This window comes from Amycolatopsis arida (assembly GCF_900115565.1).
In the GTDB taxonomy this organism is placed as follows: Bacteria; Actinomycetota; Actinomycetes; order Mycobacteriales; family Pseudonocardiaceae; genus Yuhushiella; species Yuhushiella arida.
In genome coordinates, this window is the sequence record NZ_FOWW01000003.1 from 227,021 (window position 1) to 337,308 (window position 110,288).

Genomic DNA, 110,288 nt, shown 5'->3' on the forward strand with positions numbered 1-110,288 from the left:
CGCACACCGACCGCACCGGGATGTCCTTCGCCAGCACCAGCTCGTCGTACCCCTCGTCGTTCGGGAAGGTGGTGAGGTCGAACTCGGGCGGGGTGAGCAACTCGGCGTAGCTGGCCGCCACCCGCCGCGGCGTCTCCGCCAGGTGCTCGGAGTCCGGGTCCCGCCCCAGCGCCACCAGCAGGTCGGCGACCGCCCGCTCGGCGGCCGCCAGGTCGACCCCGTCCCGCTCGTGCACGACCCGCAGGCGCGCGGCCTCAACGGGGCCGGGAGCGGAACCGGGACCGGACTCGGCCAACGACGTCATGGGACCTCCTCTAAAACCGCTGATCTTGACGTTAGAGTGCCCCGAATTCTTCCGTCAATGGAAGCCACTTTTAGAATGTGGGACGTGGACCACTCCCGGAGCGCCCACATCGCCGCGGTCGCCGCGCTCGGCGAGCCCAACCGGCGCCGACTCTACGAGCACGTGGTGCGGCAACCGCACCCGGTCGGCCGCGACGAGGCCGCGGCCGCGGTCGGCCTTCCCCGCGCCACCGCCGCCTTCCACCTCGACCGGCTGGTCGACGAGGGCCTGCTCGAGGTCGACTACCAGCGCCGCACCGGCCGCACCGGGCCCGGCGCCGGCCGCCCCGCCAAGCTGTACCACCGGGCCCGCCGGCACATCGGCGTGTCCCTGCCGGAACGGCGCTACGACCTCGCCGGTCACCTGCTCGCCGCCGCCGTCGAGGAGGCCGACCGCGCCGGCCGACCGCCACGGGCCGTGCTCGACCGGATCGCGCACGACACCGGCCACGGGCTCGGCCGGGACCGTGCCGGCCGCGCGCTCCTCGACGTGCTCGAGGACCTCGGCTACGAGCCCCGCGACCTCGGCGCTGAGGTCGCCCTCGTCAACTGCCCCTTCTCCGCCCTCGCCGGCGGCCACGCCGAGCTCGTCTGCGGGATGAACCGCGAGCTCCTCGCCGGGCTCCTCCGCGGCCTCGGCCGCGCCGACCTTTCCGCCCACCTCGACCCGCGGCCCGGCCACTGCTGCGTGCGGCTCCGCGCGGCGCCCGCCACCTCCTGACCCGCTCAGCCCGTCAGCGCGCGGGCGATGCCCTCCGCGGCCGACCGCAACGCCGGCACGAGCTTCGGCAGGTCGGCGCGGACGGTGTGGACGACGATCCCGAGCGCCACCGGGGGAACCGGGTCGGGGTGGGACACCGGCACGGCGACCGAGCAGGAGCCCAACGTCATCTCCTCGTTGGTCAGCGCGTAGCCCCGTTCCAGGGTGGTGCGCAGCTCGCGCCGCAGCCGTCCCGGCGTGCCGATCGTGTGCCGGGTGAACTGGGGCAGCGGGCGCCGGCAGTACGCCTCGACGAACTCCGGGGCCGCCTCGGCCAGCAACACCTTGCCGACACCGGTGGAGTGCAACGGCAGCCGGGAGCCGGTCCGGGAGATGATCGACACCGACCGGTGGCCACTGAGCTTCTCCACGTAGAGCGCGTCGAACCCATCCCGCACCGCCAGGTGGATGTTCTCCCTGGTGGCCTCGTACAGCTCCTGCATGAACGGCAGGGCGACCTCACGGAGCCGACCGGACACCGGCGCGAGCAGCCCGACCTCCCACAGCCGCAGCCCGATGCGGTAGCCGCCGTCGCCGTCGCGGTCCAGCGCGCCCCACGCCTCCAGCTCCGCGGCGAGCCGGTGCGCGGTCGCCAGCGGCAGGCCGGCGCGGCGGGCCATCACGGACAGCGTCAGCCGCGGGTGCGCCGGGTCGAACGCCGCCAGCAGGGCCAGCGCGCGGGCGGTCACCGACCGACCAGGATCGCTGCCGTTGCCCGCCATGCCGACCATCCTCGGTGATCGCGAACCCCGCACACACCCTAACCCCACTGAGCAGGGACGACGCCGGGGCGAGCGATTTCGTTTCCACTGGGCGGAAGCCACGGCTGGTCAGGACGTCGCGCCGACCGGTTCAGTGGGCACATGCGTAGTCAGGTGGGCATCGTCGGTGCGGGACCGGCCGGGCTGATGCTGTCCGCCCTGCTGGCCGAGGCCGGGATCGACTCGGTGATCGTGGAGAACCGGTCCCGGGAGGAGATCGAGCGGACCATCCGCGCCGGCGTGCTCGAGCAGGGCACCGTCGACCTGTTGGTCCGGCACGGGTTCGGCGCGCGGGCACTGGCCGAGGGCGCCCGGCACGACGGCATCGAGCTGCGGTTCGGCGGGCGCGGACACCGGATCGACTTCGCCGGGTTGGTGGGCCGGTCGGTGTGGCTCTACCCGCAGCACGAGGTGCTCAAGGACCTGATCGCCGGGCGGCTCGCGGCGGGGGCGGACATCCGGTTCGGGGCGAGCGACGTGACGCTGCGCGACGTCACCTCGGACCGCCCGGTCATCGCGTTCACCGACGCCGACGGCACTCCGACCGAGCTGCGCTGCGACGTCGTCGCCGGCTGCGACGGCTCCGCCGGCATCTGCCGCCACGCCATCCCCGACGCCGAGCGCACCGACCACTTCCGGGCCTACCCGTTCGGCTGGTTCGGCATCCTCGTCGAGGCGCCGCGCTCCGCGCCCGAGCTGGTCTACACCCACTCCGAGCGCGGCTTCGCGTTGATCAGCACCCGTACCCCGGACGTGCAGCGGATGTACTTCCAGTGCGACCCCGAGGAGGACCCCGACCGCTGGAGCGACGACCGGATCTGGGCGGAACTGCAGGCCAGGGTCGCCGGGGACGGTTTCCGGCTCGTCGAGGGACCCATCTTCCAGCGCGGCGTCGTGCCCATGCGCAGCTACGTCTGCCACCCCATGCACCACGGCCGGCTGTTCCTGGCCGGCGACGCGGCGCACGTCGTCCCGCCGACCGGCGCCAAGGGCCTCAACCTCGCGGTGGCCGACGTCGTCGTGCTGGCCCGCGCGTTGGAGGCGTACTTCCGCTCGGGCTCGACGGACCTCCTGGACGGCTACGGCGCCACCGCCGCCCGCCGGGTCTGGCGGGCCCAGCACTTCTCCTGGTGGATGACCTCGATGCTGCACACCTCCCCGGACGGCTCCGGATACGACCTGCGCCGGCAGCTCGCCGAGCTCGACCTGGTGACCAGCAGCACCGCGGGCGCCACCTTCCTGGCGGAGGCCTACACCGGATGGCCACTCGCATAACGAGCACGAATCGAGGGACCCCATGGCGGAGATCCTGGCGCTGGCCGAGGCGGTGGAGCGCCTCGTCCGGGACGGCGACACGGTGGCGCTGGAGGGCTTCACGCACCTCATCCCGGTCCGCGCCGGACACGAGATCATCCGGCGACGCCGCCGCGACCTGACCCTGGTGCGGATGACCCCGGACATCGTCTACGACCAGCTGATCGGCGCCGGGTGCGCGCGGAAGCTGGTGTTCTCCTGGGGTGGCAACCCGGGGGTCGGCTCACTGCACCGGTTCCGGGACGCGGTGCGACACGGCTGGCCGGCGCCGCTGGAGCTGGAGGAGCACAGCCACGCCGGCATGGCCAACCGGTACGTGGCCGGGGCCTCCGGGCTGCCGTTCGCGGTGCTGCGCGGCTACACCGGCACCGACCTGCCCCGGCACACCCCGACGATCGAGCCGATCACCTGCCCGTTCACCGGCGAGCGGCTGGCCGCGGTGCCGGCGCTCAACCCGGACGTGACGGTGATCCACGCCCAGCGCGCGGACCGGGCCGGCAACGTGCAGCTGTGGGGCCTGGTGGGGGTGCAGAAGGAGGCGGTGCTGGCCGCCCGGCGCAGCCTGGTCACGGTCGAGGAGATCGTGCCCGAGCTGACCCCGGTGCCCGACGGCGTGGTGCTGCCGTCCTGGGTGGTCACCGCGGTCGCCGAGGTGCCGCGCGGCGCGCATCCCTCGTACGCGCAGGGCTACTACGAGCGGGACAACGACTACTACGCGGCGTGGGACCCGATCAGCCGGGACCGGGACCGGTTCGAACGCTGGCTGGCCGACGAGGTGTACCGGGAGGCGGCATGACCGGGAAGTACGCGGAGTACGACTCCGACGAGATGATGGCGGTCGCCGCGGCGCGGGCGCTGGCGAACGGCGTCCGCTGCTTCGTCGGCATCGGGCTGCCGTCCACCGCGGCCAACCTGGCCCGCCGCACGCACGCCCCGGACCTCGTGCTGATCTACGAGTCCGGCGCCGTCGGGGCAAAACCGGACCGGCTGCCGGCCTCGATCGGCGACGGGATACTGGCCGAGACCGCCGACGCGGTGGTCAGCGTGCCCGAGGTGTTCAACTACTGGCTCCAGCCGGGCCGGATCGACGTCGGCTTCCTCGGCGCCGCGCAGCTCGACCGGTTCGGCAACATCAACACCACGGTGATCGGCGACTACGCCGAGCCGGCGGTGCGGCTGCCGGGGGCCGGCGGGGCACCGGAGATCGCCGCGTCCTGCCGCGAGGTGTTCGTGGTGCTGCCGCAGAGCCGCCGCGGTTTCGTCGAGAAGGTGGACTTCGTGACCTCGGTCGGGCACGGCCGCGGTCGGGGCGACCGGGAGCGGCTCGGCCTGCCCGGCGCGGGGCCGACGATGGTGGTCACCGACCTCGGCGTGCTGCGGCCCGACCCGGACACCGCGGAGCTGGTGCTCACCGAGATCCACGAGGGCGTGCCGGTGGAGCGGGTGCGCGCGGCCACCGGCTGGGACCTGCGGATCGCCCCGGAGCTGGCCCGCACCCCACCGCCGACCGAGGAGGAGCTCACCGCGTTGCGACGACTGAAGGCGGCGTCATGACCCCCGAGAAGCTGGTCCTGCCCCGGTACCGGCGGGACCCGGCGGGCACGCACCCGCCGCTGGGCTCGCCCGGGTACCGCTCCACGGCGCTGCGCCACCCCCGGCAACCGCCGGTGTTGCTGCCGCACCTGCTCACCGAGGTCACCGGCCCGCTGCTCGGCCCCGGCCGGCTCGCCCCGCGCGACAACGACCTCACCCGGCGGCACGCCGGGGAGCCGGTCGGGCAACGGATCATCGTGCACGGGCGGCTGCTCGACGGGGACGGCCGGCCCGTCCCGGACTCGCTGGTGGAGCTCTGGCAGGCCAACGCCTCCGGGCGGTACCGGCACGTCGGGGACAACTGGCCGGGTGCGCTCGACCCGAACTTCGACGGCGTCGGCCGGACCCTCACCGACGCCGAGGGCCGCTTCGAGTTCACCACCATCAAGCCGGGCGCCTACCCGTGGCGCAACCACGACAACGCCTGGCGGCCGGCACACATCCACTTCTCGGTGTTCGGTCGGGCGTTCACCCAGCGGCTGGTCACCCAGATGTACTTCCCGGACGACCCGCTGCTCGACCAGGACCCGATCTACAACTCCGTTCCGGACGAGCGGGCCCGGCTCCGGATGGTCTCCCGCTACGACCACGACCGCACCGTCGATCACTGGGCGCTGGCCTTCGCGTTCGACATCGTGCTGCGCGGCCGGGAGGCCACCCCGCTCGAGGACCAGGAGGACGCGGAATGAGCCTGGGCAGCACGCCGTCCCAGACGGTCGGGCCGTACCTGTCGCTCGGCCTGCCCTGGCCGGACGGCCCGACCGTGGTGCCGGAGGGCACGCCGGGCGCGGTGTGGATCCGCGGCACGGTGCTCGACGGCGCCGGGCAGCCGGTGCCGGACGCGCTGGTGGAGACCTGGCAGGCCGATCCGGACGGGCGGTTCGACCACCCCGACGACCCCCGCGGCCGGGTGCCCGGGTTCCGCGGCTTCGGCCGTTGCCCCACCAGCCCGGACGGCGACTACGGGATTCTCACGCTGCCGCCGGGTCCGGTGCCCGCGCCGGGTGGCGGGACGCAGGCGCCGCACATCGACGTGTCGGTGCTCGGCCGCGGCCTGCTGCACCGCGTGGTGACCCGGATCTACTTCCCGGACAACGCCGAGGCGAACGCGGCGGACCCGGTGCTGCGCGCGGTGCCGGCCGAGCGCAGGGACACCCTGGTCGCCGCCCGAACGGCGGACGGCTACCGGTTCGACGTGCGGTTGCAGGGCGAGCGCGAGACCGTCTTCTTCGATGTCTGAGCTGTTCGATCCGGTGCTGGCGGCCGGCCCCGTCCGGGACGCGGTGGGCGATCGGGCGTGGGTGCGCGCGCTGCTGGACGTCGAGGCCGCGCTGGCCGGGGCGCTGGCGGACGCCGGGGGAGTCGACCGCGCGCACGCCGAACGGATCGAGCGGGTCTGCCGCGCCCTCGACGTCGATCCGGCGCGGCTGGGGGCGGCCGCGGCCGGCGCGGGCAACCCGGTGCCGCCGCTGGTGCGCGAGCTGACCGACCGGGTGGGTGGGGACGCCGCCCGCGTCGTCCACCTCGGCGCCACCAGCCAGGACATGCTGGACACCGCGACGATGCTGCTCGCGGTGCGGGCCCGCCGGGTGCTGCTCGACGACCTGGCCGCGGCGGCCGACCGGCTCGCGGAGCTGGCCCGAGCCCACGCCGACACCGTCCAACCCGGACGGACGTTGGGGCAGCAGGCCCTGCCGGTGACCTTCGGCCTCACCGCCGCCGGCTGGCTGTCCGGTGTGGACACCGGAGCCGAGCGGCTGGTTCGGTGGCGGCCGGCCGCCCAGCTCGGCGGCGCCACCGGCACGCTGGCCTCGCTCGGCGACCGGGGGCCAGCGGTGCTGGCCGCGTTCGCCCGCCGGCTCGGGCTGGCCGACCCGGGCCTGCCATGGCACACCGAGCGCTCGCGGATCGCCGAGCTGGCCGGTGCACTCGGGCAGCTGTGCGGCACCGTGGCCGGGATCAGCCACACCGTCGTGCTGCTGGCCCAGACCGAGGTCGGGGAGGTGCGCGAGGAGGGCCCGGCGGGCAGCGGCGGCTCCTCGGCCATGCCGCACAAGCGCAACCCGGTGGCGGCCGTGGCCGCGCGGGCGGCGGCGCGGCAGGCGCCCGGCCTGGTGGCCACCCTGCTCGGCGCGATGGACCAGGAGTACCAGCGGGCCGCCGGCGCGTGGCACGCCGAGTGGCGCCCGCTCACCGAGCTGTGGCGGGCGGCGGGCTCGGCGACGCACTGGCTGCGCACCAGCCTGGACCGGCTGGTGGTGGACCCGGACCGGATGCGGGCGAACCTCGACCGCACCGGGGGTGCCGCGCTGTCCGAGCGGGTCGCCACCGAGCTGGCCGCGACGACCGGCCGGCTCGCCGCGCACGACGCGGTGCGCGCGGTGGTACGCGCGGCGACCGAGGGCGAGGGCGAGCTGGCCGACCTGCTCGCCGCCGACCCGCTGGTGGGCGCGCATCTCGACCGGCGGCGGATCGACCAGCTGCTCGACCCGGCCGGTTACCTGGGCAGCGCAGGGGAGCTCGTGCGCACGGCGCTGCGCGCGCACGAGGCGTGCACCGCGTACCGGCGGCGGGAGGAGTAGCGAGTGGACGATCGGCCGTGCGCGGTGCACCACCGGGTGGACGGGCCCGCCGGCGGCGAGGTGGTGGTGCTGAGCAACTCGCTCGGCACCGACCTGCGGATGTGGGAGCCGCAGGTGGCGCCGCTGGTCGCCGCGGGGTTCCGGGTGGTGCGCTACGACACCCGCGGGCACGGTAGGTCCCCGGTGCCGCCGGGCCCGTACGGCGTGCCCGCGCTCGCCGCGGACGTGCTGGCGCTGCTCGACCGGCTGGACGTGCCGGCGGCGCACGTCGTCGGGCTGTCCCTCGGCGGGATGACCGGCATGTGGTTGGCCGCGCACGCGCCCGACCGGGTACGCCGGCTGGTGCTGTGCTGCACCTCCGCGCGACCCGGCAACGCCGGGACGTGGCGGGAGCGGGCCGCCCGGGTGCGCGCCGAGGGCATGGCCAGGGTCGCCGGGGAGAGCGTGGCCCGCTGGTGCACGGCCGAGTGGCGGGCGGCGCATCCGGGGCTCGCCCGCGGCCTGCGGGAGATGGCGGCGGCCACGCCGGCCGAGGGCTACGCCGCGTGCTGCGCGGCGCTGTCCGATGTGGACCTGACCGCCGACCTGGGCGCCATCACGGCGCCCACGCTGGTGATCTCCGCGGCGGCGGACCACGCGCTGCCCCCGGAGCACGGCCGACTCGTCGCCGACGCCGTGCCGGGCGCCCGGTTCGCGGTGATCGAGCGGGCCGCGCACCTCGGCAGCTACGAGCGACCCGAGGCGTTCACCCGGTTGATCACCGAGCACCTGGAGGGATCATGAGCGAGACGTCCGGCGGCGAGAGCGACTCGGACGCGGCGGACCCCGGGGCGGCGGATCCCTACGCGGCCGGCCTGCGGGTGCGGCGCGAGGTGCTCGGGTCGGAGCACGTCGACCGGGCGTTGGCCGGCCGCACGGAGTTCACCGAGCGGTTCCAGGACTACATCACCCGCGCCGTCTGGGGCACGATCTGGACCCGGGACGGGCTGGACCGGCGCACCCGCAGCTGCGTCACGCTGGCCGTGCTCACCGCGCTGGGCCGCTCCGGCGAGCTCGCCATGCACGTCCGCGCCGCGCTGCGCAACGGGCTGACCGCGGACGAGATCGGCGAGGTGCTGCTGCACACCGCCGCCTACGCGGGCGTGCCGGTCGCCAACGAGGCGTTCGCGATCGCCCAGCGCACCCTGGCCGAGCTGGGTGAGCCGACGGCCCGCCCGCGCACCGAGGGCTAGCGCCGACCACAGTCCACCGTAGAGCGGAAGGAGCCAGGGTGGACCTCACCGTCCAGCACCTCCGCTACTTCCTGGCCGTCGCGGAGAGCCTGCACTTCACCAGGGCCGCCGAGCGGCTCCGGATCGCGCCGCCGTCGTTGAGCCAGCAGATCGCCGCGCTGGAACGGCGGCTGGGCGTCGCCCTGTTCCACCGCACCTCCCGCCGGGTCGAGCTGACCGCCGCCGGCGCCGAGCTGCTCCCGCTCGCCCGGCACGCGGTGGCCTCGGTGGACGACGTGCTCGCCTGGGCCGACCGGCGCCGCGCGGCCGGAACGCGGCTGCGGTTGGGGCTGGTCGTCGGCAACCGGATCACCGCGGCGATCCTGGCCGCCGCCGCGGAGCGGTTGCCGGACGTGCGCTGGGAGGTCCGGCGGGTGGGGTTCGCCGAGCCGGTCGAGCTGCTGCGGGCCGGGCGGGTCGACGCCGTCCTCGCGCCGGCCGCGCGGCCACCCGAGGTCCCCGGCGTGCGGGCGGTGCCGCTGTGGCGCGAGGGCCGCGTCCTGGTGGTGAGCGCGACGCACCCGCTGGCGGGCAGGCCGGGCGTGGGCATCGAGGAGACCAACGCCGAGCGGTTCGTCGCCGCGGACACCGGGCCGGAGCTCGCGGACTGGTTCGTCGTGCCGCGCGCCGGGGGCGTGCGGCCGCGGGTCGACCCGGAGGTCACCACGTTCGAGGAGGTGCTGGAGGTCTGCGCGGCGGGGCTCGGGGTGAACATCGCCGGCTCGACCGCGGCGGTCAGCCACGCCCGCGCGGACCTCGCCTACGTCCCGGTCACCGACGTGCCGGAGATCGCGGTGTACCTGCTGCGCCCGCCGGCGACGCGGGGTGTCGCCGCCGCCCTCGAGCGGATCGCCGTGCGGGTGGCGCGCCGGGAGGCCGGGCGGTGCGGCGGCCGGCCGCTCGCTCAGAGGTCCAGCCCGACCGAGCGCTCCGGCGGCGGGCCGACCACCACGACGTCCAGCTCGGCCCGCGCCGCCGGTGGTGGGGCGGGCGGCACGACCAGCTCCGACGTCTCCTCGTAGACGTGGTCGGTGGTGGGGCGGCCGATCGTCTCGAAGAACGGCTCGAACACGCTCGGGGTGAGGATCCCGAGCATCGTGGTGGCGTGCGCGGCGAAGGAGAAGGTGTGGATGGTGCCGGCGGGCGCGTGCACGAAGTCGCCGCGGGTGAGGAGCAGCTCCTGGCCGTTGACGTGGAGCCAGACCCGGCCGGACAGGCACAGGAAGTTCTCCGTGTGCTCGCGATGGAAGTGGCGGACGAAGTACGGGCTGGGGCCACCGACGGTGCCGACGGCGAAGTAGCGGTCGCCGGTGTTGCGGCCGCGGGTGAGGTAGGTGTGCAGCGTGTTCGGCATCGCCACGCGGTCGCCCTCGCCGGCGCGGAGGAAGTACGGCTCGACCCCCGCCGGGATCGTGGCGTCCCACTTCCCGGCCGCCGGCTCGGCGACGTCGTCCGCGTCCGGGAAGGTGATGCCGAACTCGCCACCGATCTCCGCCATGGCCTCCCCGCTGGCGCGATGGGTGGGTCGCGCGGGGTGGACGTGCGCCTCGACCGGGACGCCCAGCCGCTCCACCCAGGCCAGCGAGCCGCCCGGTGCCGCCCAGGTGAGCAACCGGGTGTGGTGGGCCAGCATCCGGTAGGCCAGCGGCACGCCGGCCGGCACGTGCGCCGTGTCACCCGGCAGCAGGAGCCGGCTCCGCCCGCCCAGCCGGACCTGGACACCGCCGTCGACCACGAGGAGGGACCGGTGCTGGTCGCGGTGCGCGTGGGCCGGTGTGGTCGCGCCCCGGCCACCGCTGACGTACGCGGCGTCGAACAACCCCCCGGTGTCCGCCGCCCTGGCGATGACCGTCCACAGTTGACCGTCGAGCTCGTAGCGCGCGCCCTCCCCGGAGGCGAGGTAGTAGGGCACCGGCTCGCCCGGTAGCCGGTCGCGCACCGGCTCCATGCCGTGCACGGCCTCGAGGTCGACGGTCATCGGTGGGCTCCGGACCGCAGGTGGTGGTGGAAGAAGTCGCCGACGGTGTCGTAGCCGAACGTCGTGGTACCGGCGCCGGCGCCGGAGTGGTACCGGGTCGCCCGCGGCGGGGGCGGCCGTTCCAGCCGGCCGTCGGCCATGCCCGGTGGTCCGCCCAACTCGGTGGCGCCCGCGGGGTTGAGGAAGCCGTGACCGACCCCGTCGAGCAGGTACAGCGTGCTCGGCACGCCGGCCGCGACCAGCGCCTCGTGCAGCAGCACGCTCTGCCCGGGGCGGACCAGCACGTCGGCGGTGCCGTGCGCGATGAGGAACGGCGGCGCCGCGTCGGAGACGTAGCCGAGCGGGTTGGCCGAGCGGGCCAGGTCCGGGACCTCGGCCGGCGGGGCGCCGAGCAGCCGCGTCTCCGGCGCGTTGTCACCCGCCAACGCCGGCGGCGGGTCGGCATCGGCGACCACCCGCGCCAGGTCGACCGGCCCGTACCCCTCGGCCACCGCCCGGACCCGGGCGTCGCCGGACTCCGGCTCGCCGGGCAGGGCGGCGAGGTGCCCGGTCACCCCGGCCAGCGTGGCGAGGTGCCCGCCGGCGGAGGATCCCCAGAGCCCGATCGCGTCCGGGTCCAGCCCCAGCTCGCCCGCGTGGCGGCGCAGGTACCGCACCGCCGCCCGGACGTCGTGCAGCTGCGCCGGGAACAACGCCTGGCCGCTGAGCCGGTAGTCGGCGCTGGCCATCGCGATCCCACTGGTGGCGAAGTACCGGTCGAGGTCCGGCGCCAGCGAGCGGTCCCCGGTGAACCAGCCGCCGCCGTGCAACCACAGCACCACCGGAGCCGGCCGGTCGCCGGCCGGCAGCACCAGATCCATCACCAGCGGGCCGGTCTCCCGCTCGGCGAACACCACCTCGGTCCGCGTCGTCCCGGTCACGGCAGTGATTCTCCGGCCGCTCCCCGGACGACACCACGACCGGCTGCCACACGATCCCGTGCCCCGGCCTCACGATCGCGGGTCACCCGGCGAGCTCTTCCAGTGCGGCCTGCTTGGTCTCGGTGCCGAAGCGCAGTTGCACCGCGAGCCCGACGAGCAGCGTCACCAGGAAGAGACCGAAGACGGCGCCGATGCCGAGCCGGGCCTGCAACATCTGGCCGACCGCCACGGGCGCGACGACCGCCGCGACGTTGCGCCAACTGCTGCCGGCCATCGTGCCCCAGGACCGCATCCGGGTCGGATACAGCTCGCTGGTGTAGAGGTAGACGAGTGGCGCGTTGATGTTGACCCCGAGCAGCAGCGTCGTTCCCGCGACGCACAGGGGAACCCAGCCGTGCAGCGCGCCCAGCGCCCACAGCAGCAGGGCGACGCCGGCGCCGGCGAGGGCCACGCCGTAGCCGAGGAGGAACCAGAAGCGCCGGCCCAGCCGGTCCACGGTCGCCGACATCACCACCAGCAGGGCGAAGTACCCGATGGTGACCGCGCCGAGCAGCAGGCTGGCGGCGGACGGGGACAAACCCCCGACGCTGACGTAGAGCGAGGGCAGCCATGTCGTCATCCCCCACAACGTGAAATAGGTGGTGAACCACAGCGTCCACACGGTGAGCGTGCGCCGGCGGTACCGGGTGGAGAAGATCTCACCGAACCGGGTGCGGGCCAGGTCGGCCGGTGGCGTCGTCCCCTCGACCCGTGCCGCCGGGACGCCCGCCGAGCGCTCCATCTCCGCGACGATCCGTTCCGCCTCCTCGGTCCGGCCGCGCCGGACCAGGAACCGGGGTGACTCCGGCAGCCGCCACGCGGCCAGCACCGCGACCAGCACCGGCAGCGCGCCGATGGCGAACAGCACCCGCCAGGACTGGGTCGGCGGCAGGGTGGCCAACAGCAGCGCCCCGACCAGCGAGGCGGCCAGTGTCCCGGCCGGGAACAGCAGCTTGTACAGCATCAGCACCCGTCCCCTGGCGCGCCCGTGCACGAACTCGTTGAGCAGCGCGGCGGCCACCGGCACCTCCGCGCCGAGGCCGAGCCCCTGGACGAACCGGGCGGTGCCGAGCGACCAGCCGTCCCAGGCCACCGCGGAGCCGGCGGCCATGAGCCCGAGCAGGCCGAGCGCGAGGACGAACACCCGCTTGCGGCCGAGCCGCTCGCTGATCAGTCCGAAAACGACGGCGCCGATGGCCTGGCCGAGGAAGCCGGCGCTGATGACCCATCCGGCGTCGCCGGCGCCGAGGTGCAGCGTCGCCGCGATGGTCGAGAGCACGACCGACAGCGACAGCGTGTCGAACGAGTCGAAGAACGTCCCGGTGCCCAGCAGCCCCACCACCCTGCCGTGGAACCGGGACACCGGGACCCGTTCCATCCGGGCGACCACCTGGTCGGCCCGCGCGGTGAGCTGATCGTCCGCGGTGGACTGTGTCATGAGCGGCCTCCTCGTCGAAGCCGGTGGGGGCCACGGCGGCCGGCCTGGCCGCCGTGGCCGGTGGGAACCGCCCGAGCCGCGGTGGGTGCCGGGTCAGAGCCCGAGCACGCGCTCGGCGTTGCGGTGGAAGACGTCGTGCAGGACCTCGTCGGAGTAGCCGAGCTGGTCCCACTCGGTGAAGATCCGCTCGTACGGCAGGCTGGGGTGGTCGCTGCCGAACATGATCTTGTGCCGGAGCCGGCCGCGGATGTCCTTCTTCAGCTGCTCCGGGAAGTACTTGGGGGCCCAGCCGGACAGCTCCCAGTAGACGTTGCCCTTGTGCAGGGCGACCGCGGTCATCTCGTCGACCCAGGGCCAGCCGGGATGGGCGGCGATGATGGTCAGGGACGGGAAGTCGGCGGCGAGCCGGTCCACCGCCAGCGGGTGGGCGTGCTCGATCCGGGCACCCATGCCGCCGGGCATGCCGGCGCCCATGCCGGTGGTGCCGACGTCGACCATCACCGGGACGCCGAGCTCGGCGATGGTCTCAAACAGCGGCCGCAGCCGCGGGTCGTCCACCTGGTAGCGGCCCATGATGGGGTGGAAGTGGAAGCCCAGCACACCGAGGTCCACCACCGCCCGCTTCGCCTCGGCGACCGCGTCCGGCTTGAACGGGTCGACCGCGCCCCAGGCCTGGATGATCCGGTCCGGGTACTTCCGGCGCAGCGCGGTGACGTAGTCGTTGCCGCACGGCGCGGCGCCCACGACGGTCTCGATGTCGAAGGCCACCAGGACGACGTCGACGTCGGCGGCGGTGAACCTGTCGATCACCCGCTCCTCGGGCTCGGCCGTCCACTCGCGACCCCAGTACTTGCCGAGTGCCTCGACGAACGGGCCCTGGGAGTCGATCCACTCCTGCGTGCCGGGGTAGGCGTGCAGGTCGATGCGGCGCATGGAAGTCCTTTCCTCAGCTGGTGGTGGGCCGGTGGCCGAGCCTGGTAGTGACGCCGGGGGCGCGCAGGGACTCGACCTGCCGCTCGAACTCCACCTCGACGGCCGAGGCCAGGTCGGGCAGGGCGGCCGCCTCGCGCAGGCTCGCGGTGATGGTGCTCAGCACCGCGCGGGGCGCCCCGCTCGCCCCGCGGGCGAGGGCGAGGGCGGCGTCGAGCAACCGTGCGCGGGGCACGCAGCGCAGGGCGAGGCCGGCGGTCACCGCGGCCTCCCCGTCCAGGGACTCGCCGAACAGCAGCAGCGCGGCGGCGGCCTGCCGGCCGACCGCCCGGTCGAGCATCCACGTGTGGCCCCCGCCGGGGTGGATGCCGAGCCTGGCGAAGCGGCTGTCGAACACCGCCTCCTCGGCGGCGATCCGGACGTCGCAGGCGAGCGCGAGGTTGAACCCGGCGCCCACCGCGGGGCCGTTGACGGCGGCGATGGTCGGCAGGGCGCAGCGCCCGACCCGAAGGAAGCCCGCGTAGATCTCGCGCAGCCGATCGGTCCGCCCGCCCGCCGCGGCCGCCAGGTCGTCGCGGTGGGCGCCGGCGCAGAACGCGCTGCCCGCGCCGGTCACCACCAGCGCGAACGCCGACTCGTCGCGCTCGACGTCCTCGACCGCGGCGACCAGCTCCTCGACCATCGCGGCGGACAGCACGTTGCGCCGCTCCGGGTCGTTCAGCTCGACCACGGCGACCCCGTCACGCACGGTCCGGTGCACCAGGCTCATGCCCGCACCCCCTCGGACAGCCGCGCCACCAGGTCCTTCTTGGACACCTTGCCGATGGGGGACAGCGGCAACGAGTCGAACACCTCGAGCCGCTCCGGCAGCTTGTGCTTGGCGATCTCGAAGTCCAGCAGGAACTCCACCAGCTCGTCCAGGGTCAGCGTGGCGCCCTCGCGCAGCACCACGCACGCGCACATCCGCTCGCCGAGGTCGCGGTCGGGCACCGGCACGCAGCCCACGTTGACCACCGCGGGGTGGGCGAGGACGAGGTTCTCCACCTCCTCGGCGCTGATCTTCTCGCCGCCGCGGTTGACGAGGTCCTTCTTGCGGCCCTCGACGACGTAGTTGCCGGAGGGGTGCAGCCGGAGCAGGTCGCCGGAGCGGTAGAACCCGTCGGGGGTGAAGGCCCGCGCGTTGTGCTCGGGAGCGCGGAAGTACCCGCGCAGGGTGTACGGGCCGCGCACGCACAGCTCCCCGACCTCCCCGGGGGCGACGTCGTCGCCCTCGTCGTCGACGAGCCGGACCTCGTCGTCCGGGCAGATCGGCCGGCCGCACGTCTCGCGGCGCACGTCCTCGTCGTCGTCCAACCGGACGAACATGAGCAGCCCCTCGGCCATGCCGAAGTTCTCCTGCACCGTGGCGCCGGGCAGGAGCCGCTCGGCCCGGTCGCGGGTCTCCGGCTGCAGCCGCTGGCCGCCGCTCTGCAGGACCCGCAGCGAGGACAGGTCGTGGTCGGTGATCCGCGGGTCGTTCAGCCAGCGGATCAGCAGCGAGGGGACGAGATGGATGTGTGTCACCCGATGCCGTTCCACCGCGCGGAACACGTCCACCGGCGCCGTCGAGGTGCTCAGCACCACCGCCGCGCCGGACATCAGGAAGCCCTGCATGCCGGGGCAGCCGAGTGGAAGGTTGTGCTCGATCGGCAGCACGAGCAGCAGCACGTCGTCCGGGCGGACGTCACACACCGACACCGCGAGGCGTGAGTTGTACGCGTAGTCGTTGTGCGTGCGGGGGATCAGCTTCGGGATGCCGGTGGTCCCGCCGGAGAGCAGGAACAGCGCCGGGTCGTCGGGGTCGATGTGGATGTCGTCCAACGCGGCCGGGCCGGTCCACGGTTCCCGGTCGAGCAGGTCCTCGAGCGCGACGAACCCGTCGGGCAGGTCACCGCCGCCGCGCCGCACCAGCTTCAGCCGCAGGCCCGGCCGGTCGGCGGCGATGCGGTCGACCATGTCGGGAAACGAGAACTCCTTGTGCGCCAGCGGGGTGGCGCAGCCGACGGCGTCGGCGATCTCGACGAACTGCCGCACCTCGCGGAACCGGTGCGACGGCAGGGCGAGCACCGGGATGGCGCCGATCTTCTGCAACGCGAAGTACAGGTAGGCGAAGAGCGCGGTGTTCGGCAGCTGGACCACGATCCGGTCCCGTGGCCGCAGGCCGAGGTCCAGCAGGTGGCGGGCCAGTCGGGTGCTGCGCTCGTCGAGCTGGGCGTAGCTGACGTGCTCGGCACCGTCGATGATCGCGACCCTGGGCCCGAACCTGGTGAACACCTCCGCGAACAGCGTCCGCAGTGGACGGTCGTCCCAGTAGCCCCGCTCCCGGTAGCGCCGGGCGAACTCGGGCGGGACGGGGGTCACTCCCTCGATCACGTGTCTCTCCTCGCTCGTCAGGTGGTCGCGGTGTAGCCGCCGTCGATGACCACGGTCTCCCCGGTGACGAACGGGTTGCTGGTGATCAGGCTCGTGATGGTCGCGGCGACGTCGTCGGCGGTGACACACCGACGCAGCGGGGTGCGCTTCGCCCGCCGGGCAATCAGGTCGGGGTAGCGGTCGCCGAGGGCGTGTTCCATCCACTCGCCCTCCATCCAGCCGGGCGCGATCGCGTTCACCCTGATCTCCGGGCCGAGCGCGCCGGCCAACGTCCGGGTCAGGTTCACCACCGCCGCCTTGCTGGCGGCGTAGGGGAACGGCTGCGGGCCGGGACGGAGACCGACGACGCTGGCCAGGTTGACCACCGCGGCCGGCGCCGACCGACGCAGCAGTGGCACGCAGGCGCGGGTGACCTGAAAGGTGCCGCGCACGTTCACCGCGAAGATCCGGTCCCAGTCCTCCATCGACAAACCGTCCAGATCGGACGGTGGGGTGTCGGTGGTGGTGCCCGCGTTGTTCACCAGCGCGTCCAGCCGGTCGAACCGTGCCTCCACCGCCGCCGCCAGCTCGCGCACCGCGGGCTCGTCGGCCACGTCAGCCCGCACCAGGAGGGTCCGCGCGCCGAGCGCCTCGGCGGCCGTCGCCACCTCCTTGGCGGCCGTCTCGCTGCGGCTGTAGTTCACCGCGACGTCGAACCCCGCGCCGGCGAGCGCGAGCACGCTGGCCCTGCCGATGCCCCGGCCGCCGCCGGTGACGAGGGCGACCGGGCGGCCCGCCGTGTCCTGTTCCGTCATCGAAGACCTCCGCTCGTTCTAGTAACTACCGTAGTAGGTAGTACTGTCCCGGGCAAGATGTCGAGGAAGGGAGTGACCGTGGGTACGGCGTTCATCACGGCAGGGGCACGGACGGCGATCGGCCGGTACGGCGGCGCGCTCGCCGCGGTGCGGCCGGACGACCTGGCGGCGGGCGTGCTGCGGGCACTGGCCGCGCGGGTTCCGGAGGTGCCGCCCGACGAGGTCGACGAGGTGGTGCTCGGTTGCGTGAACCAGGCCGGCGAGGACAACCGCAACGTCGCCAGGATGGCGCTGTTACTGGCCGGGTTGCCGGAGTCGGTGCCGGGGGTGACGGTGAACCGGCTCTGCGCGTCCGGGCTCGAGGCGGTGGCGGCGGCCGCGCGGATGGTCACCGCCGGCGAGGCCGACGTGGTGATCGCCGGCGGGGTGGAGAGCATGAGCCGGGCGCCCTACGTGCTGGCGAAGCCGGCCACCCCGTTCGCCCGCACCCCGGAGGTGCACGACACGACCATCGGCTGGCGGTTCGTCAATCCGCGGATGGCCGCCGGCCACGGCGTCGACCCGATGCCGCGGACCGCGGAGAACGTCGCGAGCGAGTGCGGTGTCTCCCGCGCCGACCAGGACGCCTTCGCGCTGCGCTCCCAGCGGCGCGCCGCACGCGCCCGCGCGGCCGGCCGGTTCGACCGGGAGATCGTCGTGGTCGAGGTGGCCGGGCGCGACGGTGTCACCATGGTGGACCGCGACGAACATCCCCGGGACACCTCGGCCGAGGCGCTGGCCCGGCTGCGCCCCATCGTGACCGAGGACGGCACGGTCACCGCCGGGAACTCGTCGGGGGTCAACGACGGGGCGGCCGCGGTGCTCGTCGCGTCCGAGCGGGCGGTCGCCCGGTACGGACTGACGCCGCTGGCCAGGGTGCGCGGGGCGGCGTCGGCCGGGGTGGCGCCGAGGGTGATGGGCCTGGGGCCGGTGCCGAGCACCCGGAAACTGCTCGCCCGCCACGGGATCGACATCGGCACGGTCGACGTGGTCGAGCTCAACGAGGCCTTCGCCGCGCAGGCACTGGCCTGCCTGCGCGAGCTCGGGTTGCCGGACGACGCCGAGCACGTCAACCCCAACGGCGGGGCCATCGCGCTGGGACACCCGCTCGGGATGAGCGGCGCCCGGCTCGCGCTGACCGCGGCTGTCGAGCTGGCCGAGCGGGACGCGCGGCGCGCGCTGTGCACCATGTGCGTCGGGGTCGGGCAGGGCGTGAGCGTACTGCTCGAACGCGCGGGGTGAGGCGAGTATGCTCACCACGGAGGTAGTGAGCAAAGGAGGGGTATGCCGGACCTCGACACCACGGCCGAGCGCTTGGTGGAGCTCGGGTTCTCCCGGTACGAGGCGCGGGCCTACCTCGGCCTGCTCGGCGGGGAGCCGATGACCGGCTACGCGCTGGCCAACGCCACCGGCATTCCGCAACCCAAGGTCTACGAGACGTTGCGCAAGCTCCTCGCCCGCGGCGCGGTCGTCAAGATCGGCGACGACCCGGCCCGGTTCGTCGCCCTTCCCGCGGAGCAGCTGTTCGGGCAGTTGGAGAACGACTTCCGCCGCCGGATGGCCGACGCCAAGCTGGAGCTGGAGCGGTTCGACCCGGCCGGGAGCCGGGAGCAGGTGCGGCTGTTCCACTCCACGCGGGACCGCGGCGCGATCCTCGGCAGGGCACGGGAGCTGCTCGGCGCGGCGCGGGAGCACGTCTACCTGTCCGGCAGCGCGGCCGAGCTGGCCGACCTGAAGTCCGATGTGGAGGATGCGGAGCGCCGAGGGGTCCGGTTCGACGTCCTGCACTTCGGGGACGCCCCGTTCGAGCTGGCCCGCGGGCGGCTGGTCCGGCACGCCAGCACCGACCGGGTGCTGTACCGGCATCACCAGGCGCATCACCTCGCCCTGGTCGCCGACGGGACCGGCGCGCTCTGGTCGGTCGCCCCCGGCGGCGCCGACTGGGAGGGGCTGTGGGTCAGCGACCCGCTGTTCGCCGCCGTGGTCAAGGGCTACATCCGGCACGACATCTACGTGCAGCGGATCTACGCCGACCTGCCGGAGGAGCTCACCGAGCGCTACGGACCCGGCCTGGCCGGCCTGGTCACCCCGGCGCGCGAGGCTGCGGAGGCTCTTCAGGCTCCCCAGGAAGGAACGAGGACCGACCGCCGCCTCGCCTGACCCGTGGATCTCTGCCGCGGTTGGAGAGCTACACGGCGTGGCTCGGGCGGCGGGTGGCGCTGTGGCACGGCGACGTGACCGGCCGGTCCGGCGACGCATCCTGCGCGATCCACCGGACATCCTGCTGACCACCCCCGAGTCGCTCGAAGCGATGCTGGTCAGCGTCAACGTCGAGCACACCGCCTTCTTCGCCGGCCTGCGCGCCATCGTGGTCGACGAGGTGCACGCGTTCGCCGGTGACGACCGCGGCTGGCACCTCCTCGCCGTGCTCGAACGGCTCACCACGGTCGCCGGCCGCCCGATCCAGCGGATCGGGCTGTCCGCCACCGTCGGCAACCCGGACGAGCTGCTCGGCTGGCTGCAGGGTTCGGGACGGGGCGACCGGCCGGGCACCGTGGTCGCGCCCGGGGTGACCGGAGCCGTCGAGCTGCCCCCGCCCGGCGACATCGAGCTGGACTACGTGGGCTCGGTCGACAACGCGGCCACCGTCATCGCCACCCTGCACCGGGGGGAGAAGCGGCTGGTGTTCTGCGACTCCCGGCAACTCGTCGAGGAGCTCGGCGCCGCGCTGCGGGCCAGGGAGGTCACCACCTTCCTGTCGCACGCGTCGCTGTCCCTCGACGAGCGGCGCCGGGCGGAGGTGGCGTTCGCCGAGGCCCGGGACTGCGTCATCGTGTCGACCTCGACCCTGGAGCTGGGGATCGACGTCGGTGACCTCGACCGGGTGGTCCAGATCAACGCGCCGTCGAGCGTCGCGGCGTTCCTGCAACGCCTCGGCCGGACCGGCCGCCGACCGGGAACGATCCGCAACTGCCTCTTCCTGGCGTTGCGGGAGAACGAGCTGCTGCACGCCGCCGCGTTGCTGACCCTGTGGGGCAGGGGTTACGTGGAGCCCGTCGTCGCGCCGCCGGAGCCCCGGCACATCGTCGCGCAACAGGTGCTCGCGCTGTGCCTGCAGGAGCACCGGGTCGGCAGCCGGCTGTGGGCCCGGGCGTGGAACGGCCTCCCGCCGTTCGACCACCGTGCCGAGCCCATCGTGCGCCACCTCGTCGACGAAGGCTTCCTGGACCGGGACGGGGAGCTGCTCTTCGTCGGCCCCGAGGCGGAGCGCCGGTTCGGGCACCGCCACTTCATGGGGATGACCGCCGTGTTCACCGCGCCACCCCAGTTCACCGTGCTGGAGGGGCGGCGGGAGATCGGGCGCACCGACCCGGCGCTGCTGACCGAGAAGGTGGACGGCCCGCGGCTGCTCCTGCTGGGCGGGCGGAGCTGGCGGGTCACCTGGACCGACTGGAAGCGGCGCCGCTGCTTCGTCGAGCCCGCGGACTCCGGTGGGCGGGCCCGCTGGCAGACCGCGGCGATCGGCGGCACGAGATTCGCGCTCGCCAGGGCGGCGCGAGAGGTGTTGCTGGGCACCGATCCGCCGGTCCGGCTCACCCAGCGCACCCAACGGGTGCTGGCCGAGCTGCGGGACGACCGGAGGGGCAGCGTCCATCCGGCCGGCACGGTCGTCGCCCGGCGAGGCACGGACGTGCGGTGGTGGACGTGGGCCGGGTTCCGCGCCAACGCCACCCTCGTCAGCACGCTGTCCGGGCTCACCGACGAGAAGCAGAGCTTCGACGACGTGTCGATCCGGCTGCGCACCGACCTGGACCGGGAACTGTGGCGGTCCGGCACGGCCGGCGCCGCCGAGCGGCTGTGCCTGCCGGAGGTCGACGAGCGGGCGCTGGCCGGGTTGAAGTTCAACGAGGCGCTGCCCCACCGCCTCGCCGTCGCGACGCTGGCCGCGCGGCTGGCCGACCTCGACGGGGCGACCACGGTCCTCCACGAGCCGGTCCGGGTCGTCGTCGGCAACGACTGACCCCACCGATCCCTGCCTGCCATGAAGGCCACCTTCATCGCGCTCAACGCCATGAAGGTGGCCTTCATGGCGTTCGGCCGAGGAGCAGCGGTGATGTGGCTCGGGGGAGACCAACGTCGACATCACCGACATTCTGTCGTGCCGCCCGAGGCCCCGATTCGCCTTGCCGCGCGACAATCCGGCACCGCGCCCGGCGTCGCGCCCACTGTGACCGGAACGGCTCGACCGTCAGCGCCTGCTACAGCACCGTCCCCGGGGTGTGGCGGCACGGCGACTGGATCACCATCACCGACCGCGGCTCCACCGTCAGCCGGGACGCCCTCGCCAACCCCGACGCACTCGACCCCTTCGTCGCGCTGGGCCGGCGACCGTGAGCACCGATGAGTACCGACCGGTTACACCGGCGGCAGGTCGCGCAAATGCGGCGCCTCCTTGCCGAGGACGTCCAGTTGCGCCCGGATCCGCGCGAACTGCTGGTCACCAGCCAGGTTCAGCACGATGTCACCGGCCCGCCGCACGGTCGCGTCGAACCCGCGCTCCGCCCGCTCGAGCCGGTCCACGATCCGCCGCACGGTCGGATCGTCCGTCGCCCGCGGCGCGGTCGGGGCGAGCGCCTGCCCGTAGCGGGCGAGCCGCTCCACCTCGACGAGCTCCTTGTCCAGGTCCGCCGCGATGTCACGTAACCACCGCGTCGGTTGCGCGTCCGCGGGCGCACTGTCGACGATGACCCGGAAGCGGGCCACGAGGTCCCGGCACCGGACGTGGTGCCGCGCCCACTCCCCGGTCAGCGGAATCGCCGGCGGCGGGGCCGGGGGCACCGGCTGCCGGGCCGCCGGCCGCGACGGCCGCCCCCGATGCGCGAGCCGGGCGCGGGCGGCGACCTGCACGCACAGCCCGACCAGGCACCCCAACACGAGACCGATCGGGACGAGCACGATCAGATACGCCGCGATGTCGATGCCGACCCCCTGCTCCGGATCAGCGTCCGTGACACCGGCGATGAGGGCGACCACGGCCAGGATCCCCGCCCCGATCGCGCCGCCGAAGGCCCATCCCGCGCGGGCCACCCGGGACCGCGAACCACGACCTGACACGGCGAGAACCTCCCTCGACACCGGCGGCCGGGCTGCCACCGGCACGGATTCTCCCCCACGCCGTGGGCCTACGGATAACCACGCCTCATCGGTGCTGTCGGCCGGCCTTGCCGAGCCGGCGTCGCCCGTCCGTCTCGGACGCGGCCAGGGCTCCCGCAACGCCCGCTCGCCGGCATTCGTCCATCGGGTCGAAGGCGGCGAGACGCTGCCCACCACCTCGCCGTCGCGACGCCGGCCGACCTCGACGGGGCCGGCACGGTCGCGAGCCGATCCGCGCCGTCGTCGACGGTCGAGCCGCCCCGGGTCAGCGGTCGCGGCGGGGTGGGTCGGGAAGGTCGAGCCGGCCACTCACCCGCTGCCCGCCGTGCGTGCGCGGGAAGGGGTCGGCCTCCTCGATGCCGTTGTTGGGGGGCGGGGTGTCGCCCGCGTGCTGGCCCCGGCTCGAGTTCCAGCCGCCACCCTCCTCCGTGGAGCGGTGTCGCCAGCCGCTGTCGGGCACGCGGTAGTCGCTGTTCTCCGGCGTCCGGTTCCCCGAGTGCCACGCCTCGCTCAGGCCCTGGTGCCGGCTGGACATCTCGCCGAGCGCCCGCCCGGCGCACCGGTGCGCGTGCCCGAGGATCTCTCGCTGGTCGCCGTGTGCCCGGAGGACATGGCGGTCAGCTACTCGGTGCCACTGACGACCGTGGCCATCCCCTCCGACGAGGTCGGCCGGCTCGCCGTCGAGATGGTGATCCGGCAGCTCGACGGCGCCGCCACCCCCGAGGTCCGGCTGCTCTCGCCCCGGCTGACCCCCGGCCACAGCACGGCCCCTCGCCGGCGCTGACCCCTCGCGGCCTGCCCGACCCCGCCGCGCGACCACCGAATCGAGGCGCTTCGACCGAACCCGGAAGCCTCCGGAAGAAGCAGACGACATGAGCAGAGTGGCTCGACACCTCGTTCCGCCCCTGTCCCTGCCCATCTCGAGGAGGACTGGCGCGTGCGCTGCCCACGTTCATCCACATCGTCTCCTTCGGCAGCAACCACCGGGTCGCGCCGGAGGCGCACGCGGTGTTCGACGTGACCTGGCTGCCGAACCCGTTCCACCACCCCAACTACAAGGACCTGTCCGGACTGGACCTGCCGGTCCAGCGGTACCTGCTCGACCAGGAGGACTCCGAGCTGTGGCTCGGCGGCGTGGTGCTCACCCTGCGGCCACACCCGCGCCGCTGCCAGCGGCTCGACGGCCCCGGCCGAGTAAGTGCGGACCGACGGCTGGTCCGTGCGCATGGTGAGCGGTGAAGACGAACGTTATGGCGAGATCGTGCGGTCCGTGCGTACCGCTTTCCCGCCGAGCCTTCGGCGGGCGGACCGGCTCGCCAAGCACGTTGAGGTCAAGATCGCGTGGGCGATGCGGCGGGAAGGACTGACCGACGAGACCGTTGTGATCGACAGAGAGGCACGCGGCACGCGCGACTTCGACAGGGACGCTCCGTTGACCTGCGACAAGTCGCTCTCGCGGTTCCTGCCACCGGGCGGGTGCTTGCGAGTGGTCGAGGCAGACGGAAACATCAGGGGGTATCGAGAAGGGGATCCCACATGACCTGGACTGCCTACGTATCGGTCTACATCGAAGGCAGCAACCGTGGCCAGGCGGTTCCGCTGGTTATCGACGAGGACGTGGACCGTCTCATTGCGCTCCTTCGGCGACCGGAGGAACGCGACGGTTCGATCCAATCCGAGGACGCCACGTCCGTGCTCGACGTGCAGGTCGAGGGCGATTACGGATATTTGCTCTTCTCCGGTGAGGACGCGCACGTTGTCTCGATCGGCGACCCCGTCTCCCCGGAGGCCGAGTCGGAAGCCGGGTTTCCCGCCGGCGCCGGCGTCCCCCTCGACACGTTCCGCAAGGCGCTGCATCAGTTCCTGGCCACCAATGGCCAACGACCCACCGTCGTCGAGTGGCGCGACCCTCTCGACAGAACCGACGATGCGGCGCACTGACCCGGAGCGGCCGCGCGGTGCCCCCGGCATCCGCCGCGGCGTGCTTGCGGTGCTGCTCATCGTCTCCGCGGGGCTTGGTGGCGTGGTCGGTTACCTGCTGCCGCACCGAACGGCCGAGCTGACCGTCGAGCGGGGCCACGCGCAGCTCTCGGCCAACGGGACCACGTACCCATCGTCGCGTGGATTCGTTGCTAGCCAACACCGGAGAAAGGGGATGAACATGATCGAGATTCCGCAAGCACACGGAAAGCCTTCGTATGCTTCGGAAAAGGAGATCTGGCGTACCCTCTGCGTGTACTGTGAGGCTATCGACACCGCCGACATCGACGGGTTCGCGAGGCTCTGGGAGCACGGGAAATGGCCCTGGGCGGACGGGCCGGGGGCGGAGCCGGCCCGCCGCTGGCTCGCCGACCACCTGATTCTCTACGACGGGCAGACGCACACCCAGCACCAGCTCACGAACACCGTCATCGACGTCGACGACGAGGCGGGAACCGCGACGTTCACCACCTACGCCAGCATCTGGCAGGCGCTTCCGGACTTCCCGCTGCAACCGATCATCCACGCGCGGTTCAACGGAACCTTCGAGCGCGTGGACGGCCGGTGGTGGTGGAAGACGGTCGAGCTGGTGCCGGACCTGGTGGGTGACACCAGCCGGCACGTTCGTGCGTGAACGACGGCGCGCGGGGACTCTCCGGCAGGTCCACGGGCACGAACCAGGCTGGCGTCCTAGACCAGCAGGGTGCCGTCCAGGACGGTGACCGCGGTGCCGGTCAGGTGCACCCGGTCGCCGCGCACGGCGACCCGCACCACGCCGGTCCGCGTGGAGGCCTGGAAGCCGACCAACTCGGCGCGGCCGAGGCGTTCCGCCCAGTAGGGCGCCAGCGCGGTGTGCGCGCTTCCGGTCACCGGGTCCTCGGGAATGCCCACCGGCGGCGCGAAGAACCGGGACACGAAGTCGTGCTCCGTGCCGGGCGCGGTGACGATCAGGCCGCGGTGCCCCTCGCGCCGGAGGAGCGCGTCCAGCGCGGCGCTGTCCGGAACCACCGCGCGAACGGCCGCCTCGTCGGGCAGCACCGCGAGCAGGTCCCCGAGGTCACCGGTCCGCAACGCCGCCTCGGGGCGGACGCCGAGTGCCTCGGCGAGACCGTCCGGCACCGGCGCCTCGCTCAGCCGCGCGGCCGGGAAGTCCAGCACGATCGTGCCGTCGTCGCGGCTGTCCGTCATCAGCGAGCCACTCCGGCAGGTGAACCGAACCGCTCCCCGCGCGACCCCTTCGGTGTGCATGACGTGCGCGGTGGCGAGCGTCGCGTGCCCACACAGGTCGACCTCCACGGCCGGGGTGAACCAGCGAATGCCCCAGTCCGCGCCATCGGGCTCGGGCCGGGCGAACGCCGTCTCCGCGAGGTTCAGCTCCGCGGCCACCTGCTGCATCCACCTCTCCGGCGGCCACTCACCGGCCTCGAGCAGGCACACCCCGGCCTGGTTGCCGGCGAACGGGCGGTCGGTGAACGCGTCGACGATCCGAATTCGCATGACCGGCACGCTAGCCAGGCACCCGCGACGGCTCAACGGCCAATTCGCGACAATTGGCCTGGTTCGAGCATGGTCCACTTCGGACCCGTTCACCCGGCGAGCGCGCGCGGCTCCCGGCTACCGGCGTCGCCCCCGCCGCACACGACCGCCACCCGGCGGTTCGCGAAGCGCTCGCGGTGGGCGAGTACCTCGGCCAGCACCGCCGCGCCCGTCCCCTCGGCCAGCGTGCGCGTCCGCGGCGACACCCGCCGCGCGGCCCGGATCGCGGCGTCGTCCACCAGCAGGAAGCCGCTGACCAGCCGCGGCTCCCGCCGCGCGGCCAACTCCCCGGCGTGCGCCATGGCCTCGTCGAACGTGGCGCCGGCGTCGGTCGGCTCGGCGCCGAGCGCCCGCGCGGCCGCCGCCTTCGTCGGCTCGGATCGCGCGGCACGACGATGTGGCAGGCCACGCCGTACCGAGCCGCGGCGCAGGCCAGCGACTGGGCGTGGTTTCCGGTCGAGTAGCCGAGCACGCCGCGGGCCCGTTCCGCCGCCGGAAGGCCGGCGAGCAGGGCCAGCCCACCCCGCACCGTGAACGCGCCGTCCGTCGGCCTGCGCCGAGGCCGGGTTCACCCCGGAGATCGCCTTCGAGACCGACCACTACGTGGCCGTGCGGGCACTGGTCGCCGCCGGACTCGGGGTGCGCGTGCTGCCCGGCCTCGCGCTGGTCGCGCACCACGACCCGCGGGTGTGGGTCGATCGGCTGCCGGGGCACCGCCGGCGGGTGCTCGCCGCGACGTACGGGAAGCCGCCCGCGCCGCTGCCGGTGCGGGAGTTCCAAGCCGCGCTGCTCGACACGCTCACCGAGCCCGCATGGCCCTGACCGATCACCTCCAGGACGCGTCCCAGGTGTCCTGGCCGACGATGCCGTCCGCGGCGAGGCCCTTCGACCGCTGGAACCGGACGCAGATCGCCTTGGACTCCTCGCCGTAGGCCCCGTCCACGGTCAGCGAGTAGCCGCGCGTGCGCATCTGCTCCTGCCAGGTGGTCACGCTGCTGTGCCGGGTGATCGGCGGGTACTTGAGGTAGATCCCCGGCCACGGCGGCACGGCTGCCCTGCGCGGATCCAGCGAACCGTCCTTCACCAGCGCGTACAGCCTCTCACCGGGACACGACGTGGAGAGGTGGTCGCGGTGCCCGTTGATCCGGTTGGCCGCCCCGCCGGCGCCACGCAGCCGCGCGATGGCCGAGTGGTACGCCTTGACCAGGTTCTCCGGAATCGCGTCCGCGTCGCCCACGAGACCGCAGACCGCGTACCAGTTCTGGTTGCCCGACGTGGTTCCGTTCGCGGCGGTGCGCACCCCCGGGCCGCGCCCGACGAAAACGTGGTCGTGCACGCAGGCCAGGTACGTGTAGGCGATGTCGGACCACCCTTTCTGGTCCATGTGGTAGTCCTGGATCGACCTGACCTGGGCGGCGCACTGGTCATGATTCTGCTTGGCCACCGACCCCGAGCCGACGTAGTGCACGGTCACCCCGCCGTTGGCCGGGGTGATGTTGGTGGAGACGCTGCGCGCGGACCGGGCTCCCCACCCGGACCTGCTGACGAAGACGGTCACAGGCCGAACCCCCGATCGCAGTCCGCCCCGGCGTCCAGGGGTTCCCCGGTCACGGCGTCCACGCCTGCCACCGCGGCGGCGGCACCACCCGGCGCGGCGAGCGCCACGGCCGGAACGGCGGCCGCCGCGGCCGCGGTGGCCAGCGTCCTGCCGGCAAGGCCGAAGAAGGCTCTGCGGCTCGGCTCCTGTTCGGACATGTGATTACCTTTCCGTACCCAGCCGAAATCCATCGCAAGATATGCGGATACCGCTTTTCCCGTAAAGCCGGGAATCGGAGGCTACAACGCCGGCAATGGCCGATCAACCAACTGTCGAACGGGCCGAGCGATGTTGGGAAAAGTTTGGCCGGGCGGCCGTCACGCCCCGGCGAACCGGCCGCGCAGGTGGCTCGGGAGCACGCTGGCGTGGCGGGCCAGCGTCTCGACGAAGGCCGTGGAGAGTGGATCGCCGCTGCCGCGCCGGTAGGCGACCAGGTCGCGGCGGATCGGCGGGTCCGGCCGGAGCAGGGTGCCCCCGAACCGGGGCGGGACGATGTTCACCGGCACCAGTGCCGGCCCGAGCCCGGCCGAGGCGAGCACCGGCGCGGCGGCGGTCTGCTCGGTGCGCACCGCCGCCCGTGGCGTGAACCCGGCCGCGGCGGCCGCCCGGTCGAGCACGGTGGCGAGGCCGTGGTCCTCCGCGTAGTGCACCCAGTGTCGGTCGGCCAGCTCGCGCAGGTCGACGCGGTCGGTGCCGGCCAGCGGGTCGCCGGCGGGCAGCAGCACCACGAACTCCTCCACTCCCAGGTCCCGGACCAGACCCTTCCACCCGGCCGGCCGCGGCCCCACCGCGACATCGGCCTCCCCGGCCGCCATCGCGGCCCGCAGTCCGTCGCCGTGCCGGAACTCCGACAGTGCGATGTGGACGTCTGGATAGGACTTGCGCCAGTCGCGCAGCGCCGGTGGCAGCACGCCCAGGGTCACCGAGTACACGGTGGCCACGGTCAGCTCGCCGGCTTCGAGGCCGGCCGTCCGGCGCGCGGCGCAGCGGGCCCGCCGCGCGTCGGCGAGCGCCGCCCGCGCGTGCGGCAGCATCGCGCGGCCCATCGGGGTGAGCCGGACGGCCCTCGGCAACCGCTCGAGCAACGGCCCGCCGACGGCCCGCTCCAGTGCCCGGAGCTGGTGGGACAGCGCCGGCTGGGTCACGTGCAGGACCTGGGCCGCCCTGGTGAAGGATCCCTCGTCCACCACGGTGACCAGGTACTCGAGCTGGCGAAGGCTGGCCATGAGTACAGCTTATGCCTGAGATGAGAACTATGCCTTGGACTCATGTCGAGTGCGGGACGAGGATCGTCGGCATGAGCGAAGCACACGAGCACCGGACCGCACTCGTGGTGGGTGCGCACGGGGTCATCGGCGGCAACCTCGTCGAGCACCTGACCCGCCTGGGGGGTTGGGACGTCGTCGGCCTTTCCCGCCGCGGCGGCCCGGACACCGGGCGGGTCCGGCACGTCGCCGTCAACCTGCTCGATCCCGCGGACTGCGCGGCCAAGCTCGGCGACCTGCGCGAGGTGACCCACGTCTTCTACGCCGCCTACCAGGACCGCCCCACCTGGGCCGAGCTGGTCCCGCCGAACGTGGCGATGCTGACCAACGTCGTCGAGGCGGTGGAACGGGCCGCGCCCGGACTGCGGCACGTCAGCCTGATGCAGGGCTACAAGGTCTACGGCGCCCACCTCGGCCCGTTCAAGACACCGGCCCGTGAGTCCGATCCGGACCACCTGCCGCCGGAATTCAATGTGGACCAGCAGCGGTGGCTGGTGGAGCGGCAGCGGGGCAAGGCGTGGACCTGGTCGGCCATCCGGCCCTCCGTGGTGGTCGGGTACGCGCTGGGCAACCCGATGAACCTGGCCATGGTGATCGCGGTCTACGCGTCGATCTGCAAGGAGCTGGGGGTGCCGCTGCGCTTCCCCGGCAAGCCCGGCGCCTACACCTCCCTGCTGGAGGTGACCGACGCCGAGCTGCTCGCCAAGGCGACGGTATGGGCGGCCACCGAGCCACGCTGCGCCAACCAGGCTTTCAACATCAACAACGGGGACCTCTTCCGGTGGAGCGAGCTGTGGCCGAAGCTCGCCGAGCTCTTCGACCTCGAGATAGCGCCACCGCTGCCGATGTCGCTGGCCGAGGCGATGGCGGACAAGGCACCGCTGTGGGCCGCGATGACCGAGAAGTACGACCTCGAGCCGCATCCCTTCGCGGAGCTGGTCTCCTGGCCGTTCGGCGACTTCGTGTTCTCCTGGGACTACGACGTCCTCGCCGACGGCTCGAAGGCCCGGCGCCTCGGCTTCCACGAGTACGTGGAAACCGAGGCGATGTTCCGCGACGTCGTGACCGACCTGCGCAAGCGCCGGGTCATCCCCTGAACCGACGTGGGCTCAGCGCTGCCCGACCGCCGCTCGGCGGAACAGCACCCCGCCGAGCGGCACCACGACCAGCAGGATCGCCAGCCACCAGAGCACCGCGACCCCGGCCCGGTCAGCGGGAAGGCCGACGAGGAGCGCGCGAACGGTGTCCACCACGAGGGTCACCGGCTGGTTCTCGGCGAACACCCGCAGCACGTCCGGCATCGTGCTGGGTGGCACGAACGCGCTGCTGACGTAGGGCACGAACACCAGCGGCATGGACATCCCGCTGGCACCCTCGACCGTCTTCGCCAGCAGCCCGAGGATCGCCGCGATCCACGCGACGGCCAGGGCGAACAGGGCCAGCAGGCCGAGCGCGGCCAGCCAGCCACCGAGGTCGGCGACCGGGCGGAACCCCACGGCGAGGCCGACCCCGACCATCACCGCGACCGACACCAGGTTGCGGGCCAACCCGGCGGCGACGTGCCCCACCAGCACCGCCCCGGCGTGCACCGGCATCGAGCGGAACCGCTCGACGATGCCCTCCTGCAGGTCCTCGCGCACGGCGACACTGGTGATGGTGGAGTTGAACGTCACGCTGACCGCGATGATCCCGGCGACGACGTAGTTGACGTAGCTGACGTCGCCGGTGTCGATCGCGCCGCCGAAGAGGTAGCGGAACATCAGCAGCAGCGCCACCGGCAGGAACAGGGTGAGCATGAGCTGCTCGGGGCTGCGGGCGAGGTGCCGGAACGTCCGACCCGTCATCGCCAACGCGTCGCTGAGCAGCCAGTACGGCTCCGGCCGGCGCCGAACGTGGAACTCGCCGTCCCGGCCGTGGGACTCGCCGTCCCGAACGTGGGACTCGCCGTCCCGAACGTGCGACTCGCGGGTGGTCATCGGGTGCCTCCGCTGGTCTCGGCCGGGGCGGGGTGCCCGGTCAGGGTCAGGAACACGTCGTCGAGGGTCGGGGTGGACACGGCGAGCCGGTCGGGCTCCGCACCGGCCTCGGCGAGCCGGTCGAGGATCCGCCGGACGTCCCTGGCCCCGGTCACCGGAAGGCTCAGGCCGAGGGTGGGCTCGTCGCCACGGGGCTGCTCGGCGGCGAGCAACCGCAGCGCGATGCCGAACGCCGGCGGGGCGGGGAACACCAGCTCGAGCCGTTCCGCGCCGACCCGGCGCTTGAGCTCGTCGGCGGTGCCCTCGGCGACCACCCTGCCGTGGTCGATCACCGCGACCCGGTCGGCCAGCTGGTCGGCCTCCTCGAGGTACTGGGTGGTGAGCAGGATCGTCACGCCGGTGCCCATCAGCTCGCGCACGGTGTCCCACACGGCGAGCCGGCTGCGCGGGTCGAGGCCGGTGGTCGGCTCGTCGAGGAAGAGCACGGCCGGCGCGGTGATGAGGCTGATCGCCAGGTCGAGCCGGCGCCGCATGCCGCCGGAGTAGGTCCTGACCTGGCGGTCGGCGGCGTCGGCGAGGTCGAACCGTTCGAGCAGCTCGCCGGCCCTGCGGCGGGCGGCGGCCGGCGCGAGCCGGAACAGTCGGCCCATCAGCACGAGGTTCTCCCTGCCGGTGAGCAGGCCGTCGACCGCGGCCTGCTGCCCGGTGAGGCCGATCACCCGGCGCACCTGCCGGGCCCGCCGCACGACGTCGTACCCGGCGACGGTCGCGGTACCGCCGTCCGGCCGGAGCAGGGTGCCGAGGATGCGCACGGTGGTCGTCTTGCCCGCGCCGTTGGGCCCGAGCAACGCGAGCATCCGGCCCGGCTCGACCCGCAGGTCCACCCCCTCGAGCACGCTCACGGCGCCGAAGGACTTGCGCAGCCCCCGCACATCGATCGCGGTGTCCATACCGCCCCCAAACCGTGTAGGTGAGAAACTGTATACGAGCTACACTAGCGGTATAAGTGATACACAGTTCTAGGATGGGCGTCAAGCACGACGGACGGGGAGCGGATGCCGGCGGACCACGGGATGAGCGGCGTCGAGTTGCTCTGGGGTGACGGGGAGCGGCCGAGCCGGGGGCCGAAGCCGAAGTTGACGCTCGAACGGATCGTCACGGCGGCCATCGGCATCGCCGACGCGGAGGGCCTCGCCGCGGTGTCCATGCAGCGGGTCGCCGCCGAGCTGGGCTACACCGCGATGTCGCTGTACCGCTACGTGCCGGGCAAGGAGCAGCTCGTCGAGGTCATGGTCGACGTCGCCGCCGGCTGGCCCCCGGAGCTGCCGGGTGAGCACGGCTGGCGCGCCGAGCTGGAGGCGTGGGTCCGCGCACTGTGGGCGCTGTACCAGCGGCACCCCTGGGCGCTGGAGGTGCGAATCACCGGTGCGCCGAGGGGGCCGCACCATCTCGCCTGGTTCGAGGCCGCACTGGGTCCGCTGGCCCGCGCCGGCCTGCGCGAGGACGAGCAGGTGTCCGGCGCGACGTTCCTGCTCGGCGCGGTCCGGCAGCTGGCCACCATCGGGATCGACATCACGCGGGCCCGCGAGGCGGTCGGCCACACCGCCGCCCAGGCCGAGGCGGACTACCTGACCGTCCTGCGCCGGTACGTCACGGCGGACCGCTTCCCGCACCTGTCCCGGCTGGTGGAGGCGGGGATCTTCGACAACCCCGACCTCGCCGACGAGGGGCTCGACCTCGATTTGCACTTCGGCATCCAGCGCCTGCTCGACGGCATCGAGGTCCACCTGACCCGCGGCTGACCCGTGACCCACGGCGCGCCGCCGGCCGCGGCGGCTGCCGCGCGCCAACAGCACCAGTGGTAGTAACTCTGCGTGTTTACACTGATCCCTCAGTAGGGTGATACCAAAGTAGGGATCTTCGGGGTACCTCGCGGTGCGTAGCCGAAAATTTCTCGTAAATCAACCTTGCACCCCGGCCTACCAGCGGCTTACTTTCCCGCCATCGCCGTCAACCCCTGCTCGGCGATTTCACACTATCGGGAGAGATCAGCCTATGAAGCGCCACCTCATCCGGTCGCTGCTCGCGGGCGTCGCGCTGGCGGGCGCTTCCGCCACGGTGACCGGCCCCGCCGCCGCGGCGCCGGCGCCAGCCGCCCCGGTCGCCCAGTCCAGCGCCGCGACCACCGCCGCCGAGCAGGCGCGCGTGGCGGACTACTGGACGCCCGAGCGGATGGCTTCGGCCAAGCCCGCCGACCTCCGGTTCGCCACCGGACCGGCGGCCACGAAGCCGGCCAAGAAGTCGGCGAAGTCCACGGAGACCGCGACCCGCGCCACCCCGCAACCCCAGCTCGGGAAGGTGTTCTTCACGCTCGGCGGGCAGAACTACGTGTGCTCGGGCACCGCGACCACGAGCGGCAACGCCGACGTCGTCACCACCGCCGGCCACTGCGTGCACGAGGGCCCCGGCTCGTTCGCGACCAACTTCGCCTTCGTCCCGGCCTACGACAACGGCGCCCAGCCCTACGGCAAGTGGACCGCGCGCTCGCTCTACACCACCGAACAGTGGGCGCAGTCCGGCGACTTCAACTACGACGTGGGCTTCGCGGTGATGAACGAGACCGAGGGGCGCAGCCTCACCGACGTCGTCGGCTCCTACCCGATCGAGTTCGACCTCGCCCGCGGGCTGGAGTACACGTCGTACGGCTACCCGGCGGCCCAGCCGTTCAACGGCCAGCTGCTGTACTCCTGCTCCGGCACCGCCTCCCGCGACTCGGTCGGCGGCACCACGACGCATGGCCTGACCTGCGACATGACCGGCGGCTCCTCCGGCGGCGGCTGGATCACCGGCGGCAAGCTCAACTCGGTGAACAGCTTCAAGTACAACCACGACGGCTCCACCATGTACGGGCCGTACTTCGGTGACGTGGTGCGCTCGACCTACCAAACGGCCGCCACGGCCTGATCCAGCGGCGAACACCGGAGGCCGCCTGCCCGCACCGGGGCGGGCGGCCTCCGGCACGTCGGAGCTCGGAGAGTCGTCGGAGCTCGGACGGTCACAGGGCCGAGCGGCGCAGCCAGTCCGCGAGCACCGCGGGGTCGCCCGCGCGCTCGACCCTGCCGGCCCGCCGGCCGAGCCGGTTGTACAGGAACAGGTGCACTTCGGCGGCGTTCCCGCGCACCGTCGCCGTCGGCGGGTCCCACGGCTCGGCCGAGAGGTGCTCCCACGCGTGCCCCTCGGGACCCATCCGGATGAGCCAGCGCACGTCCACGTCCGGGCAGTGCACGTACACGGTCTGCCCCTCGCCGCGCAGGTCCGCGGGGGACTCCCGGAACGGGTGGCCGAACGACAGCAGGTAGAGCAGCTCGTCGATGCCGTCGACGGCGGCGGCGGTGTCGACCCGTGGCCGGCGACCGGCGGCCAGCTCGGTGTCGACCCGGTGCACCATCGTCTCGTGGAGCATCCGCCGGGGCCAGAACCCGGCCCTGCGGTCGTCGGTGAACGACCACACGGGGGTGTTCGGGTCGATCCCGCGCAGCGTCTCCGGCAGCCGAAAGGCCATCGCCCCCAGCCAGTCGCCGTACCGGGCCCAGTCGGTCGGAAGGTCCCTGCCGAACTGCGTGAACTCCAGCGGTTCCCGCGCCCGCTCGCGGAGGAGCCGGTCCACCCACCGGTGGATCATGCCGGTGTGCGCGACCAGCTTCGCCGCCGTCCACCCCGGACAGCTGGGCACCGGGGTGGTGGCGTCCACGTCGCGCACGATGTCCGAGAGCCGGTCGATCTCGGCCGACACCGCCCGGCAGTACTCGTCGTCGGCCAGCGCGTGGCACAGCTGGTCCGCCATCGGGTCCCTCGCTCTCCTCGGCTCGCGGTACACGTGCCGTGCCTGACCGCGACTTCCGAGTGAACCAGCCGCCCGAACGGGACGCGTACTCCTCGGTTGCCCACCGCCGTGCTCCCGAGCAAAGTCGGTAAAGGTCATGACAGGGCACGAGACCGGACACGAGCCCGGGCTGGCGAGGAAATGAGAAGGAGAGGAATCCCGACGCGACGCCCCTGCAAACGCCGCGCCAGGACCCTCTCCGAGCCCCGGCATGTCGCCCCTGCAAACGCCATGCCAGGGCTTCTCAATCGCCGGCCACCTCGTGCTGCCGGGGCCGGCGAGTCATCAGGCCGCGCACCCTACGCCGGGCGCGGTTGGCCACACTCTCGGTCGCCCGCCGGGTGGTGCCCAGCAGGCGGGCAAGCTCTTCATGCGACATACCCTGTTGCAGCCCGGACAACACCACCCGCTCGCGTTCGCTCAGCCGGCCGTACCGGGCCATCAGCCACCGTGCCTCCTCGCGGCCGACCACGGTCTCCTCCGGGCCCGGCGACGGGACCGGCCGAAGCCGCGGATCGACGGCGATGGCCTGCAGCGTCACCCGTCGGCGCACGTCGTCCACACACAGCCGGCGGGTGACCGTGAGCAGGAACCGGGTGAGCCGGTCCAGGTCCAGGTCGGGATGGCCGGCGGCGCGCAGGAACGCCTCGTGCACGATGTCCTCCGCGTCCGCCGTGGCGCCGAAGCGGTTCGCCGCCCGGATCAGGCCGGGCCGCAGCCGGAGGCACTCCTGCCAGAAGTCCCCGGTCTGGGTCCGCCCGCACTCGCCGCCACTACTACCACCCCTGCTCGTCACACTCGTCCCTTCCCCCGCAACGAGATCCCACCATTTCGGCGGATCCTTTCGGGGGCTTACCGCTCGAGCCGTCCTCGCTCGACAGCAACTTTGGCAGTCTTTCCGATAGCCTCGTACCGCCATTCGTGGGATTCGGTAACTCGACCTTGCGGGTGACAGGTATCACAGCGTGGTAAAGCCCCGATTACCCGTATTCCATACGGAGGGTCCAACCGGGCCCGCCAACCGCAGACGCCCACAAGGCGTCGAAAAGTCATCGTCGAGGTGAAGGGTGAACATGCTTCACAAGCGATTTTTGAGGTCCGTGCTCGCCGCCGCGCTGCTGTTGCCGGCCGTCGCCGCCACCGGGGCCGCACCGGCCGCCGCCGAGCCCGCGGAACCACAGCCGCGCGGAGTGCTGGTGATGACCGCCAGCCATGGCGAGAAGCCCTCGCCGCACGCCAACAGAGTGCTCCTGACCTGCGATCCCACCGGCGGAACGCACCCGTACGCCGAGACCGCGTGCACCCGGCTCGCGGCCGTCGACGGGGACATCGCCGCGGTGTCGGTCGGCCCGGACCGGCCGTGCTACCTGATCTACGCGCCGATCACCGTGACGGCCAAGGGCTTCTGGGACGGCCAGCCGGTGCGATACCGGGAGACGTTCCCCAATGACTGCGTGCTCGAGGTGGAAAAGGGAGCACTATTCCGCTTCGCCCCCGGCGGCGAACGGTAAAATATCCGTGAACAGAGCGCTGGAACGGTAACGAAGCCAGGGGCTCCCCGGAACCGGACCCACCGGGGAGCCCCTTCGGCCGAAAAGGACGCGCGCACCGGAAAACGTCCCACCTTTCTGCGGCATCACTCCGAGCTTCGGGTGAGCATCCGGAGCGGGACCACGAACCACACCGCCCCGAAGAAGATCCCGACGGCCACCCCGAGCACGATCATCGCCACGGTCCCGAAGACGACCTTGGCGATCAGCGCCACGGTCACCGTCACCGCGGCGGCGAGGCAGACCAGCCCGACGAGCACGAACCGGTTGCCCACGCGCAGGATGCGCTCCCGGTGGCCGCCGCGGAAGAGCACGCGGTGCCACGCCGCCGGCGCGGTGAGCAGCGCGGTCGCGGACGAGGCGAGCAGCACGGCGGTGACGTGCAGGGCCTTCTCAAAGCCCCCGATGTCGCGGAAGACATTGGTGAACACCACCGCCAGCAGGAACCCGAAGAGGATCTGCACCCCGGCCTGCGCCACGCGCAGCTCGCTGAGCAGCTCGTTGACGTTGCGGGCGAGCTGCTCGTTCTTCGACTCCCCGGTGTCGGTCACAGCCGCTCCAGGGTGGGCTCGACGACGGGGGCGCGGCGGGTCCGCTCGTGCCAGCCGAGCGCGGTGACGGCGGTGACGACGACCGCGAGCCCGATCCACTGGGTCACGGACAGCGTGGCGTTCAGGAACGTCACGCCGATGACCGCCGCGGTGGCCGGGAACGCCAGCTCGGCGAGGGTGGCCCTGGCGGCCGGCGTGGCCTGCAGGCCCACGTAGTACAGGCTGAGCGCGAGCAGGCCGGGGACGAACGCGAGCAGCAGCAGGCCGACGGCGTTGTCCCAGCCGACCGCGACGGCTGAGACAAGGTCGCCCTGGGCCCAGGCGAGCACGGCGGCGACCGGGAGGCCGACGCTGAACCGCAGCACCGTGACGTCCCTGGCGGGCAGCCGGGCCGACACCAGCCGGCCGAGCACCGTGCCGGCCGCCCACAGCGCCGCGGCGCCGAGCGCGAGCAGCGCGGTGTGCAACGCGGCGACCTCGATGTCCAGCGGGTCCGGGAAGGCCAGCAGCCAGGCGCCGAGCAGCGCGGGGCCGGCGAACAGCAGGTAGCCGGGCCGGAGCCGCTCACCGAGCAGGAGGAACGCCGCCAGCACGGCCAGCACCGGCTGGAGCTTCTGCAGGACCAGCGGGGTGACCGGGTCGCCGGTGCGGAACGCGGCGGTGAACAGGGTGGTGGCCAGCGCCGAGGCGCCGCCACCGATCACCAGCACGGCCAGCCACTCCCGCGGGCCGCAGCCGCGCAGCCGGCGCAGCGCGGCCGGGACCAGCGGCAGCAGCACGGTGACGATGATGACGTGTTCCCAGAACACGACGGTGGCGGTGGGCAGCGCCTCGGCCAGCGGGAGCCGGAGCAGCCCGTCGGTGCCCCAGAGCGCGGCCGCGGCCGCCACCAGCCAGGTGCGATCGGCACGGGCGCCGGCGGTCGAAGTCACGACGCACAGCGTACGAGCGGGCGAATCGGGCACGGTCCGCGACCGTCCTTCTCTCGAGTGTCGGGGTTGCTCCGGAGCGTGCTGGCGGGATAGGGAAGGGCATGCGCTTCCTCGCCCGCGTGCTGACCGTGCCGTTGCTGACCGTGCCGTTCGTTCTCTCCGGGCCTCCGGCGCAGGCCGCCGCGCCCGGGGTGCACGTGGTGACCACGCACGACACCTTCGCCGAGTACCGGCCGGGGGAGCACGCCGTCACCTACCGGCCCGAGCTCGTGCCGGTGGGCGCCAGGGCCCGGGTGCTGTCGGTGTCCACGCCGGGGCTCGGCACCACCACCAGGCTCGCCGTCACCGGACTGCTGCCGGACCGGGCGTACGGCGCGCACGTGCACACCGACCCGTGCGGGGCGACCGGGGCCGCCGCCGGGCCGCACTACCAGCACGTGCCGGACCCGGTGCGGCCCTCGGTCGACCCGGCGTACGCGAACCCGGAGAACGAGATCTGGCTGGACCTCACCACCGACCGGCTCGGGCGGGGCGCGGCACTGTCCCGGGTGGACTGGCGGTTCGGGCCGCGCCGCGGGAAGTCCATCGTGCTCCACGAGCACCACACGGCGACCCATCCCGGCCACGCCGGCACCGCCGGCGCCCGCCTCGCCTGCGTCGACGTCCCCTTCTGACGACGCCTGACGGCGGTCACCGTTCGGCGGTGAGGATCTGGGTGGGCTTTCGCTTGAGAAGCCAGCCCCCTGGATCGCCCTCGTGGTGCTCGAACCCATCAGCCAACTCGCCAAGAACGCGACGACACCGGCCGGGCCAGCCGTTGCCGCATTAATTGTCTGGCCATTCAGTTAATGCGGTACGGTCGCGGTATGGCCAGGACCGTCGACCCAGCGCGGGCCGCGGCGCGGCGTGCGGCGATCACGCTCGCCGCGGCGCGGCTGTTCGCCGAGCGTGGCTTCGAGGGCACCACCGCCGCCGACATCGCCAGGGCCGCCGGCCTGTCCCCGGCCAGCGTCTTCTACTACTTCCCGGACAAGCGCGCCGTGTTCCGGTCGCTGTTCGAACGCGACCTGCCCGTCTACCAGCGGCTCGTGCGGCGGTGCCTCGCCATGGCCGACCCGCACGCGGCGATCCTGACGATGGTCGACGAGCTGGCCGCCGAGGCCCTCGACCCCGTGGCACCCGGCATCCTCGTCGAGCTGCTGCGCCAGGTGGGCAGAGACCCGGAGCTGATGCGCGTGGTCGCCGAGAACACCGAGGTCCTGCGCACCGGCCTCGCCGCCCTGATGCGACGCGGCATCGACGCCGGGACGGTCGACCCCGAGTTGGACCCGGACGAGGCGGCCGCCTGGATCCAGACCGTGATCGACGCGGCGTTCCTCAATGCCGACCCCAGTGCCGACCCCGCCCGCGACCCGCGCCCCATGCTGCGCCGCCTGGTCGCGGGGTTCCTGGCCGTACCGACCCAGCGAACCGGAGAGACACCATGACCACCTCCACCGACGCCGTCACCGTCCGCATGCCCGCGGTGTACCGCTGGATCCTCGCGCTCGGCGCCACCGCGCTGGGCGTCGCGCTCGGCTTCCTGGTCAAGCCGATCACCACGTGGCTGGTCGACCTGGTCGGCAGCGCCCCCGGCCCGCTGCGGCTCGCGGCCAACCTTCCCCCGATCTGGGCGGTGCTGGTCCTCACGGTCGTCGGTGCCGTCGCCGGACTGTGGCTGGCCCACCAGGCCCAGGTGGAGAGCCTCGAGGTCACCGTGCGGCCCGAGGACGTGCGCCTCGCCCAGAACGGCGCCGTGCGGCACGTCGCCAGGGCCGCGATCGGTGAGGTCTTCCTCGACCGGCGCGACCTGGTGCTGCTCGACCGCCGGACCGGCGAGCTCGCCCGGAACAAGGCCAGCGACCTCGACAGGGACGAGATCGCCACGGCCTTCGAGCGGCTCGGCTACCCGTGGCGCGGTGGCGCCGACCCGCACGAGCACGAGTTCCGGCAGTGGGCCGACGGCGCCCCCGACCTTCCCGAGGAGGCGCACGCCCTGCTGCGGGCGCGGGCGAGGGCACGGACCGACAAGCAGGCCGGTCGGGTCGCCGAGCTCACCGACGAGCTGCGCGACGCCGGTGTCGTGGTCCGCGACCGCGACGGCGCCCAGCAGTACCGACCGATGCCCGAGCGTTGAGCGCGACCCACTTCTGAAAAACGGGCTCACGCCTCACTACCGATCAATAAGCTCAGCCCATGAGTCGCGAGAGAACCCTTGCCAGACACAGAGTTCGGCAGCTGACATCACCTGGATGGTGATCCTGTCGCTCATCGTCGTGAGCGCCGGGGCGCCGGTCTTCATGGTCGACCTCAGCACTCGGTCCTCCGGGGTGGTCGTCGTCGCCTGGGTGATGATCGCCTGCCTGGCCTTCAGCGCCGTCATGATCTGGCGGGCGTGGACGCTCGGCATCGACGTGAAGGACTCCGGTGTCGTCGTGCACAACTGGCTCCGGTCCCATCACCTCCCTTGGCAGGAAATCAGCCGGTTCATGCTGTTCGACGGCGGCATGAGTGTCCGCCGCGTCCAACTGGTCGTCCACACCACAGACAAGCGCATCGTCAAGTCCAGCGCCTACTCGCTGCAGGCACAGCAGGCGATGACGCGCATCCACCGGACGGAGTTCGACAGCCAGGTTCGCCGGATCATCACCGAGCTGAACCGGAGCCTGAAGGCGCGGCGGGCGGAGCCAACGGCGCCGTGACCACGGCGCGCCGACCGGCGTGACGCGCTACCGGTTGGCCAGGGAGATGCGCACCACCGCCCGGTCCCCGTCGGTGTGGAGGATCTCGACGTTGACCGGGGGCTCCGTCGGCGTCGTCGGCGGAGGTGACGAGGACGTCGTGGTGGTCGGGGCGGGAGGCGGGGGAACGGCCGTCGTCTGCGGCGCCGCCGCGGGCGGGCCGGATCCGCATGCCACGGACCCGACGGCGGCGAAGGACAGCAGTACCGCGACGGCGACGCGGCGGCCGGCGAGCGGTCTCGGAGCCATGGTCTTCCCTTCATCGGCGACCGGCTCGCCATGGCACCGATCGACAGGGCCGTTCGCGCCCTGACCGACAGCGGACAGCCCACGCTCGAGTGACCCGCGTCACCAGCGACAATGAAGGGCGTGACCGCCACCCTGAGCAAGCCCGCGCCGCGGATCGGCCCCTACGAGGTCGACCCGCCGGTGGTGCTCGCACCCATGGCCGGCATCACCAACGTGGCCTTCCGCCGGCTCTGCCGCGAGTACGGCGCCGGCCTGTACGTCTGCGAGATGATCACCGCGCGGGCCGTCGTCGAGCGGCATCCCGGCACGTGGCACCTGATGACCTTCGACGAGGACGAGGACCCCCGGTCGATGCAGCTCTACGGCGTCGACCCGAAGACCATGGCCGAAGCCGTCCGGATCATCGTCGGCGAGGGGCTGGCCGACCACATCGACACCAACTGGGGCTGCCCGGTGGCGAAGGTCACCCGCAAGGGCGGCGGCGCGGCACTGCCCTACAAGCGTCGGCTGTTCGCCGACATCGTGGCCGCGACCGTGCGCGCCGCCGAGCCCGCCGGTATCCCGGTCACCGCGAAGTTCCGCGTCGGCATCGACGACGAGCACCACACCTACCTCGACGCGGGCCGGATCGCCGAGGCCGAGGGCGCCGCCGCGGTCGCCCTGCACGCACGCACCGCCGCGCAGCGCTACTCCGGGTCGGCCGACTGGAGCCACATCGCCCGGCTCAAGGAGGCCGTGCGGAGCATTCCCGTGCTGGGCAACGGCGACATCTTCGCCGCCGACGACGCGCTGCGGATGATGGCGGAGACCGGCTGCGACGGCGTGGTCGTCGGCCGCGGCTGCCTCGGCCGCCCGTGGCTGTTCGGCGAGCTGGAGGCCGCCTTCGCCGGCCGGCCGCTCCCACCCGGCCCCACGCTCGGCGAGGTCGCCGCGGTGCTGCGCCGGCACGCCGAGCTGCTCGTCGAGCACGACGGCCACGACAAGGCCATGCGCGACCTGCGCAAGCACATGGCGTGGTACTTCCGCGGCTTCCCGGTGGGCGGCGACCTGCGCCGGGGCTTCGCCACGGTGTCGTCCATGGCGCGGCTCGACGAGCTGATCGCCCAGCTCGACCCGGACGTGCCGTTCCCGGTCGACGCCGAGGGCCCGCGCGGCCGGCAGGGCTCACCCGGCAAGGTCGTGCTGCCCTACGGCTGGCTCGACGACCCCGACGACCCGTGCGTGCCGGCCGGCGCCGACATGATGCACTCCGGCGGCTGACCGACAGCGGCACTCGCCGTGTCGGCGCAGCCGCACCACCGTTCGGGGGCGGCCGGCTCGCTGCCCGGCAGCGGGGGCCGGCGCCCGTGATCCGGCGCGAAGCGGGCCCGGTGAGCGTCGATCGGCACGTAGAGTGCGGCCAGGAGGGCGCTCGCTCCGTGCTCACGCATCGATCGTGAACGCCTCCCCTGCTTCGCGGACCATCCGCACCTCACGCGATCGTCACCGAACCAACCGGCTCGGGAGGAACCAGCCAGTGGACACCACGTCGACCCGGCCGAAGGCGGCGCGGCAGGCGATGCCGGGTGATTGGGCCCGACCACGGGCGGCCGTGGTGGCGGGCGAGCTGGCCGTGGCGGTGACCGTGGCGGCGGCGGCGAGCCTCGCCGTGCAGTTCGTGGTCAACCGGATGACGATCCCGCGGCCGTCGAACGTGCCGCTGGCGGTGACCGCGCTGGGCAGCACCGTGCTGCTCGCCGCGGCGGTGGGCGCGATCGCCGTGCGGCGCTGGCCGCGGTGGGCGACACCACTGTCCTGGGCCGGGCTGGCCGCGCTGGGCACCCTTCCGCTCGCGGTGAGCCTGCACGGCACGCGGTTCTACCTGAACGGGCTCTCGGGCGATCAGTTCTTCCGGACCCAGTACCTGGCCAGGCTCACCGACTCGGCCGCGCTGGCCGACGGCAACTACGCCCACCTGCCGCCGTTCTACCCGGCGGGCTGGTTCTGGGTCGGCGGTCGGTTCGCGGACCTGTTCGGGCTGGCCGGCTGGGCGGCGTACAAACCGTTCGCGCTGCTCACCATGGCGGTGGCGCCGGTGGTGGCGTTCGTGTTGTGGAGCGCCCTCACCGGTCGGGCGACCGCGTTGCTGCTGGCCACGCTGACCTGCCTTGCCGGGTTGCGGGTGGCTGCCTACGAGCCGTACTCGTGGATCCTGGCCGCGAGCATTCCGCCGATCGCGGCGCTGGCCTGGCGCGCGATGCGACGAGCCGCCGACGGCCGAGGGCGCGACTGGCGGCTGACCGTCGCGATTGGCCTGTTCTTCGGTGCGTCCGGGGCGGTCTACACCTTGCTGTTCGGCTTCCTTGGGCTGGTACTCGTCACGTTCGGGCTGGCCGCGGTGGTGGCGGCCGGGCGTGCCGGGTGGGGCCGGCGCGCGGCACGGGTCCTGGTGGAACTCCTGCTGACCGGCCTGATCGCGTTGCCGGTGATGCTGCTGGTGTGGACGCCGTTCCTGCTTCGCGTGCTGCGGGACGCGGCGCTGTCCGACACCGGCGCCACCAGGTTCCTGCCGGAGATCGGCGCGAAGCTGCCGATGCCGATGTTCGAGACCGGGACCGGCGCGGTGTCCGGCCTGCTGTGCCTGATCGGGGTCGGCTGGATCGTGTCCGCGTGGGCCCGCGACCCGCTCGCGCGTGCGCTCGGCGGGCTGGTCCTGCTGTGTTACGCGTGGTTCCTGCTGTCGTTCCTCGCGCTCGGTGCGCGCTCGACGCTGCTGCCGTTCCGGCTGGAACCGGTGCTGCTGGCCGCGTTGTACTGCGCGGGCGGACTCGGGGTGCTGGCCTTGCTCCGGCTGGCCGCGCGGTGGTGGCCGGTGGCCGCCGCGCACCGCGCGGGTGTCGCCGTGGTCGCGGTGCTGGCGATGGTGCAGCTGGTGCAGACCTACGAGGAGGCCGAGCGCGAGGCGGTCTCGTCGCACATCTTCGATGTCGCGTTCACCACCTACGACGACACCGGGCACCGGGCCGATGGTCAGGGCAGTCCGGAGGATCCCGGCGCGTGGCACGGTGCGTTGATCGACACGATCGGCGAGCTCACCGGGCGACCACCGGCCGAGTCCGTGGTGCTCACCCCGCACGCCACCCTGCTCGCGCTGCGGCCGTACTGGGGTTTCCAGACCACGGTCAACGCCTACGCCAATCCGCTGGCCGACTTCGCCGGACGGAACGCGCGGATCGTCGAGTGGGCGCGGGCGCGCGATGCCGAGGAACTGACCCGGCTGCTGGACGCCTCACCCTACCGCGCACCGGACGTGTTCGTCCTGCGACGTGACCACAATGGACTGCGCACGGTGGTGTCGCGGGACACCTTCCCGCTCGAACCCAACGAACGCAAGGAGGACGTCGTCTTCGCGCCGGAGGCCTTCGCCGGCCCGGGATTCGAGCGGCGTGACGTGGGGCCGTTCGCGGTGATCGTGCGCCGTCAGACACCGTGACAGACACCGTGAGAGATCAGGACTCGGACGCCGAGTCTCCCGGTTCCGGCTCGGGGGCCTCCGGCCCGGCGCGCCGCCGGTGCCGAACCACGGCCAGCACCACCCCGCGGACCAGCAGCACCACCGGCACGGCGAACAGGGCACCGGCGATCCCGGCCTCGTACCCGCCGACGGTGATGGCGAACAGCACCACGATCGGATGCAGCCTGACGATGTTGCCGGTGATCAGCGGGTGCAGCACGTTGCCCTCCAACTGCTGCACAAGCACCACCACGCCAAGCGCGAGCAGCGCCGTGACCGGGCCGTTGCTCACCAACGCCACCCCGACCACGAGCGCGCCCGACACGAACGCGCCGGCGTAGGGCACGAACCCGCCGATGAACACCAGGGTGGCCAGCGGCAGCACCAGCGGCACTCGCAGGATCAGCAAGCCGATCGCGATGAACACGGCGTCGATCAGCGCGACCAGGGCGGTCGTGCGGATGAACATCACCAGGCCGTGGAACGCCTCTCGTCCGGCGTCATCGACCAGCTCGCGGGTGCCCGGCCGCCACGGCCGCAGCACGAAGTTCCAGATCTTCGGCCCGTCGCCGAGCAACATCACCAGCGCCACCAGCGCGAGCAACGTGCCGATCAGCACCCCGCCCAGCGTGCTGAACGCACCCAGCGCCGTGGCGAACACCGACGCGTTGTTCGCCGCGATCCAGTCCTGAGTCTGCTGGAAGAGCTGGTTGAGCTGCCGGTTGTCCAACGACAGGGGTCCCTCGGCCAGCCACCGGCGAATCTGCTCGACGCTGCCCGCCATGCTGTCCCGCAGCTGCGGGAAGGCGTCGACCAGCGCGAACCCGACGAAGGTGAACAGGCCGCCGACCACGCCGAGGCCGACCACGAGCACGAGGAGCACGGCCAGCCCGCGGGGCACCCTGTGCGCGGCGAGCCAGCCGATCGGCGGACCGAGGATCGCCGCCAGCAGCAACGCCACCAGCAGCGGGATCACCATGTAGCTGAAGTGGCCGATCAGCCGGACCAGCACCCACAGGGCGAGCGCCACGGCGAGCAGCTGCACCGAGAGCACGGCGGCCTGGCGTAACCCACCCGTGGTCAGCTTCAGGCCGGAGCGCTGGTCGTCCGGGCTCGGCATGCCCTGTGGGTACCACACTCGTGGAAGGGAAACCGGCTACGCTGCTCCGCGGTGTCCCCGTCCCCGCCCGCCACCCGCCGCGCCACCGCGTTGGGCGCCGTCCTCGGTGTCCTCGGTGTCCTCGGTGTCCTCGGTGTCGCCGCGGCCGGCTGCGCGGCCCCGCCGCGCGTCGACTCCGACCGGGACCGGATCGCCCGGTACTTCGCGGCGTTCAACACGGCCGCCGCCGAGGGCGCGGACGCCCAGCGGGAGTTCCTCCGCCGCACGCAGCACCCGGACTTCACCGACCGGATGTGCGACGCGCCCGGGCTCACCATGCGGGTCTACCCGGCGTTGTCCACCCTGCGCCCCGACCCCGAATGGGCGCCGGAAGGCGGCCCTCGGCCCCGTGGCGCGGTGTACGTGGTCGCGGTCTCGTTCACGCTCCGCCGTAACGGCGCCCTGGTCGGCGAGCAGATCGGAGCACAACGGGTGACGATTCTGGACGGCGTCACCTATGGTTTCGCCCCCTGCCCGAACACTGGGTAGTCGGCTCGGCGGCCGCCGTCTCGATTGAGCGATATTCACCTTCTCCGCGTCCCTGCGGCTCAAGAACGCCCTCTTTCCAGACGAAGGGACTGTGGGTGACGGAGGTGAGGGCGGTGTCACAGGAGAGCCTGACGTGCGCGGCGGACGCCGACCCGCTCGCCGTGCACGAGTCGGCCGCACGGGTGTTCGCCGCACGGGGCGAGTGGCGACGTGCCTACGAGCACCTCCGCAGCGCGCTGGACCTCGACGTGCTGACCGCCAGCTACAACCGCCGGTACCTGGACCGCCGGCTGGCGGAGCTGCGCGACGCGCACCCGCCGGCGGTCGCGCTGGTGGACCTCGACCTGTTCAAGAGCGTGAACGACACGTTCGGGCACGAGGTGGGCGACCAGGTGCTGCGCGAGGTCGTGCGGCTGCTGCGGTGGAGCCTCCCCGCCGGCGGCTTCTGTGCCCGCTACGGCGGCGAGGAGTTCGTGCTGGTGCTGCCCGCCGTGGGCGCCGGCGCGGCGGTGGCGCTCGCCGAGCGGGCCCGGCTGCGGGTGGCCGAGCACCCGTGGGAGCGGCTGCGGCCCGGGCTCGCCGTCACCGTCAGCATCGGCGTGGCGCACCGCCCCACCCGGCCCCGGGATGTCAGCGCGCAGCTGCGGGAGGCGGACGACCTGCTCTACTTGGCGAAGCGGGCCGGCCGGAACCGGGTGGCATACCGACAGTACGGAACTGTCCGTGTCGTCCGTACTGTCCGTAGCGCCGAATGGGTGACTACTCGTAACGAGGGCAGTCTGACCTCACTCGAACGTGGCTAATCTGGCCTATTGAACAACGCTGTGTAAAAAAAGTCACGGGATGGTGTCGTCACGAACGGCGGGTATCCGTACGATAACGAACGCCGCCTCACCGGCGATCCAGATGCAGAGCGACACCAGGGATCATCCCCGCGGCGGTCGCTGCCGCCGTCACGAGCACGAAGGGAGACTCGGTGCCAGACGACCCCGGCGCTTCCGGTACCGGCTCCCGCGGCAGACGGCGCCGCTCCATGGACACGCACGGTGGCATCAGCGTGTCCGAGGTGATGGCGCGGCACACCGGCCAGCAGGCCAGGCCCGGCGCGCAACCCGGATCCCGGTCGCCCCGGGGCGGAGCGCACGCCCAACCCGCCCCACCCCCCGTGAAACCGGCGAAGCCCCAGCCGCCGCAGGTGAAGCCGCCACGGGCGGCAGAGCCGCCGCGGGCCCCGCAGCCGCGGCGGCCGGCGAACACCCGCCGGGACGAGGCGCTCGGCCAGCGCCGGGAACCCGGCCCGCAGGCACCGCGCGTCCCGCCCCGCGGACCGGCGGTACCCGGGGCCGCCGCGGAGCCGCCACGACGGGCGCCGGAGCCACCGCGGGGCACACCCGAACCGCAACGGATGGCGCGACTCCGGGATCCCGGCACGCCGCGGGTCAACGGCATGCCGCGCCCGACCGGCGCGGCGCCGGTACCACCGGTCAACGACACACCGCGGACCACCGGCGGTCACCGGCGCCCGGCTCCCGTCAACGGGACGCCACAGACCAGCGGTGGGCACCGGGTCCCCGACGGGACCAGGGTGGCCGGCACGCCACAGACCAGTGGCGGCCATCGGGTCCCGGACGCGACCAGGGTCCCCGGCACGCCGCAGCACAGCGGCGGGCACCGGGTGCCCGACGCTCCCCGGAGCCGCGCGAGCGCGCCGCCCACCACCGGCGCGCACCGCACTCCCGACGCCCCGACCAGGACCACCGCCGCACCCCCGCCGGCCGGGGGAGACCGGCTACCCCGCACCCCGCCGGGCGCCGCGCGGGACGACGCGGAGTCGACGAGGCAGGTGCCGCCCGCGGCGGGCCGCCCTTCGGGCCCGTCCGACCCCGTCGCGGACCCGGCCAGGAAGCCCGCCGAGCGCCGACAGCCGAGGCGGCCGTCCCCACCCGGCGCCCCGCCCCGCCCGCGCCGGGCCCCCGCGCGGCCTCCGGTGTCGCTCGAGGACCAGCTGACGATGACCGACCAGCTGGAGCCGATCGACGAGAGCACCCGGTACCGGCGCAAGATCGACGAGACGCTGGCCCGCTTCTCGGCGGCGCACGACGAGCTCGCCGCGGAGGAGCGCCAGCGCGAGGAGCGGCGGCGGCGCCTGGCCGCGCGGCCGGTGCAACTGCTCGAGCAGACCAGGACGAAGCTGCAGCGGGTCGTGCTGCCGCTGGTCGGGGACAAGGAGCCCGAGGGCGCCGCCGAGGAGGGCGAGGCGCCGGCCGACGAGCCGGATCCCACCGCGAAGGCACCGCGCACCCGGCTGCAGGAGAAGAAGCAGCGGCGCAGCGAGCGGTCGGTGCTGGTCGCGCGGATCGCCGCGGCCGTGCTGGCCGGGCTGGTCTTCCTGGCCACCGGGGTGGCGTGGGGCGCGATGACCTGGTTCGACGGGAAGTTCAACCAGATCGCCGCGCTGGACGAGAACTCGGCGGACATCCGCAACGCCGCCGGGCAGACCGGGGACGAGAACTTCCTGATCGTCGGCTCGGACATCCGGGAGGGCGCGGCCGCCGAGGAGGGTGTCGGGGACGCCGACGGCGTGCCGGGGGCGCGCGCGGACACCGTGATGATCGCGCACATCCCCGCGAACCGGAAGCGCGCGGTGGTGGTGTCGTTCCCGCGGGACCTCGAGGTCGACCGGCCGGAGTGCCAGCGGTGGGACTCGGCAACCGGCGACTACGGCGAGACCGCGCCGGCGGCCGGCAGGGTGAAGCTCAACTCGGTGTACTCGGTGGGCGGACCGCGCTGCCTGACCAAGCTGGTGCAGCAGATGTCCGGGATGCGAATGAACCACTTCGTCGGCCTCGACTTTCACGGCTTCAAGGGCATGGTCGACGCGGTGCACGGCGTGCAGGTGCACGTGGAGCAGCCGATCGACGACGAGGTGTTGGGCATGGTGGTGGCGGAGACCGGGCCGGTCACGCTGCGCGGCGACCAGGCGCTGAACTACGTGCGGGCGCGGCACGTCAAGGGCGACCCGACGTCCGACTACGGCCGGATCAAGCGGCAGCAGGAGTTCCTGAAGGCGCTGCTGACCAAGACGATGTCCCGGGACGTGCTGTTCGACCCCGGCAAGCTCACCGGCTTCATCAACGCCTTCGCCGCCTCGACGTTCGGGGAGAACATCGGCGTCCAGCAGATGCTCACGCTGGCACAGTCGATGCGCGGGATGGACCCCGGCACGGTGCGGTTCGAGACGATCCCGACGGTCGGCGAGGCGAACAAGCGGGGCAACGAGGTGCTGCGCAAGGAGAAGGCCGCGGAGCTGTTCCGCGCGTTGATCGAGAACAGCCCGCTGCCCAGTGACCGGCCGCCGGTGCCGGCGTCGGCGGCGCCGGTGCGCTGATCGTCGACGTCTCGTCGGCCCCGGTTCACTCCCGGTTCACCGGGGATGCGGCGGCGGACCGACTCGCCGCCGTAGAGTGGCGGCATGCGCGAGGCTTACCACGTCGAACTCGATCAGCTGGCCCAGAAGCTGGCCGCGATGTCCGCCCAGGTCGCGGACGCCATGGAGCAAGCCACCCAGGCGCTGCTGGGCGCCGACCTCGAACTGGCGGAGCGGGTGATCAGCGACGACGCCAAGGTGGACGAGGCGCGCGCCGACTGCGAGGAGCAGGCGTACGCGCTGCTGGCGTTGCAGGCGCCGGTGGCGACCGACCTGCGGACGGTGCTCGCCGCGATCCACGCCGCGGAGAGCCTGGAGCGGATGGGGGATCTGGCGCTGCACGTTGCGAAGGCCGCGCGGCGGCGGCACCCCGACCCGGTGCTGCCCGAGCAGGTGCGCCCGTACTTCTCCGAGATGGGCAAGATCGCGGTGCGGCTGGCGCGGCAGGCGGAGCAGGTCATCAGGACCAAGGACGTCGAGGCGGCGCGCAGCCTGGAGACCGACGACGACCAGGTGGACGACATCCACCGGCACCTGTTCACGGTGATCATGGACCGGGACTGGCCGCACGGCGTCGCGGCGGCGGTGGACATCACGCTGCTCGGGCGGTTCTACGAGCGGTACGCCGACCACGCCGTCTCGGTCGCGCGGCGCGTGGTGTTCGTCGTGACCGGCAAGATGCCCGGCTACGGCACCGACGACATCTGACTCGAAGCACCGGCGCGCCCCTTGGCCGCACGCCGACAGCGTCCGAGCCGGCTCGAGGGCACGCCGAGTCCGGTTGGCCGAGGGCACGCCGAGTCCGGTTGGCCGAGGGCACGCCGAGTCCGGTTGGCCGAGGGCACGCGGGGGCCGAGCTCCTGCCCGTGGCCACACCTGCCGTTCGTCGTTGCCCCTCGGCATTCGCCGCGGTCGGTGGACGTGCCGCTGGACCGCCGTGGTCGGCGGCGCGCTGCTGAGCTGGCTGGAGGACGGCGTCCCGCCCCGGGCCGAGCTCGCCGGGTGGTTGGTCGACCAGCTCGACGGCGCCCGGCCGCCGGGCTGCCACGCCGGTGACCGGTGCGCCAGGTCGGCATCCCGTGATCACCAGCGGCGAGTACGGACAGGAGCCGACACCGGTCACCTCTCACGCCGCCCGGGACCTGCGATGGCGGCACGGTCGGCGGCAACACGGCGGCCGACCGTGCCGAACAGCGGCCGCACAACCTTGATAACCTCGGAATCCGCCTCGCGCGCGCGACACCTCTAGAGCATCCCCCACCCGATCCCGGGGGGCGGCCCCACGTCCAGTCTATCTGCCGCTGTTGCTGGGTCGCGGAGAAAGCGCTTCCAGAAGGGACGTCATCCACATTGCGCGCTGGCTGTGGACAACCTGGCCAGGGCGGTCTGACCAGGTGTTCCGCGCGCGGAACCACGGTCCCCGACGGAATCTCACTGCCCCTGGCGGGGGCATGGTCCCCACCGTGAAGTTCCGCCGCTCTGGGCGCGAGGCTCATGAAACCGACAGGAACTCATGCCCCCACATGGAACTCGCGCCCCAACGTCGAACTCGCACTCCCCGACGTCGAACTCGCCGCCCTGAACGTGGCTCTCGCCGCGCTGAACGTAGCTCTCGCGTGGCCTGGGCGGATCCGGGTTCCGGGGAGGTCAGCCGAAGCGGCCGGAGATGTAGTCCTCCGTCGCCTTCTCGTCGGGGTTGGAGAAGATCTTCTCGGTGTCGTTGAGCTCCACGAGCCGGCCGGGCTGGCCCACGCCGGCGAGGTTGAAGAACGCCGTCTGGTCCGAGACCCGCGCCGCCTGCTGCATGTTGTGCGTCACGATGACGATCGTGTAGTCCTTCTTCAACTCGCCGATCAGGTCCTCGATCGCCAGCGTCGAGATCGGGTCGAGCGCCGAGCACGGCTCGTCCATCAGCAGCACGTCCGGGCGCACCGCGATCGCCCGCGCGATGCACAACCGCTGCTGCTGCCCACCGGAGAGGCCGCCGCCCGGCTTGTGCAGCCGGTCCTTCACCTCGGTCCACAGGTTCGCGCCGCGCAGCGCGCGCTCGGCCACCTCGTCCAGCTTCTTCCTGTTCTTCACCCCGGCGAGCTTCAGCCCAGCCACCACGTTGTCCCGAATGGACATCGTCGGGAACGGGTTCGGCCGCTGGAACACCATCCCGATGGTCCGGCGCACCTGCACCGGGTCCACCCCGGCGGCGTAGATGTCCTCACCGTCGAGGAGCACCTGGCCCTCCACGCGCGCACCCGGGATCACCTCGTGCATCCGGTTCAGCGTGCGCAGCACCGTCGACTTCCCACAGCCGGACGGGCCGATGAAGGCCGTGACACTGCGCGGCGGCACCGACAGCGTCACACCCTCCACGGCGTGGAACTTCCCGTAGTAGATGTCGACGTCCTTGACATCGATTCGCTTCGCCATCGCAGCTACCGCCCGCTCACTTCGTCTTCACCGCTGTCAGCTTGGACAGCAGGCTCGCCAACAGGTTGATGGCCGTGATGATCAGAATCAGGGTGACGGCCGCACCCCACACCCGCGCCTGACCCACGTCGTTCAGCGTGTTCAGCTCCTGCGTCATCAGCAGCGGCAGCGACGCCATGTTGCCGGAGAACGGGTCGTAGTTGATGAACTGCGCGTACCCGACCAGGATCAGCACCGGCGCCGTCTCACCCATGATCCTGGCGATCGCGAGCATGATGCCGGTGATGATCCCGGACAGCGCCGTGGGCAGCACGATCTTCGCGATCGTCTTCCACTTCGGGATGCCCAGCGCGTACGACGCCTCGCGCAGCTCGTCCGGGACGATCTTGAGCATCTCCTCGGCCGAGCGCACCACCAGCGGCAGCATCAGCAGCACCAGCGCCAGCGCCACGGCGAACCCGCTGCGCGGCAGGCCGAGCGTGGTGATCCACAGCGCGTAGATGAACAGGGCGGCCACAATGGACGGAACACCGGAGAGGATGTCCACGGTGAAGGTGACCGCCCGCGCCAGCCGGGTGCCCCGGCCGTACTCGACGAGGAAGACGGCCACCATGATGCCGATCGGCACCGCGATCACCGCCGCGATCAGCCCCTGGACCAACGTCCCGTAGATCGCGTGGTACACGCCGCCGCCGAACTGCCGGGTGGTCAGCCCGGCGAACGAGTGCGTCCACCACTCCGCGCTCAGCACGTACTCGAAGCCGCGCTCCAGGACCGTCCACAACAGCCAGACCAGCGGAACGACCGCGACCAGGAAGGCCATGGTCACCAGCACGGTGGCGGCCACGTTCTTCGCCCGCCGCCCCACGCTCAGGTGCTGGAACGTGGTCGGTGTCGCGGACCGTTCGAGGTCGGTGACAGTCACTCGTACTCCTTCTTCCCCGCGACGATCGACCGGGCGGCGGCGTTGACGCCGAAGGTCAGCAGGAACAGCACCAGGCCGGCGGCGATGAACGCGCCGGTCGTGCGCGGGTCGCTGAACTCCGCCGCCGAGCGGGCGATCTTCGACGCGATCGTGTCGCCGCCGTCGAAGATGCTCCAGCCGAAGGTGTCGGCCGAGGTGCTCAGGATGACCATCACCGCGATCGTCTCGCCGAGCGCGCGGCCCAGCCCGAGCATCGAGGCGCTGACGTAGCCGGCCTTGCCGAACGGCAGCACCGTGGTCCGGATGACCTCCCACCGGGTCGCGCCCAGCGCGAGGGCGCCTTCGACCTGCGCGGTCGGCGTCCGCTGGAACACCTCGCGAGTCACGTTCGTGATGATCGGCAGCAGCATCACCGCGAGCACCACGCCGGCGGTGAAGATGTTGCCGCCGCCGGCGAATCCGACGTTCCCGGTGGCGAAGAACGGGATGAACGCGAGGTTGTCGTTCAGCCACCGGGCCACCGGGCTCAGCGCCGGCGCGAGCACCTGGATGCCCCACAGGCCGAAGATGATCGACGGCACCGCGGCGAGCAGGTCGATGATGTAGGAGAACGGCCGGGCCAGGTGCCGCGGCGCGTACTGGGTGAGGAACAGCGCGATGCCCAGCGACACCGGCATCGCGATCACCAGCGCGACCACCGACACCATCACGGTGACCGAGACCAGGTCACGGATGCCGAACGCGAGGTCGGCCACGTCCCCCGTCTGCCACACCGCGCTGGTGAAGAAGTTGGCCTGGTTCAGCCGCAGCGCGGGAATGGCCTGCCACAGCAGAAAGGCGCCGATCGCGACGATCGACGCCACGATCAGCGCGCCGGACGCGGTGGCGAGCCCGCGGAAGATGCGGTCGCCGGGGCGGTTCACCGTGCCGCCCACCGGGGCACGGCGCCCCCGGTCGCCGTCGTCACCGGGACTGCCGTATCCGGTCATGGCGGGAGGAACCGGTCCGGTTCCCTCGCTGTCGTTTCGTACCGAAATCGGTGCCTCCCGGTGGCCCGTCGCGGTCAGGTCAGGCTCGGGCGCCGACGTGCCCCGCCGCCCACCGGGGTGCCCGGGGGCGGCGGGGCTCGGCGCCGAATGGCGTTCGCTCATTGGCGTCTACCCAGTGTGGTTGTGCCAGTGGAGTGTGCCAGTCGGAGTCCGCATCCGTCCTCAGGAGATCGCCTTGATCGCGGTGAGCAGCCGGTCCTGGAACTCCTGCGGCACCGGGATGTAGCCGGCCGGCTCCAGATTGGCCTGCGCGTCGGTCGCCGCCACGGTCAGGAACGCCTTGACCGCCTTCGCGGTCTCCGGGTCGTACCCGGCCGAGCACACGATCTCGTAGGTGGCCAGCAGCAGCGGGTAGGAGTTCGGCTCCTTGCTCGCGTACAGCGCGTCCAGGTCGAGCCGCAGGTCGTTGCCCTCGCCCTCGATGGTCGGGTGCTTCAGCGCGTTGGACGCGGTCTCGGCGGTCAGCTCCACCGGGCCGGCACCGGAGTCCAGCCGGGCGATCGACAGGCCCTTGTCCTGGGCGAACGACCACTCCACATAGGTGATACCGCCGTCGACGCCGCCCACGGCGTCGGCGACGCCGGCGGACTTGTCCTTGCCCTCGCCGACCCCGCCGTGGAAGGTCTTGCCGTCGCCCTGGGTCCACACGTCACCGGCCGCGGCGGACAGGTACTTCTGGAAGTTGTCCGTGGTGCCCGACTCGTCGCCGCGGTAGAACACGGTGATCTTCTTGTCCGGCAGCGTGGTGCCCGGGTTGACCGCCGCGATGGCCGGGTCGTTCCAGTTCGTGATGCCGCCGTTGAAGATCTTGGCGACGAGCTCGGGGGTCAGCACGAGCGAGTCGACGCCCTCGAGGTGATAGGCGACGGCCACCGGGCCGAACACCATCGGCAGGTTCCAGGCCGGGTTGCCCTGGCAGCGCTCGGCGGCCTTGGCCACCTCGCCCTTCTCCTCGCTCAGCGGCGAGTCGGACCCGCCGATGTCGACCTGCCCCCCGATGAACTGCTTGACACCGTTACCGGAGCCGGACGCGGTGTAGGCGAGCCGTTGCCCCTCGCAACGCTGGTTGTAGGCCTGGCTGAAGACGTCCATCGCGCCCTTCTGCGCGCTGGAGCCCTCGGCGACGAGGTTCTCCTTCCCGCCGCACTCGACGTCCGCGGAGCCGGTCGGCGCGGCGGCCTGGCCGGTGTCCTGCGGCGCGTTCTGGTCGGTACCGCACGCGGACAGCGCGAGGGTCCCGGCCGCCAGCAAGCTGACGAACGCAGCATGCCGCTTGATCTTCACGTGATTCCTCCAGCCACACTGAATCGTTCACGGGCCATTCTCGGGGGACACGGCGGCTTTCGCTCGAGAACCTGCCGCGCGACACGGACAGTAGGCAGCCACAGTGGACGAATGGCCGTATTCGGGTGAACGACAGGTGAACAAGCGCGTCATTGTGAGCAGGGCAACGTGTCCGATTCGTTCCCGTGTCCTGCTCGTGACCTGCGGCTTTCCAACCGTGACGGCCCACCGCCGGGCGGTGAACGCCAGCTACCGCGCGTACTGAACGTCGACCTCATATCGAGTGAATCCCAGCCGGGTGTACACGGTGATCGCGGGTGCGTTGTCCCCCTCGACGTACAGGATCACCTGCCCGAGCCCGCGGTCCCGCAGGTACCGCAGCCCGGCGAGGGTGAGTGCCTTCCCGAGGCCACCGCCCCGCGCGGCGGGGTCGACCCCGACCACGTAGACCTCACCGACCGGCCGGCCACCGAACCGCGCCGGGTTGGCCGGGTGCACCTTCGTCCAGTGGAAGCCCACGACGCGGCCCTCGGCGTCCTCGGCGAGGAAGAAGCCAGCCGGGTCGAACCAGCTCTCCGCCTCCGCGGCCCGCACGTCGGCGACGCTCATCCGGCCCTGCTCGGGATGCCAGGAGAAGGCGCGGGCGTTGACCTCGACCACGGCCCGCTCGTCCCGGTCGGGCCGAAACGTGCGCAGGGTGATCCCGGGCGGCGGGGTCGGCTCGGGCCAACGGGCGCCCTCGGTGGCGACCCGCATCACCAGCAGCTCGCGGGCCCTGCTGAAGCCGGTCCGCGCGGCCAGCCGGGCGGCGCCCGGGTGGTCGCCGTGCGCCCACACCCGCAACTCGGTGCCGCCGGCCCTGGTCACCAGCGCGGACGCCAGCGCCGTGCCATGCCCGGCGCGGCGGTGCTCGGGGTGGACCACCAACTCGCCGACCCACCGGCCGAAGGCGTCGCCGCGGGTGTCCAGGTGGGCGTAACCGACCAGCTCGCCACCGGCCTCGCCGAGCAGGTGCGGGCCACCGCGCAGCTCGGGCGGCAGCGGCCCGCCGGGGTCGACCTCGGGCCGGCCGTCGACGGCCCGCGCGGCCAGCAGGAGGCCGCGGATCCTCGCGGTGGTCGCCGCGTCCGGCTCCTCGACCCAGGCGGTGTCCAGCACGTCACTCACTCTAGGACCTCCCGCCACCAAGGCCCCCTGGTGGCGGGGGCTCGACGGATGCGGCACCGGCGACGGAGTGGTCAGCGGTGGGCGAGGTCGTTCCGCTCGGCCGGAAGGGCGGGCTTGGCGGCCGACCTTCCCGGCCGCTCGAACTTGTAGCCCACGTTGCGCACGGTGCCGATCATCTGCTCGTGCTCGGGGCCGAGCTTGGCGCGCAGCCGCCGCACGTGCACGTCCACGGTGCGGGTGCCGCCGAAGAAGTCGTAGCCCCACACCTCCTGCAGCAGCTGCGCCCTGGTGAACACCCGGCCGGCGTGTTGGGCGAGGTACTTGAGCAGCTCGAACTCCTTGTAGGTCAGCTCGAGCGTCCGCTTGCGCAGCCGGGCGGTGTAGGTGGCCTCGTCGATCACCAGGTCGCCGACCCGCAGCTCGGTGTCGGTCTGCGCGGCCGCGCCGTCCCGGGTGGTGGCCAGCCGCAGCCGGGCGTCCACCTCGGCCGGACCCCCGGTGGGCAGCAGGATGTCGTCGGCACGCCACTCGGCGCTCACCGCCACCAGCCCGCCCTCGCCGACGACGGCGATCACCGGGGTGCTGGCGTCCTCGTCGCCGGCGCCCTTGAGCAGCCGGCACAGACTCTTCGCGGAGGCGAGGTCGGTGCGCGCGTCCAGCAGGATGACGTCGCGATGTCCCGCGTCGAGCAACGCGGTGACCTCCGGCGCCCGGACGCGTACCGTGTGCGGCAGCAGGTCCAGCGCGGGCAGCACCGAGGTGGCGTCTTCCTCCGCGGTCAACACCAGCAGATCGAGGCTCATCGCCACACACCGCCTTGCTCGTCAGGGAGAGGTGTTGGGGAAGAATAACCCGGGAGGTGGCGACATGTCGCCTTCCTGCCGCCGGCATCACACCTGGTGGAAAGCGGTTCCCGAGCGAGTTCCCGAGTGAGGAGCGACGGAAGAGTGAGCAGTCCAGTCACCCAGCGCGACCGACGTCCGCCGGCCCGGCCCCGCCGCAGGAGCCGCCGGGGTCGCACGATCGCGATCGTCGCCGCCGTGCTGGTCGGACTGCTGGTCGCCGCCGACTTCGGGCTCGCCGCGATGGCCGAGCACACCGTCTCGCAGAAGGCCAGGGAGCAGCTCGGCCTGGCCCACGATCCCTCGGTGACCGTGCACGGATTTCCGTTCACCGTGCAGGCGCTCTCCGGTGATTATCGGCACATCTCGGTGCACGCCACCGGCATCCCGGTCGGCGACACCCTGCGCGACCTCGAGGTCGACGCGGAGCTGCGCCACGTCGACGCGCCGCTGTCGGACCTGCTGAACGGCAACGTGCAGCAGATCACGATCGGCGAGGTCGAGGGCAGCGTGCGGATCAAGGCCACCGACATCGCGCGGGTCGACCCGCTGTCCAAGATCGAGAACCTGCGGATCGAGCCGGCCAGCGAGGAGTACGTCCGCAGGGGCGAGGGCACCGAGGAGGATCGCGACGCGCTGGAGCGCGAGCAGGAGGCCGAGGACGACGCCACCGCCGGCGTGCGGCTGTCCGGCGAGGCCGACATCGCGGGCGACCGGGTGGAGATCGTGACACTGGCGATGATCGAGCTCGACGGCAACCGGGTGCGGATCACCCCGCACTGGCTGCAGTTCGGGAATGGCCGGCGGACCACGGTCGTTCCCCCTCAGGTACAGCAGGCGTTGCTGCCGAACTTCGAGGCGGACATCAACGCCCGCCAGTTGCCGTTCACGGTGACCCCGACGGCGGTGCGGGTGGAGTCCGGCGCGATCGTGGTGAAGGGCAAGGCCGAGAACGTGGCGTTCGCCGGGATGTGAGCCCCGGGGAGGGAGGTGGCGGCCGATGATCGGGCTGTGGGTCGTGCTGGGCACGCTCGCGCTCGGCCTCGTCACCGGTGTCACCCTCGCGCTGCGCAACGGGCGGGTCCGTGCCGCGCGCCGGCCCGACCGCCCGCTGCCGACCGCGGTGGCCGAGGCGGTCGACCCGACCGCGGCGGTGACGCTGGTGCAGCTGTCCACCACGTTCTGCGCGCCGTGCCGGCACGCCCGCGCCGTGCTGTCCACGCTGGCCGACCGCACCGAGGGGCTGCGCCACGTGGACCTCGACATCACCCAGCGGCCGGAGGTCGCCCAGCGGCTCGGCGTGCTGCGCACCCCCACCACGCTGGCGCTGGACGCGAACGCCAGGGAGCTGCTCCGGATCAGCGGGGTGCCGAAGGCGGCCGAGCTGCTCGACGCGCTGCGCCCGCACCTGGTCCGGGTTCGCTGACCCCCACCGATCCCTGCCGGGCATCCACGGTCCACCTCGCGGGATTCGTCTCACGGTGTGAACGCTGTTCCCACTCTGAGGGAGGCGAAGTAACCTGGGCCGCGTGGACCGGCTGCCCGTACTCCTCCTGACGCAACGCCGCGCTGTCGACCAGTGCCGCGTGCGCAGCAGCCTGTGTCCGCTCTCCTCAATTCCGGGCGCCGCGCGGTCCGCTCGACGGTGACAGCACCGACGACACCGACGACACCGACGAAGTGACCAGATGGTCCGCGTCCCGGACAGCCGGCCAGAGCCGAACTCCCGGCGCCGTGGCGCCGCCCAGCCGTAGGAGCGCGAGATGTCCGCAGGTCCGCCCGTCGATCCCCGTGGTCCCCGGTTCGCCGCGGCCGTCACGACGGTCGTGCTCGCCGTGGTGCTGGTCACCAGCTGGTGGCCGCTGCTCGCGGCGCAGGCGGTGATCTTCGCGATCGGCGCGTTCGTCGGGTTGCGGTACGCGCCGTACTCGGTGCTCTACCGCGCCCTCGTCGCGCCGCGGCTGCCGCCGACCAACGAGCGGGAGGACGCGGCCCCGCTGCGGTTCGCGCAGGCCGTGGGGTTCGTGTTCGCGCTCGCCGGGACCATCGGCTACGCCGTGGGCGTCCCCGTGCTCGGGATCGTGGCCACGGCGTTCGCGCTGTTCGCGGCGTTCCTCAACGCCGCGTTCAACTTCTGCCTCGGCTGCGAGGTCTACCTGCTGATCCGCCGGTTCGCGCCGCGCGCCGGCCAAGCCTGAAGTCGACAACACCAACGGAGACAGAAAGAGAGTGCCGCTTCATGAGCCGTGACGACGTCCTGGTCACTACCCAGTGGGCAGAGGAGAATCTGGACACCCCCGGGGTGGTGTTCGCCGAGGTCGACGAGGACACCACCGCCTACGACGGCGGGCACATCCGCGGCGCGGTGAAGATCGACTGGAAGAACGAGCTGCAGGACCCGGTGCGCCGGGACTTCGTCGACCGCGCCGGCTTCGAGAAGCTGCTGTCCGAGAAGGGGATCGCCAACGACGACCTGGTGATCCTCTACGGCGGCAACAACAACTGGTTCGCCGCGTACGCCTACTGGTACTTCAAGCTGTACGGGCACGAGAAGGTAAAGCTGCTCGACGGCGGCCGCAAGAAGTGGGAGCTGGACGGCAGGGAGCTGTCCACCGACGAGGTCAAGCGCGAGCCGACCAACTACACCGCCAAGGAGCCGGACGCCTCGATCCGCGCCTTCCGCGACGAGGTGGTCGACGCGATCGGCAACAAGAACCTCGTCGATGTGCGCTCCCCCGACGAGTTCAGCGGCAAGCTGCTCGCCCCCGCGCACCTGCCGCAGGAGTCGGCGCAGCGCGCCGGGCACATCCCGACCGCGGTGAACGTGCCGTGGTCGAAGGCGGCCAACGAGGACGGCACGTTCAAGTCCGCCGAGGAGTTGGCCGAGCTGTACGAGGAGGCCGGGCTGGACACGTCCCAGCCGACCATCGCGTACTGCCGGATCGGCGAGCGGTCGAGCCACACCTGGTTCGCGCTGCACGAGCTGATCGGCCTGGAGGACGTGAAGAACTACGACGGATCGTGGACCGAGTACGGCTCGCTGGTCGGCGTGCCGATCGAGACGGGAGCCAAGTGATGAGCGACGGTTGCGGCGCGCCGGTGCAGACGGCGCTGAAGCCCGGGGTGGACACCGGGGACCAGGTGGTGCTGGCCGGCAAGGTGACCGGCCGCGACGGGCCGCTGGGCGGCGCGTTCGTCCGGCTGCTGGACGCCGGCGGCGAGTTCACCGGCGAGGTACAGGCCTCGCCCGAGGGGGACTTCCGGTTCTACGCGGCACCAGGGCGATGGACGGTGCGCGCGCTGCACCGCACCGGCACCGGCGAGGCCACGGTGACCGCCGAGGGCCCCGGCCTGCACGAGGTCGCGCTCACGGTCTGACCCCGCGGCCGGTCAACGTCATGAAGGCCACCGTCATCGCGCTCAACGCCATGACGGTGGCCTTCATGGCTGTCGGGGACGTCACGTGTCGCGGGGCTCGCGCCGGTGAGCCGCGGGGACAGGAGTTATCCTCCCGGCGTGGAGATCCTGTTTACGATCCTGTTGCTCCTGGCCATGGTCGGCGTGCTGTGGTTCAGCGGCTACGTCGTCTACCGGCTGTACTCCGACCAGCGCTGACCAGCGCGACCCATCGAGCTGCGCTGCTCCATCGAACCACGGGGACACGGGTGACCAACGGCGACGCCATGACCAGCGGCAACGAGGCGATCGAGACGGCGGCCGCGCGGGCCGAGAGCACTCGCGACCGCAACCTCCCGCAGTTCGACGACCTGCCGATCCCCGCCGACACGGCCAACCTGCGCCAGGGCGCGAACCTGAACGACGCCTGCCTCGCGCTGCTGCCGCTGGTCGGCGTGTGGCGCGGCGAGGGTGAGATCAACTACCCCACGATCGACGGCCCGGTCCGGTTCGCCCAGCAGCTCACCATCGCGCACGACGGCCGGCCGTTCCTCTACCACGAGGCCCGTTCCTGGCTGCTCGACGCCGAGGGCAACGTGATTCGCGCGGCCGCGCGGGAGACCGGCTGGTGGCGGCCGCGGGCCGACGACACCATCGAGCTGCTGCTGGCGCACTCCTCCGGCATCGTCGAGCTCTTCTACGGCACGCCGCGCAATCAGACGTCGTGGGAGCTGGCCACCGACGCCGTGGTGCGGACCGCGTCGGCCAAGGACGTCACCGGCGCGCACCGGCTGTACGGGCTGATCAACAATGGCGATCTCGGCTATGTCGAGGAGCGCGCCATGGTGGGGCAGCCGATGCAGCCGCACGTCTCCGCGCAGCTCCGCCGCGTCGTCGGCTGACCGGGCCGCCATGCCGCCGGGGTCCGGGCCACGCTGGCGCCGCTACGGCACCGACGCGGTGTTGCTCGACTGCGCCTCGCTGGCCGAGGCGGTCGCCGCGCGCGCCACGGTCGCCGCGGCGGGCCGGGACGACGTCGTGGAACTGGTGCCCGGCGCGCGCAGCCTGCTGATCCAGGTCCGCGGCGGCGAGCGGGCGCTCACCGAGATCCGCGAGCTGGTCGAGTCGGCCGACCTCGCCCACCCGCCGGCCACCGAGGCGCGCGAGGTCGTGCTCGACGTCCGCTACGACGGCGCCGACCTCGACGAGGTGGCCCGCACCGCCGGGCTCGACGTGGCCGAGGTGGTGGCCCTGCACACCGGCGCCGAGTACACCGTCGCGTTCACCGGGTTCGCGCCCGGCTTCGGCTACCTGACCGGGCTGCCGGAGCCGCTGCGGCAGCCCCGGCTGGCGACCCCGCGGACGCGGGTGCCGGCCGGATCGGTGGGGGTGGCGGGGGAGTTCACCGGCGTCTACCCGCGGTCCTCGCCGGGCGGCTGGCGGCTGCTCGGCCGCACCGACGCGGTGTTGTTCGACCCGCGCGCCGAGCGTCCCGCCCTGCTCGCCCCCGGCGACCGTGTCCGGTTCAGGAGCGTCGAGTGAACCGGAGGATCGAGCGCCGGATCGAGATCGTCGAGCCGGGTCCGGCCGCGTTGGTGCAGGACCTCGGCCGGCCGGGGCACGCGCACCTGGGCGTTCCGCCGTCGGGCGCGCTGGACCAGCCGGCGCTGCGGCTGGCGAACCGGCTGGTGGGCAACCCCGAGCCGGCCGCCGGCGTCGAGGCCCTGCTCGGCGGGTTGCGGGTCCGGGCGCACACCTCGTGCACGGTGGCGGTGACCGGGCCGCCGGTGGCCGTCACCGTCGACGGCCGGCCGGCCGGCACCCACCTGCCGGTGCACCTGCGGCCTGGGCAGACCCTCGCGCTCGGCACGCCCGAGGTGGGGCTGCGCTGCTACCTGGCCGTGTCCGGCGGGCTGGCCGTGGAGCCGGAGCTGGGCAGCCGGTCGCGGGACGTGCTGTCCGAGATCGGGCCGCCGCCGCTGCGGCCGGGTCAGCTGGTCGACCTCGGCCCGCCGGCCGGCATCCCGGCCGGGGCGGACGCGCTCGCCCCGGCCCGGCCGCCGGCGGAGCTGACCGTGCCGGTGCTGCTCGGTCCCCGTGACGACTGGTTCGTCGACCCCGCGGCCGACCTCGCCGGGTACTGGGAGGTGACCGCCGAGTCCAACCGGGTCGGGTTGCGGCTCACCCGGCCGGACGGGTCGGCGCTGCGCCGGCGACCCGAGCGGGTCGACACCGAGCTGCCCAGCGAGGGCCTGCTCACCGGCGCGATCCAGGTGCCGCCGAGCGGGCTGCCGGTGGTGTTCCTCGCCGACCACCCGACCACCGGCGGCTACCCGGTGGTCGCCGTGGTGCGGCCCGACGCGCTGGCGGCGCTGGCCCAGGCCCGTCCCGGCACCGGCGTCCGGTTCCGGGCGGTCGGCTGAGCGGCCCCGGGTCGGCTAGGAGTACAGGGTCTCGTAGAGGTCGGCGAGCTCGGCGTGGACCTCGGTGGAGTCGGGCAGGGGGGTGCCGTCGAGGGTGTGCACCCTGGTCACCTTCCGCACCGACGAGGCCAGGAACACTCCGTCCGCGCCGTGCAGGTCCTCGACCCGCAGCGGCTCCAGCTTGGTGGTCCAGCCGGCCCGCTCGGCGGCGCGGAACACCGCGGCCTGCGTGGTGCCCGGCAGGATGCCGATGGTCGGCGGCGGGGTGTAGAGCGTGCGGCCCCTGGCCACGACGACGGTGGACGTCGGCCCCTCCAGCACCGAGCCGTCGGAGGCGGTGAAGATCACGTCGGCGGCGCCGCGCCGGGCGGCCTCCCGCAGCGCGGCCATGTTCACCGCGTAGGACAGCGCCTTCGCGCCGAGCAGCAGCCACGGCGCGCGCTCGGCGAGGCCGGGGTCGATCCCGCGGTCGAGGGTGACCGCGGCGACGCCCTCGGCGCGCGCCCTGATCACCGCCGGGTCGATCTCCATGCCCAGCGCGAACGCCGTCGGCGCGGCGGTCGGGTCGCCCTCCCGGCCGCGGGTGCAGACCAGCTTGAGCGCCATCTCCGCCGGGCCGGACCAGCGGTCGATCACCCGCCGGGCCAGCCGCTCCCACGCCGCGCCGTCCGGCTCGGGCAGGTCGAGCATCGCCGCCGAGCGGGCCAGCCGGTCCAGGTGCGGGCCGAGCTCCCGCGGCCGGCCGTCGACCACCAGGACGGTCTCGAAGATCCCGTCGCCGCGCAGCACCCCCAGGTCGTCCACCCGCAGGTGGGCGGCGTCGGGGTCGGCCAGGGTCCCGTCGAGGAAGGCGAGCACGCGCATGGTCCCGACCCTACTCGCGCACCGCACCGGCCGGGCCCGGCTCGCCTACGATCGACGGTATGACCTACCAGTCGCCGCTGCTGCAACTGCCTGGCGCGGTCGCCGCGCCCGAGGGCCACCCGGAGATTGGCGTGCCGTGGCACTGGGGCGACCCGTTCGCCGAGCAGCGCACCGCGGCCCGCTCGGTGGCCGTGGTGGACCGGTCGGACCGCGAGGTGATCACCGTGCGCGGGCCGGAGCGGCTGTCCTGGCTGCACCTGGTGCTCTCCCAGCACGTCACCGAGCTGCCCGACGGCGCCGGCACCGAGGCGCTGGTGCTGGACAGCCACGGCCGGATCGACGCGCACATGGTGCTGGCCCACCTCGACGGCGTGGTGTACCTGGACACGCTGCCGGGGGCGGAGGCCACCAGCGCGCTGCCGAAGGGCGGCAGGCAGTCGCTGGTGGACTACCTCGCGGCGATGAAGTTCTGGTCCGATGTGGAGATCCACGACGCCACCGGTGAGCTCGCCGTGCTCACCCTGCTCGGCCCGGAGGTCGACGCGGTGCTGGCGGGGCTCGCGGTCGACCTCGGCGCGGAGCCGTACCGGGTGACGGTGCTGCCCGGCGGCGGGCTGGCCCGGCGGATGCCGTGGCCCGGCCGGCACGCCGTGGACCTGCTGGTGCCGCGGGACGAGCTGCCGAGCTGGTGGCAGCGCCTCACCGGCGCGGGCGCGCGACCGGCCGGCAGCTGGACGTTCGAGGCGCTGCGGGTGGAGTCGCTGCGGCCCCGGCTGGGGCTGGACACCGACGACCGCACGATCCCGCACGAGATGAACTGGATCGGCAGCGCGGCGCACGTGGCGAAGGGCTGCTATCGGGGCCAGGAGACCGTGGCGAAGGTGCACAACGTGGGCCGGCCGCCACGCCGCCTGGTGCTGCTGCACCTCGACGGATCGCCGGAGATCACCCCCGAGCCGGGCGACCCGGTGCGGCTGGGCGAGCGGACCGTGGGCCGGGTCGGGAGCGTGGTGCAGCACCACGAGCTGGGCCCGGTCGCGCTGGCGTTGCTGAAGCGGTCGGCACCGGTGGACGCCGAGCTGCTGGCCGGCGTGGACGACCGGGTGGTGCAGGCCGCCGTCGACCCCGACTCGGTGCCGGCCGAGGCCCCCGCCCCCGGCCGCGAGGCGGTGCAGCGCCTACGAGGGTGACCGCCATGAAGGCCACCTTGATGGCGTTCAGCGCAGCCACGGGGGCCTCGGTGGCAGGAGTGCGACGGTCCTCACGTCCATGGTGAGGCCGACGACCGGACCTGGCGTGCTTGACCGATGTAGAGCAGGATGGTGGCGTGATCGAAGTCCGGCCCGGCGGGCGCCGCCGCATCGACCGTGTCCTCGATCCCGACTACGTGCGCGACCTCGGTGAGCTCGCGCTGACGACGCTGAGAGAGCGCCGCAACGAGGCCGCGCAGGAGGAGACCGACCTGTCCTACCTGCGCCGGCTGCTGCACGCGCGGATCGACATCGTGCGGGCCGAGCAGGCCCGGCGGGCGGCCGGCGACGGCGGCAGCGTGGTCGACCAGCTCGCCGCGATCCTCGCCGGCAACGCGCTCGGCCCGGCCACCGGCTCCGGCCGGCACCACCCGCTGGAGCCCTCCCGCGCCGGCGAGCACCGACGGCAGGCGGAGGCGCTGGTCGGCGACGCCGACCTCTCCGACGTCACCGCGCTGTCGGACGAGCGGCTGGCCGGGGCGCTGGAGACCTACCGCGAGCAGGAGCTGTCGGTGTCCGCCCGGCGGCGCGAGGTGCAGCACGTGGTCGACACCATCAACGCCGAGATCGCCGCGAGGTACGCCCAGGGCACGGCGTCCGTGGACGAGTTGATCAGCCGCGAGCGCGGCCGAACGGGAAAGGACTAGCGGAACCCCAGTGAACAACCCCGCACTCATCGAGGTCGTCCGCTCCGGGTTCGTGGAAAGCGTGCACCACGGCGCGCTGGTGATCACCGCGCCCGACGGCTCCGTGCGGTTCGCCGCCGGCGACGTCGACTCACCCGTCTACCCCCGCTCGTCGAACAAGCCGCTGCAGGCGCTGGGCATGCTGCGGGCCGGGCTGGAGATCGACGACGCCGACCTCGCGCTGGCCTGCGCCTCGCACAACGGCGAGCCCGGCCACGTCGACCGCGCGCTGGTGCTGCTGAGCCGGCACGGCCTCGCCGAGGCCGACCTGCTGTGCCCGCCGGACTATCCGCTGCACGAGGAGAGCCGGCTGCGGGCGGTGCGACACTGGCCCGACCGGCGGCGGGCGGCGATGAACTGCTCCGGCAAGCATGCCGCGATGCTGGCCACCTGCCGGCAGCGCCGCTGGGCATGCGAGGACTACATCGACCCCAAGCACGAGCTGCAGCGGGTCATCGCCGAGACGGTGGTGGAGCGCACCGGTGAGCCGATCGCCGCCACCGGGGTCGACGGCTGCGCGGCACCGCTGTTCGCCTACTCGCTCACCGGGCTGGCCAGGGCGTTCGGCCGCCTGGTCGGCGCCGAGGACGGCCCGGAGCGGCGGGTCGCCGACGCGATGCGGGCCCACCCGTGGCTGGTCGCCGGCACCGGCCGGGAGGACACCCTGCTGATGCTCACCGTCGACGGCCTGCTGGTGAAGGGTGGCGCGGAGGGCGTGCACGCGATGGCGTTGCCGGACGGCACGGCGGTGGCGCTCAAGGTCAGCGACGGGGCGGCGCGCCCCCGGTCGACGCTGCTGGTCACGGTGCTCGAGCGGCTCGGCGCGCTGCCGGACAACGAGGCCGCGAGGTCCGTGCTGGACGGGTTGCGCCGCGGTGAGGTGCTCGGCGGCGGCCGGCCGGTGGGCGAGCTGCGCCCGACCGCTCAGTTCCAGCGCTCCCTGGACGCCAGCTCGCCCCAGTAGTCGCGCAGGTCCTGGAACAGCTCGGCCAACTCCTCGACGTTGCCCTCGCGCAGCGCGTCCAGGATGCGGTGGACCTCCTCGGCGGAGGTGTCGGTGTCCAGCACCGGGTCGGAGATGAGCTGCACCAGCCCGCCGTAGTCCAGCTCGACGGCCGAGCCAGGGTGGAAGTGCTCCAGCCAGCGCTGCGTCTCGGCCAGCACCCGGCTCGGACCCGACTCGCCGATGGTGGCCTCGACCAGCTCCCGCGCCTCGGTCGCCCGGCGCCGCGCGTCGCCGATCGTGGCCCGCCAGGACAACTCCCGCGCCGGGTCGTCCGGGCCGGAGCCGAGCACGAGGCGCCGCTGCTCGGGGTCGACGAGGGCGAACCACGGCAACGGCACCGTCCAGGTGGTGGACAGGACGTGCATGGCCCCGCGGCGCAGCCCGGAGACCGCCGCGGACGCGCGGGAGCGCACCGTCTCCGGGGCCACCCCCGCGGCGTCGAGCACCGCGGTGCGCAGCGCCGGGTGGGCCTCGGCGAGGAAGCCGACCAGCGCGGCCGCCGACCGGGCGCGCAGTTCCAGCGGGCAGACCAGCGGGCCGGGGCCGACGACGTCGCCGTCGTCCACCGGCACCTCGGCCGGGTCGAGCACCAGCACGTCGGTGGTGGTGCTCGGCGCGGCGGTGCCGTCGGCCAACTCGGCGGGCAGCAGCCGGGGCGGCACGGTCAGCTGTGATCGAAGCCACATCAGGTGCTCGCGCTCGCCGGCGGCGGCTCGGGTGAGCTCGGCCGACCCGACGGCCTTGGCGAGGAGTTCGTCCGGCGGGTCGCCGAACGCGGGCAGCGGCTCGTACACCCGGAGGTAGGCCACGAACGGACGGAGCACGGGAGAATCGTGGCACGCACGTGCCGGTTCGCAAGCACCGGCCGCCCCACCAGCACCGGGATGGAGCACGGCACGGGCGCGGCACTGTCGGCTCCGGCACACCGTGCCGCATCGCATTTGACCCCCCGGACACGGTACGGTGTGAACAGGAAATAGTTGTCGAGACGACGCGGGGCCGCCGATTCCCCCGGCCGCCCCGCCCCTGTGCGAGGGGGTCGAGCCATGGGGCGCGGCCGAGCCAAGGCCAAGCAGACGAAAGTGGCCCGGGAGCTCAAGTACAGCACTCCCGCCACCGATTTCGAGGCCTTGCAGCGTGAGCTGTCGAGTAACTCCTCGAACGACAAGAGCGAGGACGACCAGCGGTACGGCGACGACCCGTACGACGACGGGTACGACGACTACCGACGTTGAGGCACGTGCTGATCTCGAGGGTGGGCAGCGGGGACGACCCGGAGCCCACCCTCGAGTCACGCGCGTACCGGTAACGGCGGGCGGACGGTGGCCCGGAAGCGAGCACGCGGTCGCCCACCCCGGTGCGCGGGGTGCCCGCTCCCGCGGAGTGGTCACCGAACGGCGGAGCCGGCGGCGGTTCCGCGACGGGCAGTGTCTGAACGGGAGAGCCTGAACGGGAGAGCGCAGTGGCGGACATTCAGCGAGTGGGCGTGGTCGGTGCCGGGCTGATGGGCTCGGGCATCGCCGAGGTGCACGCCAGGGCCGGCCTGGACGTGGCGGTCACCGAGGTCAACCAGCCGGCGCTGGACGCGGGCAGGGCACGGATCGAGAAGTCCCTGCGGCGCGGGGTGCGCAGCGGCAAGCTGTCCACCGAGGACGCCGACGCCGCGCTCGGCCGGATCACCTTCTCCACCGAGTTGGACGCGTTCGCCGACCGCGACCTCGTGATCGAGGCCGTGCTCGAGCAGGAGCAGGCCAAGGTCGAGGTGTTCCGCGCGCTGGACAAGGTGGTCACCCGGCCGGACGCGATCCTCGCCTCGAACACCTCGTCCATCCCGATCATGAAGCTGGGGATGGCGACCGAGCGGCCGAAACAGGTCATCGGCATCCACTTCTTCAACCCGGTGCCGGTGCTGCCGCTGGTGGAGCTGGTGCCGTCGCTGCTGACCGACGCCGAGACCGCCCGCAGGGCCGACGAGCACGTCACCACCGCGCTCGGCAAGACGGTGATCCGCTCGCAGGACCGGGCCGGGTTCGTCGTGAACGCGCTGCTGGTGCCGTACCTGCTCTCGGCTATCCGGATGCTGGAGTCCGGGTTCGCCTCCGCCGAGGACATCGACAGGGGCATGGAGTTGGGCACCGCGCACCCGATGGGGCCGCTGCGGCTGTCCGACCTGATCGGCCTGGACACCATCAAGGCCATCGCGGACTCGATGTACGCCGAGTTCAAGGAGCCGCTGTACTCGCCGCCGCCGCTGCTGCTGCGGATGGTCGACGCCGGGCTGCTCGGCAAGAAGACCGGCCGCGGGTTCCACAGCTACGACTAGCGGCCCCGCCCGGCGGACCGGTCGTTCCGGCAGGCTCTAGGCTGCCCGGCGATGGTTGAGCCAACGAGTGGGCAGGTGGTCGAGCAGTTGCGGGTCGGGCTGGTGGGCGGCGGCCCGTGGGCCACCTCCATCCACGCCCCCGGCCTCACCGAGCATCCGGGCACCCGGCTCGCCGCGGTGTGGACCCGGCGGCCGGAGGTGGCCAGGGAACTGGCCGAGCCCTATGCCGCGACGCCGTGCGCGAGCTTCGCCGAGCTGCTGGACCAGGTGGACGCGGTGGCGTTCGCGGTGCCCCCGCGGGCGCAGGCCGAGCTGGCGGTCCGGGCGGCGCGCGCCGGCAAGCACCTGATCCTGGAGAAGCCGGTCGCGGCCGACGTCGCGGGGGCCGAGGAGCTGGCCGCCGCGGTCGACGAGGCCGACGTGGTCGCGCTGGTGGTGCTGACCCTGCGGTTCGGCCTGCGGACGCGGGAGTGGCTGGTGGGGCTGGCCGAGGCGGGCGGTTGGCGCGGCGCCAGCGCGCGGTGGCTGTCCGGGGCGCTGCTCGGCGAGAAGTACGGCAACTCGGCGTGGCGGCAGGAGGACGGGGCGCTGGCCGACATCGGGCCGCACGTGCTGGACCTGCTGGACGCCGCGCTCGGCGAGATCACCGAGGTGCTCGCCGCGCACCGGAGCCCCGACGACCTGTGGCACCTGATGCTCGGCCACGCCGGCGGCGCGACCAGCACGGCGAGCATGTCGCTGCGGCTGCCGGTGCGGCCCACGGTGGTGGAGTTCGCGGTGTACGGCGAGCGGGGCTTCCGCGCGCTGGCCGGGCGCTCCGAGCCGGCGGAGGCCTACACCGCCCTCGTGGACGACTTCGCCGCCATGGTCGCCAGCGGCACCCGCACCCACCCCTGCGACATCCGCCGCGGCCTGCACCTGCAACGCCTCCTCGCCCAGGCCGCCCACCTCGCCGCCCGCTGACACCCTGATGCCCCGGCCCGGAACCAGGCCGAACTCGTGGGCATCGCCGAGCAGGAACCGAGCAAGAGCCGAGCAAGAGCCGGGCGAGACGCTCGGCCGGGCGCGGCCCACCGAGCGTCTCACCAACCTCGCCCGGCGCTACCGGGCCGCCACCAGGGCCAGGTGGCGGACGGCGTCGGCGATGCGCTCGCTGCTGTGCCCGTCCCCGAACGGGCACGGCAGGTCCGCGAGCCCGGCGCGACGGTCCTCGCCGTCGGCGAGCCAGCTCAGCGCGACCCCGGCGATGTCGTCGCGTGGCCCGACCAGCGCGCCGAACTCCCGCAGCACCTCCGGACGCTCCGTCGACCGCCGGACCACCAGGATCGGTCGCTTCAGCACCGTCGCCTCCTCCTGCACCGCGCCGGAGTCGGAGACCAGCAGCGCGGCGTGCCGGGCCAGCGCGAGAAACTCGGAGTGCCAGAGCGGGTTCACCACGCGCACGCCCATCCGCGCCGTCAGGACCCCCGCGCGGATCGCCGCCGCCCTGGTGCGCGGGGGCGCGGGCAGCACGACCGGATAGCCCGCGTCGGCGACCTCGGCGAGGTGGCTCATGATCGCGAACAGCGCCTCCTCGTCGTCGACGTTCTCCGACCGATCGAGGGTGGCCAGCACGTACCCGTCGGTCTCCAGACCCCACTTCCGCAGCAGGTTCAGCCTGGCCCGCTCGGGCATGAGCCGATGGTGCACGGCCTCGACGGTCGTGTCGCCGGTCAGCCGGATGTCCCGGCCGTCGAGTCCCTCGGCCCTGAGGTTGCCGACGTTGCCCTGGGTCGAGGCGCACAGCACGTCGGAGACCCGGTCCACCAGAACCCGGTTGTGCTCCTCGGGAAGGTCGAGGTCGTGGCACCGCAGCCCGGCCTCCACGTGCACCAGCGGGATCCCGTTCGAGTGGGCCGCGAGCGCGCCGGCGAGCGCGGTGTCGGTCGCGCCCCGCACGAGCACCACGTCCGGGCGGTCGGCGGCGAACAGTTGGTCCAGCCGCTCCAGCGCGAGGGCGATCCGACCCGCCCGGGCGTCGGCGCCGAGGTCGAGGCGGCTCCGCGGGTCGGTGAGCCCGTGCTCGGCGAAGAACACCTCGGAGATCCCCTGGGGGAAGCGCCGCCCGGTGCGCACCACCCTGGCCATGTCACCGAGCTCGCGGATGATCGGGGCGAGCTTGATGATCTCCGGCCCCGTCCCGAGGACCAGCGCGATACCGCCGGGGCGAGGCGGCGTGGCTACCGTCGCCGAGGTCGAGGCCGCGGGAACGATCGGCCGCTCGGCGTGCTGCAGGATTGCGGTCATCACCTTCTCCTTGGGTCGTGCGAAGTTGGTGCCTCGAGCACACCTCGGACGGGCGTGGACCCGCGTCGTCCCGCGGTGACAGGTCCCGCGTTCCTGTGGTCCCTGGTTGACACTTGACGGCACCAGCGGGGCCACCCAGTCGTGTCACGCGAGTCGCCGGGCCCCCACCGAGCTGATTCCATGGTGCGGGTGGTGGAGGGCTGGCAGCGCCTTTTCCGGTCACGGCGACACCGCAACGTCATGGCGGCGTTGGTGATCGCCGGCCCCGCCGTGGTCGGGCTGCTGACCGGCCTCCACCGCACGTCGCCGGCGTCATCCCTCCCCCTCTTCGCCGTGATCACGGCGCTGTGCGCGACCGTGGTCGGACTGTGGCGGCGGGAGCACGACTGGCTGGCCACGGTGGTCGCGTGCGGCACGTTCGTGGCAACGGACCTGCCCTACTCGCTCTACGTGATGACCTACTCGGTGACCAGGCGACGGCGCTGGGCGCCGGCCGCCGTGAGCGTGGCGGTGCTGCTGGCCTGGCCCGCGCACCAGGCGTTCTTCGCGCCGATCACCGCTCCCGGTCGCCTGCTCGAGTTCGAGGGCAGCCTGCCCGCCGGCGGGATCAACGGGCTGGTCTACTGGTCGCTGGCCGCGGTGGCCCCCTTCGTCATGGGCCTGGCGAAGAACAGCCTCGAGGAAGCGTCGATCGAGCGGGAACAGCACGCCGCGCAGGCGGCGGAACGGCAGCAACGGCTCCGGGAGAGCACGCTCAGGGAGCGCGGCCTGGCCGAACGAGCCCGCCTGGCCTCGATGATGCACGACGGGGTCGGCCACCACGTCAGCGTGATGGTGAGCATGGCGGGCGCGATCAGCGTCGACCCCGCGGCCACCGGGTCGATCACGCAGCGCTGCGAGCTGATCGTGAGCGTCGGCCGGAAAACCATCGAGCAGCTCGGGGAGGTGCTCGACGTGCTGTCCACGGCGGCCGAGGAGACGAACGGCGGCGTCCCGCGGTTCGGGATCGGGGACATCGAGGAGCTGGTCCGGGACTACCGGTCGCTCGGCGTCGAGGTGACCTACTCGGCCGTCGAGCCCCCGGTCGAGATGGGCGACGGGACGACCGAGGACCTGTGCTACCGCATCGTCCGGGAGGCGCTGACGAACGTGCTGCGGCACACCAGCGTGCCGCGGGCCGACATCGAGCTCAGGTGCGCGGCCGACGAGGTGCTGCTGACGGTGACCAACCCGCTCGCTCCGGAGGACCAGGCGTCCCTCCCCGGAACCGGCCGCGGCCTCCGGCTGCTCACCGAGGAGGTGGTGCGGGAAGGCGGCGTGCTCACCGCCGCGCCCTCGGCCGACGCCGCCCGTTTCGTGTTGCGCGCCGAGCTGCCGCGGTGGCCACGCGGTCGCGACGCCGAGGAGCGCGTGGGACCATCGGAAGATGATCCGGGTGGTTGTCGTCGACGACCAGGCCCTGATCCGCGCCGGAACGAGGGCGATCCTGGAGTCCGCGGAGGACATCGAGGTGGTCGGTGAGGCGGCTGACGGCGCCGACGCGGTCGCGGTCTGCCGCGAGCGCCGGCCCGACGTGGTGCTGATGGACCTGCGGATGCCCCGGGTGGACGGCGTGACCGCCACCGCGCAGCTGAAGAAGGACCCCGCGCCACCGCTCGTGTTGGCGCTGACCACCTTCAACGACGACCAGCTCATGATCGACGCGCTGACGTCGGGTGCGGACGGGTTCCTGCTCAAGCAGCTCACGCCGAGAGAGTTGATGAGCGCGATCCGCGCGGTGAACGGTGGAGCCTCGGTGGTGAACACCGAGCTCAGCAGGCGCATCCTCACCCGCATCTCGGGCGGCGACGCCGCGTCGACCGCCTTCCCGGATGCCGCCAACCGGCTCCACCTGCTCAGCGAACGCGAGCGCGAGGTACTCGGTCAGGTCGGCCTCGGCCTGGACAACGCGGAGATCGCCGAGCGCCTGCACATGAGCGTGTCGACGGTCAAGACCTACGTCTCCCGAGGGTTGACGAAGCTGCGGCTGGACAACCGCGTTCAGGCCGCCCTGCTCGCCAACCAGCTGCGGCTGACGACGACCGACCACACCGGTCGGCCGCGCGGAACCTGAATGAGGGCCACCCGTCCGGACGTGGCCGGGGCGGGTGGCCTTTCGTGCCTTCGCTCAGGCGTCGGCGTGTTCCCGGTCCGGGCTGTCGGGGGTCCGGCTGCGGACGACGCGGCGCAGCAGGGGCCACGCCAGGATCACCGCCACCACCACGTACACCACCACCGCGAACGGTGAGCTCACCAGGCCGACGAGGTCGCCGTCGCTGATCTGCAGCGCCCGGCGCATGTTCTGCTCGGCGGCCGGGCCGAGGATCACCCCGATGATCGCCGGCAGCACCGGCAGCCCGAACCGCCGCATGGCGAACCCGAGCAACCCGATCACGAACAGCAGCAGCAGGTCGAGCACCTCACCGCCCACCGCGTAGGCGCCGACGCTGGCGAAGAACAGGATGCCCGCGTACAGGTACGGCCGCGGGATGTGGAGCAGCTTCGCCCACAGCGGCGCCAGCGGCAGGTTGATCACCAGCAGCAGCACCAGCCCGACGAACAGGCTCGCGATCAGCGCCCACACCAGCCCGGCCTCGTTCTGGAACAGCAGCGGCCCCGGCTGGATGCCGTACTGCCGGAACGCCGCGAGCATCACCGCGGCCACCGCCGTGGTCGGCAGGCCCAGCGTCAGCATCGTGACGAGCGTGCCGGCCGCGGACGCGCTCGCCGTCGACTCCGGCCCGGCCACGCCCTCGATGGCGCCCTTACCCCAGTCGTCCCTGCGCCGGGACAGCCGCTTCTCGGTGACGTAGGACAGGAACGTCGGGATCTCCGCGCCGCCGGCCGGGATCGCGCCGAACGGGAACCCGATCAGCGGCCCGCGCAGCCACGGCTTCCACGTGCGCCGCAGGTCGGCGCGGCCGAGCCACGGCTGCCCCACCGGGATCGGCCGGTCGTGCCGGTGCCGCAGGTGCGCGGCCACCCACAGCGACTCGCCCACCGCGAACAGCCCCACGGCGACGATCACGATGTCGATGCCGTCGGACAGGTGCAGCGAGCCGAACGTCAACCGCGACTGCCCGGTCATCTCGTCCAGGCCAACCAGCCCGATGGTGAGCCCGAGCAGCAGCGACGCGACCCCGCGCAGCCGGGACCGACCCAGCACCGAGGTCACCGCGATGAACGCCAGCACCATGACCGCGAAGTAGTCCGCGGCGCCGAGGTCCACCGCGAACCGGGCGACCGTCGGCGCGAGCAGCACCAGCGCCAGCGTGCCGATCATGCCGCCGACGAAGTTGCCGATCGCCGCCGCGGCCAGTGCCTGCGCGCCCCGGCCCCGCTTGGCCATCGGGTTGCCCTCGATGGCGGTGACCACCGAGGCGCTCTCCCCCGGCGTGTTCAGCAGGATCGACGTGGTGGAGCCGCCGAACATGCCGCCGTAGTAGATGCCGGCGAACATGATGAACGCGCTGGTGGCGTCGAGCCCGAAGGTCATCGGCAGCAGCAGGGCCACCGCCATCGCCGGGCCGATCCCGGGCAGCACGCCGATCGCGGTGCCGAGGATGACGCCGATCGCGGCGAAGAGCAGGTTCTGCGGGGTCAGCGCGGTGCCGAAGCCCTCGACGAGCAGGGAGAGATCCATCTAGAGCACCTCCATCAGCGGCCCACCGGGCAGCGGCACGCCGAGCAGCTCGTTGAAGAGCACCCAGGTGAGCACCGCGACCACCGCGGCGACCAGCGGGTCACGGACGAGGTTGCGGCTGCCGAGCGCGTAGCAGGCGCCCCAGAACAGCACCGCCGACGAGATCGGGAAGCCGACGAGGTCGATCAGCGCCGCGTTGGCGAGGAACGCCCCGGCCAGCAGCAACACCGTCCGCCAGTCGGTCGGCGTCCGGAGGTCGACGTCCTCCCCGGCCTCGGCCGCGCCGCGCCCGCCGCGCAGCACGTCGCGGGCCAGCAGCACCGACACCAGGAGCAGCAGCGACCCCACCACCACGGGCATGGCCTTCGGGCCGATCGGGCCGCGTTGGGTGAAGTCGGTGGGCATGGTCAGCGCGTCGGTGAGCACCAGCACGCCCAGCGCGAACAGCAGCACGCAGATGCCCAGCTCGGCCCTCGACCGCCAGCCGGTGGCGCCGCCCTCTCGCCTTTTCGATGGCTCCGGTGACTCCAGTGTGGCCATTCGCGCGCTCATGCCAGCCCCAACTCCTTCAGCACCGACGCGACCCTGTCGTTCTCCGCGGCCAGGAACGCGCCGAACTCCTCGCCGGGCAGGAACGCCGGCGTCCAGCCATTGAGCCGCAGCGCCTCCTGCCACTGGGGGGTCTCCTGCATCCGGGTGAACAGGGTGACCAGCTTCTCCCGGTCCTTGTCGCTCAGCCCGGGCGGCGCGACGACACCGCGCCAGTTCGTGAAGCTGACATCCACCCCGGACTCCCGCAGCGTGGGCGCGTCGATGCCGGGCACGCGCTCCGGGCTGGTCACCGCGAGCGGACGCAGCTCGCCGGCGGCGATCTGGTCGCGGGTCTCGCCGATGCCGGACACCCCGAAGGCAACCTCGCCGCCGAGCACCGACGCCATCAGCTCGCCGCCACCGTCGTACTGCACGTAGTTGACGTCGGTTGGGGCGATCCCGACGGCCTCGGCCATCAGCATCGGGGCGAGATGGTCGGGCCCTCCTGGCGAGGAGCCGCCGCCCACCTGCACCGCGCCCGGGTCGGCCCGCCACGCCTCGACCAGCTGGCCGATGTCCTGGTACGGCGAGTCCTTGCCGACCACGACGATGTCGGCCTCCTCGGTGAGCCGGGCGATCGGCGTGGTGTCGGCCAGCGACGCCGGGGAGGAGTTCGTGTAGACCGAGCCGACCACGCCCAGCCCCATCGACATGGCCAGCTTGCCGTTGCCGCGCTCGTTGACCAGCCGACCGAGGCCGACGGTGCCGCCGGCGCCGGGCAGGTTGAACACCTCGACGTTGCCGTTGAGCTCGGCGTCCTCGATGGCCTTCGCCGCGTTGCGGGCGGTGAGGTCGTAGCCGCCGCCGGGCGAGTTGGGCACCATGAACCGCAGGCCGCGGATCTGGCTGCCGGTGTCCTCGTCACCTCCCGCGGAGACCAGCGGCGGCACCAGCAGCACCAGCAATGCCGCACCCAGCACCGCGAGCCAGGTTCTCGGGTTCCTCATTCGACGCACCTCGGTGTGCTCGTGGATGTGCCGCCGGCCGCGGGGGCCGGCTGGTCGCAGAATGCTGCCCGGCTCGTGCGGCCGTGTCTCGCTTGCGCGCCTTTTGCGCACTTGTGTTCTTTGTGGTCACGATCCGGTCCGCGACGAAAGTGTCATAGTGGGACGTTCGACGTGACGCGGGAGGTGCGGCGTGGGTGGTCGGGGCTCACTGGCCCGGCAGCTGCTCGGCTGGCAACTCGCGATCGTGTTCGCCCTGCTCGGCTGCGTGGTGACGTTCTCGGTGATCCAGACCGGCAAGAGCTTCGCCGACACCGAGGGCCGGCGGCTGCTGTCGGTCGCGGAGAACGTCGCCGCCACCCCCGGCGTGCGGGTCAGCCTGGCCGATCCGGTGAACCGCGACCCGCTGCCGATCTTCGCGGAGAGCGCGCGCAGCCTCTCCGGCGCCGACTCGGTGATCATCGCCGCGCCGGACCGCCGGGTGCTCACCTCGCCCGACCCGCGGCAACTGCGCGGTGAGCTGCCGCTCGGCGCGAGCACGGTGGAGCAGGGGCGCGCGTGGGTCGGTGAGGTGGACGGCTACCTAGTGGCGCACGTGCCGGTGATCGGCGACGGCGGCCGGATCATCGGGATCGTCGCGGCCGGCACGGAGCAGCCGGGGTTCTTCGAGGGCATCGCCAACTCGCCGGGCAACGCGCTGGCCCTGCTCGGCATCGCGACGGTGATCGGCGTGGCCGGATCGGTGCTGGTCACCTGGCGGGTGAAGCGGCAGACGCTCGGGCTGGAGCCGAGGGAGATCACCGGGCTGGTGGAGCACCGGGAAGCGTTGCTGCACGGCATCAAGGAGGGCGTGCTCGCGCTCGACGAGCACCACCGGATCACCCTGGTCAACGACAAGGCGCGGGAGCTGCTCGCGCTGCCGGGGGACAGCGTCGGCGCGCAGGTCACCGAGCTGGACCTGAACGAGCGGCTGCGCGACGTGCTCACCGGGCGGGCGCACGGCACCGACCAGATCGTGCTGCGCGCCGGCAGGGTGCTGGTGATGAACCGGATGCCGATCTCTCGGGACGGTCGGGTGATCGGCGCGGTGGTGACCCTGCGGGACCGCACCGAGCTGGTCGCGCTGCGCGAGGAGCTGGCGGCGAACTCGCGGGCCACCGACACGCTGCGCGCGCAGGCGCACGAGTTCACCAACCGGCTGCACACCATCGCCGGGCTGATCGAGCTGGGCGAGTACGCCGAGGTGCGCAACTACGTCGACCTGGTCAGCAGGGCGCACGGCGAGTGGCACGACCAGGTGACCGGCCGGATCGAGGACCCGGCGGTGGCCGCGCTGCTGATCGCCAAGGCCAGCCTGGCCGCCGAGCAGGGTGTCGGGCTGCGGCTGACCGAGGGCAGCCGGCTGGCGGCGGTGGACGAGCGGCTGTCGGCGGACCTGGTGACCGTGGTCGGCAACCTGGTGGACAACGCGCTGGACGCGCTGCGCGCGCTGGGCGGCGGCTCCCGGGACGGCTCCGGCGACTGGATCGAGGTGGAGATCCGGCAGACCGACGCCGAGGTGTCGGTGGTGGTGCGCGACTCCGGCCCCGGGGTGGCGCCGGAGATCGTCACCGAGGTGTTCGCCCACGGGTTCACCACGAAGGCCGCGGAGGACGGTGGGCCGCGCGGGCTCGGGCTGGCCATCACCCGGCAGATCTGCCGGCGGCGCGGCGGGACGGTGCGGGTGCACAACGCCGAGTGCTCCGAGCCGCACGGCGGCCCGGGGCCCTTCGACGGGAAAGAGCGCCTCGGGGCTGGGTTGGACGCGCCCCTCGACGGTGGGAAGTGCCTCGGGGCGGTCTTCACGGCGGTGCTGCCGTACGCGCGGGCGGGGGCCGCGCGGTGATCCGGGTGCTCGTGGTGGACGACGACTTCATGGTCGCCAAGGTCCACAGTGGATACGTGGCGCGGACGCCGGGGTTCACCGTGGTCGGCGTCGCGCACACCGGCGCCGACGTGGTGCGGGCGGTCCGTGACCTGCGGCCCGACCTGGTGCTGCTGGACATCTACCTGCCCGACCTCGACGGCATCGCGGTGCTCAGGGAGCTGCGCGCCGATCCGGCCACCGTCGACACCGACGTCATGGTGATCACCGCGGCGCGGGACGTGGACACCATCCGAGGCGCGCTGCGCGGCGGCGCGCTGCACTACCTGATCAAGCCGTTCTCCCAGGCGGCGCTGCGCGAGCAGCTCGAGCACTTCGGGTCGATGCACGAGAAGCTGAACCGGCTCTCCGCGCGGGAGGTGGCCGGGCAGCGGGACGTGGACGCGGTGTTCGGCGCCCGGCCGCGGACGGCCGGGGTGTTGCCGAAGGGGCTCACCGAGCAGACCGCGGAGCTGGTGCGGGAGGCGCTGCGGGCGCATCCGGACGGGTTGTCGGCCAGCGAGTGCGCGCGGGTCACCGAGCTGTCCCGGCCGAGCGCGCGGCGGTACCTGGAGCACTTCGTCGGCACCGGGCAGGCGGAGGTGCGACTGCGCTACGGCGGCACCGGCCGCCCCGAGCGCCAGTACCACTGGCGGGGTTGAGCCGGAGCCAGCCCCCAGGAGCGCCGGCTCCAGCCTGCTGAGGCCGGCCCGACCTGGGGTGGGGCCACCACGGCGCCGGTGAGCCGCGCCGCCCCGGCTACCATGCCCCGGTAAATGCCACCGGACCCCGTGGTCGCGCTCGACGCGCCCGCACCGTGCGGCGTCGCCGTCGCCGCATGGCAGGGGTCGTCGGGGCTGGTGGTCGATGGCGTGCTGGGGTGGCCCGACGTGCTCAAGGACTTGGCCGTGCTGGAGCGGCGTGGTGTCGCCGTGCCCGTGGAGGACCGGGCGCGGCACCTGCGGTGGATCCGGCTCTCACTGGCCTCGCTGGTGGCGACCGTCCCGGCGTTCGTGGTGCTCTTCGGCGGGTTCCTGGACCTGCACGTCTACCGCACCGGCGGCTACGCGTGGCTGCACGGTGTCGGGCTGTACTCGGAGCGCTTCCCGGACCTCGTGCCGGGAATGCGACTGCCGTTCACGTATCCGCCGTTCGCGGCGATCCTGTTCGCGCCGATGTCGCTGCTGCCGTGGCAGGTGGCCAAGGCGGTGCTCACCCTCGTCAGCGTCCTGGCGCTGCTGGCGACCGCGCTGGTCGTCGCCGGGCGGTTGCACGGGCGGACCAGCCGGGCCGTCGTGGTGGCGTGCGCGGTCACCGCGGCGTGGTTCGCGTTCGAGCCGGTGCGGCAGACGGTCGGCTTCGGTCAGGTCAATCTGATCCTGATGGCCCTGGTCACGCTCGACTGCCTGCTGCCCCGCACCCGGTGGCCGCGCGGGCTGCTGATCGGGCTGGCCGCGGCGGTGAAGCTGACGCCGGCGGTGTTCGTGCTGTTCTTCCTGGTCCGCCGGCAGTACCGGGCGGCGGTGGTCGCGGTCGGGTCGTTCGTCGGGTTCGGCCTGCTGGGGCTCGCGCTCGCGCCGTCGGACACGGTGACGTACTGGTTCGACTCGCTGCTCGACCCCGAGCGGATCGGCGGGCTGGCGTACGCGTTCAACCAGTGCTTCCGCGGCGTGCTGCACCGGTTCGTGGCCGACACCCCGGCGGAGTCGGTGCTGTGGATCGGGCTGGTGGCCGCGTCCGGCGCGGTGGCATGGGTCGCGGCCCGGCGGGCGCGGTCCGACGTGGTGGCGTTGCTGGTGGTCGCCGTGTGGGGGCTGCTGGCCTCGCCGGTGAGCTGGTCACACCACTGGGTGTGGGTGGTGCCGGCGGCGCTGGTGCTGGCGCCGGTGGCGGCGCGGGCCGGGACGGCGGTGCGCGTGGCGCTGGCGGTGGCGGCGCTCGTGTTCGTGGTCGGGCCGCACGCGCACCTGCCGCAGACCGGCGACGTCGAGATGCGCTGGACGTGGTGGCAGCACCTGCTCGGATCGAGCTACGTGCTGGCCGCGGTGGCCTTCCTCGTGGTCCTCGCCGTCCGCCCGCTCCCGACTCAGCGGCTGAGCGCCACCAGGAACTGACGCCACGCGGCGGCGCGGACCACCAGCACGCCGCCCCCGGGGTCCTTGGAGTCCCGCACGCCCACGACCTTTTCGGTCACCGCCACCTCGACACAAGCAGGACCATCCGCACTGCTGTACGAGCTCTTGCCCCAAGCGCCAGAGGCAAACGCCACCTCGACGCAGTTGGCTTGGTCGCTGCTGTAGGAGCTCTTGCACCAGGTGACAGAGCCGAGGTCACTCGTGTCCATGGCGCGTGCTCCTCAGGGATCAGGTTCTGCCCGCCAAGCCAGTGATCAGTTCGACCGACTTCGCGGGGCTCAGGGCCTCCTTCAGTATATTGTTCAGCGCCACGCGGTAGCCGGCGAGGTCATCCTTCTCCTCCAAGAACAGGCACGTTCCGTGATTCTCCACGTAGGCGATGCTGGGCTCCTCCTCGAAGTCCAGGATCGCGAATGGGCCGCGTAGTCCCGCGTGCGCCCCTGCGGACAGCGGCACCACCCGGATCGTGATGTTGGGCCGCTCGGCCATATCGATCAAATGCCGGAGCTGGCGGCGCATCACCCCCTCCTCACCGATTGCCCGGTGCAAGGCGCTCTCGTCGATCACCGCCAGGAACTGTAAGTTCCGCCTTCGCAGCACCGACTGGCGCGCCATCCGGGATGCCACCAACTTGCTCAGCTCGGCGTCAGTGATGGCCTGGTTGATGCCCTGGACCACGGCCGCCGTGTACTCGTCGGTTTGCAACAGTCCCGGGATGAACGCCAGCTCGTAGTTCTGGATCCGGGTGGCCCGCGACTCGAAGTCGACGAGTTCCTTCCACACCTCGGGCAGGCCGGTGCCCTGGCTGAGCCACCAGCCCTGCTCGTCGGCCTTGCGCACGATGTCGAGGATCTCCTCGCGGCGCGCCTCGGACACCTTGTAGTAGCCCAGCAGGGCCGCCACGTCACTGATGCGCAGCCCCCGATGGCCCGTCTCGATGCGGCTCAGCTTGCTGGCGGACATGCCCAGCGCCCGGGCGACCTCGGCCGCCGTCTTCCCGGACTTCTCCCGCAACTGGCGGAGGATCGTGGAGACCTGTCTGGATCGCACACTCGTGCTCTCGATTTGTGGCATGCCCAATCCTTCGGCCGGCGATCTCGGTAACTCAATGCCACAAACGTGGGACTTGCTGTCACCTATGGCAACGTGCCATCGTGCTCCGCCCTAGGTCCACGGGGAGGCAACGGTGACGACCGACCACAGTTCACTCAGCCGCGAGTTGTGCCTGCACACGCTCGCCCAGCACGTCCGGGAGGACCGGCCACGACTGTTCGCGATCTACGGCCTACACCATGGCCGACCCCTCGACGTGGTGTGCGGCTGGGGCATGGAATGGGAGCCCGAGTACGGCGGCGCGATTTTCTACGACCCGGAGAACCGGACGATCTGGCGGGCCGACTCCGCGCAACGCCTGCTGGTGAGCCAACAACGTATCGCGGAGGCTCGCCTCGTCCGGTTCGACAACGGCACAATGGAAACGTGATCCGCACCGTTCGGTCGAACGAACTCACCGAGTCCGAGCTCCACGCCATCCGCCGGCTGCTGCTCGAGTGTTACGACGACGACTTCGCCGACGAGGACTGGGAACACGTTCTCGGCGGCTGGCACGTGCTGCGCTACGAGCGCGGCATCCCGGTGTCCCACGCCTCGGTGGTGCCCCGCGTCCTGCGCACCGGCGGCCGGAAGCTCCGCACCGGCTACGTCGAGGCCATGGCCACCCACCCCGAGCACCGCCGCCGCGGCTTCGCCGGCAACGTGCTGGTGGAGGTGAACAAGCACATCCGCCGCGAGTACGAGCTGGGTGCCCTGTCCGACGGCACCGAGATCGACGGCTTCTACCAGCGGCACGGCTGGCAGGTCTGGTTTGGCGAATCCTCTGTGGACACCCCGAGCGGCAGGGTGGCCACGCCGGAGGAGGACGGCGCCATCCTCGTGCTCACCACCCCGGCCAGCGCGAACCTCGACCTCACCGCCCCGATCACCTGCGACTGGCGTCGCGGCGACGTGTGGTGATCGAGCGCCGGTCCGGCCGACGGCGCCGCAACGATGTCCGTTCCGGCGCCGACACGACGGCCGCCATGCACGACCCCGCCGGCCGCCGGTGACCGCCCGTCACCCTCCCCGCCCGCGGAGCGCGGCGAGCTCCTCCGTGGCGTCCCGCCCGGCGGCGGCGGTGCGCCGCAGGAAACCGGCCAGCAGCTCCAGCTCGGCCTCCGTGTATCCGGCGCAGATCTCGTCCAGCGCGGCGCTCATCCCCGAGTAGAGCCGGAACAGCTCGGTGGTGCGGCCGGGAACGGCGCGCACGGCGATCGCCCGACGATCGGCCGCGCCGGGCGTGCGCTCGCGAACCACCCACCCATGGCGTTCGAGCCGGTCGAGGATGCCGGTGAGGGTCGCCGGATGCACCCCCGCCCGGCGAGCGAGGGCAGTCGGCCCGAGCGGCCCGTGCCGGGCGAGCAGTTCGAGGCAGTCCAGGTCCACGTCCTTCAGCCCCAGGTGACCGCCGACCTGGTGGTGGAGCAGCGACAGCTGGTTCCGCAGCTCCCGCAGGGACTGCTTCACGGCGACGGCCGAGCGCCGGCGCCGGCGGCCCGCACCGAGCCTTCCTGAGCTGAGACCCATATAATATGCTCATCATATTATCTGGCCTCCACGATAACCATAACGGTCCCAACGGCCCGTGGCGACCAGACCAGGGCCGTCCGGCACCGTGCCGCCCACCGGCCGAAGGGGCCGCCATGGCCACCGTCTCTACCGTCGTCACCGCGCTGGCCGTCGCCGCCAACGGCTTCTCCGGCGTCGTGGCGCTGTTCCACTTCGGCCCGATTCGTCCGGCGATGGCCAGGGCCGGCGTGCCCGAGTCGTGGCTGACCTTCCCGATCGGCACGCTCAAGACGGCGGGCGCCGCCGGCCTGCTGGCCGGGCTCCTCGGCGTCCTGCTGGTCGGCACGGCCGCGGCCGTCGGTCTCGTCCTGTTCTTCGTCCGCGCCGTCCACACCCACCTGCTGGCCGGCGACTACTCCGTCCAGTTCGGACTGGCGAACGCCTTCCTCCTGCTGAACGTCGCCACGCTCGTGCTGAACCTCTAGCTCGTGCCGTCCGACTCGAAGAAGGTCGGCACGTCCAGCGGTCCGCCGGCGGCGGCGAACTCCTCGTGCGTCGCGGCGCGCAGGTCGGCGTCGGCGAGGTAGTCCGCGGCGGTGAGCGCCAGGCCGAGCGCGCCGTCGGCCACCGCCCGGTCGCCGGCGGGCGACCCCGCTGCGGCGGCGAACTCGGCGGTGTGCAGGGCGACCGTGGGCTCGGAGACCGCGATCATCGGGTGGATGGCCGGCAGCCGGTAGGACAGGTTCCCGAGGTCCGTCGAGCCGGTGATGAAGTCCGGCACCACCCCGGGCGGCAGCGGCGCGCGGCCACACACCCGCTGGTTGACCGTCCACCGGGCGGCGAGCGTGGTGTTGAACCGGATCGGCAGGTAGGCCGGCTGCTCGTCCCACACCAACTCCACCCCGCAGCCGGCGGCCTGCGCGGCGCCGCGGGCGACGGCGGCCATCCGCTCGGCGAGGTCGCGCAGCGTCTCCGGGCGCATCGAGCGGACGTAGAACAAGAGCGCGGCGCGGTCGGGCACCATGTTGGCCCGCGAGCCGCCGTCGGTGAAGACGCCGTGCACCCGGTCGCCGGGCGGGAGGTGCTGGCGCAGCGCGGCCACGCCCTGGTAGGCGGCGACCGCGGCGTCGAGCGCGTTGCGTCCCATGAACGGCTGGGCGGCGGAGTGCGCGGTGACCCCGGTGAAGATCATCTCGAGCTGGCGGCGGCCGAGGAACGGGTGCAGCGCGATGTCGTGGCCGAACGGGTGGAGCATGAGCACGGCGTCGACGTCGTCGAACACACCGGCCCTGGCGAGGGTCTCCTTGCCGCCGCCGCCCTCCTCCGCCGGCGTGCCGACGAGCGAGATCCGGCCGCCGAGCCGGTCCAGCACGGGCGCGACGCCGAGGAACGCGCCAACCGCGGTGGCGCAGATGATGTTGTGCCCACAGCCGTGGCCGACGCCGGGCAGCGCGTCGTACTCGGCGAGGACCGCGACGTGCGGGCCGGACGTGCCGGCCGTGACCCGCAGCGCGGTGTCCAGCCCGCCGACGCCCACCCGCGCGGGGTGGCCGTGCGCGGCGAGCAGCGTCGCGACGGCACCGGCCGAGCGGTGCTCGGTGAAGCCGGTCTCCGGGTGGGCGTGCAGGTCGCGGCTGAGCGCGACCAGCTCGTCCCGGCGCGCGGCGACCTCGGCGGTGACCCGGTCGCGCAGGTCGTCGGGGGCGCCGCGGTGGTCCGAGGTGAGGGGTTGGGCGCGCCGCACGGCGTCGGCGGTCTCGGCGGTGAGCGCGCGGAGGTAGCTGTCGTCCGGGGGCACGGGGCTGGTGGCGGTCACCTGCCGCACCCTAACGGTGTGCCCGGGGTTCGGCGACGAGCTCCAGCGCGGGGTGGTCCACATCGGCGTGCCGCGGCAGCTGTTTCGCCGCGCCTGATCGGTGTTGCCCAGGTGGCAACGTTCCGGGCCACGCCGTCCGGCCGGACCAGGGCTTCCGTACTCGGCGGTGCCGCGGGCACATGCACCGGGGGCAACGCAACACCCACCAGGGCGCACGTGCCGGGCACCTCAGCGGGCTCGGTGCTGGTGCCCCGCGTGCCGAGTTGCGCATCGGGCAAGTCCATCGGCACGGTTCCGCCCGCTCACCTGCTCCGAACGCGAGTGGGCCAGCGAATGCACTTGCCCGACAGGCAAGCAACCACCCACCAGGATGTGAGCCGCGTCCGAGTGGCGGCCTTGCCCGCCCGGCAACGTCAGCGACCGCCTCTTCGCGCCCCAGCAGCGAGAACGACGAGACACGCCCGACAAGCGGTTGCCGCCCTGGCACGCAAGCACCCCGATCCGATACCCCTCCGACTCCGCCTGGTCGGTCTTGCCCACCAGGCAACGCGTAGCGACCACCTCCTGGTACTCGACGAGGGAGAACGGCCAGGCAGGGTCCGGCAAGCACTTGCCTCTCCGGCAGGCACGCGCTCGATCCGGTACTCCTCCGGCCACCCCTTGGTCGAGCTTGCCCACCCGGCAACGCCACCCGCTACCTTCTCGCCGCTCACCAGCCAGGACGAGGCTCACCCCCGAGAAGCACTTGCCCTCCCGGCACGCAAGCGCCGGATCGGGTGCTTCCGCGCCGCGCCTGGCCGGCGTTGCCCCGGCGGCAACACCGCGGCTCGCTCCTCCTCGCCCGACCAGCGCACCCGCACCGGCAGCGCCCGCAACGCACCTGCGGCCGGGGCAACGCAACACCCACACGGACGACAGAAAGTCGCGCTGGAACGGTCCCGCCTCCTGTCGCAGGAAACTCACCGCGCGGAAACCGATCGGTGAGGACAGCCGCACGCAGGACCGCAACCCCGACACCCGAAGCCGGGTACGGCAGCGCGTGTTCCGAACCCTGCGGGCCTTGTTGCCGAAGCTCCTCCCCGAGCACCCCTGACCTGCCACCGCACCCGCGCGGGCAACACCCGCCGGAACGATCAGGCGCGAAGCTCCGGTGGGATGAGACCGGCCTCGTGGGCGACGATGGCCGCCTGCACCCGGTTGCGGACGTCGAGTCGCTCGAGGACGGTGGAGACGTACACCTTCACGGTGCCCTCCACCACGTGCAGCCGCCTGGCGATCTCCGCGTTGGACAGACCGGCGCCGACCAGCCCGAGCACCTCGCGCTCCCGGCCGGTCAGCCCACCGACCCGCTCCACCGCGCGCGGCCGCGGCCCGGCACCGGCCAGCTGGTCCACCACCCGCCGGGCGACCGCCGGCGAGAGGTAGGCGGCACCGGCCGCCACCGCGCGCACCCCGGCGATGATGTCGTGCGGGTCCCCGGTCTTCAGCACGAACCCGCTCGCCCCTTCCCCGAGCGCGCGGGAGATGTAGGCGTCGTCGGCGAACGTCGTGAGGACCAGCACGGCCGTCGCGGTGGTCAGCCGACGGAGCTCCGCGGCCGCGTCCAGCCCGTCGAGCTCCGGCATGCGGATGTCGAGCACGGCCACGTCCGGCCGGTGGGCCAGCACCAGGTCCACCGCCTCCCGACCGGTGCCCGCCTCGCCGACGACCTCGACGTCGTCCGCCGCGGCCAGCACCGCGCGGACCCCCATGCGCACGACCGTCTCGTCGTCGGCGAGCACCACGCGGATCATGCCCGCATCATCGCCGGCGGTCACGGGTCGCGGACGAGCAGGGCCTTGTCCACCAGCCGCCCGTCCCGGAAACACAGCCGGTAGAGGTCGTCGCGGCGCCCGTCGAACGGGTTCGGGTGGGTGCTGTAGTACCGGCAGCTCGACCGGGGCGGCGCGGGCGGCACACCGCCCGGCGCGTCCACCCGAGTGTGCACGGGCAGCACGGCGGCCACCTCGGACTCGGGCTGGCCGAGACGCAGCCGCGCGTAGTCGGCGGGCGCGAGCACCGAGGTCGCCGCGTCGAAGACGCGGTACCCGAGTGCGCTGACGACGATGCCGGCGGACACCCCGAGGGTCAGCAGCACGGTTCGCCGCGCGCTGTGCCGCACCTGTCGCTCCACCCGCCGGCGCCGCTCGCGGGTCACCAGCGCGGGGGCGGCCGCGGTGACCGCTCTGGCCGGCAGGTGCGCGGTGACCTCGAAGCCGCCGTCCGCGCGGGGCTCGGCGGCGAACCGGCCACCGACGAGCGTCACGCGCTCGGCCAGCCCGACCAGCCCGTTCCCGCCGCCCACGACGTCCCGCGGGGGCTCCGCGGCGGGGCCGTTGCGGACCACGAGATCGAGACCGCCGGCCGAGCGGGCGAGCCGTACCGTGACCGCGGCGCCAGGGGCGTGCTTGACCGCGTTCGTGATCGCCTCGGTGACCACGCGATGCACGGTGCGGGCGATCACCGGATCCGCCGGAGCCTCATCGACGTCGCCGGCCAGCTCCGCCCGCAACCCGGACCGGCGGGCCCGCTCGACGACCTCCGCCACCGTCTCGACCGGCTCGTCCAGCTCGGCGCGCAGCAACCGGACCACGTCGGCCAGCCGTTCGGCCGCCGCGGTGACGCCGGACCTGGCCGCCCTGGCCGCGTCGCGGTGCTCCGCCGGCAACGTGGGAGCGACCTCCAGCGCGCCGACCCGCAACGCCGCCCGCGCCAGCTCGTGCCCCACCAGATCGTGCATCTCGGCGGCGAGTCGGGTGCGTTCCCGCATCCGGGCCTGCTCGGCCTCCCGCTCCAACCACTCGGCGCGGTCCCACCCGGCCCGGACCAGCTCCGCGAACCGGCGCCGGTACCGCCCGACCGACCAGGGCACGACGGCGAACAGCGCGGTGCCGGCGAGGGTGGCCAGCACGGTGTCCGCCCCGCCGGTCGCGACGAGCGCTCCGACCACCGCGCCGGCCATGGCGACGACCAGGACCACGACACCCCGCTGCGGCGCGGCGGCGTGCCGGCCGGCCAGGAAACCCAGCGCGACGAGCCCCTGGGCCAGGGTCAGCAGCCCCAGTGCGCTGTCCGACTCCGCACGGGAGAGGAAGCCGACCTGCCACGCCGCGGTGATCAGCACCAGCGCCCCCGCCGGTCGACGCCGGACCACCAGCACCGCCACCGCGAGCACCACCAGGTACCCCGCCGCCTCCCAGGGCGCCAGCCGGCCGGGCCGCGTGGTGAGCGCGGCCAGGACGACCGGCAGCGCGGTACCGGCCCACAGGGCCATCGCGCGGGCGGTCGGCATCGGTCGTTCACTTCCGGCTCGGGGCGGTACGACGGTCGGCCCGTCGTGCTCCCAAGGACCGTGCCCCAGGAGCGCGCCGCCGGCGGTGGTTCCCCGCAGCCGGGAGACGGCCGGGGCCAGTATGCGGGCCGCCACCGGCAGGCTCGCCGCGACCACCGCGCCGAGCAGGAGGCCCGCCAGCACGTCGTGCGGGTAGTGCACGCCGGCGACGACCCTGGACGCGGCGGCGAGCACCGCCACGCCGGCGGCGAACCCGCCGAGGGCCCGGCTCGACCAGAGCACCGCGACGGCCGCGGCGCCGGCGATCGTCGCGTGGTTGCTGGGGAACGACCAGTCACCGAGCTCCGGGCAGGCCACGGCCGTGGCGACGTCGCCGAGCACGCGGCACGGCCGGTCCTGCTCCCACAGCCCCTTGACCGTCTCGCTCACCGCGTAGGCGAGCACCGTCACCACCGGTGCCAGCACGGCGCGGGCCATCACCGCGACCCCACCCGACCGGGCGCGCCACCACAGCACGACGAACAGCACCGCGAACACGCCGAGCACCGCCTCGGTCGCGAACGCCACGAACGCCCGCAGCGGCTCCGGGCTCGCCGCACCGAGCCCCGCGAGGTCGAGGTACCACTCGGCACTGAGGTCGGGAACGTCCGGGACATCCGGAGACCACGCGTATTCCTGCATGGACGCGACGCTACGGCGGGCACCGGGCGGCGGACCTCGGCCGAAAGGCACGCGTTCGCCCTGCCGTTCGGCAGGGATCGCGGCCCGCCGAACGGCAACCTCCGGACACCGGAGATCAGTCCTCGAGGCGGCGACGCGCTCGCTTCACCTCGGACCGGTGCTTCTTCGCGGCCAGGCGACGCTCCTTGGCGCCGCGACTGGGCTTGGTCGGCCGGCGTTTCGGGGGCGGCGGCGCCATCGCGGTGCGCAGCACGGCGGCCAGGCGCTCCCTGGCGGCCTCCCGGTTGGCCAGCTGCGCGCGGTGCTCGCTCGCCACCACGGTGAGCACCCCGTCGACCAGCCGGCCGGACAGCCGACGCAGTACCCGCTCCCGGAGCTCCTCCGGCAGCGACGGCGAGCCCGCGACGTCGAACGACAGCTCCACCCGCGAGTCGGTGGTGTTCACCCCCTGCCCACCGGGCCCGGAGGAACGGGAGAACCGCTCCCGCAACTCCCCGGCGGGAATCACCACCCGCGAGCTCACCCGAACGCCGTCCATCAACCCCCATTGTCCCCGCCGATCGCGGCAGCAACGGAACCTGGTGGTGTGCGTCATGTGTGGATGGCTGGTGGCCATCCCGCTCACCCGGCACCCGTCGTCGAGCTGGTGTCCGGCGCCTGGGCGCGACGGGCCGACCTTCGCCTGGTCGACGCGCTCCACGTCGAGCTCGCGGCCCGGCCGCGCGTACCTCTGGTCACCACCGATCATCGGCTGGCGTGGGCGTTCTCGATCGCCGAGGCGAGCGGTCCGGCCGAGCGCCGGTGACGCAGACTGGGGCATGCCCAGCGACGCCTTCGCCACGTTCGAAGCGGAACGGCCACGACTGTTCGGCCTGGCCTACCGGCTGCTCGGTTCGGCCCACGAGGCGGAGGACGTCGTGCAGGACGCCTTCCTCCGGTGGAACGGCGCGGACCACGTGGTCGACCGGCCGTCCGCCTGGCTGGCCAAGGTGGTCACCAACCTCGCGCTCAACCGGCTGACCTCGGCGCGCGCCCGCCGCGAGCGCTACGTCGGCCCGTGGTTGCCGGAGCCGGTGCTGACCACCGGCGACGCACTCGGCCCGGTGGAGACCGCCGAGCAGCGGGAGTCCGTGTCGCTGGCGTTCCTGACGCTGCTGGAACGGCTCACCCCGGCCGAGCGGGCGGTGTTCGTGCTGCGCGAGGCGTTCGGCCACCCGCACCGCGACATCGCCGAGATCCTGGAGCTGTCCGAGGCCCACTGCCGGCAGCTGCACCGGCGGGCCCGCCAGCGGCTCCGGGCGGACGGGCCACGGTTCGACGTCGACCGCGCGGACGCGACCCGGCTGGTCGAGCGGTTCCTGGCGGCGGCCCGCGACGGCGACGTCCCCGCGCTGGAGCGGATGCTGGCAGCCGACGCGACGTCGTGGGCCGACGGCGGCGGCCGGGTGGGCACCGCGCGCCGCCCGATCCTCGGCCGCGAGCGGGTCGCCCGGTACCTCGCCGGTGCGGTGACCCGGTTCGGGGCCGGCATCGCGCTCGAGATCACCGAGGTCAACGGCTGCCCCGCGGCGGTCGGCTGGGCCGGCGGGACGGTGGTCGGGGTGCTGGTCCCGGAGCTGGCCGAAGGGCGCGTCGCCGCGCTGCGGATCGTCGCCAACCCGGAGAAGTTGCGGTTCCTGTCCCGGCAGCTGTCACGTTCCGCGGGCCCGTCCGGTTCGTAGGGGCGTGACCGAAAGGAGGCGCCCGTGATCGTGGTGACGGGTGGGACCGGGCTGCTCGGCCGGCGGGTAATCGAGCGGCTGGTGACCGAAGGACAGGACGTGCGGGTGCTGAGCCGGCGCCCGCGGCCGGCCGGCGAGGGCGGCCGGTACGCATGGGCGACCGCCGACCTGGGCACCGCGGACGGGGTTGTCCACTGCGCCACGGCGGTCAGCCGGCGCGGCGAGCCCCGGCTGGCCGAGCGGCTGGTCGAGGCGGCCAGGCGGGCCGGGACGGCGCACCTGGTGTACGTCTCCATCGTCGGCGTCGACCGCGTCCCGCTGCCCTACTACCAGGGCAAGCTCGCGGCGGAACGGGTCATCGCGGGGTCCGGCCTCCCGTACACGATCCTGCGCGCCACGCAGTTCCACGACCTGCTCCGAACCCTGTTCGCCAAGGCGGCCCCGCTGCCGGTCCTGCCGGTGCCCGACCTGTGCTTCCAGCCGGTCGACGTCGGCGAGGTGGCCGACCGGCTGGCCGAGCTCGCCACCGGCGAACCGGCCGGCCGAGCCCCGGACGTGGCCGGGCCGCGGGTCCGTGCGGCCCGGGACCTCGCCGCGGTGTTCCTCCGGGCCACCGGCCGCCGGCGCCCGCTGCTCCCGGTCCGGCTGCCCGGACGGGTCTTCCGCGCCTACCGCGCCGGTGGGCATCTCGCGCCGGACCGCGCGGTCGGCACGATCACCTTCGAGGATCACCTCGCCGCGCACCCGGCGCCGCTCGGCTCCTACCGGGGGCAGCGATGACGGCGCGAGGCTGGCTGCGGCCGGGGCTGGCCTTCCTCGCCGTGGCCTACGGGCTGGCCGGACTCACCCAGCTCCTGCTGCCAAAGGCGTTCTTCGACTACTTCCCCTGGGTCGACCTGCTGCCGCCGTACAACGAGCACCTCCTGCGCGACGTCGGTGCGCTGACCGTCGGCAACGCGCTCGTGCTCGCGGTCGCGGCCGTCGCCATGGAGCGCCGCCTCGTGTACACCGCGCTGGCCGCCAACCTGGCCTTCGCGGTGCCGCATTTCGTGTTCCACACCACCCACCTGGAGGGCTTCACCCCGGCGGAGGTCATCTCCCAGACGGGCTTTCTGGTCCTGCTCGTCGTGATTCCGGCCGCGCTGCTCGTCCTGGCGTGGCGGCGGCCGCCCGGCTAGAAGCGCGGGTGGTGGCCGTCGAGCACGGCCCGCGGGCCGTCGGGGTCGTCGGCCGGGCGCACGTCGCCCAGCACCCACGCCGGGATGTGCCGCGCGGTGAGCACCGCCAGCGCCCGGTCGACGTCCTCCGGCGCCACCACGGCCACCATGCCCACGCCCATGTTGAACGTCTTCTCCATCTCGACGGCCGCCACCCTGCCGATCTGCGCGATCAGCGCGAAGACCGGCGCCGGGGTCCACGTGCCGCGCTCCAGCGTCGCCACCAGACCACGGGGCATCACCCGCGCCAGGTTCGCCACGAGACCACCGCCGGTGACGTGCGCGAACGTGCGCACCTCCGCCTCGGCGGCGAGCGCGAGGCAGTCCCTGGCGTAGATCCGGGTCGGTTCGAGCAGCTCCTCGCCGAGCGTTCGGCCCAACTCCTCGACGTGCCCGTCCAGCGGCATCCGCGCGATGTCCAACAGCACGTGCCGGGCCAGCGAGTACCCGTTGGAGTGCAACCCCGACGACCCCATCGCGATCACCACGTCGCTCGGCCGCACTCGCTCGGGGCCGAGCAGCGCCGCCGCCTCGACCACGCCGACCCCGGTGGCCGACAGGTCGTAGTCGTGCTCGCCCATCATCCCGGGGTGCTCCGCGGTCTCCCCGCCGAGCAGCGCGCACCCCGCCTGGACGCATCCCTCGGCGATGCCGGCAACCAGCGCCTCGATCTTGCTCGGCAGCACCTTGCCGACCGCGATGTAGTCCTGCAGGAACAGCGGCTCGGCCCCGGTGACCACGAGGTCGTCGACGACCATCGCCACCAGGTCGACGCCCACCGTGTCGTGCTTGTCCAGCGCCTGCGCCACGGCGATCTTCGTGCCGACGCCGTCGGTGGAGGACGCCAGCACCGGCTCCTTCCACCGGTCCAGCTTCAGCTGGAACAGCCCGGCGAACCCGCCGACGCCACCCAGCACCTCGGGCCGGGACGCCCGCTCCGCGTGCGGCCGGAGCAGCTCGACGGCCTGGTCACCGGCCTCGATGTCCACACCGGCGGCGGCGTAGGTGGCGCTGGCGGACTCGCTCACGAAGCGGACTCCATCCTCGACTCTGTCATCTGCCAGGGAGCTCTGGTCGGGCTAGGGACGCCGCACGGCGTCCTCGGCACCGTACCCGGCCGGCGGGACCGACATCCGGGAGACCGGAGCCGTCACCGCGTTCCCGGCGCCCTCCAACCCTTCCAGCAGGTGCTTGCCGATCAGCGCGTCGTCGGGCAGCGGGATCGGGTACTCGCCGTCGAAGCACGCCGCGCACAGCCGGGACCGGGGCTGCTCGGACGCGGCGACCAGGCCGTCCAGCGAGACGTAGCCCAACGAGTCGGCGCCGATCGAGCGGCGCACCCCCTCCAGGTCGAGGCCGTTGGCGATCAGCTCGGCGCGGGAGGCGAAGTCGATGCCGTAGAAGCACGGCCAGCGCACCGGCGGCGAGGCGATCCGCACGTGCACCTCCAACGCTCCGGACTCGCGCAGCATCCGCACCAGCGCGCGCTGGGTGTTGCCGCGCACGATGGAGTCGTCCACCACCACCAGCCGCTTGCCGCGGATCACGTCGCGCAACGGATTGAGCTTGAGCCGGATGCCGAGCTGCCGGATGGTCTGCGACGGCTGGATGAAGGTGCGCCCGACGTAGGCGTTCTTCACCAGCCCCGAGCCGTAGGGGATGCCGGAGGCCTGCGCGTAGCCGATCGCCGCCGGGGTACCGGACTCGGGCACCGGGATCACCAGGTCGGCCTCCACCGGGTGCTCCTCGGCGAGCCGGCGGCCGATCTCCACCCGCGTGGCGTGGACGCTGCGGCCGGCGATGGTGGTGTCGGGCCGGGCGAGGTAGACGTACTCGAACACGCAGCCCTTCGGCTCCGGTCCGGCGAACCGCGAGGAGCGCAGCCCCTCGGCGTCGATGGCCAGCAGCTCGCCGGGCTCGACCTCGCGGACGAACGACGCGCCGACGATGTCCAGCGCGGCCGTCTCGCTGGCCACCACCCAGCCGCGCTCGAGCCGGCCGAGCACCAGCGGCCGCACACCGTGCGGGTCGCGGGCGGCGTAGAGGGTGGTCTCGTCGGCGAAGACCAGGCAGAACGCGCCGCGGAGGGTGGGCAGCAGCTCGGTGGCGGCGGCCTCGATGCCCTTGTCGGCGGCGGCCGCGGCGAGCAGCCCGCAGACGAGGTCGGAGTCGGTGGTGGCGCCCCGCCTGTCGATCACCCCGAGCTCCCTGGCCCGCTCGTGCAGCTCGGCGGTGTTCACCAGGTTGCCGTTGTGCCCGAGGGCGAGGCCGGAGCCGGCGGCGGTGGTACGGAACGTGGGTTGGGCGTTCTCCCAGCTGCCGCCTCCGGTCGTGGAGTAGCGGCAGTGCCCGACCGCGATGTGCCCCTGCAGCGAGGAGAGCACCTGCTCGTCGAACACCTGGCTGACCAGCCCCAGGTCCTTGAACACCACGATCTGGCTGCCGTCGGACACCGAGATGCCGGCGGCCTCCTGGCCACGGTGTTGCAACGCGTACAACCCGTAGTAGGACAGTTTCGCGACCTCCTCGCCCGGCGCCCACACGCCGAACACGCCGCACTCCTCGCGCGGCTCGGGATCGGTGTGGGCGGGGTCGTCGGGCTGGTGAGGCGCGGCGGGTCCGGTGGGCTGGTCGGGATGCACCGCAAAGCTCCCTGGCAAGACGGGGGTGGCCTACCTCTGAAGTGTAGACGCCGAAGGACGCCGGACCGCCCCCGCGCGCCACATCGAGACGGTGCTCACCGCGAAGCGCTCACCACCGCTCACCACCGCTCACCACGCAGCCCTCGAAGCGTTCATGCCCGCGCGAGTGCGGCCCGCGCGCGGTGAATCGGGCGCCGAAGGGGGCGCCGCGAGCGTGGAACTCGCGGTCTCGAGCGTAGATTTCGATGTCCCGAACGGAGATCTCGCGGTGGGTGGAGACGGCCGTGGGCCCCGGCGAGGTGCCGGGGCCCACGGTCCTGAAGATTCAGTTGGTCACGCGGTGACTACGAGAAATTTCGACCGCCCGGCGTCGTCCGGGACCCAGCAACCGCTGGAGTGTCCCCTGCTGACCGCGTACTCGTCGTCCCCGAGGGACAGCAGCTCGCCGACCACCCGCCGGAGATCGCCGCTCGACCGCCAGAGCACCGTCTTCGGTTCCAGCACGTCGGCCTCGTCGCCGGGCATCCGCATGGCGATCACGTCGTCCTCGGCCTCGAGCCGAACCATGTCGATCACCGAGCCGTGGGCCCGGATCCCGACCACCGCGACCACCTCGCCCCGCGCGTCGCGCGGGTGCACGAACCGGTAGCCGCGGTCGATCAGCCGGCGCAGCGCGGTCTCGGTGTCGACGGCGCGTTGCTCAGGAGAGGACGTCATCGAACTCGCCGTCCTTCGCACCCGCGAGGAAGGCCGCCATCTCCTCCCGCGTGTAGATCAGGGCGGGACCGGTGGGGAAGCGCGAGTTGCGCACCGCCACCCGGCCGTCGCCGAGCGGGGCCACCTCGACACAGTTGCCGACGGCACCGCTGTGCCGGCTCTTGCGCCAGGCCGCGTCGGTCAACAGTTCGGCCGACACTCCGTTGTGAACCTGCTCCATGATCGATCCCCACCTTCCCGACTTCACCACTGGGGGATGCATCTGCACGTGCATCTGGTCGTGCACAGAACGTAGCACGTGCCGGTGCGCGTGTGAATGCACGTGCAGCAAACTTTCGCCGAATCTTCGCCTGAGTGGGTGACTTGGCAGCGCAACGCCTTGACTTAAGCTGACGGGCTTCGCACTTCCCCGACCTTCTGGCCGGGTCGCTCCCGGGCCCGTGTGCGTGTGTCGGGATCCCGGCCGAATCGCTCCTGATCTGCTGGTTCGCCCTGGAGCACCTCGTGGTGCGGGCCGCGTGCCGGCACTCCCCGGAGCGCCGGGACCGCGCCGGCCGCCGTGGCCCATCTCCCGAACCGGCCCCGGGAGTGCCACAAGCGGCAATCCCACCGCTGCCACTATTGGCAAGGCAGAGCCAGCCGGCAGCCCGGGGGCGCACCATTGGCAAGGCAGAGCCAGCCGGCAGCCCCGGGGCGGTACCCGGCCCGTGATCAGCAGTCCATGCGCGGCCCGGTTGCGCTATCCGGCCCGCGACCAGCACCCATGCGCAGCCCGGCCCAACCGGCAGTCCCTGCGCAGCCCCGGCTCAGCCGGCAGCCGGTACGGACCCGCAACCCGTGGTCGGTAGGCACCCTCGACCCGTAGTCGGTACGCACCCGCGACCCGTGACCAGTAGCCCATGCGGACCCCGACCCATGGTCCGCGCAGTCCGTGCGCATTCCCGACCCGTGGCCGACATGCCGTACGCGACCCGCCGGAGCCGGCAGGCTGCCGGAACTCGCCAGGCGGTGGCCCAGCACCAGGCCGGCACGTGGAACTGGGATTTCGGCGGGTGCGAGGCGTCTCCCCGAGTTGTCCACAGACCTGGGCCGATGTGGACAACCGCCTGCGGGAAAGCGCTTTCCACCTGGTTCCGTCAGAGCGCACCTCTAGGCTGGAAGTCAGGGGATCGAACCCCAGGCGGGTGGTGGCCCCCTGGAGGGTGGGCCTTTGGTGAGGCGGCCGTTCGACGCGGCAGTGGTTCGCGGTCGCGGGTTCGCGGCAGCAGTTCGACGCGGCGGGATTCGGCGAAGCGTCTTTCACCGCGGCGGAGTTTCCCCACGCCGGACGCTCGACCAGCGGGCGTTCGGTGCGGCAGGCGTTCGGTGCGGCGCACGTTCCCCGCGACGGGGCCCGACGCGGCGGACCTTCGATGTGCCGGGCGCTCGGTGCGGCGGGGCTCGATGCGGCGGGCACTCGATGCGGCGGACGTTCCCTGCGCCGAGCGCTCGACGCGGCGGACGCTCAATGCGGCGGGCGTTCCCTGCACCGGGCGTTCGGTGCAGGGAACGCCCGATGGAACCGTGGTTCGACACGGCGGCCGTTCAGCGCGGCAAGCCGTTGGCCGGAGCGGTGTTCAAGGCGGCGGGCCGTTCGGCGCGGCGAGCCGTTGGCCGGAGCGCTTCAGCACCGCGGCCGTTCGGCGCGGCGGGTGTTCAAGGCGGCGGCCGTTCAGCGCGGCAGCCGTCGGCCGAAGCGGTGGCCGAAGCGGTGGCCGAAGCGGTGGCAGCCTCAACCGGGTGGCACCCACAATCGGGCCGCCGCTCGGCGTGGCCGCCGTTCGGGCACAGCGCCACCGAAGGCGCCTCCCACCCTGCCGTCGGAGGCGGGCGTCAGACCTCCGCGCGCACCTTCGTCAGCCACTGCCGGGTGCGGTCCGGCGTCTCGGCGTCGACCGCGAGGCGGTCCAGCGCTCGGCTGTAGACCTCGATGTCCTCGGGCTTCTCCACGTACACCGCCCCGGTCAGGTGCTCGACGTAGGCGATGTTCGGCAGCTCCGGCGCGGCGAACCGGAGCAGGGTGAAGGCACCCTCCGCCGCGTAGCCACTCTGCTCGTACGGCACGTACTGCAGCGTGATGTGCGGCAGCGACGTCAGCTCGAGCAGCTTGTCGATCTGCTCCCGGTGCACCCGGCACCCACCGATCGGCCGGCGGATCACCGACTCGTCGACGACCACCCAGAGCCGCGGCGCGTTGGGCCTCGCCAGCACCTTCTGCCGGCGCATCCGCATCGCCACCCTGCGCTCGACGTCGTCGTTCGACTTGTCCGGCATCCCGTGGCTGGCGACCGCCCTGGCGTAGTCCTCGGTCTGCAGCAGGCCCGGCACGAACTGCAGCTCGTAGGTCTGGATCCGGTCCGCGGCCTCCTCCAGCCCGAGGTAGGCGTCGAACCACTTCGGCGTCAGGTCGCTGTAGCGCTGCCACCAGCCGGCCTGGTTGGACTCCTTGACCATGTCCAGGTACACGGCGCGCTCTTTCGGATCGGAGACGCCGTACATGGTCAGCAGGTCGGAGACGTCGCGCTCCTTGAACCCGACCCGGCCGAGCTCCATCCGGCTGATCTTCGACTCCGACGCGCGGATCTGGTAGCCGGCGTCGGCGCGCGAGATGGCGGCCTGCTCACGGAGCCTGCGTAACTGGGACCCGAGGACGATCCGACGCGCGGTGGGACCGCCACCAAGATCGGCGCCGCCCGTGGTCATCGTGTGCTTCCTCTTCCTCGCCGCGTACCGTCGCTGCAAACGTTGCGCAGAAGCACTATACTCCAAACTTCAACAATACGATCCGTCCCGATTACCCTCGGTGCCGTCGCCGCTGATCCTCTCGCGACCACCGTTTACCGGTCGAGTCCGACCCCTTACCCTAAGTCGGGTTCGCAGCTGTCCGCCACGTCATACTGTGAGGCTCACCATGCCCGGCACTCCGACCCGGTCCGACCCCAAGCCACCCGTCGGCGTCGACCCCACCAGGGCCAGCATCGCGCGCGTCTACGACGCCTTCCTCAACGGCAAGGACAACTACGAGATCGACCGCGAGGTGCTACGGGGCGTCCAGAAGGCCGCACCCGAGGCACAGGACCTCGCCACCGAGAACCGCGGCTTCCTGATCCGGGCCTCCCGGTTCCTCGCCGAGCAGACCGGGATCACGCAGTACCTCGACTGCGGCTCGGGCCTGCCCACCGCGGAGAACACCCACCAGGTCGTGCAACGGATCCAGCCGGAGTCCACCGTCGTCTACGTGGACAACGACCCCGTCGTGATCGCGCACGGCAGGGCGCTGCTGGTGGAGAACGAGCTCACGCACTTCTCCGACGCCGACATCTTCAACCCGCCGAGCGTGCTCAAGGACCCGGTGGTGCGCAGGCACCTCGACTTCTCCGAGCCCATCGCCCTGCTGCAACTGGGCACGCTGCACCACTACACCGGCGAGCGGAACCCGGCCGACATCATGCAGGAGTACGTCGACGCGCTGCCGTCGGGCTCCTACATCGCGATCAGCCACTTCCTCGATCCGGAGAACGAGCACAGCACGGTCGCCCGCAAGATGGAGCACATGTTCCTGCACAGCCCCATGGGCAGCGGCAAGTTCCGCACCAAGGCGGAACTCGAGGAGCTGTTCTGCGGGCTGGAGATGGTCGAGCCGGGGCTGGTCCTCTGCGCGGACTGGTGGCCGGACGGCCCGCGGCTCAAGCCGCTCAACCAGGTGCAGTACTGCATCGCGGGCGGTGTCGCGCGCAAGCCCTGACCGCATCGGCCGACCCCACGGGCGGCGTCACGGTCGCAGGACCGGCAGCCAGCGGGAGAGGTCGGCGCGGGTACCCGACGCGCTGACCCTTCCCGCGGCGACCGCCGCCGGCCAGTCGACGAGCCCGGTGGCCAGCTCGAGCCAGGTGCGCGGATCCGTCTCCACGACGTTGGGCGGTGTCCCCCGGGTGTGCCGGGGCCCCTCGACGCACTGCACGGCGGCGAACGGCGGCACCCGCACCTCGACGCTGCGACCGGGCGCGTCGGCCGCCAGCGTGCGCAGGCTCAACCGCACCGCGGCGGCCAGCTCGGCGCGGGGTGGCTGAGGCTCCTCGCCCCGCAGCCATCCCGCCACCCGAGCGACGGCGGCACGTAACTCACCGGGGTCGACCGAGCGCGATGCGATCATGGCCAAACACTAGGATGTCGCCGGCAACACTGGCGACGCGACCAACGTGGGGACCAACATGGCGCAGCGGGACGAGGCGGACCGGCTGATACCCAAGCCCGGGTCCGCGCGGAAACCGAAGATCACCCGCGAGATGCGGGCGAACGCCAGGGCCAACCCGAACAGCTGGCTCTACGTCATCGACGAGGCCTTCGATCCCAACGGTCGCGTGCCGTCGTGGGCGGTGGTCGGCGCCTACCCGGTCAACGCCGACGGCGACATCGTCGAGGACTTCCATCCCAACGACCGCTACCGACCCTCCCCCAAGGCGTTGGGCTTCCCGGAGCCGAACAACGACCTCGAGCGGCTGCTGCAGCTGGTCCGCACGAAGCACCGGCCGCCGGAGGACCTGCCCCGGGTCATCCTCGACGCCACGCTGTTCGTCTACGCCATGTCGCCGGTGCAGCGCACGGTCATCGGCTTCCACGACACCGAGGGCCGGGTGCTCGTGCCGGCCTACACCTCGAAGTCGCTGGTGCCCAAGGACTGGCCGCACGCCCGAGCCGTGCTCGGCCGGGACCTGGTCGAGCTGCTCGCCGGGCACCCGGTGGCGGTCAACCCACACGACATCGTGACGGCGGTGGTCCCGGCGGAGCACCTGGTCCGCGCGCTCGCCGAGGAGCGCTGACCTCGCCCATCCCCCACTCGGCCGGGTGACACCCGCTCGCGAACCCCGTCCTGGCCAGGCATCGTGTGACGCCTGAGGAGGATGTGGTACGGGAGTGGGGAGTCAGTTGATGACCGCCGTGAAGAGGCTGTTGCGTAGCACCCGAACCGCCGTCGCCGTGGCCGCCTCGACCACGCTGCTCGGCGCCGCCGCCGGCCTCGGCGCCGGCACGGCCGCGGCGGAGCCCGACCCGCGCTACGCCGGCGCCGAGCAGCGCCATGCCGGCTCGCAGATCGCCCGGCACGAGGGTGTGCACGGCCCGCCGCGGTACGCCATGCCCGGGCAGACGCTCGGCCACGACGTCAGCGGGTGGCAGGGCGACGTCGACTGGCCGGCGGCCGTGGGAGCGGGCGCGAAGTTCGTCTACATCAAGGCGACCGAGGGCACCGGGTTCGTCAGCAAGCGGTTCGCCCAGCAGTACGACGGTTCGTTCGCCGAGGGGATGATCCGCGGCGCCTACCACTTCGGTCGCCCCGACATCTCCGGTGGCGCCGAGCAGGCGCGCTACTTCGTCGACCACGGCGGCGGGTGGTCGGCCGACGGTCGCACGCTGCCCGGCGCGCTGGACATGGAGTACAACCCGTACGGCGAGGCCTGCTACGGCAAGGACCCGGGGGCCATGGTCGGCTGGATCCGGGACTTCTCCGACACCTACCACGCCCGCACCGGCCGGCATCCGACGATCTACACCAGCACGAGCTGGTGGCGGAAGTGCACCGGCGACAGCGCGGAGTTCGGCGCGACCAATCCGCTGTGGCTGGCCAGGTACGCCCCGGAGATCGGGCCGCTGCCGGCCGGCTGGCCGACGCACACCATCTGGCAGTTCGCCGACCGTGGCGCGCTGCCCGGCGACCAGAACTACTTCAACGGCGCCCATGAGCGGCTGGCCGCGCTGGCGCAGGGGTGAACCTCGACCCCCCTTTTTTCGATCTTGTTGTCAAGGGGACACACCGGTGAATCACCCACTCCTAAAGGATCTTTCACGCCAACTAGTGACAAAAGCCACTTTTGTCCCTCACAATCGGAGCTCGGACGGCTACCTGCCGTAGGCCGTCCACGCGAGGGTAAAGAGTGCTGAAGGGAATCCCTGCCATGTCCGCTTCACGAAGAAGAGGCCGTCGCCTGCTCGGCGCCGTCACGGCCGTGTCGGCCAGCGTGCTCCTGCTCGGCTCGCTGGCGCCGGCCACCGCGTCCCCACCCACCATCGACGGCATGACCGTGGACGAGTACGTCCGCGCGTACGACCACCCGATCGGCTCGCAGATCAAGCGGGTCGAGGGTGACCACTCCACCCCGGAGAGCAAGGCCGCGGCCATCCAGGGGGACGACGTCAACGTGCAGGCCAGCGTCCCGGGCATCGACGTGAGCGGCTGGCAGAAGAACGTCGACTGGCAGTACTGGTGGAACCAGGGCAAGCGGTTCGCCTACGTCAAGGCGACCGAGGGCACCGGGTACAAGAACCCATACTTCACCCAGCAGTACAACGGCTCCTACAACATCGGAATGATCCGCGGCTCGTACCACTTCGCGCTGCCGGACCGGTCGTCGGGCGCGGTACAAGCCAACTACTTCGTGAACAACGGCGGCGGGTGGTCGCGGGACGGCAAGACCCTTCCCGGCGCGCTGGACATGGAGTACAACCCGTACGGCTCGACCTGCTACGGCAAGAGCCAGGCGGCCATGGGCGCGTGGATCCGGGACTTCCACGACACCTACCACGCCCGCACCGGACGGTGGCCGGTGATCTACACGTCCACCAGTTGGTGGAACCAGTGCGTGGGCACCTCGCAGAACTTCGGCGGCACGGTGCCGCTGTGGGTCGCGCGGTACAGCTCCTCGGTGGGGTCGCTGCCCTACGGCTGGGGCTTCTACACCTTCTGGCAGTACACGTCGTCGCCGATCGACCAGAACACCTTCAACGGCGCGTACGACCGGCTGAAGGTGCTGGCCACCGGCTGAGCCCCGAGTGAGGTGGCTCTCGCCCGAACCCCATCGGGCGAGAGCCACTTTCGTGTGTCCCCGCCGACCCGGCACAATGCCGCCACCGGCAACGCGCGGGGAGGAACCGTTGCCTCCGTGCCCGCGTCGCAACGCTGGAGCGCGAGCTTATGGAGGAACGGTCATGACCTACCCACCCCAGCCCCCGTACGGTCAGCAGCCCGACCCGTACGGGCAGGGCGGCTACCCGCAGTCCGGCGGTGTCCCACAGCAGGATCCGCAGGCCGGCGGCTACGGCCAGCAGTACACGCAGCCGTACGGCCAGCAGGGGTACGGGCAGCAGGGGTACGGCGGGTACGGTCAGTACGGCGGCTACCCACAGCCCGGCCAGTACGGCCCCGGTGGCGAGCCGCCGAAGAAGGGCAGGGCCGGGCTGTGGATCGCGCTGTCCGCGGTGGGCGTGGTGCTGGTCGCGTTCGCGGTGACGGCGTTCGTCGCGCCCGGGTTCCTGCTGAGCGACGATGAGGGCAAGGACGGTGGCCCGCAGCAGGTCGCGCAGCAGATCATCGACGGGATCAACGCCAAGGACAAGGCGGCGTTGAACGCGCTCAAGTGCGGCAACGCCGACCGGGACGTCGACCAGGCGATCCAGAACATCGGCGCGACCAGCGACGCGCGGCTCGGCGAGGTCAAGCAGGTGTCGGACACCTCGGCGACCGCCAATCTGGACATCACCATCGCCGGCTCGCCCACCCAGGTGGTTGGCGAGCTCAGGAGCGCCGACAGCAAGTGGTGCTGGCAGAACTGGACCACCGCCGGTGGGAACGCACCGGCGCCGACCACGAAGTCCTCGACGCCGGGGTCGTCCCGGACGTCGATGCCGTCCATGCCGAGCGGCGACACCAGCGACGCGAAGGCCGCGTTCGAGAAGTGGGCCGAGGCGATCAACAACGGCTCGAAGTCCGACGCCATGGCCACCATCTGCGCCGACGACCGATCGCTGAACGAGAGCGACGTCGACGACCTGATCTCGAAGTCGGCGAAGGTCCAGATCACCGAGGTGAGCGGCAGCAGGATGATCGCGACGGCCACGCTGTCCGGTGAGGCGGGCGGCGAGTCGATCACCGGCACCCTCATGGGGGACGACATCGACGGCGAAGGTTTCTGCATCGGTGTCGTGATCGCGTTCTGACCTCTGACCTGGCCGACCTGCCGGCGGTGGCCGCGATCTACGCGCACGTGCTGGAGGGCACGGTGACGTTCGAGCTGACCCCGCCGGGCGAGGCGGAGTGGGCAGCACCCGTTCGCGGAGCGCGGACACCTGTGCACAGGCCGCGGACACATGTGCACAGGCCGCGGACACATGTGCGCGGAGCGTGGACGTCAGTCGAACAGGGCGGGGAGGGTGCTCTCCCAGGCGGTGCGCAGCTCGTCCAGGCCGAAGGTGGCCACGCCCTGGATCTCCAGCGCGCCGGACTCCGGGTCGACCACGCCGGTCTTCCGCCACGGCAGCCCGCGCGCCGTGCACATCTCGGTGAACCGCAGCTCCTCGGTGCGCGGCACGGCCACCAGCACCCGCCCGGCGGACTCGCTGAACAGCTGCACGAACGGGTCCATGTCCGGGTCCAACAGCACCCGCGCCCCACAGTCGCCGACCAGCACCGCCTCCACCAGAGCCTGCGCGAGCCCGCCGTCGGCGAGGTCGTGCGCGGCCGACAGCATTCCGTCCCGTGACCCGGCCACCAGGATCTCCGCGAGCAGCCGCTCCCTGGCCAGGTCCACCTTCGGCGGCCGCCCGCCGAGGTGCCCGTGCACGACCTCGGCCCACACCGAGCCGTCCAGCTCGTCGCGGGTCTCGCCGAGCAGCAGCAGCGTCTCGCCGGCCTCCGCGCCGATGCCGGTGGGGATCCGCCGGCGCACGTCGTCGATCACGCCGAGCACGCCGACCACCGGCGTCGGCAGGATCGCCGTGTCCCCGGTCTGGTTGAAGAAGCTCACGTTCCCGCCGGTCACCGGGATGCCCAGCTCCGCGCACCCGTCGGCGAGGCCGTGCACCGCCCGCTCGAACTGCCACATCACACCAGGGTCGGTGGGCGCGCCGAAGTTGAGGCAGTTCGTGACCGCCACCGGGGTCGCGCCGCCGGTGGCCACGTTCCGGTACGCCTCGGCCAGCGCCAGCCTGGTGCCCTCGTACGGATCGAGGTAGACGAACCGGCTGTTGCAGTCGGTGGACACCGCCACCCCGCGCCCGGTCTCCTCGTCGATCCGGATCATCCCCGCGTCGGACGGCTGGGCGAGCACCGTGTTGCCCCGCACGTAGCGGTCGTACTGCGAGGTCACCCACTCCTTCGACGCCAGGTTCGGCGACGACACCAGCCGCAGCAGCGTCTCCCGCAGCTCCTCCGGCGTGCCCGGCCGAGGCAGGTCCCGGCTGGTCGACGCCTGCAGCCGGTCCTGGAAGTCGGGCCGGACGACCGGCCGGTCGTACACCGGCCCCTGGTGCGCCACCGTGCGCGGCGGCACGTCCACCACGGTCTCCCCGTGCCAGCTGATCACCAGCCGGTCGCCGTCGGTGACCTCACCGATCTCCGTGGCCAGCACGTCCCACTTCGCGCACACCGCCATGAACTCGTCCACATCGGACGGACGGACCACGGCGCACATCCGCTCCTGCGACTCGCTGGCGAGGATCTCCGCCGCGGTCATCCCCTCGGCCCGCAGCGGCACCCGGTCCAGGTCCACGGACATCCCGCCGTCACCGGCGGCGGCCAGCTCGGAGGTGGCACAGGACAACCCGGCGCCGCCGAGGTCCTGGATGCCGACCACGAGCTTCTTCGCGAACAGCTCGAGGCAGCACTCGATGAGCACCTTCTCGGTGAACGGGTCGCCCACCTGCACGCTCGGCAACTTCTTGCGGCCGGCGCTGGTCTCGTCGCCGGAGAACGTGTCGCTGGCGAGCACGGACACCCCACCGATGCCGTCCAGCCCGGTCCGCGCGCCGAAGAGGATGATCTTGTTGCCGGTGCCGGAGGCGTGCGCCAGGTGCAGGTCCTCCACCCGCATCGCGCCCACGCACAGCGCGTTCACCAGCGGGTTCCCGGCATAGCTCGGGTGGAACACCACCTCGCCGCCGATGTTGGGCAGGCCGAGGCAGTTGCCGTAGCCGCCGATGCCGGCGACCACGCCGGGCAGCACCCTGCGGGTGTCCGGCGCGTCGGCCGGCCCGAAGCGCAGCGGGTCGGCCACCGCGAGCGGGCGAGCGCCCATGGCGAGGATGTCCCGGACGATGCCGCCGACCCCGGTCGCCGCGCCCTGGTAGGGCTCCACATAGGACGGATGGTTGTGGCTCTCCACCTTGAACGTGACGGCCCAGCCCTCGCCGATGTCCACCACACCGGCGTTCTCGCCGATGCCGGCCAGCATCTTCTCCTGCATCTTCGGCGTGGCCGTCTCGCCGAAGTAGGCCAGGTGCCTCTTCGACGACTTGTACGAGCAGTGCTCGCTCCACATCACCGAGTACATGGCCAGCTCGGCCTCGGTCGGCCGCCGGCCCAGGATCTCCCGGATCCGCGCGTACTCGTCGGCGGAGAGCCCGAGTTCGAGATAGGGCTGTGGGAGGTCCGGCGTCGCCGCGGCGTGGGCCGTGCTGTCGATGACCGGAACGTCCACCTGAGGATTCGCCACAGGTCAAGGGTAAGGGAGGGCGTCCGGCGCCTTCGGCGCAGGTAGAGGACCTGGCGCGGGAAAATCGTTCGCCCGGCCCAACCGGAGAAGAATACTTTTACCGCTCGTGACCTCCAAGCCCTACCCGGCCCCGGAACCGCGCCTGGCCGAGCCGATCACCCCGGCGCGCTTCCTGTTGGCCCTGCTCCGGGCGCGGCCGTGGCTGCTGGTCGGCGCCGCGGTGATGGGCGTGTCGTGGCTGGTCCCGGGGGCGCTGCTGCCGCTGGTGGTCGGCACCGCGGTGGACCTCGGCATCGCCGGCGGCGACCGCGGCACGCTGCTCGCGCTGGCCGGGCTGGTCGTGGCGCTCGGCGTCGCGCAGGCGTTCTTCGGCGGCCTGCTCGAGTTCCTCGGGCACGGCATGTGGATGCACGGCGCCGCCGGCACCCAGCGGCTGGTCGCGCGGAAGGTCACCCGGCTCGGTGCGGCGCTGCGCGAGCAGGCCCGCACCGGTGAGGTGATGGCGATCTCCTCGTCCGACATCAACCACGTCGGCAACGCCTTCGAGATCGCCGGCCGGCTGCTCGGCTCGGTGGTGGCGTTCCTGGTGGTCGGCGGGGCGCTGCTGACCATCTCGCCACTGCTCGCCGGCATCGCCGTCGCCGGCGTCCCGCTGGCCGTGCTGGGCATGGGCCCGCTGGTGCGGCTGCTGCACCGGAGGCGGGAGGTCCAGCGCGAGGAGCTGTCCGAGGTGAACTCGCTGGGCGCGGACATCGTGTCCGGCCTGCGGGTGCTCCGCGGGATCGGCGGCGAGCGGCGGTTCCTCGACCGGTTCCGCGCGGCCAGCCAGCGGGCCCGCCACGCCGGGGTGGAGGTGTCCCGCAGCGAGTCCTGGCTGGCCGGCGCCGAGGTGCTGCTGCCGGGACTGGTGACCGTGGCGATCACCTGGCTCGGCGCGCGGCTGGCGCTGGCCGGCACGATCAGCGTCGGCGAGCTGGTGACGTTCTACGGCGCCTCGGCGTTCCTGGTCATCCCGGTGACCACGGTGACCGAGGCCGCGTCGGCCATCACCAGCTCGTTCGTCGCGGCCACGAAGGCGACCAAGGTGCTGCGGATGCGGCCGGGGCTGGCCGAGCCGGAGCGGCCGGTGCCGCTGCCGCAGGGTCCGCTGGAGCTGCACGACACGACCACCGGCATCACCGCGGTGGCCGGCAAGCTCACCGTCGTGGACCTGCCGGGCGCCGCCGCCGAGGCGCTGGCCGAACGGCTGGCCCGGTTCACCGACCCCGAGCCCGGCCAGCCGGTGCTGGTGTCCGGCGTGCCGGCCGACCGGGTGGCGCTGGCCGAGCTGCGCGAGCGCGTGGTGTACGCGCACAACCAGGACGTGTGGTTCTCCGGCGTGCTGCGGGAGCAGCTCACCCCGCCACGGGAGTCCGGAGTGGACATCGAGGCGGCGCTCACCGCGGCCGACGCCGACGACATCGTCGCGGCGCTGCCGAACGGGCTGGACGAGCTGATCGGCGAGCGTGGCCGCGAGGTGTCCGGCGGGCAGCGCCAGCGGCTGAATCTGGCCCGCGCGCTGGCACTGGACGCCGACGTGCTGCTGCTCGACGAGCCGACCTCGGCCGTCGACGCGCACACCGAGGCCAGGATCACCGAGCGCGTCGCGACGCTGCGCACGGGGAGGACGACCGTCGTGTTCAGCCAGAGTCCGCTGTGGGCCGCGGTCGCGGACGAGACCGTGCGGGAGGTGCCGTCGTGCAGGTGAGGCTGCCGCTGGCCACCGCCGCGCAGGCTCGCGCGTGGGGCCGGCGCACGCTGCGCGCCGACCGGCGCGACTTCGTCTGGGTGGTCGGCCTGTTCGTGCTCGGCACCGTGGCCGGGCTGGCCGGGCCGCAGATCCTCGGCCTGCTGGTGGACCGGGTGGCCACCGGGTCGGGCCCGTTCGGCGTCGACGCGCTGGCCGCGGCGTTCGTGGTGATCCTGGTGGTGCAGGCCGTGTTGGAGCGGCAGGCGTGGCTGCGCACCGGGATGCTCGGCGAGAAGGTGCTCGCCAGGACGCGCGAGCAGTTCGTCGGCGAGGCGCTGCGGCTGCCGCTGGGCACCGTGGAGGCGGCCGGCACCGGTGACCTGCTCAGCCGGGCCACCTCGGACGTCGACCGGATCGACCACGCGGTGCGCCATGCCGTGCCCGAGATCCTGGCCGCGCTGGTCACCGTGCTGCTCACGGTGACCGCGATGCTGCTCACCTCCCCGCTGCTGGCGCTGGGCCTGCTGGTCTCGGTGCCGGTGCTGTACTTCCCGACCCGGTGGTTCTGGCGCCGGGTGCCGAAGACGATCGAGCGGATGCTGGACAGCTGGGCGCGGGTGCAGTCCCGGTTCCACGAGACCGTGGAGGGCGCGCGCACGGTCGAGGCGCTCGGGCTCACCCGGCGGCGGCTGGCCGAGGGCGAGGAGACGCTGCAGGAGGCGGTGCGCGGCGAGCGCGGGCTGCGCCGGCTGCAGGTGCTGTGGGCGCCGTGGCTGGAGCTGTCGCACGCCCTTCCGGTGGCGGCGATGCTGCTGCTCGGCGGCTGGGCGTGCAGCCAGGGCGAGGTCGAGCTGGGCACGGTGACCACCATGGTGCTCTACGCGCAGCTGCTGGCCGAGCCACTGGACGAGCTGCTGTGGTGGGTCGAGGACCTGCAGGTGTCGGGGACGGCGCTGCGCCGGGTGCTCGGCGTGCGCGCCGCGCCGCGACCCGTGGCGGCCACAAGGCCGGTCGACGCCGGCGCGCCGCTGGTGGTGCGGAACGCGCACTTCGCGTACTCACCGGGCCGCGAGGTGCTGCACGGCATCGACCTGACCGTCGCGCGCGGCGAGCGGCTGGCGATCGTCGGGCCCTCCGGTGCCGGCAAGTCGACCCTCGGTCGGCTGCTGGCCGGCGTCGCCGCGCCGACGTCGGGATCGGTCACCATCGGCGGCGCCGAGGTGTCCGAGCTGCCGGACGACGTGTTGCGGGGCGAGGTGCTGCTGCTCACCCAGGAGCACCACGTGTTCGCCGGGACGCTGCGGGACAACCTGATCCTGCCCACGGGCACGGGAGACACGGCGGCGCGCACCGCCTCCGTGGGGGGCGGCGGCCTGGTGACGGGTGAGCGAGGCGACGAGGAGCTGCTCGACGCGCTGGCCGCGGTCGGCGCGGCCGACTGGGCGCGGGCGCTGCCGGACGGGCTGGACACCACGCTCGGCGCCGGCGCGACCGCCGTGCCGGCGGCGGTGGCCCAGCAGCTCGCGTTGGCCCGCGTGGTGCTGGCCGACCCGCACACCCTGGTGCTGGACGAGGCCACGTCCCTGCTGGACACCGGGTCGGCGCGGGCGCTGGAACGGTCGCTGAGCCGGGTGCTCGCCGGGCGCACGGTGATCGCGATCGCGCACCGGCTGCACACCGCGGCCGCCGCCGACCGGGTCGTCGTGATGGAGGACGGCCGGATCACCGAGCTGGGCGGCCACACCGAGTTGCTGGCCGCCGGCGGCTCGTACGCGAGGCTGGTCTTGGCCGCCGGCGCGGACGGCACCCCGGCCCGCGGCTGAGCCCGCACCGGCGTGACCGACGTCGCGGCCGTGGTGGTCCCCGGGGACACCGAACGCGACCTGCGGGCCGGCGGCAACGCCGGCGCCGGCATGTGGTCGGCGTGCTCACCGGCGGCCATGGCATCGCCGAGCTCGGCCGGGTGCCGCACACCCACCTGCTGCCCGGGGTGGCCGAAGCTGCCCCCGCTGCTCGGTTTGCCGGCTCAGGCCGGGGTGGCCAGCGGCGACAGCGCGTCGAGCACGGAGTAGAACAGGCCGAGCCCGTCGTCGGAGGGTCCGGTGAGCGCGTCGATGGCGTGCTCGGGGTGCGGCATCAGGCCCACGACGCGCCCGTTCGCGCTGCGGATGCCGGCGATGTCGTTGCGCGAGCCGTTCGGGTTGCCGTCCACGTAGCGGAACACCACCCTGCCCTCGCCCTCGAGCAGGTCGAGGGTGGCCTGGTCGGCGACGTAGCAACCGTCGATGTTCTTGACCGGGACGAGGATCTCCGCGCCCTCGTCGAACCGGGTGCTCCACGCCGTGCGGTTGTTCTCCACCCGCAGCCACTGGTCCCGGCAGACGAAGTGCAGCCCCTCGTTGCGGACCAGCGCGCCGGGCAGCAGGCCGGCCTCGCAGAGGATCTGGAAGCCGTTGCAGATGCCCAGCACCGGCATGCCCCTGCCGGCGGCCTCGACCACCGACGTCATCACCGGGGCGAACCGGGCGATCGCGCCGCAGCGCAGGTAGTCGCCGTAGGAGAAGCCGCCGGGGACGACCACCGCGTCGACGCCCTCGAGGTCGGGATCGGCGTGCCACAACGACACCGGCTCGGCGTCGGCGTAGCGGACCGCGCGGGCGGCGTCGACGTCGTCGAGGGTGCCGGGGAAGGTGATGACGCCGATCCTCATCGGTCCAGCCTCCGCACGGTCCAGTCCTCGATCACCGGGTTGGCCAGCAGGCCCTCGGCGATCTTGGCGAGCGTCTCGTCGTCGACGGAGTCGTCGACCTCGAGCTCGAAGCGCTTGCCCTGGCGGACCTGGGTCACCCCGGAGAAGCCCAGGCGGGGCAGCGCGCCGGCGACGGCCTGGCCTTGCGGGTCCAGGATCTCCGGCTTGGGCATGACGTCGACGACGA

Annotated in this window: 117 protein-coding genes and 3 pseudogenes (2 of these 120 running past the window's edge); 67 read left to right on the forward strand and 53 right to left on the reverse strand. The window is 72.9% G+C overall.

Annotation, left to right across the window (positions count from 1 at the left end; translation table 11 throughout):
* A protein-coding gene (gene folE / locus BM051_RS10440; RefSeq protein ID WP_092529883.1) for a GTP cyclohydrolase I FolE crosses the window boundary here: on the reverse strand, positions 1-304 show its beginning. 335 nt of this gene lie to the left of the window's left edge; 304 of the gene's 639 nt are visible here — the first part of the coding sequence; its start codon is at positions 302-304; the stop codon falls past the left edge of the window.
* A gap of 84 nt (positions 305-388) precedes the next feature.
* Here folE and BM051_RS10445 point away from each other — a divergent pair, with 84 nt between their 5' ends.
* Positions 389-1,063, forward strand: a complete 675-nt coding sequence (locus BM051_RS10445) for a helix-turn-helix transcriptional regulator (RefSeq protein ID WP_424923266.1) — start codon at positions 389-391, stop codon at positions 1,061-1,063.
* A 5-nt stretch (positions 1,064-1,068) separates the two neighbouring features.
* Here the strand turns inward: BM051_RS10445 and BM051_RS10450 are convergent, their stop codons facing one another.
* Positions 1,069-1,824, reverse strand: coding sequence for an IclR family transcriptional regulator (locus tag BM051_RS10450; RefSeq protein ID WP_092529885.1), 756 nt, complete (start codon positions 1,822-1,824; stop codon positions 1,069-1,071).
* 141 nt (positions 1,825-1,965) lie between these two features.
* Between BM051_RS10450 and BM051_RS10455 the strand changes: the two genes are divergently transcribed.
* The 9 genes from BM051_RS10455 to BM051_RS10495 are packed head-to-tail and all read left to right on the forward strand — an operon-like array spanning position 1,966 to position 9,645.
* Positions 1,966-3,138 (forward strand): 4-hydroxybenzoate 3-monooxygenase, encoded by a 1,173-nt coding sequence (locus BM051_RS10455; RefSeq protein ID WP_092529886.1) that lies wholly within the window; start codon positions 1,966-1,968, stop codon positions 3,136-3,138.
* 22 nt (positions 3,139-3,160) lie between these two features.
* The gene (locus BM051_RS10460; protein WP_092529887.1) at positions 3,161-3,973 is read left to right on the forward strand and encodes a CoA transferase subunit A; all 813 of its coding nucleotides are present in this window, start codon (positions 3,161-3,163) and stop codon (positions 3,971-3,973) included.
* A complete protein-coding gene (locus tag BM051_RS10465; protein ID WP_092529888.1) occupies positions 3,970-4,731 on the forward strand; it encodes a CoA-transferase subunit beta in 762 nt (253 codons plus the stop codon). Before BM051_RS10460 ends, BM051_RS10465 begins: the two co-directional genes overlap by 4 nt.
* Positions 4,728-5,459 carry a protocatechuate 3,4-dioxygenase subunit beta gene (pcaH, locus tag BM051_RS10470; RefSeq protein ID WP_092529889.1) on the forward strand — a complete coding sequence of 244 codons (732 nt, stop codon included), beginning with the start codon at positions 4,728-4,730 and terminating at the stop codon, positions 5,457-5,459. The genes BM051_RS10465 and pcaH overlap by 4 nt, the downstream gene beginning before the upstream one ends.
* Positions 5,456-6,010, forward strand: coding sequence for a protocatechuate 3,4-dioxygenase subunit alpha (gene pcaG / locus BM051_RS10475; RefSeq protein ID WP_092529890.1), 555 nt, complete (start codon positions 5,456-5,458; stop codon positions 6,008-6,010). Before pcaH ends, pcaG begins: the two co-directional genes overlap by 4 nt.
* On the forward strand, positions 6,003-7,352 hold the full coding sequence (gene pcaB / locus BM051_RS10480; protein ID WP_092529891.1) for a 3-carboxy-cis,cis-muconate cycloisomerase: 1,350 nt from the start codon (positions 6,003-6,005) through the stop codon (positions 7,350-7,352). The genes pcaG and pcaB overlap by 8 nt, the downstream gene beginning before the upstream one ends.
* Positions 7,353-7,355: 3 nt before the next feature.
* Entirely contained in the window at positions 7,356-8,135 is a 780-nt protein-coding gene (gene pcaD / locus BM051_RS10485) for a 3-oxoadipate enol-lactonase (protein ID WP_243859470.1), read from the forward strand.
* Positions 8,132-8,584: a 4-carboxymuconolactone decarboxylase gene (pcaC, locus tag BM051_RS10490; protein WP_092529892.1), complete on the forward strand. Its 453-nt coding sequence runs from the start codon at positions 8,132-8,134 to the stop codon at positions 8,582-8,584. The genes pcaD and pcaC overlap by 4 nt, the downstream gene beginning before the upstream one ends.
* Before the next feature lie 38 nt (positions 8,585-8,622).
* Complete coding sequence (locus BM051_RS10495; RefSeq protein WP_092529893.1) at positions 8,623-9,645, forward strand: LysR family transcriptional regulator; 1,023 nt, start codon at positions 8,623-8,625, stop codon at positions 9,643-9,645.
* Here the strand turns inward: BM051_RS10495 and BM051_RS10500 are convergent.
* From BM051_RS10500 to BM051_RS10530, 7 genes are all read right to left on the reverse strand, one after another.
* On the reverse strand, positions 9,528-10,601 hold the full coding sequence (locus tag BM051_RS10500; protein WP_092529894.1) for a quercetin 2,3-dioxygenase: 1,074 nt from the start codon (positions 10,599-10,601) through the stop codon (positions 9,528-9,530). The genes BM051_RS10495 and BM051_RS10500 overlap by 118 nt on opposite strands.
* A complete protein-coding gene (locus tag BM051_RS10505; RefSeq protein ID WP_208325908.1) occupies positions 10,598-11,521 on the reverse strand; it encodes an alpha/beta hydrolase in 924 nt (307 codons plus the stop codon). The genes BM051_RS10500 and BM051_RS10505 overlap by 4 nt, the downstream gene beginning before the upstream one ends.
* A gap of 82 nt (positions 11,522-11,603) precedes the next feature.
* The gene (locus BM051_RS10510) at positions 11,604-12,998 is read right to left on the reverse strand and encodes an MFS transporter (RefSeq protein ID WP_092529895.1); all 1,395 of its coding nucleotides are present in this window, start codon (positions 12,996-12,998) and stop codon (positions 11,604-11,606) included.
* 93 nt (positions 12,999-13,091) lie between these two features.
* Entirely contained in the window at positions 13,092-13,931 is an 840-nt protein-coding gene (locus tag BM051_RS10515; protein WP_092529896.1) for an amidohydrolase family protein, read from the reverse strand.
* A 13-nt stretch (positions 13,932-13,944) separates the two neighbouring features.
* Entirely contained in the window at positions 13,945-14,697 is a 753-nt protein-coding gene (locus BM051_RS10520; RefSeq protein WP_092529897.1) for an enoyl-CoA hydratase, read from the reverse strand.
* A complete protein-coding gene (locus tag BM051_RS10525; protein WP_092529898.1) occupies positions 14,694-16,340 on the reverse strand; it encodes a (2,3-dihydroxybenzoyl)adenylate synthase in 1,647 nt (548 codons plus the stop codon). The genes BM051_RS10520 and BM051_RS10525 overlap by 4 nt, the downstream gene beginning before the upstream one ends.
* Before the next feature lie 17 nt (positions 16,341-16,357).
* Positions 16,358-17,134 (reverse strand): SDR family NAD(P)-dependent oxidoreductase, encoded by a 777-nt coding sequence (locus BM051_RS10530; protein ID WP_092529899.1) that lies wholly within the window; start codon positions 17,132-17,134, stop codon positions 16,358-16,360.
* A gap of 78 nt (positions 17,135-17,212) precedes the next feature.
* Between BM051_RS10530 and pcaF the strand changes: the two genes are divergently transcribed.
* From pcaF to BM051_RS10545, 3 genes and pseudogenes are all read left to right on the forward strand, one after another.
* Positions 17,213-18,415: a 3-oxoadipyl-CoA thiolase gene (pcaF, locus tag BM051_RS10535; RefSeq protein ID WP_092530358.1), complete on the forward strand. Its 1,203-nt coding sequence runs from the start codon at positions 17,213-17,215 to the stop codon at positions 18,413-18,415.
* A 42-nt stretch (positions 18,416-18,457) separates the two neighbouring features.
* Positions 18,458-19,333 (forward strand): TrmB family transcriptional regulator, encoded by an 876-nt coding sequence (locus BM051_RS29775; RefSeq protein ID WP_092529900.1) that lies wholly within the window; start codon positions 18,458-18,460, stop codon positions 19,331-19,333.
* A 5-nt stretch (positions 19,334-19,338) separates the two neighbouring features.
* Positions 19,339-21,194, forward strand: a pseudogene (locus BM051_RS10545) (helicase-related protein); the annotation flags it as partial.
* Between the two features lie 395 nt (positions 21,195-21,589).
* On the opposite strand, the gene BM051_RS10550 reads toward BM051_RS10545, so the two are convergent.
* A complete protein-coding gene (locus BM051_RS10550) occupies positions 21,590-22,288 on the reverse strand; it encodes a hypothetical protein (RefSeq protein WP_243859469.1) in 699 nt (232 codons plus the stop codon).
* A gap of 304 nt (positions 22,289-22,592) precedes the next feature.
* Entirely contained in the window at positions 22,593-22,862 is a 270-nt protein-coding gene (locus tag BM051_RS29780; protein ID WP_243859468.1) for a hypothetical protein, read from the reverse strand.
* A gap of 33 nt (positions 22,863-22,895) precedes the next feature.
* Between BM051_RS29780 and BM051_RS29785 the strand changes: the two genes are divergently transcribed.
* From BM051_RS29785 to BM051_RS10575, 5 genes are all read left to right on the forward strand, one after another.
* A complete protein-coding gene (locus BM051_RS29785) occupies positions 22,896-23,111 on the forward strand; it encodes a substrate-binding domain-containing protein (protein WP_243859467.1) in 216 nt (71 codons plus the stop codon).
* Between the two features lie 176 nt (positions 23,112-23,287).
* The gene (locus BM051_RS10560; protein ID WP_279587038.1) at positions 23,288-23,566 is read left to right on the forward strand and encodes a RapZ C-terminal domain-containing protein; all 279 of its coding nucleotides are present in this window, start codon (positions 23,288-23,290) and stop codon (positions 23,564-23,566) included.
* On the forward strand, positions 23,553-23,867 hold the full coding sequence (locus BM051_RS10565) for a DddA-like double-stranded DNA deaminase toxin (RefSeq protein WP_092530359.1): 315 nt from the start codon (positions 23,553-23,555) through the stop codon (positions 23,865-23,867). The genes BM051_RS10560 and BM051_RS10565 overlap by 14 nt, the downstream gene beginning before the upstream one ends.
* Positions 23,864-24,268 (forward strand): Imm1 family immunity protein, encoded by a 405-nt coding sequence (locus BM051_RS10570; RefSeq protein WP_092529904.1) that lies wholly within the window; start codon positions 23,864-23,866, stop codon positions 24,266-24,268. Before BM051_RS10565 ends, BM051_RS10570 begins: the two co-directional genes overlap by 4 nt.
* On the forward strand, positions 24,255-24,941 hold the full coding sequence (locus BM051_RS10575) for a nuclear transport factor 2 family protein (protein ID WP_166677674.1): 687 nt from the start codon (positions 24,255-24,257) through the stop codon (positions 24,939-24,941). Before BM051_RS10570 ends, BM051_RS10575 begins: the two co-directional genes overlap by 14 nt.
* 56 nt (positions 24,942-24,997) lie before the next feature.
* Here BM051_RS10575 and BM051_RS10580 read toward each other — a convergent pair whose 3' ends face one another.
* The 3 genes and pseudogenes from BM051_RS10580 to BM051_RS29795 form a co-directional block, all read right to left on the reverse strand.
* On the reverse strand, positions 24,998-25,804 hold the full coding sequence (locus BM051_RS10580; protein ID WP_092529906.1) for a PhzF family phenazine biosynthesis protein: 807 nt from the start codon (positions 25,802-25,804) through the stop codon (positions 24,998-25,000).
* Between the two features lie 89 nt (positions 25,805-25,893).
* Positions 25,894-26,145: a hypothetical protein gene (locus BM051_RS29790; RefSeq protein WP_243859496.1), complete on the reverse strand. Its 252-nt coding sequence runs from the start codon at positions 26,143-26,145 to the stop codon at positions 25,894-25,896.
* 119 nt (positions 26,146-26,264) lie between these two features.
* Positions 26,265-26,372: pseudogene (locus tag BM051_RS29795) on the reverse strand (threonine/serine dehydratase); the annotation flags it as partial.
* A gap of 74 nt (positions 26,373-26,446) precedes the next feature.
* On the opposite strand from BM051_RS29795, the gene BM051_RS10590 reads away from it, so the two are divergent.
* Positions 26,447-26,665 (forward strand): type 2 periplasmic-binding domain-containing protein, encoded by a 219-nt coding sequence (locus tag BM051_RS10590; RefSeq protein WP_244894479.1) that lies wholly within the window; start codon positions 26,447-26,449, stop codon positions 26,663-26,665.
* 4 nt (positions 26,666-26,669) lie between these two features.
* Here the strand turns inward: BM051_RS10590 and BM051_RS10595 are convergent, their stop codons facing one another.
* The 3 genes from BM051_RS10595 to BM051_RS10605 all read right to left on the reverse strand — a co-directional run bounded on the left by BM051_RS10595 (position 26,670) and on the right by BM051_RS10605 (position 28,666).
* Positions 26,670-27,401: a peptidoglycan recognition protein family protein gene (locus BM051_RS10595; protein ID WP_092529908.1), complete on the reverse strand. Its 732-nt coding sequence runs from the start codon at positions 27,399-27,401 to the stop codon at positions 26,670-26,672.
* Positions 27,398-27,598 carry a hypothetical protein gene (locus tag BM051_RS10600; RefSeq protein ID WP_092529909.1) on the reverse strand — a complete coding sequence of 67 codons (201 nt, stop codon included), beginning with the start codon at positions 27,596-27,598 and terminating at the stop codon, positions 27,398-27,400. The genes BM051_RS10595 and BM051_RS10600 overlap by 4 nt, the downstream gene beginning before the upstream one ends.
* Before the next feature lie 159 nt (positions 27,599-27,757).
* Positions 27,758-28,666: a LysR family transcriptional regulator gene (locus tag BM051_RS10605; protein WP_092529910.1), complete on the reverse strand. Its 909-nt coding sequence runs from the start codon at positions 28,664-28,666 to the stop codon at positions 27,758-27,760.
* A 71-nt stretch (positions 28,667-28,737) separates the two neighbouring features.
* Between BM051_RS10605 and BM051_RS10610 the strand changes: the two genes are divergently transcribed.
* The gene (locus BM051_RS10610) at positions 28,738-29,802 is read left to right on the forward strand and encodes an SDR family oxidoreductase (protein ID WP_208325906.1); all 1,065 of its coding nucleotides are present in this window, start codon (positions 28,738-28,740) and stop codon (positions 29,800-29,802) included.
* Positions 29,803-29,814: 12 nt separating this feature from the next.
* Here BM051_RS10610 and BM051_RS10615 read toward each other — a convergent pair whose 3' ends face one another.
* Positions 29,815-30,681, reverse strand: a complete 867-nt coding sequence (locus BM051_RS10615; protein ID WP_092529912.1) for an ABC transporter permease — start codon at positions 30,679-30,681, stop codon at positions 29,815-29,817.
* Positions 30,678-31,631, reverse strand: coding sequence for an ATP-binding cassette domain-containing protein (locus BM051_RS10620; protein WP_092529913.1), 954 nt, complete (start codon positions 31,629-31,631; stop codon positions 30,678-30,680). Before BM051_RS10620 ends, BM051_RS10615 begins: the two co-directional genes overlap by 4 nt.
* A gap of 105 nt (positions 31,632-31,736) precedes the next feature.
* Between BM051_RS10620 and BM051_RS10625 the strand changes: the two genes are divergently transcribed.
* Together BM051_RS10625 and BM051_RS10630 are read left to right on the forward strand one after the other, a co-directional pair.
* Positions 31,737-32,483, forward strand: a complete 747-nt coding sequence (locus tag BM051_RS10625; RefSeq protein ID WP_092529914.1) for a TetR/AcrR family transcriptional regulator — start codon at positions 31,737-31,739, stop codon at positions 32,481-32,483.
* Positions 32,484-32,736: 253 nt separating this feature from the next.
* On the forward strand, positions 32,737-33,645 hold the full coding sequence (locus BM051_RS10630; RefSeq protein WP_092529915.1) for a trypsin-like serine peptidase: 909 nt from the start codon (positions 32,737-32,739) through the stop codon (positions 33,643-33,645).
* 91 nt (positions 33,646-33,736) lie between these two features.
* Here BM051_RS10630 and BM051_RS10635 read toward each other — a convergent pair whose 3' ends face one another.
* Positions 33,737-34,525 (reverse strand): maleylpyruvate isomerase family mycothiol-dependent enzyme, encoded by a 789-nt coding sequence (locus tag BM051_RS10635; RefSeq protein ID WP_166677673.1) that lies wholly within the window; start codon positions 34,523-34,525, stop codon positions 33,737-33,739.
* A 283-nt stretch (positions 34,526-34,808) separates the two neighbouring features.
* Entirely contained in the window at positions 34,809-35,360 is a 552-nt protein-coding gene (locus BM051_RS10640) for an RNA polymerase sigma factor (protein ID WP_166677672.1), read from the reverse strand.
* A 277-nt stretch (positions 35,361-35,637) separates the two neighbouring features.
* Between BM051_RS10640 and BM051_RS10645 the strand changes: the two genes are divergently transcribed.
* Positions 35,638-36,075, forward strand: a complete 438-nt coding sequence (locus BM051_RS10645; RefSeq protein ID WP_243859491.1) for a subtilase-type protease inhibitor — start codon at positions 35,638-35,640, stop codon at positions 36,073-36,075.
* 125 nt (positions 36,076-36,200) lie between these two features.
* On the opposite strand, the gene BM051_RS10650 is transcribed toward BM051_RS10645, so the two are convergent.
* A complete protein-coding gene (locus BM051_RS10650) occupies positions 36,201-36,665 on the reverse strand; it encodes a DUF6328 family protein (protein ID WP_092529919.1) in 465 nt (154 codons plus the stop codon).
* Positions 36,662-37,555, reverse strand: a complete 894-nt coding sequence (locus BM051_RS10655) for a DMT family transporter (RefSeq protein ID WP_092530360.1) — start codon at positions 37,553-37,555, stop codon at positions 36,662-36,664. Before BM051_RS10655 ends, BM051_RS10650 begins: the two co-directional genes overlap by 4 nt.
* A gap of 143 nt (positions 37,556-37,698) precedes the next feature.
* On the opposite strand from BM051_RS10655, the gene BM051_RS10660 reads away from it, so the two are divergent.
* The 4 genes from BM051_RS10660 to BM051_RS10675 all read left to right on the forward strand — a co-directional run bounded on the left by BM051_RS10660 (position 37,699) and on the right by BM051_RS10675 (position 40,338).
* Entirely contained in the window at positions 37,699-38,271 is a 573-nt protein-coding gene (locus BM051_RS10660) for a superoxide dismutase family protein (protein WP_092529920.1), read from the forward strand.
* Positions 38,272-38,463: 192 nt separating this feature from the next.
* Positions 38,464-39,084: a TetR/AcrR family transcriptional regulator gene (locus BM051_RS10665; RefSeq protein ID WP_092529921.1), complete on the forward strand. Its 621-nt coding sequence runs from the start codon at positions 38,464-38,466 to the stop codon at positions 39,082-39,084.
* A complete protein-coding gene (locus BM051_RS10670) occupies positions 39,081-39,773 on the forward strand; it encodes a YqeB family protein (protein ID WP_208325905.1) in 693 nt (230 codons plus the stop codon). Before BM051_RS10665 ends, BM051_RS10670 begins: the two co-directional genes overlap by 4 nt.
* 115 nt (positions 39,774-39,888) lie before the next feature.
* Positions 39,889-40,338, forward strand: coding sequence for a PH domain-containing protein (locus BM051_RS10675; RefSeq protein WP_134046094.1), 450 nt, complete (start codon positions 39,889-39,891; stop codon positions 40,336-40,338).
* Between the two features lie 27 nt (positions 40,339-40,365).
* On the opposite strand, the gene BM051_RS28980 is transcribed toward BM051_RS10675, so the two are convergent.
* On the reverse strand, positions 40,366-40,626 hold the full coding sequence (locus BM051_RS28980) for a hypothetical protein (protein WP_092529923.1): 261 nt from the start codon (positions 40,624-40,626) through the stop codon (positions 40,366-40,368).
* Between the two features lie 111 nt (positions 40,627-40,737).
* Here BM051_RS28980 and dusB point away from each other — a divergent pair, with 111 nt between their 5' ends.
* Both dusB and BM051_RS10690 read left to right on the forward strand, forming a co-directional pair.
* Positions 40,738-41,886 carry a tRNA dihydrouridine synthase DusB gene (dusB, locus tag BM051_RS10685; RefSeq protein ID WP_092529924.1) on the forward strand — a complete coding sequence of 383 codons (1,149 nt, stop codon included), beginning with the start codon at positions 40,738-40,740 and terminating at the stop codon, positions 41,884-41,886.
* 256 nt (positions 41,887-42,142) lie between these two features.
* Positions 42,143-44,098 carry an arabinofuranosyltransferase gene (locus BM051_RS10690; protein WP_092529925.1) on the forward strand — a complete coding sequence of 652 codons (1,956 nt, stop codon included), beginning with the start codon at positions 42,143-42,145 and terminating at the stop codon, positions 44,096-44,098.
* 16 nt (positions 44,099-44,114) lie between these two features.
* Here BM051_RS10690 and BM051_RS10695 read toward each other — a convergent pair whose 3' ends face one another.
* Positions 44,115-45,239, reverse strand: coding sequence for an AI-2E family transporter (locus tag BM051_RS10695; RefSeq protein WP_092529926.1), 1,125 nt, complete (start codon positions 45,237-45,239; stop codon positions 44,115-44,117).
* 51 nt (positions 45,240-45,290) lie between these two features.
* Here BM051_RS10695 and BM051_RS10700 point away from each other — a divergent pair, with 51 nt between their 5' ends.
* The 5 genes and pseudogenes from BM051_RS10700 to BM051_RS29800 all read left to right on the forward strand — a co-directional run.
* The gene (locus tag BM051_RS10700) at positions 45,291-45,767 is read left to right on the forward strand and encodes a hypothetical protein (protein ID WP_243859464.1); all 477 of its coding nucleotides are present in this window, start codon (positions 45,291-45,293) and stop codon (positions 45,765-45,767) included.
* A gap of 95 nt (positions 45,768-45,862) precedes the next feature.
* Positions 45,863-46,570 carry a GGDEF domain-containing protein gene (locus BM051_RS10705; protein WP_092529927.1) on the forward strand — a complete coding sequence of 236 codons (708 nt, stop codon included), beginning with the start codon at positions 45,863-45,865 and terminating at the stop codon, positions 46,568-46,570.
* 602 nt (positions 46,571-47,172) lie between these two features.
* Positions 47,173-49,155: an LCP family protein gene (locus tag BM051_RS10710; RefSeq protein ID WP_341770790.1), complete on the forward strand. Its 1,983-nt coding sequence runs from the start codon at positions 47,173-47,175 to the stop codon at positions 49,153-49,155.
* 84 nt (positions 49,156-49,239) lie between these two features.
* The gene (phoU, locus tag BM051_RS10715) at positions 49,240-49,902 is read left to right on the forward strand and encodes a phosphate signaling complex protein PhoU (RefSeq protein WP_092529928.1); all 663 of its coding nucleotides are present in this window, start codon (positions 49,240-49,242) and stop codon (positions 49,900-49,902) included.
* Between the two features lie 220 nt (positions 49,903-50,122).
* Positions 50,123-50,215: pseudogene (locus tag BM051_RS29800) on the forward strand (TetR/AcrR family transcriptional regulator); the annotation flags it as partial.
* A 626-nt stretch (positions 50,216-50,841) separates the two neighbouring features.
* Here the strand turns inward: BM051_RS29800 and pstB are convergent.
* The 6 genes from pstB to BM051_RS10750 all read right to left on the reverse strand — a co-directional run bounded on the left by pstB (position 50,842) and on the right by BM051_RS10750 (position 56,846).
* Positions 50,842-51,618, reverse strand: a complete 777-nt coding sequence (gene pstB, locus BM051_RS10725; RefSeq protein WP_092529930.1) for a phosphate ABC transporter ATP-binding protein PstB — start codon at positions 51,616-51,618, stop codon at positions 50,842-50,844.
* 16 nt (positions 51,619-51,634) lie between these two features.
* Complete coding sequence (gene pstA, locus BM051_RS10730) at positions 51,635-52,543, reverse strand: phosphate ABC transporter permease PstA (RefSeq protein ID WP_092529931.1); 909 nt, start codon at positions 52,541-52,543, stop codon at positions 51,635-51,637.
* The gene (pstC, locus tag BM051_RS10735) at positions 52,540-53,532 is read right to left on the reverse strand and encodes a phosphate ABC transporter permease subunit PstC (RefSeq protein ID WP_243859462.1); all 993 of its coding nucleotides are present in this window, start codon (positions 53,530-53,532) and stop codon (positions 52,540-52,542) included. The genes pstA and pstC overlap by 4 nt, the downstream gene beginning before the upstream one ends.
* A 222-nt stretch (positions 53,533-53,754) precedes the next feature.
* A complete protein-coding gene (gene pstS / locus BM051_RS10740) occupies positions 53,755-54,876 on the reverse strand; it encodes a phosphate ABC transporter substrate-binding protein PstS (RefSeq protein WP_092529933.1) in 1,122 nt (373 codons plus the stop codon).
* 249 nt (positions 54,877-55,125) lie between these two features.
* Positions 55,126-56,034, reverse strand: coding sequence for a mycothiol synthase (gene mshD, locus BM051_RS10745; protein WP_092530364.1), 909 nt, complete (start codon positions 56,032-56,034; stop codon positions 55,126-55,128).
* 80 nt (positions 56,035-56,114) lie between these two features.
* Positions 56,115-56,846 (reverse strand): response regulator transcription factor, encoded by a 732-nt coding sequence (locus tag BM051_RS10750; protein WP_092530365.1) that lies wholly within the window; start codon positions 56,844-56,846, stop codon positions 56,115-56,117.
* A 144-nt stretch (positions 56,847-56,990) separates the two neighbouring features.
* Here BM051_RS10750 and BM051_RS10755 point away from each other — a divergent pair, with 144 nt between their 5' ends.
* The 8 genes from BM051_RS10755 to BM051_RS10790 all read left to right on the forward strand — a co-directional run bounded on the left by BM051_RS10755 (position 56,991) and on the right by BM051_RS10790 (position 62,704).
* Positions 56,991-57,860 (forward strand): LmeA family phospholipid-binding protein, encoded by an 870-nt coding sequence (locus BM051_RS10755; RefSeq protein WP_092529934.1) that lies wholly within the window; start codon positions 56,991-56,993, stop codon positions 57,858-57,860.
* 25 nt (positions 57,861-57,885) lie between these two features.
* On the forward strand, positions 57,886-58,311 hold the full coding sequence (locus tag BM051_RS10760; protein ID WP_092529935.1) for a TlpA family protein disulfide reductase: 426 nt from the start codon (positions 57,886-57,888) through the stop codon (positions 58,309-58,311).
* Positions 58,312-58,648: 337 nt separating this feature from the next.
* The gene (locus BM051_RS10765; RefSeq protein WP_092529936.1) at positions 58,649-59,083 is read left to right on the forward strand and encodes a DUF4395 domain-containing protein; all 435 of its coding nucleotides are present in this window, start codon (positions 58,649-58,651) and stop codon (positions 59,081-59,083) included.
* Between the two features lie 41 nt (positions 59,084-59,124).
* Positions 59,125-59,961 (forward strand): sulfurtransferase, encoded by an 837-nt coding sequence (locus tag BM051_RS10770; protein ID WP_092529937.1) that lies wholly within the window; start codon positions 59,125-59,127, stop codon positions 59,959-59,961.
* Positions 59,961-60,263 carry a DUF1416 domain-containing protein gene (locus tag BM051_RS10775; RefSeq protein WP_092529938.1) on the forward strand — a complete coding sequence of 101 codons (303 nt, stop codon included), beginning with the start codon at positions 59,961-59,963 and terminating at the stop codon, positions 60,261-60,263. The genes BM051_RS10770 and BM051_RS10775 overlap by 1 nt, the downstream gene beginning before the upstream one ends.
* Before the next feature lie 305 nt (positions 60,264-60,568).
* A complete protein-coding gene (locus tag BM051_RS10780; protein WP_092530366.1) occupies positions 60,569-61,183 on the forward strand; it encodes a heme-binding beta-barrel domain-containing protein in 615 nt (204 codons plus the stop codon).
* Positions 61,184-61,193: 10 nt separating this feature from the next.
* On the forward strand, positions 61,194-61,823 hold the full coding sequence (gene pxpB, locus BM051_RS10785; RefSeq protein WP_092529939.1) for a 5-oxoprolinase subunit PxpB: 630 nt from the start codon (positions 61,194-61,196) through the stop codon (positions 61,821-61,823).
* Positions 61,824-61,831: 8 nt separating this feature from the next.
* Entirely contained in the window at positions 61,832-62,704 is an 873-nt protein-coding gene (locus BM051_RS10790; protein WP_092530367.1) for a 5-oxoprolinase subunit C family protein, read from the forward strand.
* Between the two features lie 15 nt (positions 62,705-62,719).
* On the opposite strand, the gene BM051_RS10795 is transcribed toward BM051_RS10790, so the two are convergent.
* A complete protein-coding gene (locus BM051_RS10795) occupies positions 62,720-63,568 on the reverse strand; it encodes an aminodeoxychorismate lyase (protein WP_092529940.1) in 849 nt (282 codons plus the stop codon).
* A gap of 59 nt (positions 63,569-63,627) precedes the next feature.
* On the opposite strand from BM051_RS10795, the gene ygfZ reads away from it, so the two are divergent.
* The 3 genes from ygfZ (at position 63,628) to BM051_RS10810 (ending at position 66,468) form a co-directional block, all read left to right on the forward strand.
* Complete coding sequence (gene ygfZ, locus BM051_RS10800) at positions 63,628-64,758, forward strand: CAF17-like 4Fe-4S cluster assembly/insertion protein YgfZ (protein ID WP_092529941.1); 1,131 nt, start codon at positions 63,628-63,630, stop codon at positions 64,756-64,758.
* 137 nt (positions 64,759-64,895) lie between these two features.
* On the forward strand, positions 64,896-65,465 hold the full coding sequence (locus BM051_RS10805) for an RsiG family protein (RefSeq protein ID WP_092529942.1): 570 nt from the start codon (positions 64,896-64,898) through the stop codon (positions 65,463-65,465).
* A 10-nt stretch (positions 65,466-65,475) separates the two neighbouring features.
* Positions 65,476-66,468 (forward strand): asparaginase, encoded by a 993-nt coding sequence (locus tag BM051_RS10810; protein WP_092529943.1) that lies wholly within the window; start codon positions 65,476-65,478, stop codon positions 66,466-66,468.
* Here BM051_RS10810 and BM051_RS10815 read toward each other — a convergent pair.
* Entirely contained in the window at positions 66,429-67,334 is a 906-nt protein-coding gene (locus tag BM051_RS10815; protein WP_092529944.1) for a DUF8083 family protein, read from the reverse strand. The two genes, BM051_RS10810 and BM051_RS10815, sit on opposite strands and share 40 nt — an antisense overlap.
* 222 nt (positions 67,335-67,556) lie before the next feature.
* Here BM051_RS10815 and BM051_RS10820 point away from each other — a divergent pair, with 222 nt between their 5' ends.
* The 3 genes from BM051_RS10820 to BM051_RS10830 all read left to right on the forward strand — a co-directional run bounded on the left by BM051_RS10820 (position 67,557) and on the right by BM051_RS10830 (position 69,796).
* Positions 67,557-67,745, forward strand: a complete 189-nt coding sequence (locus BM051_RS10820; protein WP_092529945.1) for a DUF3073 domain-containing protein — start codon at positions 67,557-67,559, stop codon at positions 67,743-67,745.
* A 227-nt stretch (positions 67,746-67,972) separates the two neighbouring features.
* On the forward strand, positions 67,973-68,833 hold the full coding sequence (locus BM051_RS10825; protein ID WP_092529946.1) for a 3-hydroxybutyryl-CoA dehydrogenase: 861 nt from the start codon (positions 67,973-67,975) through the stop codon (positions 68,831-68,833).
* Between the two features lie 51 nt (positions 68,834-68,884).
* A complete protein-coding gene (locus BM051_RS10830) occupies positions 68,885-69,796 on the forward strand; it encodes a Gfo/Idh/MocA family protein (RefSeq protein WP_092529947.1) in 912 nt (303 codons plus the stop codon).
* Positions 69,797-69,934: 138 nt separating this feature from the next.
* On the opposite strand, the gene wecB is transcribed toward BM051_RS10830, so the two are convergent.
* Positions 69,935-71,119: a non-hydrolyzing UDP-N-acetylglucosamine 2-epimerase gene (gene wecB, locus BM051_RS10835; protein WP_092529948.1), complete on the reverse strand. Its 1,185-nt coding sequence runs from the start codon at positions 71,117-71,119 to the stop codon at positions 69,935-69,937.
* A 180-nt stretch (positions 71,120-71,299) separates the two neighbouring features.
* Between wecB and BM051_RS10840 the strand changes: the two genes are divergently transcribed.
* Positions 71,300-72,640 (forward strand): sensor histidine kinase, encoded by a 1,341-nt coding sequence (locus BM051_RS10840; protein WP_092529949.1) that lies wholly within the window; start codon positions 71,300-71,302, stop codon positions 72,638-72,640.
* Positions 72,546-73,232: a response regulator transcription factor gene (locus tag BM051_RS10845; RefSeq protein WP_092529950.1), complete on the forward strand. Its 687-nt coding sequence runs from the start codon at positions 72,546-72,548 to the stop codon at positions 73,230-73,232. Before BM051_RS10840 ends, BM051_RS10845 begins: the two co-directional genes overlap by 95 nt.
* 54 nt (positions 73,233-73,286) lie before the next feature.
* Here the strand turns inward: BM051_RS10845 and BM051_RS10850 are convergent, their stop codons facing one another.
* From BM051_RS10850 to BM051_RS10860, 3 genes are read right to left on the reverse strand one after another with little or no spacing between them, the layout of a single operon-like run.
* The gene (locus BM051_RS10850; RefSeq protein WP_092529951.1) at positions 73,287-74,801 is read right to left on the reverse strand and encodes a tripartite tricarboxylate transporter permease; all 1,515 of its coding nucleotides are present in this window, start codon (positions 74,799-74,801) and stop codon (positions 73,287-73,289) included.
* Positions 74,802-75,341, reverse strand: a complete 540-nt coding sequence (locus BM051_RS10855; protein WP_092529952.1) for a tripartite tricarboxylate transporter TctB family protein — start codon at positions 75,339-75,341, stop codon at positions 74,802-74,804.
* 8 nt (positions 75,342-75,349) lie between these two features.
* Entirely contained in the window at positions 75,350-76,339 is a 990-nt protein-coding gene (locus BM051_RS10860) for a Bug family tripartite tricarboxylate transporter substrate binding protein (RefSeq protein ID WP_092529953.1), read from the reverse strand.
* A 190-nt stretch (positions 76,340-76,529) separates the two neighbouring features.
* Here BM051_RS10860 and BM051_RS10865 point away from each other — a divergent pair, with 190 nt between their 5' ends.
* The 3 genes from BM051_RS10865 (at position 76,530) to BM051_RS10875 (ending at position 80,353) form a co-directional block, all read left to right on the forward strand.
* Positions 76,530-78,221, forward strand: a complete 1,692-nt coding sequence (locus tag BM051_RS10865) for a sensor histidine kinase (RefSeq protein WP_092529954.1) — start codon at positions 76,530-76,532, stop codon at positions 78,219-78,221.
* On the forward strand, positions 78,218-78,901 hold the full coding sequence (locus tag BM051_RS10870; protein ID WP_092529955.1) for a response regulator: 684 nt from the start codon (positions 78,218-78,220) through the stop codon (positions 78,899-78,901). Before BM051_RS10865 ends, BM051_RS10870 begins: the two co-directional genes overlap by 4 nt.
* A gap of 114 nt (positions 78,902-79,015) precedes the next feature.
* The gene (locus BM051_RS10875) at positions 79,016-80,353 is read left to right on the forward strand and encodes a glycosyltransferase 87 family protein (RefSeq protein WP_092529956.1); all 1,338 of its coding nucleotides are present in this window, start codon (positions 79,016-79,018) and stop codon (positions 80,351-80,353) included.
* Here BM051_RS10875 and BM051_RS10880 read toward each other — a convergent pair.
* Together BM051_RS10880 and BM051_RS10885 are read right to left on the reverse strand one after the other, a co-directional pair.
* Positions 80,326-80,583 carry a DUF397 domain-containing protein gene (locus tag BM051_RS10880; protein ID WP_092529957.1) on the reverse strand — a complete coding sequence of 86 codons (258 nt, stop codon included), beginning with the start codon at positions 80,581-80,583 and terminating at the stop codon, positions 80,326-80,328. The genes BM051_RS10875 and BM051_RS10880 overlap by 28 nt on opposite strands.
* A 19-nt stretch (positions 80,584-80,602) precedes the next feature.
* The gene (locus BM051_RS10885; RefSeq protein ID WP_092529958.1) at positions 80,603-81,448 is read right to left on the reverse strand and encodes a helix-turn-helix domain-containing protein; all 846 of its coding nucleotides are present in this window, start codon (positions 81,446-81,448) and stop codon (positions 80,603-80,605) included.
* Between the two features lie 112 nt (positions 81,449-81,560).
* On the opposite strand from BM051_RS10885, the gene BM051_RS29805 reads away from it, so the two are divergent.
* Positions 81,561-81,857, forward strand: coding sequence for a hypothetical protein (locus BM051_RS29805; RefSeq protein WP_243859461.1), 297 nt, complete (start codon positions 81,561-81,563; stop codon positions 81,855-81,857).
* Positions 81,854-82,387, forward strand: coding sequence for a GNAT family N-acetyltransferase (locus BM051_RS10890; RefSeq protein ID WP_243859460.1), 534 nt, complete (start codon positions 81,854-81,856; stop codon positions 82,385-82,387). The genes BM051_RS29805 and BM051_RS10890 overlap by 4 nt, the downstream gene beginning before the upstream one ends.
* Positions 82,388-82,486: 99 nt before the next feature.
* On the opposite strand, the gene BM051_RS10895 is transcribed toward BM051_RS10890, so the two are convergent.
* On the reverse strand, positions 82,487-82,996 hold the full coding sequence (locus BM051_RS10895; protein ID WP_092529960.1) for a MarR family transcriptional regulator: 510 nt from the start codon (positions 82,994-82,996) through the stop codon (positions 82,487-82,489).
* A 116-nt stretch (positions 82,997-83,112) separates the two neighbouring features.
* On the opposite strand from BM051_RS10895, the gene BM051_RS10900 reads away from it, so the two are divergent.
* Positions 83,113-83,463, forward strand: a complete 351-nt coding sequence (locus tag BM051_RS10900; protein WP_092529961.1) for a DoxX family protein — start codon at positions 83,113-83,115, stop codon at positions 83,461-83,463.
* On the opposite strand, the gene BM051_RS10905 is transcribed toward BM051_RS10900, so the two are convergent.
* The 4 genes from BM051_RS10905 to arfB all read right to left on the reverse strand — a co-directional run bounded on the left by BM051_RS10905 (position 83,460) and on the right by arfB (position 89,344).
* Positions 83,460-84,794, reverse strand: coding sequence for a M20 family metallopeptidase (locus tag BM051_RS10905; protein WP_092529962.1), 1,335 nt, complete (start codon positions 84,792-84,794; stop codon positions 83,460-83,462). The genes BM051_RS10900 and BM051_RS10905 overlap by 4 nt on opposite strands.
* A gap of 1,133 nt (positions 84,795-85,927) precedes the next feature.
* Positions 85,928-86,587: a response regulator gene (locus tag BM051_RS10910; RefSeq protein WP_092530368.1), complete on the reverse strand. Its 660-nt coding sequence runs from the start codon at positions 86,585-86,587 to the stop codon at positions 85,928-85,930.
* Positions 86,588-86,607: 20 nt separating this feature from the next.
* Positions 86,608-88,806 (reverse strand): phosphatase PAP2 family protein, encoded by a 2,199-nt coding sequence (locus tag BM051_RS10915; RefSeq protein ID WP_092529963.1) that lies wholly within the window; start codon positions 88,804-88,806, stop codon positions 86,608-86,610.
* A 115-nt stretch (positions 88,807-88,921) separates the two neighbouring features.
* The gene (gene arfB, locus BM051_RS10920) at positions 88,922-89,344 is read right to left on the reverse strand and encodes an alternative ribosome rescue aminoacyl-tRNA hydrolase ArfB (RefSeq protein WP_092529964.1); all 423 of its coding nucleotides are present in this window, start codon (positions 89,342-89,344) and stop codon (positions 88,922-88,924) included.
* A 48-nt stretch (positions 89,345-89,392) separates the two neighbouring features.
* On the opposite strand from arfB, the gene BM051_RS10925 reads away from it, so the two are divergent.
* From BM051_RS10925 to BM051_RS10940, 4 genes are read left to right on the forward strand one after another with little or no spacing between them, the layout of a single operon-like run.
* A complete protein-coding gene (locus tag BM051_RS10925) occupies positions 89,393-89,611 on the forward strand; it encodes a hypothetical protein (RefSeq protein WP_134046092.1) in 219 nt (72 codons plus the stop codon).
* 13 nt (positions 89,612-89,624) lie between these two features.
* A complete protein-coding gene (locus BM051_RS10930) occupies positions 89,625-90,527 on the forward strand; it encodes an RNA polymerase sigma-70 factor (protein WP_092529966.1) in 903 nt (300 codons plus the stop codon).
* 24 nt (positions 90,528-90,551) lie between these two features.
* Positions 90,552-91,307, forward strand: coding sequence for an SDR family oxidoreductase (locus BM051_RS10935; RefSeq protein WP_092529967.1), 756 nt, complete (start codon positions 90,552-90,554; stop codon positions 91,305-91,307).
* Complete coding sequence (locus BM051_RS10940) at positions 91,304-91,705, forward strand: hypothetical protein (RefSeq protein ID WP_092529968.1); 402 nt, start codon at positions 91,304-91,306, stop codon at positions 91,703-91,705. The genes BM051_RS10935 and BM051_RS10940 overlap by 4 nt, the downstream gene beginning before the upstream one ends.
* On the opposite strand, the gene purM is transcribed toward BM051_RS10940, so the two are convergent.
* The 5 genes from purM to BM051_RS10965 form a co-directional block, all read right to left on the reverse strand.
* Positions 91,702-92,772, reverse strand: a complete 1,071-nt coding sequence (gene purM / locus BM051_RS10945; RefSeq protein WP_092529969.1) for a phosphoribosylformylglycinamidine cyclo-ligase — start codon at positions 92,770-92,772, stop codon at positions 91,702-91,704. The two genes, BM051_RS10940 and purM, sit on opposite strands and share 4 nt — an antisense overlap.
* A 51-nt stretch (positions 92,773-92,823) precedes the next feature.
* Positions 92,824-94,296 (reverse strand): amidophosphoribosyltransferase, encoded by a 1,473-nt coding sequence (gene purF, locus BM051_RS10950; protein WP_092530369.1) that lies wholly within the window; start codon positions 94,294-94,296, stop codon positions 92,824-92,826.
* Positions 94,297-94,719: 423 nt separating this feature from the next.
* Positions 94,720-95,103, reverse strand: a complete 384-nt coding sequence (locus BM051_RS10955) for a hypothetical protein (protein WP_092529970.1) — start codon at positions 95,101-95,103, stop codon at positions 94,720-94,722.
* Positions 95,087-95,323 carry a DUF397 domain-containing protein gene (locus BM051_RS10960; protein WP_092529971.1) on the reverse strand — a complete coding sequence of 79 codons (237 nt, stop codon included), beginning with the start codon at positions 95,321-95,323 and terminating at the stop codon, positions 95,087-95,089. The genes BM051_RS10955 and BM051_RS10960 overlap by 17 nt, the downstream gene beginning before the upstream one ends.
* Before the next feature lie 1,652 nt (positions 95,324-96,975).
* On the reverse strand, positions 96,976-97,845 hold the full coding sequence (locus BM051_RS10965) for a helix-turn-helix domain-containing protein (protein ID WP_092529972.1): 870 nt from the start codon (positions 97,843-97,845) through the stop codon (positions 96,976-96,978).
* A 208-nt stretch (positions 97,846-98,053) separates the two neighbouring features.
* On the opposite strand from BM051_RS10965, the gene BM051_RS10970 reads away from it, so the two are divergent.
* Positions 98,054-98,887 carry an SAM-dependent methyltransferase gene (locus BM051_RS10970; protein ID WP_092530370.1) on the forward strand — a complete coding sequence of 278 codons (834 nt, stop codon included), beginning with the start codon at positions 98,054-98,056 and terminating at the stop codon, positions 98,885-98,887.
* A gap of 27 nt (positions 98,888-98,914) precedes the next feature.
* Here the strand turns inward: BM051_RS10970 and BM051_RS10975 are convergent, their stop codons facing one another.
* A complete protein-coding gene (locus BM051_RS10975; protein WP_092529973.1) occupies positions 98,915-99,295 on the reverse strand; it encodes a sterol carrier family protein in 381 nt (126 codons plus the stop codon).
* A 58-nt stretch (positions 99,296-99,353) separates the two neighbouring features.
* Between BM051_RS10975 and BM051_RS10980 the strand changes: the two genes are divergently transcribed.
* The 4 genes from BM051_RS10980 to BM051_RS28985 all read left to right on the forward strand — a co-directional run bounded on the left by BM051_RS10980 (position 99,354) and on the right by BM051_RS28985 (position 103,131).
* The gene (locus BM051_RS10980; RefSeq protein ID WP_092529974.1) at positions 99,354-99,962 is read left to right on the forward strand and encodes a type VII secretion system-associated protein; all 609 of its coding nucleotides are present in this window, start codon (positions 99,354-99,356) and stop codon (positions 99,960-99,962) included.
* 109 nt (positions 99,963-100,071) lie between these two features.
* Positions 100,072-100,908: a lysozyme gene (locus BM051_RS10985; RefSeq protein WP_092529975.1), complete on the forward strand. Its 837-nt coding sequence runs from the start codon at positions 100,072-100,074 to the stop codon at positions 100,906-100,908.
* Between the two features lie 185 nt (positions 100,909-101,093).
* A complete protein-coding gene (locus tag BM051_RS10990) occupies positions 101,094-101,960 on the forward strand; it encodes a lysozyme (protein WP_092529976.1) in 867 nt (288 codons plus the stop codon).
* A gap of 163 nt (positions 101,961-102,123) precedes the next feature.
* Positions 102,124-103,131 (forward strand): hypothetical protein, encoded by a 1,008-nt coding sequence (locus BM051_RS28985; RefSeq protein ID WP_092529977.1) that lies wholly within the window; start codon positions 102,124-102,126, stop codon positions 103,129-103,131.
* 191 nt (positions 103,132-103,322) lie between these two features.
* On the opposite strand, the gene purL is transcribed toward BM051_RS28985, so the two are convergent.
* Positions 103,323-105,608 (reverse strand): phosphoribosylformylglycinamidine synthase subunit PurL, encoded by a 2,286-nt coding sequence (purL, locus tag BM051_RS11000; RefSeq protein ID WP_092529978.1) that lies wholly within the window; start codon positions 105,606-105,608, stop codon positions 103,323-103,325.
* A gap of 121 nt (positions 105,609-105,729) precedes the next feature.
* Here purL and BM051_RS11005 point away from each other — a divergent pair, with 121 nt between their 5' ends.
* Positions 105,730-107,370 carry an ABC transporter transmembrane domain-containing protein gene (locus BM051_RS11005; protein ID WP_243859459.1) on the forward strand — a complete coding sequence of 547 codons (1,641 nt, stop codon included), beginning with the start codon at positions 105,730-105,732 and terminating at the stop codon, positions 107,368-107,370.
* The gene (locus tag BM051_RS11010; RefSeq protein WP_092529979.1) at positions 107,361-109,175 is read left to right on the forward strand and encodes an ABC transporter ATP-binding protein; all 1,815 of its coding nucleotides are present in this window, start codon (positions 107,361-107,363) and stop codon (positions 109,173-109,175) included. The genes BM051_RS11005 and BM051_RS11010 overlap by 10 nt, the downstream gene beginning before the upstream one ends.
* 203 nt (positions 109,176-109,378) lie before the next feature.
* Here BM051_RS11010 and purQ read toward each other — a convergent pair whose 3' ends face one another.
* Positions 109,379-110,062 (reverse strand): phosphoribosylformylglycinamidine synthase subunit PurQ, encoded by a 684-nt coding sequence (purQ, locus tag BM051_RS11020; RefSeq protein WP_092529981.1) that lies wholly within the window; start codon positions 110,060-110,062, stop codon positions 109,379-109,381.
* A protein-coding gene (gene purS / locus BM051_RS11025) for a phosphoribosylformylglycinamidine synthase subunit PurS (RefSeq protein WP_092529982.1) crosses the window boundary here: on the reverse strand, positions 110,059-110,288 show its 3' portion. It continues 10 nt past the right edge of the window; only the last 230 of its 240 coding nucleotides appear in the window; its start codon lies beyond the right edge, outside the window; its stop codon occupies positions 110,059-110,061. The genes purQ and purS overlap by 4 nt, the downstream gene beginning before the upstream one ends.

Excerpts from the sequence above, each read along its gene's own strand:
- BM051_RS10780 (WP_092530366.1), top strand. The coding sequence starts at position 60,569 with ATGACCAGCGGCAACGAGGCGATCGAGACGGCGGCCGCGCGGGCCGAG.
- BM051_RS10760 (WP_092529935.1), top strand. The coding sequence starts at position 57,886 with ATGATCGGGCTGTGGGTCGTGCTGGGCACGCTCGCGCTCGGCCTCGTC.
- BM051_RS10500 (WP_092529894.1), bottom strand. The coding sequence starts at position 10,601 with ATGACCGTCGACCTCGAGGCCGTGCACGGCATGGAGCCGGTGCGCGAC.
- BM051_RS10695 (WP_092529926.1), bottom strand. The coding sequence starts at position 45,239 with ATGCCGAGCCCGGACGACCAGCGCTCCGGCCTGAAGCTGACCACGGGT.
- BM051_RS10765 (WP_092529936.1), top strand. The coding sequence starts at position 58,649 with ATGTCCGCAGGTCCGCCCGTCGATCCCCGTGGTCCCCGGTTCGCCGCG.
- ygfZ (WP_092529941.1), top strand. The coding sequence starts at position 63,628 with ATGACCTACCAGTCGCCGCTGCTGCAACTGCCTGGCGCGGTCGCCGCG.
- BM051_RS10625 (WP_092529914.1), top strand. The coding sequence starts at position 31,737 with ATGCCGGCGGACCACGGGATGAGCGGCGTCGAGTTGCTCTGGGGTGAC.
- BM051_RS10860 (WP_092529953.1), bottom strand. The coding sequence starts at position 76,339 with ATGAGGAACCCGAGAACCTGGCTCGCGGTGCTGGGTGCGGCATTGCTG.
- BM051_RS10565 (WP_092530359.1), top strand. The coding sequence starts at position 23,553 with ATGGTGAGCGGTGAAGACGAACGTTATGGCGAGATCGTGCGGTCCGTG.
- BM051_RS10575 (WP_166677674.1), top strand. The coding sequence starts at position 24,255 with ATGCGGCGCACTGACCCGGAGCGGCCGCGCGGTGCCCCCGGCATCCGC.
- phoU (WP_092529928.1), top strand. The coding sequence starts at position 49,240 with ATGCGCGAGGCTTACCACGTCGAACTCGATCAGCTGGCCCAGAAGCTG.
- BM051_RS10675 (WP_134046094.1), top strand. The coding sequence starts at position 39,889 with ATGGTGATCCTGTCGCTCATCGTCGTGAGCGCCGGGGCGCCGGTCTTC.
- BM051_RS10855 (WP_092529952.1), bottom strand. The coding sequence starts at position 75,341 with ATGGCCACACTGGAGTCACCGGAGCCATCGAAAAGGCGAGAGGGCGGC.
- BM051_RS10665 (WP_092529921.1), top strand. The coding sequence starts at position 38,464 with ATGGCCAGGACCGTCGACCCAGCGCGGGCCGCGGCGCGGCGTGCGGCG.
- BM051_RS10845 (WP_092529950.1), top strand. The coding sequence starts at position 72,546 with ATGATCCGGGTGGTTGTCGTCGACGACCAGGCCCTGATCCGCGCCGGA.
- BM051_RS10775 (WP_092529938.1), top strand. The coding sequence starts at position 59,961 with ATGAGCGACGGTTGCGGCGCGCCGGTGCAGACGGCGCTGAAGCCCGGG.
- BM051_RS10970 (WP_092530370.1), top strand. The coding sequence starts at position 98,054 with ATGCCCGGCACTCCGACCCGGTCCGACCCCAAGCCACCCGTCGGCGTC.
- BM051_RS10510 (WP_092529895.1), bottom strand. The coding sequence starts at position 12,998 with ATGACACAGTCCACCGCGGACGATCAGCTCACCGCGCGGGCCGACCAG.
- BM051_RS10630 (WP_092529915.1), top strand. The coding sequence starts at position 32,737 with ATGAAGCGCCACCTCATCCGGTCGCTGCTCGCGGGCGTCGCGCTGGCG.
- BM051_RS28980 (WP_092529923.1), bottom strand. The coding sequence starts at position 40,626 with ATGGCTCCGAGACCGCTCGCCGGCCGCCGCGTCGCCGTCGCGGTACTG.
- BM051_RS10955 (WP_092529970.1), bottom strand. The coding sequence starts at position 95,103 with ATGACGTCCTCTCCTGAGCAACGCGCCGTCGACACCGAGACCGCGCTG.
- BM051_RS10670 (WP_208325905.1), top strand. The coding sequence starts at position 39,081 with ATGACCACCTCCACCGACGCCGTCACCGTCCGCATGCCCGCGGTGTAC.
- BM051_RS10875 (WP_092529956.1), top strand. The coding sequence starts at position 79,016 with ATGCCACCGGACCCCGTGGTCGCGCTCGACGCGCCCGCACCGTGCGGC.
- pxpB (WP_092529939.1), top strand. The coding sequence starts at position 61,194 with ATGCCGCCGGGGTCCGGGCCACGCTGGCGCCGCTACGGCACCGACGCG.
- BM051_RS10610 (WP_208325906.1), top strand. The coding sequence starts at position 28,738 with ATGAGCGAAGCACACGAGCACCGGACCGCACTCGTGGTGGGTGCGCAC.
- BM051_RS10975 (WP_092529973.1), bottom strand. The coding sequence starts at position 99,295 with ATGATCGCATCGCGCTCGGTCGACCCCGGTGAGTTACGTGCCGCCGTC.
- BM051_RS10750 (WP_092530365.1), bottom strand. The coding sequence starts at position 56,846 with ATGAGCCTCGATCTGCTGGTGTTGACCGCGGAGGAAGACGCCACCTCG.
- BM051_RS10600 (WP_092529909.1), bottom strand. The coding sequence starts at position 27,598 with ATGTCCGAACAGGAGCCGAGCCGCAGAGCCTTCTTCGGCCTTGCCGGC.
- pcaC (WP_092529892.1), top strand. The coding sequence starts at position 8,132 with ATGAGCGAGACGTCCGGCGGCGAGAGCGACTCGGACGCGGCGGACCCC.
- BM051_RS10895 (WP_092529960.1), bottom strand. The coding sequence starts at position 82,996 with ATGGGTCTCAGCTCAGGAAGGCTCGGTGCGGGCCGCCGGCGCCGGCGC.
- pstC (WP_243859462.1), bottom strand. The coding sequence starts at position 53,532 with ATGACCGGATACGGCAGTCCCGGTGACGACGGCGACCGGGGGCGCCGT.
- BM051_RS10965 (WP_092529972.1), bottom strand. The coding sequence starts at position 97,845 with ATGACCACGGGCGGCGCCGATCTTGGTGGCGGTCCCACCGCGCGTCGG.
- BM051_RS10660 (WP_092529920.1), top strand. The coding sequence starts at position 37,699 with ATGCGCTTCCTCGCCCGCGTGCTGACCGTGCCGTTGCTGACCGTGCCG.
- BM051_RS10455 (WP_092529886.1), top strand. The coding sequence starts at position 1,966 with ATGCGTAGTCAGGTGGGCATCGTCGGTGCGGGACCGGCCGGGCTGATG.
- BM051_RS10620 (WP_092529913.1), bottom strand. The coding sequence starts at position 31,631 with ATGGACACCGCGATCGATGTGCGGGGGCTGCGCAAGTCCTTCGGCGCC.
- pcaB (WP_092529891.1), top strand. The coding sequence starts at position 6,003 with ATGTCTGAGCTGTTCGATCCGGTGCTGGCGGCCGGCCCCGTCCGGGAC.
- BM051_RS10460 (WP_092529887.1), top strand. The coding sequence starts at position 3,161 with ATGGCGGAGATCCTGGCGCTGGCCGAGGCGGTGGAGCGCCTCGTCCGG.
- BM051_RS10840 (WP_092529949.1), top strand. The coding sequence starts at position 71,300 with ATGGTGCGGGTGGTGGAGGGCTGGCAGCGCCTTTTCCGGTCACGGCGA.
- BM051_RS10465 (WP_092529888.1), top strand. The coding sequence starts at position 3,970 with ATGACCGGGAAGTACGCGGAGTACGACTCCGACGAGATGATGGCGGTC.
- BM051_RS29775 (WP_092529900.1), top strand. The coding sequence starts at position 18,458 with ATGCCGGACCTCGACACCACGGCCGAGCGCTTGGTGGAGCTCGGGTTC.
- BM051_RS10915 (WP_092529963.1), bottom strand. The coding sequence starts at position 88,806 with ATGCAGGAATACGCGTGGTCTCCGGATGTCCCGGACGTTCCCGACCTC.
- BM051_RS10930 (WP_092529966.1), top strand. The coding sequence starts at position 89,625 with ATGCCCAGCGACGCCTTCGCCACGTTCGAAGCGGAACGGCCACGACTG.
- BM051_RS10450 (WP_092529885.1), bottom strand. The coding sequence starts at position 1,824 with ATGGCGGGCAACGGCAGCGATCCTGGTCGGTCGGTGACCGCCCGCGCG.
- BM051_RS10635 (WP_166677673.1), bottom strand. The coding sequence starts at position 34,525 with ATGGCGGACCAGCTGTGCCACGCGCTGGCCGACGACGAGTACTGCCGG.
- BM051_RS10515 (WP_092529896.1), bottom strand. The coding sequence starts at position 13,931 with ATGCGCCGCATCGACCTGCACGCCTACCCCGGCACGCAGGAGTGGATC.
- BM051_RS10940 (WP_092529968.1), top strand. The coding sequence starts at position 91,304 with ATGACGGCGCGAGGCTGGCTGCGGCCGGGGCTGGCCTTCCTCGCCGTG.
- BM051_RS10900 (WP_092529961.1), top strand. The coding sequence starts at position 83,113 with ATGGCCACCGTCTCTACCGTCGTCACCGCGCTGGCCGTCGCCGCCAAC.
- wecB (WP_092529948.1), bottom strand. The coding sequence starts at position 71,119 with ATGACCGCAATCCTGCAGCACGCCGAGCGGCCGATCGTTCCCGCGGCC.
- BM051_RS10520 (WP_092529897.1), bottom strand. The coding sequence starts at position 14,697 with ATGAGCCTGGTGCACCGGACCGTGCGTGACGGGGTCGCCGTGGTCGAG.
- pcaG (WP_092529890.1), top strand. The coding sequence starts at position 5,456 with ATGAGCCTGGGCAGCACGCCGTCCCAGACGGTCGGGCCGTACCTGTCG.
- dusB (WP_092529924.1), top strand. The coding sequence starts at position 40,738 with ATGAAGGGCGTGACCGCCACCCTGAGCAAGCCCGCGCCGCGGATCGGC.
- arfB (WP_092529964.1), bottom strand. The coding sequence starts at position 89,344 with ATGGACGGCGTTCGGGTGAGCTCGCGGGTGGTGATTCCCGCCGGGGAG.
- BM051_RS29780 (WP_243859468.1), bottom strand. The coding sequence starts at position 22,862 with ATGTCCAGCCGGCACCAGGGCCTGAGCGAGGCGTGGCACTCGGGGAAC.
- BM051_RS29790 (WP_243859496.1), bottom strand. The coding sequence starts at position 26,145 with ATGGCGCACGCCGGGGAGTTGGCCGCGCGGCGGGAGCCGCGGCTGGTC.
- BM051_RS10960 (WP_092529971.1), bottom strand. The coding sequence starts at position 95,323 with ATGGAGCAGGTTCACAACGGAGTGTCGGCCGAACTGTTGACCGACGCG.
- BM051_RS10910 (WP_092530368.1), bottom strand. The coding sequence starts at position 86,587 with ATGATCCGCGTGGTGCTCGCCGACGACGAGACGGTCGTGCGCATGGGG.
- BM051_RS10580 (WP_092529906.1), bottom strand. The coding sequence starts at position 25,804 with ATGCGAATTCGGATCGTCGACGCGTTCACCGACCGCCCGTTCGCCGGC.
- BM051_RS10830 (WP_092529947.1), top strand. The coding sequence starts at position 68,885 with ATGGTTGAGCCAACGAGTGGGCAGGTGGTCGAGCAGTTGCGGGTCGGG.
- BM051_RS10985 (WP_092529975.1), top strand. The coding sequence starts at position 100,072 with ATGACCGCCGTGAAGAGGCTGTTGCGTAGCACCCGAACCGCCGTCGCC.
- purQ (WP_092529981.1), bottom strand. The coding sequence starts at position 110,062 with ATGAGGATCGGCGTCATCACCTTCCCCGGCACCCTCGACGACGTCGAC.
- BM051_RS10980 (WP_092529974.1), top strand. The coding sequence starts at position 99,354 with ATGGCGCAGCGGGACGAGGCGGACCGGCTGATACCCAAGCCCGGGTCC.
- BM051_RS10795 (WP_092529940.1), bottom strand. The coding sequence starts at position 63,568 with ATGCGCGTGCTCGCCTTCCTCGACGGGACCCTGGCCGACCCCGACGCC.
- BM051_RS10615 (WP_092529912.1), bottom strand. The coding sequence starts at position 30,681 with ATGACCACCCGCGAGTCGCACGTTCGGGACGGCGAGTCCCACGTTCGG.
- BM051_RS10885 (WP_092529958.1), bottom strand. The coding sequence starts at position 81,448 with ATGCCACAAATCGAGAGCACGAGTGTGCGATCCAGACAGGTCTCCACG.
- BM051_RS10530 (WP_092529899.1), bottom strand. The coding sequence starts at position 17,134 with ATGACGGAACAGGACACGGCGGGCCGCCCGGTCGCCCTCGTCACCGGC.
- BM051_RS10570 (WP_092529904.1), top strand. The coding sequence starts at position 23,864 with ATGACCTGGACTGCCTACGTATCGGTCTACATCGAAGGCAGCAACCGT.
- BM051_RS10820 (WP_092529945.1), top strand. The coding sequence starts at position 67,557 with ATGGGGCGCGGCCGAGCCAAGGCCAAGCAGACGAAAGTGGCCCGGGAG.
- BM051_RS10605 (WP_092529910.1), bottom strand. The coding sequence starts at position 28,666 with ATGGCCAGCCTTCGCCAGCTCGAGTACCTGGTCACCGTGGTGGACGAG.
- pcaH (WP_092529889.1), top strand. The coding sequence starts at position 4,728 with ATGACCCCCGAGAAGCTGGTCCTGCCCCGGTACCGGCGGGACCCGGCG.
- BM051_RS10850 (WP_092529951.1), bottom strand. The coding sequence starts at position 74,801 with ATGGATCTCTCCCTGCTCGTCGAGGGCTTCGGCACCGCGCTGACCCCG.
- BM051_RS10770 (WP_092529937.1), top strand. The coding sequence starts at position 59,125 with ATGAGCCGTGACGACGTCCTGGTCACTACCCAGTGGGCAGAGGAGAAT.
- BM051_RS10990 (WP_092529976.1), top strand. The coding sequence starts at position 101,094 with ATGTCCGCTTCACGAAGAAGAGGCCGTCGCCTGCTCGGCGCCGTCACG.
- BM051_RS10710 (WP_341770790.1), top strand. The coding sequence starts at position 47,173 with ATGGCGCGACTCCGGGATCCCGGCACGCCGCGGGTCAACGGCATGCCG.
- BM051_RS10880 (WP_092529957.1), bottom strand. The coding sequence starts at position 80,583 with ATGGACACGAGTGACCTCGGCTCTGTCACCTGGTGCAAGAGCTCCTAC.
- BM051_RS10645 (WP_243859491.1), top strand. The coding sequence starts at position 35,638 with ATGCTTCACAAGCGATTTTTGAGGTCCGTGCTCGCCGCCGCGCTGCTG.
- BM051_RS28985 (WP_092529977.1), top strand. The coding sequence starts at position 102,124 with ATGACCTACCCACCCCAGCCCCCGTACGGTCAGCAGCCCGACCCGTAC.
- pstB (WP_092529930.1), bottom strand. The coding sequence starts at position 51,618 with ATGGCGAAGCGAATCGATGTCAAGGACGTCGACATCTACTACGGGAAG.